Raw genomic sequence first — 115,343 nt, forward strand, 5'->3', positions numbered from 1 at the left:
CGTTTTCGTTTTTCAGATGACACTCCACGGCACGGGCTTTTGGCCGCGCTCGCGGGAAATTGTCCAGAGGCGGCGGGTGGCCCTGGACAGGACCGTTGGCGCCAAGGATGGCGCCATCGAGCACCATGGAGGGGCTTTTGCGTGTGCTGGCCAGGGCCACCCGCCGCCTCCCGCCCGTACCAGGCAGGCGCCAAGCCCTGCCCCCGCATGACCGCAATGCCGTCACACGTTAAACTCCCGCCGTGAATACTCCCACCTACACCGCCCAGCAACTCGCCGAGCAGTTCGGCCTGCAGGTCCACGGCGACCCCGCCACCGCCATCCATGGCGTGGCCACCCTCGCCCATGCCGGTCCTGGCCAGCTGACCTTCCTCGCCAACCCGCGCTACCGCGCCCAACTGGCCGACAGCCAGGCCTCGCTGGTGGTCCTGCGTGCCGACGACGCCGAGGCCGCCCCCGGCGCCGCGCTTGTGGCCAAGGACCCGTACACCACCTTCGCCAAGATCGCCGCGCTGTTCGACATCGCGCCGACGCGCCCGCCGGGCATCCACCCCAGCGCCGTCATCGATCCCAGCGCGCAGGTCGCCGCCAGCGCGCATATCGGCCCGTTCGTCTCCGTCGGCGCACGCAGCGTGGTCGGCGAAAACTGCATCATCGGCACCGGCAGCGTGATCGGCGAAGACTGCAGCCTGGACAACGGCTGCGAGCTGATCGCGCGGGTCACCCTGGTCACCCGGGTCAAGCTCGGCAAGCGGGTTCGTGTGCATCCCGGTGCCGTGCTCGGCGCCGATGGCTTCGGCCTGGCCATGGACGCCGGCAAGTGGATCAAGGTGCCGCAGCTGGGCGGTGTGCGCATCGGCGACGATTGCGAGATCGGTGCCAATACCTGCGTCGACCGTGGTGCGCTGGAAGACACCGTGCTGGACGAAGACGTGCGCCTGGACAACCTGGTGCAGATCGCGCACAACGTGCAGATCGGTGCGCACTCGGCCATCGCCGGCTGCACCGGCATCGCCGGCAGCGCCAAGATCGGCCGCTACTGCCTGCTCGGCGGCCACGTCGGCGTGGTCGGCCACCTCGAGATCTGCGACAAGGTCGTGATCACCGGCAAGTCCGTGGTCCGCAATTCCATCCATGAGCCGGGCGAGTACTCGTCCGGCACCCCGTTGACCGACAACCGCACGTGGCGCAAGAACGCCGCGCGCTTCAAGCAGCTGGACGCATTGGCTCGCCGCGTCCTGGCTGCTGGCAAGGAGAAAGAATGAACGACACGCTGCAGCTTCCGATCGACGTCTGCCAGATCCAGGAACTGCTCCCGCACCGCTACCCGTTCCTGCTGGTGGACCGGGTGCTTGAGCTCGACATCGACGCCAAGCGCATCCTTGCGCAGAAGAACGTCAGCATCAACGAGCCGTTCTTCCAGGGCCACTTCCCGGGCCGCCCGATCATGCCCGGCGTACTGATCATCGAAGCGCTGGCGCAGGCCGGTGGCGTGATGACCCAGCTCACGCTCGGCCGTGACTCGCAGTCCAAGCTGTTCTACATGGTCAAGGTGGAAAACGCCCGCTTCAACAAGCAGGTCGTTCCCGGCGACGTGCTGATGCTGGATGTGCAGATGAAGCGCCTGATCCGCAACATGGGCTGGTACTACGGCGAAGCCAAGGTCAACGGCGAAGTCGTTGCCTCGGCCGAAGTCATGTGCGCCGGCGCCAAGGGCTGATCCACTGGAGGCAGGAATGACTGACAACGCACCGCGGATCCACCCGACCGCCGTCATCGATCCGGCCGCGCGCCTGGCCGATGACGTCCAGGTGGGCGCGTTCACCCTGATCGGTGCCGATGTGGAAATCGGTGCCGGCACGATGATCGGCCCCCACTGCAGCATCCACGGCCCGACGAAGATCGGCCGCGACAACCGCTTCATCGGCCACGCAGCCGTCGGTGGCGAACCGCAGGACAAGAAGTATGCAGGGGAGCGCACCGAGCTGGTGATCGGCGACCGCAATGTGTTCCGCGAGTTCGTCACGCTGAACCGTGGCACCGGCGGCGGCGGCGGCATCACCACCATCGGAGACGACAACTGGATGCTGGCCTACACGCACGTGGCGCATGACTGCCATGTCGGCAACTTCTGCGTGTTCTCCAACAACACCACCCTGGCCGGCCACGTGACCGTGGGTGACTACGTGATCATCAGCGGCTTCGCCGGGGCCCACCAGTTCTGCCGCATCGGCGCGCATGCCTTCCTCGGCATGGGCGCGCTGACCAACGGCGACGTGCCTCCGTTCACCATGGTCGGCACCGACTCGCTGGGCCGCCCGCGTGGCATCAACAGCGAAGGCCTGAAGCGCCGCGGCTTCGACGCCGAGCGCATTTCCGCCATCAAGCGTGCCTACCGCACGCTGTACGTGGCGGGCCTGCCGCTGGCCGAAGCCAAGGTGCAGCTGACCGAACAGGCGCGTGACAGCGATGACGTGAAGGCCATGCTGGACTTCATCGAGCACGCCGAGAGGCCTTTGCTGCGATGAGCAGCACGACCGGCCAGGCGCCGGCCGGCGCCGCCGTGATTCCGCTGGCCTCGATGGCCGGCAGCGTCCCCGCGCAGCGGGTGCTCAGCGAGCGCCCATTGCGGATCGCACTGGTGGCCGGTGAGGCCTCCGGTGATCTGCTGGGTGCGGGCCTGGTGCGCGAGCTGAAGGCACGCTTTCCGAATGCCGAATTCGCCGGCATCGGTGGCGATGCCATGCGCAGCGCCGGCTGCCTGACCTGGCACGATGCCAGCGAGCTGGCGGTGATGGGCCTGACCGAAGTACTGCGCCACCTGCCACGCCTGCTCAAGCTGCGTTCCGCGTTCCGCCAGCGTGCGCTGGAATGGCAACCGGACGTGTTCATCGGCATCGACGCGCCCGACTTCAACCTGGGCATCGAACGCTGGCTGAAGCAGCGCGGCGTGCGCACCGTGCATTACGTGAGCCCCTCGGTCTGGGCCTGGCGCGAGAAGCGCGCCGAGAAGATCGGCAGCAGCGCTGACCTGGTGCTGTGCCTGTTCCCGATGGAACCCCCGATCTATGCCAAGCACGGCATCGACGCACGCTTCGTTGGCCATCCGATGGCCGATGACATCCCCCTGCAGGGCAACCGCGAGGAAGCGCGCGCCGCGCTTGGCCTGCCGACGTCGGCCAAGGTGCTGGCAGTGTTGCCAGGCAGCCGCCTGGGCGAAATCTCGCGCCTCGGTGAACCCTTCTTCGAAGCCGCCTGGCAGGTCTCCGAGCGCATCCCCGGCCTGCACGTGGTGGTGCCTGCCGCCAACCCCGCATGCAAGCGGCTGATCGAAGAGCAGCTGTCGCGCTCGGCGCTGCCGGTCGCGTACTCGCATGTGCTCGACGGCCAGGCGCGCAACGCCATGATCGCGGCTGACGTGGTGGTGCTGGCGTCCGGTACCGCGACCCTGGAGGCGATGCTGGTGAAGCGGCCGATGGTGGTCGGCTACCGTGTCAACGAGCTGACCTACCGTCTGGTCAAGGCATTCGGCCTGATCAAGGTCGACCGCTTCGCCCTGCCCAACATCCTGGCCGGCCAGGACCTGGCACCGGAGCTGATGCAGCATGACTGCACGCCGGACAAGCTGGCTGCGGCCATCCAGCAATGGTTCGACCACCCGCAGCGGGTGACCGACCTGCAGGACACCTATGCCCGCCTGCATGAGCGCCTGCGCCGCAATGCGTCGGCACGTGCCGCCGACGCCGTCGGCGAACTGCTGATGCGCGACCAGGCCCAGGCATGAGCCGCCGCCACGCCGCAGCGGCCAGCCTGACCCTGTTCGATGGCGCGGCGGTGGTCGAGCCGGAGCGCCTGGTCGCCGGCGTCGACGAAGCCGGTCGTGGCCCGCTGGCCGGGCCGGTCGCGGTGGCGGCCGTGGTGTTCGACCCGGCACGGCCGCGCATCAACGGCCTGGACGATTCCAAGCAGCTGACCGCGGCGCGCCGCGAGCAGCTGCATGACCGCATCATCGAGCGCGCCCTGGCCTGGCATGTGGTGCTGGTGGACGTGGACACCATCGACCGTCTGAACATCTACCAGGCCACCCTGCAGGGCATGCGCGACGTGGTCGCAGCGGTCGCCCACGTGGCCGGCTTCGCGCGCATCGATGGCAACGTGGTGCCCAAGGGTCTGGTACTGCCGGCGCAGGCGCTGGTCGGCGGCGATGGCATCGACCGCGCGATCATGGCCGCCTCGATCCTGGCCAAGGTCTCGCGCGACCGCTACATGCAGGAGGTGCATGCCCGCCATCCGCAGTACGGCTTCGAGCAGCACAAGGGCTACGGCACCCCGGCCCACCTGGCCGCCCTGCGCGAGCACGGCCCCTGCGTGGAGCACCGGCGCAGCTTCGCCCCGGTGCGCGAGTGCCTGGAAACAGCGCCAGCCCCCGCGATCACAGCCATCGCTTGAACAACGGCTGCCGGGTATCGTCCGGCGCTTTCACGGCAATGTGAACGCCTCCGCTGGCGCCGGGCCATGCCCGGCGACATTCGCGCAATCGGCGCACCGTCAAGTCCTTGTCGCTTCCCCCTGCCCTCGCTACCCTGACCGGGCACTCCAGCGCATCCCGACCCCGGCGACGATCTTCCGTCAGCACCCGGGGCCCGCGCGCTCCAACCTGGTCCGGCATGTCCAACTCCCGCTTCGTACATCTCCACGTCCACACCGAGTTCTCGCTGGCGGACTCGACCATCCGCGTGCCGGCCAAGCCCGACCAGGCGGACCCGAAGAAGGCCAAGCAGGCCAATCTGCTGTCGCGCTCGGTCGAGCTCGGCCTGCCCGCGCTGGCGGTGACCGACCTCAACAACCTGTTCGCCCTGGTCAAGTTCTACAAGGCCGCCGAAGGCGTGGGCATCAAGCCGATCGCCGGCGCCGACGTGCTGATCGCCGAGGAAGGCCAGGACCCGTGGCGGATGACCCTGCTGTGCCGCGACCGTGAGGGCTACCTGAGCCTGTCGCGCCTGCTGACCCGCGCCTGGATGGAAGGCCATCGCCCGGAAGGCGGCGTGGCAATCCACCCGGACTGGCTGAAGGCCGGCAACGCCAACCTGTTCGCACTCGCTGGCCGGCAGAGCCTGGCCGGGCGCCTGGCGTTGGACGGCAAGCATGAACTGGCCGAGCAGCAGCTGGCCGACTGGCAACGCGTGTTCGGCGACGGCCTGCACCTGGAGCTGACCCGCACCGGCCGCGAGGGCGAAGAAACCTTCAACCAGTTCGCGCTGATGGCCGCCGGCCAGCGTGGCCTGCCGGTGGTGGCCAGCAACGACGTGCGCTTCCTGTCGCCGACGGATTTCAGCGCGCACGAAGCGCGCGTGTGCATTTCCACCGGCCGCGTGCTGGACGACCCCAAGCGCCCGCGCGAATACAGCGACCAGCAGTACCTGAAGTCGGCCGAGGAGATGTGCGCGCTGTTCGCCGACATCCCCGATGCGATCGACAACACGCTGGCGCTGGCCGAGCGCTGCAACATCGAGATGCGGCTGGGCACCTACTTCCTGCCCAACTACCCGGTGCCGGACGACGAGACCCTGGACACCTGGATCCAGAAGATGTCGCGCGATGGCCTGGAAGAGCGCCTGGAGAAGAATCCACTGGCGCCGGGCAAGACCCGCGAAGAGTACTTCGAGCGCCTGGAATTCGAGCTCAACACCATCATCAAGATGGGCTTCCCGGGCTACTTCCTGATCGTGGCCGACTTCATCCAGTGGGGCAAGAACCAGGGCATTCCGATCGGCCCCGGCCGTGGTTCGGGTGCCGGTTCGCTGGTGGCGTGGGCGCTGAAGATCACCGATCTGGACCCGCTGCCGTACAACCTGCTGTTCGAGCGATTCCTCAATCCGGAACGCGTGTCGATGCCCGACTTCGACATCGACTTCTGCATGGACCGCCGCGACGAGGTGATCGACTACGTCGCGCGCAAGTACGGGCGCGAGCGCGTCAGCCAGATCATCACCTACGGCACCATGGCCGCCAAGGCGGTGGTGCGCGACTCCGGCCGCGTGCTCGGTTTCCCGTACGGCCTGGTCGACGGCGTCTCCAAGCTGATCCCGAACATCCTGGGCATCCACCTGAAGGATGCGCTGGGCAAGGGCAAGGAAGGCCCGAGCTCGGAAATGGCCTCGGCCGAACTGATCCAGCGCTACGAGACCGAGGACGATGTCCGCGACCTGATCGATCTGGCGCTGCAGCTGGAAGACCTGACCCGCAACGCCGGCAAGCATGCCGGTGGCGTGGTGATCGGTCCCGAGCCGCTGAGCGAGTTCTGCCCGCTGTACGCCGAACACGACGAGAACGGCCTCGGCAAGAACCCGGTCACCCAGTTCGACAAGAACGACGTGGAAGAAGTGGGCCTGGTGAAGTTCGACTTCCTGGGCCTGCGCACGCTGACCATCATCGACTGGGCGGTGAAGGCGATCAACAAGCGCCACGAGCGCGCCGGCATCCCGCCGGTGGACATCGCCGCAATCCCGCTGGACGACACGCCCACCTACAAGGACATCTTCGCCAACGGCAACACCGGCGCGGTGTTCCAGTTCGAATCCTCGGGCATGCGCCGCCTGCTGAAGGACGCGCGCCCCGATCGTTTCGAAGACCTGATCGCGCTGGTGTCGCTGTACCGCCCCGGCCCGATGGACCTGATTCCTTCGTTCAACGCGCGCAAGCACGGCCAGGAAGAAATCATCTATCCCGATCCGCGCACCGAAGCGATCCTGAAGGACACCTACGGCATCATGGTGTACCAGGAGCAGGTGATGCAGATGGCGCAGATCGTCGGCGGCTACTCGCTGGGCGGCGCTGACCTGCTGCGCCGCGCGATGGGCAAGAAGGTGCCGGCCGAAATGGCCAAGCACCGCGAGATCTTCCGCGAAGGTGCGGCCAAGGATGGTGTGGACGAAGCCAAGGCCGATGCGATCTTCGACCTGATGGAGAAGTTCGCCGGTTACGGCTTCAACAAGTCCCACGCCGCTGCCTATGCACTGGTCAGCTACCAGACCGCGTGGCTGAAGCGCCACTACCCCGCCGAGTTCATGGCGGCCACGCTGTCTTCCGACCTCGACAACACCGACAAGGTGGTCGGCTTCCTCGACGAGGTGCGCAATCTCGGCCTGACCGTGCTGCCGCCGAAGGTGAACCAATCGGCCTTCATGTTCGAGGCGGTGACGCCGGACACCATCCAGTACGGTCTGGGCGCAATCAAGGGCGTCGGCCAGGGTGCCTGCGAAGCGGTGGTCGACGAACGCCTGAAGGGCGGCGAGTACAAGGACCTGCTCGACTTCTGTACCCGCGTCGGTTCGGCCAAGCTCAACCGGCGCACGCTGGAAGCGATGATCAACTGCGGCGCACTGGACGAACTCGGCCATAACCGGGCCTCGCTGATGCTGCAGCTGCCGGAGGTGATCAAGGCCACCGACCAGATGGCGCGCGAACGTGCGTCGGGCCAGAACTCGCTGTTCGGCGGCCCCGACCCGAGCGCGACCACGATCCAGCTGGACCTGCCCGAAGCCGAGGAATGGCCGCTGCTGCAGCGCCTGAACGGCGAGCGCGACACGCTGGGCTTCTACCTCAGCGGCCACCCGTTCGATCCCTGGCGCGACGATGTGCGCGACCTGGTCGGCAACGACCTGGGCTCGGTGGAGAAGATCTGGAGCGCCAACAGCGGTGGCGGTGGCGGCGGCGAAAAGCGCTGGCGCCCGGAAGTGCAGACCGTGCTGGCCGGCCAGGTGGTCGGCGTGCGCCGCAAGGGTGAGAGCCAGATCTTCATCCAGCTCGAGGACGGCCGTGGCCGCGTCGAGTGCAGCGCGTTCTCCGACGCGATGGCCGAGTTCGGCCACCTGATGACCAAGGACCGCATCCTGGTGGTCAAGGGTGGCCTGCGCGAGGACGAATTCAACGGTGGCTTCGCGCTGCGCATCCGCCAGTGCTGGGACTTCGACGAAGTCTGCGCCAACTACGCCACGCGCCTGTCGCTGCGCCTGGACCTGCGCCAGCAGCGCCCGGTCTGGGAGCGCATCGACGCCCTGCTCGACCGCCATCGCCCCGGCCGCACGCCGCTGCGCCTGGACCTGCTGCTGAAGGGTCCGCAGGGCGGTGTCGCCGGCATGCTCGATGTGTCCGGGCAGAGCGCGGTACGCATCGATTCCAAGCTGATGGAGGCGCTGCGCGCCGACCCGGCCGTGCGCACGCTGAAGGTGCGCTACAGCCCGCCGTGGGCCAGCTGAAGCTGGCTCCCTGGTTTTGCTGAAACCCCTGCTTTCCCGTTCCATGTATCAAGGACGATTGCCGATGAAGACCCTGCTGTTCCCGTTCGCTGCCGCGCTGGCCCTGGCCGCCTGTTCGCCCTCGAAGGTCGAGTTCCAGATCGACAACCCGACCGACACGCCGCTGGCACTGAGCATCGATGGCCAGGACCTGCCGGTCGCCGCGCAGGGCTCGCGCCCGCTCTCGCTGGCCGTGGGCGAGCATCGCCTGCACACCGACAAGCTCGGCGACGTGCGCTTCATCGTCTACACCGACGGTCGTGGCGGCCTGATCAACCCGACCCTGAGCGAGTACGTGATCGCCCGCGAGATCTATGTCACCGACGAGAGCAAGCTGAAGAACTTCGGCACCGGCAAGGCCGGCATCGAGCTGGGCGGCGTCGACTTCGAAGGCCCGTTCGAGAAGAGCCACGAACTGTTCATCGACAAGACCTGGACCTACGGCGTGCGCGAACCGTTCCCGAAGGAAAAGGTGGTCGCCCATGTCGATGCCAGCGGCGGCCAGATCGTGGCCAAGGTGTTCACCGCGCCGGATTTCATCGCCTACGTGGAAGAAGGCATGGGCGAGCCCGGTGCCTTCAAGCGCGAGCAGCCGGCCGGCTACGTGGCCCCGGTGTTCAGCCTGGAACCGGCCCCGGCCAGCCTGCCGGCGCTGGTGCCGGCCTTCGAGGCGCATGCCGCGCCGCTGCGCGAGGTGTATGCGCGCTGGCTGAAGGCCACCACCGCCGATGAACAGAAGGCCCTGCGCAAGCAGGACTTCGCCGCGCAGATGGCCTTCACCTCGGCCACCGCCACGCTGGGCAGCGGGCTGGGCCGGGAGGCCAACGAGGCCTACAACGACTTCGTTTCCCAGCGCAGCCAGCTGATGGGCCGCAGCGCCCTGGTGGTGCCCTGAGCTGACTGGCGCCCCCTGCCCGGCTGCGCTACCGTCGCCTTCCAGACGAAGGCGTACGGGTGGTTTGCACGCATTCGGCTAGAATTCCCCTCTTCTTTACACGACGGCTTCCGATGAATCCGAACTACCTCGACTTCGAGCAACCCATCGCCGACCTGGAAGCCAAGATCCAGGAGCTGCGCAACGCCAGTGCCGGGCCGGCGGTCAATGTCGAGGCGGAAGTGCACGCGCTGCAGGACAAGCTGCGCATGCGCACCGCGCAGATCTTCCGCAACCTGACCTCGTGGCAGGTGCTGCAGCTGGCCCGTCATCCGTCGCGCCCGTACACCGCAGACTACCTCCGCGTCATGTTCGATGAGTTCCAGGAGCTGGCCGGCGACCGTGCCTTCGCCGACGACAAGGCGATCATGGGCGGCCTGGCACGCATCAACGGCCGTGCAGTGATGGTGATCGGCCACCAGAAGGGCCGTGACACCAAGGAAAAGATCAAGCGCAACTTCGGCATGCCCAAGCCGGAGGGCTACCGCAAGGCCCTGCGCCTGATGAAGATGGCCGAGCGCTTCGGCCTGCCGGTGCTGACCCTGATCGACACCGCCGGCGCCTGGCCGGGCATCGATGCCGAATCGCGTGGCCAGTCCGAAGCGATCGCACGCAACCTGATCGAGATGGCCGAACTGAAGGTGCCGATCATCTGCACCGTGATCGGTGAAGGTGGCTCCGGCGGCGCGCTGGCGCTGGGCGTGGGCGACCGCACCGTGATGCTGGAGTACTCGGTGTACTCGACCATCACCCCGGAAGGCTGCGCCTCGATCCTGTGGAAGGATGCCGGCAAGGCCAAGGATGCCGCCGAACAGCTGGGCCTGACCGCCCCGCGCCTGAAGAGCCTGGGCCTGGTCGACAAGGTCGTGCGCGAGCCGACCGGTGGCGCCCACCGCAACCCGACGCAGATGGCCAAGCGCCTGAAGGCGGTGCTGCTGAACGAGCTGGACGCGCTGGACAAGCTGTCCACCGAGCAGCTGCTGGAACAGCGCTACGCCCGCCTGCGCAGCTACGGCACGTACGAAGCGGCCTGATTCATCGGCTTGTTACTTTCTTGCTCGTGCAAGAAAGTAACCAAAGAACACGCCGCCGAACGCGAGCCGGTGCCTTGCACCGGTTCCCTGCGCTTCTCGGTGAATCAGGGGACGGCGCCGAACTCGCTGCGCTCAAACATCGGCGCCTCTTCGCCCCTGTTTCACCTGCGATGCTCGGCTCGCTCATGGCGGACCTGAACATCAAAAGCCACAGCTGCACCCAGTAGATCCACGCCACGCGTGGATGCCTCTGCTTTGGCGAAGAATCACGCGAACCCGTAGAGCCAAGCATGGCTCTACGGATAGCGGGATCTCAGAATGGCTTGGCCAGCACCAGCCACACGATCGGAATGAACGCCAGCAACGGGATCTCGTTGATCCAGCGCAGCGCGCGCGACGACGGCAGCGCCCTGCCCTTGGCCACGCCCTTGAGCAGGCGCCCGATCCAGCTGAAGTACACCAGCAGCAGCACCACCAGCCCCAGCTTGGCATGCAGCCAACCGGCGCCGCCCGAGGCAACCATCGTCGGGAAATCCGGAATGACCTTGTAGCCCAGCCACAGCACCAGACCCAGCAGGAATGCCAACCCGAACATCGAGTGGCCGAAGCGGTACAGGCGCAGGCCCATCAGCTGCAGGCGCTCGGTCACCGCCGGCTGGCCTGCGGTCTCGGCCAGATTCACCAGGATGCGCGGCAGGTAGAACACCGTGGCCATCCACGCCACCACGAACACGATGTGGAAGGTCTTGACCCAGTAATAGCTCTGCATGCGCTCGCTCCGGCGGCTGGCGTAGGTTGGCGGCCATTCTCGCATGCCGTGGCAAGGCCGCCGCAGGCACGCACGCCGCGACACATCGACGCATGGCACGCCGCAACGCCGTACGATAAGCGCCGTTTTCCCCGATCGTGCACCGCCCCATGGACAAGACCTACGACGCCGCCTACTTCCAACGCTGGTACCGACGTGCCGACATCGGTGGCAGCGCCCGCCTGGCACGCAAGGTGGCATTGGCTGTGGCCAGCGCCGAGTACTACCTGGAGCGACCGATCCGCAGCGTGCTGGATATCGGCTGCGGCGAAGGCGCCTGGCGCGCGCCGCTGCTGAAGCTGCGTCCGAAGGTCGAATACCTCGGCTTCGACAGCAGCGAGTACGCTGTGCGCCGCTACGGGAGGACCCGCAACCTGCACCTGGCCCGCTTCGGCGATTTCGCCTGGCTGCGGCCCTGCGCCCCGGTCGACCTGCTGGTCTGCTCGGACGTGATGCACTACGTGCCCGACCGTGAGCTGCGTGCCGGACTGGCCGGCGTGGCGGAGCTGACCGGCGGCGTGGCCTTCCTGGAGACCTTCGCCGCCGAGGACGCGTTCGAGGGCGACCACGAGGGTTTCCAGGCCCGCCCGGCGCGCTGGTACCGGCGGACGCTGGCCCGGCATGGCCTGCAGCCGGTAGGGTCGCATTGCTGGCTCGGTCCCGCCCTGGCAGGCGATGCGGCCGCGCTGGAACGGATGTGAATCCGGATTCATTATTTTCAGCCAACTTAACCTGCGGGACACCCGGATGGGATATGCTGCGCGGCAACATATGACCATACATATTCGGTCGTCATGCTCTATCAACTGCACGAACTGACCCGCAACCTGCTCGCCCCCTGGGTGCACCAGGCCCAGGCCAACGCCAGGTTCTTCGCCAACCAGGGCCACTGGTGGTCGCAGATGCCCGGCGCTGATCGCCTGGCGGCGGTCAATGAACTCTTCCATCGCATCGGCAAGGATTACGAGAAGCCCGAGTGGGGCATCAACGAAATCGACGTCGAGGGCGAGCGCGTGCCGATCGTCGTGCACGAGGAAGTGAGCAAGCCGTTCTGCAAGCTGCTGCGCTTCAAGCGCCACAGCAATGAGGCCGACCAGCTGCACACGATGCTCAATCAGCCGTTCGTGCTGGTGGTGGCGCCGCTGTCCGGCCACCATGCCACGCTGCTGCGCGATACCGTGCGCACGCTGCTGCGCGACCACCGCGTGTATGTGACCGACTGGGTCGACGCGCGCATGGTGCCGGCCAGCGAAGGCGAGTTCGGCCTGGACGACTACATCGCCTACATCCAGGAGTTCATCCGCCACCTCGGCGTGGAGCGCCTGCACGTGGTGAGTGTGTGCCAGCCGACCGTACCGGTGCTGGCCGCGGTTTCGCTGATGGCCAGCCGTGGCGAGCCGACGCCGCGCACGCTGGTGATGATGGGTGGCCCGATCGATGCACGCTGCAGCCCGACCGCAGTGAACAACCTGGCCACGCAGAACCCGCTGTCGTGGTTCGAGAACAACGTCATCCACACCGTGCCGGCCAGCTATCCCGGCGCCGGCCGTCGCGTGTACCCGGGCTTCCTGCAGCACGCCGGTTTCCTGTCGATGAACCCGAGCCGCCACTTCAGCTCGCACTGGGACTTCTACACCGACCTGGTCAAGGGCGACCTGGAAGACGCCGACGCGCACCGTCGTTTCTACGACGAGTACAACGCGGTGCTGGACATGCCGGCCAAGTACTACCTCGATACCATCCGCGTGGTGTTCCAGGACTTCCTGCTGCCGCGTGGCGAGTGGGTGGTCAACGGCGAGAAGGTCGATCCGTCGGCGATCCGCGACACCGCGCTGCTGAGCATCGAAGGCGAGCTGGACGACATCGCCGGCCTCGGCCAGACCGAAGCGGCGCAGGCGCTGTGCACCGGCATCGACGCTGACCGCCGTGAGCATTTCATTGTCGAAGGTGCCGGCCACTACGGCATCTTCAGCGGCCGTCGCTGGCGCGAAGTGGTGTACCCGAAGGTGCGCGATTTCTTCGCCGCGCATGCCGAAGCACCGGCGGCGAAGGTCACGAAGAAGAAGAGCAACGTCACCCCGTTGCGGCGAAAGGCGGGGTAACTCGCCCAGGGTGGGTGCCGACCTTGGTCGGTATGCCCTGGTAGATGCCAACCTTGGTTGGCGCTCTACCCTGAATCCCGGTATCTGATGGATTGTGCCAACCAAGGTTGGCACCTACCGAAGCGAATTCCGCCAAGCGCCCCTGCACTGATGGATCGTGCCAACCAAGGTTGGCACCTACCAGAGCGAAGCCTACCGAAGCGTGGATTCCCGCTTACAGCCGCACCAGCAGGTTCTTGGCGATCAGTCCGTGCAGCTTGCCGATGCCGCGTGCCAGGTGCATCGTCAGCAGCAGCAGCAACGCGCCCACGGCGGCAACCACGATCGCCACCAGCGGCGAGGCCGCCATCGGCAGCACGTTCACGCCGTCGACGTACACGCCCGGAATGTCACCACTGAAGATCGCTGCGACCGGCGCCCAGATCAGGCTCAGCGACAGCGACAGCAACGTCACCGCGATGGTGAAGTAGATGACGCCCAACGGCAGCATCAGCACGAAATACAGCAGGGTCAGCCAGGTGCGGCCATCGGTGAACATGTCGCCGATGCGCTGCAGCCACGTGCGGCTGCGGTCGGTGTAGCGCGGGCGGCGCGGCATGCGCTCGCCCAGCAGCGCTTCCACCAGCCGCCCTTCCAGCAGCGCCAGCCCGCGCACCGAGCCGAAGAACAGCACGGTCAGCGGAATGCCGATGATCAGGATCAACAGGCCCAGCGACAAAGACAGGCCGGTCACCACCCAGGTGAAGAAGAAGATGCCGGTGGCCAGCGACAGCAGCATGTAGAACAGCGCACCGTAGGTGTGCGGGTCGGTCACCACGCCGAAGAAGCGCGCCAGCAGCGAACGCGGCACCGGTACCGGCGGGGGTGCGGCCGGCTCGACGCCACTGGCTTCCGCCGCCGCACGCAGCACCGGTGCGGTATCCGCACGCGGTGTACGCAGCGCGCGATTCACCGTCACTTCGGTCTCGCGGTAGATCTCGGCCACTTCGTCCGGCGCGCCATAGCTGCCGGCAACGTCGGCGATCACCTCGGCCTCGCTGCGGCCGGGCTGCGCGGCCAGTTCCGAGCGCAGGTATTCCTCGGCGTCGTACAGCGCGTCCTGCACCATCGCCGGGTCGGCGCCTTCCAATGCCGCGCGCAGCTGCGCCAGGTACTGCGGGATGGTCGTGGGCAGGGCTCGGCCTGCCAGGCTCGGGTCGTTCATTGCGGTACCCCCTCCAACACGGAATCGACGGAATCGCGTGTGGCCTGCCAGGCTTGGCGCCATTGCGCCAGCACCTCGCGGCCACGTTCATTGATGCGGTAGTAGCGCCGCGGCGGCCCGCTGCTGGACGGCTCCACATGACTTTCCAGCAGGCCGGCGCCCTCAAGATTGCGCAGCACCGGGTACAGCGCGCTCTGCTTGCCGCTCAGCACGCCCTCGCCCACCCGCTCCAGCTCCTTGGCAATGAGGTAGCCGTACAGCGGCTCTCCGGCCCGGGCCAGCACCGCCAGCAGGGCCAGCGACACCGTTCCGGCGCTGAGCTCCTTCTGGAACTTCTTCAGCTGGACATCGTCCTCGGACATGACCGGCCCTCCACTACGTTGAAGTCCACAGTAGTGCGAAGTTCGGTATAGCGAATGTGTCGTTAGTCACTCTGCCGGTTGGCGTGGCCGGGCCGCTCACGCAGAATCGAAGCCTCGTTCATGTTCCGGGGTTCCCATGCCGCACCGCCGTCGCCTTGCCCTGACCGCCCTCGCCCTGTCCTGCCTGCTGCCCGCCATGGCCAGTGCGGCCACGCCCTACCGCAGCCCGCAGCAGATCCTCGACACGTCGGCGGCCAGCGACTGGCGCACCCCGGACTCGGCCAACCTGCTGTACATGGACCTGCCGGCCGGGCGGGTGATCATCGAGCTGGCGCCGCAGTTCGCCCCGCGCCATGTCGCCAACATCCAGACCTTCGCCCACGAGCACTTCTGGGACGGCACCAGCATCTACCGCTCGCAGGACAACTTCGTGGTGCAGTTCGGCGATGCCGACGCCGATGACGCAGCCAAGGCCAAGCCGTTCGGCAGTGCCGCGCGCAAGCTGCCGGCCGAGTTCGAGCGCGCCAGCGCCGGCCTGAAGGTCAGCGTGCTGCCGGACCGCGATGGCTGGGCCGCGCAGACCGGATTCGTCGACGGCTTCCCGGTCGGCCAGGACCCGCAGGCCGGCAAGGCCTGGCTGGCGCACTGCTACGGCATGCTCGGCGCCGGCCGCAGCAACGAGGAAGACAGCAGCATCGGGGCCGAACTGTACGTGGTGACCGGGCAGTCGCCGCGTCAGCTGGACCGCAACATCACCCTGGTCGGCCGCGTGCTGAAGGGCATGGAACTGCTCAGCGCAACCCCGCGCGGCCCGGCGCCGATGGGCTTCTATACCGACCCGAAGCTGCGCACGCCGATCGTGTCGATCCGCCGCGCCAGCGATGTGCCGGCAGCCGAGCGCACGCCGATCCGGGTGCTGCGCACCGATTCGAAGACCTTCGCAGATACGGTGGAGGCGCGTCGCAATCGCGTGGATGATTTCTACAAGCGCCCGGCGGGGCATATCGATCTTTGCAATATTCCGGTGCCGGTGCGGTGATGGTTTCCGCACGTTACGCGTGCTGAAGGCGCTTCACTGTTCATGGGCGTCACTTTTCTTTTCGCGCGAAAAGAAAAGTAACCAAAAGAAACGCGCCGCCAGTCGCGAGCCGCCGTGCTTCGCACGTCGGTCCCCTGCGCTTCTCGGTGAATCAGGGGACGGTGCCGAACTCGCTACGCTCAGACATCGGCACCTCTTCGCCCCTGATTCCCCTGCGATGCTCGGCTCGCTCAAGGCGGACTGGAAGGTCAAGATCAACCGCAAAAGCATCCACGCATGGCGTGGATCTACTGGGTGCAGCTGTGGCCTTTGATCTGGGTCCGCCTTGAGCGAGCCGAGCACCGCAGGTCCGGCGAGGGCGAAGAGGCGCGGGTGTCTGAGCGCAGCGAGTTCCCGCGCCGTCCCTCGACGGGCCGAGGAGCACAGGGCACCGATGCGTAGCATCGGCTCGCGGCTGGCGGAACGTTTCTTTTGGTTACTTTTCTTTGCGTACAAAGAAAAGTAACGCCCATGAAAGGTGAAGCACCTTCAGCACGCGCCACGCGCAAAACGCCAACACCTCAACCCTTCTGACTCACCGCCACGCTACCCAGAATCAACGCACCGGCAATCAGCATCTGCAGCGTCACCGGCTCACCCAGGAACAACCACGCGAACGCAGCGCCGAACAGCGGAATCAGATAGGTCACGGTCGACGCACGCGACGGGCCGATACGGCCGATCAAACGATAGAACATCAGGAACGCCAGGCCGGTACAGGCCACGCCCAGGGCAATCGCCGCGCCCCACGCCTTGGCCGGAATCGCCGCCTGCGGCCAGTGGCTGACCGCCATCGGCAGCATCCACAGCGAGGCACACGACAGCGTGGCCGCCGCAGCCGCCGCCGACGGCAGGCCGGACATGTGCCGCTTCACCAGGTTTACGCCGAGGCCATACAGCAGCGACGCCGCAGCGCCGGCGATCACCGCGGTGCCGATGCTCAGGCCGGAGACCTTGGCCGTGGCCAGTACCACCACGCCAGCGAAGCCGACCAGCAGCGCGCCAGCACGGCGCGTGCCAATCTTTTCACCGAAGAACAGGAACGCGATCAGCGCGGCGAACAGCACGGTCATCGCATTGCAGATCGCGCCGATGGCCGCAGGAGCCCGCTCCGCCGCATAGGCGAACAGCACGAACGGCAACGCGGAATTGATCAGGCCGATCGGCGCCAGCCACAGCCAGCGCCGCGGCGGGAACTGCGCGCGGGCGCGCCACAGGAACGGCAGCAGCACCAGGGCGCCCAGCACCAGCCGCACCTCGACCAGCGCGAACGGGCCGAACGACGGCACCGCCACCCGCATGAACAGGAACGAGCAGCCCCAGATGGCGCCCAGCAGGGTCAATTCCAGCGGTGTGCGCCAGTCGCGCTCGGCCGCCTGTGGGACCGCATTCATGCCCTGCCTCCGTCCATCGTCTGTTCCTCGCCAAGGCAGACAGGATCGGGCGCAGACGCCCGCCGCACAAGCGCGTAGTATCGCTGCCAGCCACAAATATGGTTTGAGGCTGGACATGCAGCTACGCCCTTCCCTGCTCCCCGCACTGGCCGTGTTCGCGGTTGCAGCGCGCCACCAGAACTTCGCCCAGGCCGCGCAGGAGCTGCACCTGACCGCCAGCGCGGTCAGCCACCACGTGCGCCGGCTGGAGGAGGTGCTGGAAACCCGGCTGTTCCTGCGCCACGCCCGCGGCGTGCGCCTGACTGCCGAGGGCCGGCAGCTGGCCGACGCCGCCAGCGCCGCCTTCTCCGATGTCGCGGCCGTCGCCCATCACCTGCAGCCGGATGCCGACAGCGTGCCGCTGCGGATCACCACGCTGCGCTCGCTGTCCTACTGCTGGCTGCTGCCACGGCTGCCACGCTTCACCCAGGCCTATCCGCACATCCGCATCGAACTGCACACGGGCAGCGGGCTGGATCGCTACGACGACAACGGCCCGGAAGTCGGCATCCGCTATGGCCTGGGCCAGTGGCCGGGCCTGCGTGCACAGCACCTGATGGATGACTACCTGTTCCCGGTCGCCTCACCGGCGCTGGCCGGGGTCGAAACGCTGGTCGATCCGGCGCGCATCGCCGACCTGCCGCTGCTGACCGATCTGTCGCCGCAGGGCTGGCGTGACTGGTTCCGCCATGCCGGCGTGCGCCCACCCTCGCCACTGCCGCCGATGCACACCTTCGCCGACAGTACCGATGCGATGCGTGCCGCGGTGTACGGCATGGGCGCGGTGCTGGCACGTACCCACATCGCGCAGCCCTACCTGCAGCGCTACGAAGTGGTACGCCTGCCCGGCCCGGCACTGAAAGCGCGCTATGCGTATCACGTGGTGCACGCCGAAGGGCAACCGCCGAGCCACGCCGCGCGCCTGTTCATTGACTGGTTGCTGGAGCAGGCGCAGGACGAACGCACGCCGATTCCCGCGTTGCCGGAAAGCCTGCTCGGGCGCCCGGCCACACGCGCCTGACTGCGCCCTCACCCGTTCTTTGCTTCACGCTGGCTAGGCTGCAGGCAACCCCACACCGTATCGACGCCATGGCCATGCTGCGACTGCGCATCACCGGAACCGAAGACGACGCCCGTGCCATCAGCGACCTGCTGCTCGGCCTGGACGGCATCGAACATGTCGAGGAAACCGACGACCTGATGCCGCACATGGACGACGACGATTCCAGTTCGGCCGGGCTGTCCGATGACATCGGCCCGGGCATCCACGAACTGGAAGTGGAAGTCGGCAATGAAAGCACCGCGCAGAAGGTGCGCGATGCCGTGCAGGAACTGGCACTGGAGCTGGACGTGTTCGTCGAGTACGAGACCGACGAGGGCTGATGCCGGCGGGTTGCCGGCATCAACCTTCACCTCAGAGGCTGGGCGGCAGCCTGCGGCGGCGGCGACGCCACCACGCCCGCACACCCCAGGCCGCGATCAGGGCCAGCACCGCCACCGGCAGCAGCGCGGCCGCGGCGCGGATCAGGAACGCAATGCTGGTGCTGAGGATGCTGCCCGATTCACTCAGCGCCTCGCCGATCTCGCTGCGGCTGCGCTGGCCCGAAGTGGTATCGAAGTGCATCGTGACCAGCTGGGTATCGATGCGCCGGCGTTGCTGCGCTGAATCCTTGTTGGCCTGTTCGACCCCGGCTTCGATTTCCGACAGGCGCGTGGTGATCGCCATCAGGTCCTCGATCTTCAGGTCCTTGCGGTCCTGGTAGGACAGCAACCGCGCGTGTTCCTTCTCCAGCCGCGCCTTGGTCAGTGCGGTGTCTGCCACCTCCTGCGCCAGGTCCTCGGCGCGCGTATTGCGCGCCTGCAGCGTGCCGCCTTCACCGGCCATCGCGATCAGCGGCTCGGTACCCTTCGGCGCGATGCGTACCTTGACCTCGCCGCTGGGCTGCTCGCCACTGCGCTGGTCGACCTGCAGCACCGCGCAGTCACCGAACTTCGCGCTCTGGCAGGCCTGCGCCACCTGCTGGATGCGCGGTGCAATCTGCGCCGCTTCCAGCTGGATCTGCACGTCGTGTTCGTAGGCGAGGAATGCGCCTTCCGGCGAAGCGACAGCAGCATCGGCAGCGGCCGCACCCGCCTCCTGCGCCCTCTCGCCGTTCTTGGCACAGGCCGCCAGCGCCAGCAGCAGCACCGGCATCGCCACCACACGCGTCCACGCGCGCAGCGGCGTCACAGTGCCGCTCCGTCGTAGGACATCACCGCCAGCGTGGCCAGGTCTACCTGCGGTACGCAGCGCACGTTCACCGCCACCATCGGCGTACCGGTGCGAGGGTCCACCGCTTCGCTGTAGGGGGCAACGCCGCACTCGCGGCAGTGGTGATGATCGATGTGGGCTTTGTTGAAGTGGTAGGTGGCCACGTCCGCGGGATTGGTGCTCAGCTGGAACGCCGCACGCGGGGCGAACCACAGCAGGCTGCCGCGGCGACGGCACATCGAGCAGTTGCAGTCGATGACGTCGCTGATCGGCGCCTCGGCCTGTACGGTGAATGCGATCCTGCCGCAATGGCAGCTTCCCTGGTATTCCATGTCCTGCGCTCCGCTGGAGGGCCTTGTCAGTGCCCATGGTAATCCTATGGCACGGGGACAAAGCAGCCCTGGGGCCCTATGCTCGGGGTTTGACCCTGTACAGGAACGCCGATGCGCCCGCATCTTCTTGCCCTCGCCCTGGTCGCCGCCCTGGCCGGTTGCCAGCCGGCCGACGCCCCGACCAACGGTTCCACCCCGGCCGCCAGCCAGCAGGCCGGTGACGCGGCGGTCGATGCCGCCTTCGCCGACCTGTCCAAGCGCGCCCTGGACACCTGGATGCAGCTCTCGCCGGTCAGCGCCACCCAGATCGGTGACCACCGCTACGACAGCGAGCTGGATGACCTGAGTGCCGCCGGCCAGCAGAAGACCGTGGCCGCCTACAAGGCATTGCTGGGCGAGCTGGACAAGATCGAGGTGGCCAAGCTGGGCCGCGAGAACCAGGTGGACGCAGCGATCCTGCGCAACCAGCTGCGGTCGGAAATCTGGAACGCCGAAGTGCTGCAGTCCGGCAAGTGGGACCCGCAGCTGTACAACGGCATTGCCGGCAGCGCGATCTACGGCCTGATGGCGCGCGAGTTCGCGCCGCTGCCGGAGCGCCTGAAGTCGGCCACCGCGCGCATGGAAAAGCTGCCGGCGATCTTCGCCCAGGCCCGCGAGAACCTGGATCCGGCGCGCGTGCCGAAGATCCATGCCGAGACGGTGGCCAAGCAGAACAAGGGCATCCTCAGCATCGTCGATACCTTCATCACCCCGCACATCGGTGAACTGCCGCAGGCCGACCAGCAGCGCCTGCAGGCCGCCATCGACGGCCTGAAGAAGGCGGTGGACGAGCAGCAGACCTGGCTGGACAAGACCCTGGTGCCGAATGCCAAGGGCGACTTCCGCATCGGTGCGGAAAAGTACGACCAGAAGCTGAAGTTCGCGCTGAGCTCCTCGCTGTCGCGCCAGGAGATCGGTGAGCGTGCACGCGCCGAACTCAAGCGCGTGCGCGAAGACATGTACGGCATCGCGCAGACCGTGCTGAAGGACAAGCCGGGTGCGCCGGAGATGCCGGCCCAGCCGACCGACGAGCAGCAGCAGAAGGCCATTGAAGCTGCGCTGGAGCTGGCCTACGCCGACAAGCCGGCACGCGACAAGGTCGTCGACGATGCCAAGGCCGCACTGGAGCAGTCCACCGCGTTCGTGCGCGAGCACGATCTGATGACGCTGCCCGACGCGCCGGTGGACATCATCCTGATGCCGGAATTCCAGCGTGGCGTGGCCGTGGCCTACTGTGATTCACCGGGTCCGCTGGACAAGAACCTGAAGACCTTCTACGCCGTGTCGCCGATTCCGGACGACTGGAACGACAAGCAGGTCGACTCGTTCCTGCGTGAGTACAACTCGCGCATGATCCACCTGCTGAGCATCCACGAAGGTACTCCGGGCCATTACCTGGAAGGCTGGCACTCGGCCAAGTTCCCCTCCACCCTGCGTGCGGTGCTGCGTTCGGGCCTGTTCGCCGAAGGCTGGGCGGTCTACACCGAGCGCATGATGCAGGAGCAGGGTTACCTCAACAACGACCCGCTGTTCCACCTGGTGCAGCTGAAGTTCTACCTGCGCACGATCTCCAACGCGATCCTCGACCAGGGCGTGCACGTGGACAACTGGGATCGCGCAAAGGCGATGCGCCTGATGACCCATGATGCCTTCCAGCAGGAGAGCGAAGCCTCGGGCAAGTGGGTGCGCGCGCAGCTGACCTCGGCACAGCTGCCGACCTACTTCGTCGGTGCGCAGGAACACTTCGACACCCGCAAGGCGATGCAGGACAAGCTGAGTGACAAGTTCAACCTCAAGGCCTATCACGACCAGATGCTGTCCTATGGCGCCCCGCCGGTGCGCTTCGCACGCCAGCTGATGCTGGACCAGCCGATCGAGTGATCGCGCAGGTGTGAGTTGGAAACGGAACGGCCCGGGGAAACCCGGGCCGTTTTCTGTTCTGGCAGTTGCGAGCTGCCATCCTGGTGGGTGCGAACATTGGTCCGCCCCGCTTCTGACGCCACTCAATCAGACGATGTGGATATACAGCTTCCTCGAGTTCAGTCTCAAATCGAGGAAGTACTCCACACCACACCCGCGGCAGGCAGCGGGACAATCCTCATCGCTCCCACGCTGGTTCTCCGAGGCATCGGCCACCACCGGATATCCACAATCAAAACACGTAAAGGCAATGTTGCTGCCATGGGGATCCGCCCATATTTCATCTCCATCACCGTCCATTACAAGAAAGTCCGTGATGTTCATGACTCACCGAGATCGCTTGATTGATCGCTGGAGACTACCCGATTCCGGGCATACGGGGCGCGAAGCGGCTTCCGCCTCATCACAATGCGACGCTGCCATCCATCCCGGATTCAAGGTGAATGCAGCAGGTTCTTGAACTGCACTTCACTGCAACCCGACGGCCCACAGCCCGGCAGCACCAGCTCCACCCGCCCCGGCGGCTGCGCGTCGGTCAACGGGATAGCACCACGCAGCTGCTCGCGCGTGGGATGGACATACACCAACCGATAACGCGCTTCGCCGGCCCCACGATCACGCCAGCGTTCAAACTGCAGCAGGCCGCCGATCGGCGTCTTCTCATACTGGCCCGGCAACGTGTAGTCCGTGATTCCCAGCGCCGCCAGCACGGAACCGATGTTGGAATCGTGGCCGACCAGCAGGCTCACATTCGGCGCTGCCGGGTCCTCGAACAACGCATTCACTCTTGCCAGCAGTGGCGCGGCCACGTCACGCGCCACCTCGGGTGTTCCGAACAGGATGTCCTGGTAGCCGTTGCGGATCTGCGCCAGCGCCTGCCATTGGGTCTCCGTGTTCAATCGGCCCCAGCCTTCGCGGGGAATGCCACTGCCCTGGTAGTGCTCCATCAACAAGGCATCGACCAGCCCGCTGGCCAGAGCCAGTGAACCGGAAATACGCGGTTCCCTGCCCGGCTCTGCGCTGAAAATGGAATCGGCCGGCGTCAGGTCGCATTCGCTGCGGCCTGCGCACGCAGCCGACTGTGGGTAGCGGGTGATCGCCTCCACCACCGCCAACGCCGGTGCCAGATCCGATGCGGCCTGCGCCTGTTGCATCGCCGACAGCGCGCGCTCGCGGAAGAGCGTGTCTCTGTTGTGGATCACCGGATTGAACAAGGGATCCATCGTGCCCAGCGGCATGCGCTGCTCGATCGCAACGTGGCAGCCCGGGAAGGCACCTGCAACGAAGAACTGTGCGGTCGCCTGGGTGCGCTGCAGGCTGTTGGCATGGGCGTGGAAATCCGCCGGCTGCGGGCAGCCTGATACCGGCAGCAGCTGTGCGTGGCGCAGCCACTGGCCGATGTAACGGCCCATGTAGACCTCCAGCACGCCGCCCTTGGTGGTCAGCTCGCCGGCGCCTACGTCCCAGCTCGGCCAGCGCTCCGGAGTCGCATTGGCCAACGCGCCCGATGCCACCACCGGTGCGCGCAGGTTGTGGCGGCTGAGAAGGATGACCTGCTCGAGGGCTTCGCCGTGCACGGGGGCTGGCGCGGCTGCCGCAGCTGAACTGACCAGGGCAAGCGCGAGCAGCAAAGGGCGTAGCGGGTGGATCATGCGGGTCTCCGGAAACACACTGGGGTCAGAGCTCTTTCCTGCGGAAAGGGATCCGACCCCAAGGGATGCATCCACGCATGGCGTGGATCTACTGGTCGGCAGCCACAAAACCACCGGTCTGCCGCGCCCACAACCGCGCGTACAGGCCACCGGCCGCAATCAATTCGGCGTGGCTGCCGGTCTCGACGATGCGGCCCTGGTCCATCACCACCAGCCGGTCCATGCGTGCGATGGTCGACAACCGGTGCGCGATCGCGATCACCGTCTTGCCGCCCATCAGCTGGTCCAGGCTGTCCTGGATCGCCGCTTCCACTTCCGAGTCCAGCGCCGAGGTCGCCTCATCCAGCACCAGGATCGGTGCGTCCTTCAGCAGCACGCGGGCGATGGCGATGCGCTGGCGCTGACCACCGGACAGCTTCACGCCGCGCTCGCCCACGTGCGCGTCGTAGCCACGCCGGCCCTGCCCGTCCACCAGCGTATCGATGAAGGCTGCGGCGCGCGCCTTGGCCACGGCGGCATGCAGCTGCTCGTCAGTGGCATCGGGGCGGCCATACAGCAGGTTGTCGCGAATCGAACGATGCAACAGCGAGGTGTCCTGGGTGACCACCCCGATCTGCTGGCGCAGGCTTTCCTGCGTAACGTACGCAATGTCCTGATCATCGATCAGGATACGGCCGCTTTCCAGGTCGTACAGGCGCAGCAGCACGTTGACCAGGGTCGACTTGCCGGCACCGGACGGGCCGACCAGGCCAATCTTCTCACCCGGCTTCACCACCAGATCGAGGCCGGCAATCACACCGCCCTTCTTGCCGTAGTGGAAGTGGATGTCCTGGAAGTGCACGCCACCACGGGTCACCTGCAACGGCACTGCATCCTCGCGGTCCTGCACGGTCAGCGGCTGGGCAATGGTGGTGATGCCATCCTGCACCGTACCGATGTCCTCGAAGATGCCGTTGATGGTCCACATGATCCAGCCGGACATGTTGTGGATGCGGATCACCAGGCCGGTCGCCAGCGTGATCGCACCGACGGTGATGTGACCGCCATTCCACAGCCACAGCGCGAGCCCACAGGTACCGGCAATCAGGAAACCGTTGACGATGGCGATGGTCAGGTCCATGCCGGTGGTGATGCGGGTCTGCGCACGGTGCTTGACCGCCAGTTCCTGGATCGACTCGGCCACATAGGCCTGCTCGCGTCCGCCATGGGCGAACAGCTTCAACGTGGGAATGTTGGTGTAGCCATCAACGATGCGGCCCATCGCCTTGGAACGCGCTTCGGAGGCGATCCATGCGCGTTCCTTCGCGCGCGGAACGAAGTAGGCCAGGATCACTGCATAGGCCAGCAGCCACAGGATCAACGGCACCATCAGCCGCCAGTCGGCCTGCGCGAACAGGTACAGCGCGGTGCCGGTGTAGACCACGATGTACCAGAGCGAGTCGACCATCTGCACTGCCGATTCGCGCAGCGAGGTACCGGTCTGCATCACCCGGTTGGCCACGCTGCCGGCGAAGTCGTTCTGGAAGAAGTTCAGGCTCTGCCGCACCACGTAGTTGTGCATCAGCCAGCGCGAGCGGTTGCTCAGGCCAGGCACGATGGCCTGGTTGACCAGCAGGTTGTGCAGGCCGACCAGGATCGGCCGCGCGATGACCGTGATGAACAGCATCCAGCCCAGCTCGTTGGCATGGCGCTTGAAGAAATCGGCCCCCGGCTGCTCGGCGACCATGTCGACGATGCGGCCCAGGTAATCGAACATCGCCACTTCCACCAGCGCCAGCAGCAGGCCGGCGATCAGGGTGGCCAGCAGCACCGGCCACACCGGGCGCAGGTAGTGCAGGTAGAACGGCAGCACCTTGCGCGGCGGCATGCGCCCGTCCACGGGCGGGAACACCGGAATCAGGGATTCAAACCAACGGAACATCGCATTCCCTCGCCATCAATAGCCGGCGGAGTATCCCACGCCGCGTGTGTACGCCAGCCGATGATCACCGCGGTTCCGGTAGTGCCGGCCGCTGGCCGGCCCCCTCGTGACGTTTCCGGGGATCATCAGGTTGCCGGCCAGCGGCCGGCACTACCGATGGGATTCGTCAAACGGCAGCGCCGGGCCACGCCCGGCGGCGTCATTTCACCGGGGTGAACAGCAGGTCCTGGAAATCGAAGCTGAAATCGGTCAGGTCGGAGATCGACTGCATGCGCACCTCGCGCACCTTGCCGTCCGGATCCAGGCTGAAGTTCACGAACGCGTCGGCGTTGAGCGAACGGTCGTCCCAGCGCACGATGAAGGTGTCATGCTGCCAATGCTCCAGGCGCCCGCTCAGCTGCGCGGTCTTCATGAAGCGCAGGCGCAGAGCCTTGCCCTCGGCACTGACCTGCATGTCGCCATACCAGCGGTCGCGGAACGTGCCGGTGTAGCCGGCCAGTGCCAGCGATGGCTTGCTGCCCTTGTCGCGCGCGCTCTGGTGCTTGGCCCAGGCCTCGTCGGCCTTGTCCTGGCCCTTGGCCACAGCCTTGGCATAGGCGTCCACCCAGTCGTGCTTCTCACCGCCCAGGTAAGCATCAAGCACGCTCAGGGTGATCGCGTTGAACGCCGCGCCCACTTCCTGGTTGGTCAGCACCACCACGCCCAGCTTCTCGCCCGGCACCAAGGTCAAACGCGAGACCATGCCCGGCCAGCCACCGGTATGCCAGACCAGTTTCTGGCCGCGGTAGTCGCTCAGGCTCCAGCCTTCGCCATAGCCGGCAAAGTTGGCCCGCGCCGGTGCCAGCTCCGGCACGCTCGGCGCCGGAATCGACTGCGGCGTGATCATCCGCCACATCTGCTGCTGGCTCTTGTCGCTGAACAGCGCGGTGCCATCGGCCAGCTTGCCCTCGGCCAACTGCACCTGCATCCAGCGCGCCATGTCGTGCGCACTGGAATAGATGCCACCGGCGCCGGCATTGTTCGACCAGGTCAGCGGTGCAACGGTACGCAGGTCCTTGAAATCGTACTTGGCGTGGCCAACCGCGGCCTTGTCGCCCGGCTTCAGGTGATCGGCGTTGTAGCGTGTGCCGGCCATGCCCACCTTGTCGAAGATGCGGGTCTGCAGGAACTGCTGGTAGCTCATGCCGGAGACATGCTCGATCACCTGCTGGGCAACCGCATACAGGATGTTGTCGTACGCATAGCTCTCGCGGAAACCGCCCTTCAGCGGCACCTTGCCCAGCCGCTCCACCACTTCGGCATTGCTGTAGGAGGTGGTCGGCCAGAACAGCAGGTCACCTGCGCCCAGGCTCAGCCCGCTGCGATGCGACAGCAGGTCGCGGATCGTCATCTGCCCGGTCACGAACGGATCGGACATGCGGAACGACGGCAGGTGGTCGATCACCTTGTCGTCCATCTTCAGTTTGCCGTCCTCGGCCAGCAGGTTCAGCGAGGTGGCGGTGAACGCCTTGGTGTTGGAAGCAATGGCGAACAGCGTATCGGCCTGCACCGGTTCCGGCTTGCCCTGCTCGCGCACGCCCCAGCCGCGTTCCAGCACCACCTCGCCATCCTTGACCACCGCCACGGCAATGCCGGGCACGTCGAACTGCGCGCGCACGCGCTCGACGGTCGCATCCAGGTCCTGCAGCTGCGCCGGGGTGGCAGCACTCGCCATGGTCGTGCACGCCAGCAGCACGGCTCCTCCAATCCAGGGTTTCATCCAGCACGATCTCCGAACAGGGGTGGCGGCCATGTGCAGGCCGTCACCGGGGTTTCGCGCGATGGTAACGGTCTACGGCGCACCCTGCCCTGTGCCATAGGAGGGGTGTCATGGGCGGGAACGGGCAACCGAGCAACGGCTCCACCATCATTCCGTGCCTGCGCTATCGCGACGCGCAGGCCGCCATCGACTGGCTGCAGCGCGCCTTCGGTTTTCACGTCCAGGCGGTGTATGCCGACGGCGATACGGTCTTCCATGCACAGCTGACCTTCGGCACCGGCATGATCATGCTCGGCTCGGCCGACAAGGAAAGCGAGTGGAACCAGCATGCGGCGATGCCTGATGAGGTCGGCGGCCGCCAGACCCAGAACGCCTGCGTGATCGTCACCGATGCCGATGCGCACTATGCACGGGCCAAGGCCGCCGGTGCCCGCATTGTCATCGACATCGCCGACCAGGACTATGGCGGACGCGGCTACGCCTGCGCCGACCCGGAAGGCTATCTGTGGTGGTTCGGCAGCTACGACCCGTGGCGCTCGGACCACGGCCAGTGACCGCGACCGCCCGTCCGGCGGAGATCCGCTGCGGCATCGGTGGCTGGGTGTTTCCCGAATGGCGCGGCGGCGTTTTCTACCCCGTGGGCCTGCCGCAGCGTGAAGAACTGGCCCACGCCAGCCGCGCCCTGCGCTGCATCGAAATCAACGGCACCTTCTACCGCACGCCAACAGCGGCGCAGTGCGCGCAGTGGGCCGCACAGAGACCCGACGGTTTCCGGTTTTCGATGAAGGCGCCACGGTACCTGGTACAGCGCCGCGACCTGTCCAGCACGGTGGAAGCGGCCGCGCCCTTCCTGCAGGCGGCGATTGCACTCGGTGACCGGCTCGGCCCGTTGCTGTGGCAGTTCGATCCGCGCCATCCGGCCGATGCCGATGCGTTGGGTGCCCTGATGGCGCAGCTGCCGAAGCAACTGGAAGGGGTGACGCTGCAGCATGCGCTGGAGGTGCGCAACGCCGAGGCACATGGCCCGGCACTGGTTGCTGCCGCCCGTCGACACGGCGTGGCGCTGGTGATCGAGGACAGCGACGAGGCGCCACTACACGGCGATGTCAGTGCCGGCTTCGTCTACGCCAGGATCAAGCGCAGCCAGGCCCGCTTGAACGAGGGTCTGCCGGCACCCGTGCAGCAGCGCTGGGCCGAACGCGCGCTCCACTGGTCACGCGGCGAACCGGTGGACGACCTGCCCTGCCAGGCCGCGCCAGCACCGTCAGAACCGCGCGAGGTCTACCTGCTGTGCATTGGTGCGGGCAAGGCACGCAACCCGGCGGCGGCGATGGCCCTGCAGCGGCGGGTAGATGGGGCCAGCAATTCCTCACGCGGATAGCGCTGCGGTCATCGCCTTGCCTCACAATAGGCGGATGAGCACACCCGACACCCGCAAAGCGCTGTGGCAGATCCACTTCTGTGTCCTGCTGTGGGGCGTCACCGCCATCCTCGGCAAGTTGATCACCCTGCCGGCGCTGCCGCTGGTGTGGTGGCGCATGCTGCTGGTGACGGCGATGCTGGCCCTGCTGCCGCGGGTCTGGCGTGGATTGCGCACGCTGCCCCTGCGGCTGGTGGCGGGCTACGCCGGCATCGGCGCGTTGGTCGCGCTGCACTGGCTGACGTTCTACGGTGCGGTGAAGCTGGCCAATGCCTCAGTAGCCGCCACCTGCATCGCGCTGGCGCCGGTGTTCACCTCGATCATCGAACCCTGGGTGGCCAAGCGGCCGTTCCAGCTGCGTGAACTCGCCTTCGGCCTGGCCGTGCTGCCGGGTGTCGCACTGGTGGTCGGTGGCGTGCCCGATGGCATGCGCCTGGGTGTGTTGATCGGTGCGATCTCGGCGCTGCTGGTGGCGGTATTCGGCTCGCTCAACAAGCGCATGGTCAGCCATGCGGATCCGCTCACGGTCACCGCACTGGAACTGGGTGCGGGCACCCTCACCCTGACCCTGCTGGCACCGCTGATGCCGTACCTGCTGCCAGCGCTGGCCAGCCCGCTGTGGGTGGTCCCGGACCTGCACGACGGCATCCTGCTGCTGGTGCTGGCCGGGTTCTGCACGCTGCTGCCGTTCGCCCTGGCCCTGGTCGCACTGCGCCATCTGAGCGCCTACACGGTGCAGCTGGTGACCAACCTGGAGCCGGTCTATGCGGTGGTGCTGGCGGTGGTGCTGCTGCGCGAGCAGCACGAAGTCACCCCATGGTTCTACCTGGGCGTGGCGATCATCGTCGGTGCCGTATTCCTGCATCCACTGCTGAACCGTCGCAAGCCGATCCAGCACCCGGAGATCCTCGGTACGGCCGAGGCGCGCAACATCGCCGATTGAGTGCATCCACGCATGGCGTGGATCTATCGGGCGTGGATCGCCGTATCAACGCTGCGGCCAATGCCATGCCGGGGCATCCAGCAGGCCCTGCCCGCTGAGCAATGTGCGGCCCCGTTCCTTGTGCAGGTGCAGCGAATGGCAACCCGGTGCCTGTTCCAGCGCCGCGATCAGTCGGCTGGCATGTGACACCACCCATACCTGGCTGCGTGCACTGGCCGCGATGATCAGCCGCGCCAGTGCCGGCAGCAGGTCTGGATGCAGGCTGGTCTCCGGCTCGTTGAGCACCAGCAGCGGCGGCGGACGCGGCGTGTGCAGCGCAGCGGCCAGCAGCAGGAAGCGCAGCGTGCCGTCGGAGAGTTCGGCCATCGACAATGGCCGCAGCAGCCCCGGCTGGTGGAAACGCAGCGCCAACCGGCCATCCAGCGGCTCGAAGCTGACCGTGGCACCCGGGAACGCATCGTCGACACTGCGCGCCAGTGCGCCCGGATCGCCGATCTCGAGGATGGTCACCCACGCTGCGGCCAGATCGCGACCGTCGTGATGCAGCACCGGCGTGCGTGTGGCCATTGCCGGCTGTCGCGCCGGAGCATCGGCATCACTTCGGAAATGATCGTAGAAGCGCCAGCGACGGATGTACTCTCGCAGCGCGATGGTTTCCGGCATGCGCTGCGGGTCGCCCACCTGGGTGAACAGGCTGTCGAACAGTGACAAGCGATCGTCGACCAGATCCCAGCCACGCGCATGGCGTTGCCGCACCATTGCCCCACGTCGGTCGACCAGCAGGTTGGCACTGCGCAGGAACGGCCCGGCCCAGATCGCCTCGGCCTTGATCTGCGGGTCCAGTGCGAAGGCCGAACGGCTGGGCGGTGGGTAGCCCAGGTCGATGGCATAGCCGAACTCGTCGGTGGTGAAGCCCAGCTTCAGCCCCACCGATTCCTGACGCGGGCCGCCCTGCAATGGGATTTCGCCGGCAGTGACCCGGCGATCTATTTTTTCCGGGCCCGCCCACAGCGCCGAAGCGAGGCCGCCTTCGCGGGCCAGCACCGCCGCGACGCCGCCCTGTGCGGTCTCCGCCAGCAGGCGCAGCGCGCGGTACAGGCTGGACTTGCCACTGCCGTTGTCACCGGTCACCACATTCAACTGCTGCAGCGGCAGTACCAGCCCGTGCAGCGAGCGATAGTGGGCGATGGCCAGGGTCTGCAGCATGGTTGTGTCCGTGGGAACAGGGACGGCATGGTGCAGCACGTGGATCGCAGGGAATGCGACGCGCACGGCCTTCGAATGGATTTTTCATCCACGCGTGGCGTGGATCTACCTGGGGCTTCAGCCCGCCCGTTCCACCCGGTTGCGACCGTTGCCCTTGGCCCGGTACAGCGCCTTGTCGGCGCGCGCCAGCATGTCATCCACGCTTTCACCTGGCTGGTGCTGGGCAACACCGATGCTGACCGTGACCGGGAATCCAAGCGGCAGGTCAGCCACGGCCAGGCGCAGGAACTCGCATTGCAGTTCGGCCGTGTGCAGGTCGGTGCCCGGCATTACCGCCACGAACTCTTCGCCGCCATAGCGCGCCGCCATGCCACGGCCAGCGAAATGCGAGCGCAGCAGCACGCCCAGCTCGGCCAGCACCCGGTCGCCGGTGGCGTGGCCCTGGAAATCGTTGATGTGCTTGAAATGGTCGATGTCCAGCAGGGCCACGCAGGCCACGCCCGGTTGCCCCTCGATCTCCGCCACCGCCTCTTCCAGCGCTGCCGCCATCGCGCGGCGGTTGGGCAGGCCGGTCAACGCATCGGTGCGGCTCTGCTCGGCCAGGTCGGCATTCTGCGCCAGCAGCAGGTCCTGGTACTCCGACAACAGGCGCTCGTAGTCATCACGCTCCAGCATGTGTTTCTGGATGTCGAGCGCGAAGCGGCGCAGTTCCATCACCAGCATCACCTGCCGCGACAGCGCGGCCAGTGCCTCGGCCTTGTCGCTGGGCAGCTGCTGCGGATGTGCGTCGAACACGCACAGCGTTCCCAGAGGCAGGCCATCGGAACTGATCAGTGGCGCGCCGGCGTAGAAGCGGATGTGCGGGTCGCCGGTCACCACCGGATTGTCGTGGAAGCGGATGTCCTGCAACGCGTCCTCCACCACCATGATTTCCTGCGGCTGCAGGATGGCATGGCCACACATCGATTCGCTGCGCAGGTTCTCCGCCGCGTCGATGCCCTGGATCGACTTGAACCACTGCCGTTCGACGTCGATCAGGGTCACCGCCGCCATCGAGGTACCGCAGACCGCCTTGGCAATCGCCACCAGGTCGTCGAATGACTTTTCGCGCTGCGAATCGAGGATGCGGTAGCGGTACAGCGCCTCGAGCCGAAGGGCTTCGTTGGCAGGCTTGTCGGGCTTGATCATGCAGCGTCACGTTCCGGCAGGTCACTGCGGAGTCTAGCTGATGCCGGTGCGCAATCCGCACAACGGGGAGTGCCGGCCGCTGGCCGGCATCCCGCGCGCATTCGATGCCTGGTGCAGCCGGCCAGCGGCCGGCACTACCGCGCGCTACCAGTCCAGCTGCTTCGGCCGCCGGCCCAGCAGTTCCTGCTCGGTCAGGTTGCGCCACTGGCCCGGCTTCAGCGCGCCGATCTTGATGTTGTCGATGCGCACGCGGCGCAGCTGGGTCACGCGATAGCCGAATTCGGCGGCCATCAGGCGGATCTGCCGGTTCAGGCCCTGCTGCAGGGTGATGCGGAAGCCGAACTTGGCGATGCGCGAGGTCTTGCACGGCAGCGTCATCTGGTCGTGGATGCGCACGCCGCGCGCCATGCCGCGCAGGAACTCATCGGTGACCGGCTTGTTCACCGCCACCAGGTACTCCTTCTGGTGGCCGTTCTCGGCACGCAGGATCTGGTTGACGATGTCGCCGTTGCTGGTCATCAGGATCAGTCCCTCGGACTCCTTGTCCAGGCGCCCGATCGGGAAGATGCGCTGTTCGTGGCCGACGAAGTCGACGATGTTGCCCTTGACCGAGGTTTCGGTGGTGCAGGTGACGCCCACCGGCTTGTTCAGCGCGATGTAGACGTGGCGGCGGGCGCCGGGCTTGCGTGCCACGCGCGCACGCAGCGGCTGGCCGTCGACCAGCACCTGGTCTTCCTCGCCCACCACCGCACCGGTGCCGGCCGCGTGGCCGTTGACGGTGACGCGGCGGGCGGCGATCAGGCGATCGGCCTCGCGGCGGGAGCAGAAGCCGGTGTCGGCGATATGTTTGTTGAGTCGGGTGGTCATCGGTCCATTATCCGGCATCGCCGCCCGCTGCGCTTCATGCCGGGGCCGGCGGATCGAGCTCTTCGCCGTCGAACACCCGGTTGCGACCCGCCCGCTTGGCCACGTACATGGCATGGTCGGCCCGCCGCAGCAGCCCGGCCAGGTCATCCTCACCCGGCCGCCACTGCGCCAGTCCGATGCTGGCGGTCACTTCCAGGCCCGGCACCTGCAGGGCCTGGCCGGCTTCGGTGATGCGCTGGCGCAGGCGGTCCAGGCGCGCCGACGCCGCCTCGCGCGGCATGCCCGGCATCAGCAGCAGGAACTCCTCGCCGCCCATCCGCACCACTTCGTCCTGGCTGCGGACTGCCGTGCGCAGGGCACGCGCTACCGCCACCAGCACCTGGTCGCCCACCGCGTGGCCATGGCGGTCGTTGATGTCCTTGAACAGGTCGATGTCGAGAAAACCGATCACCAGCGGGCCGCGCTCACGGTCGACCTGTGCCAGGTGACGGGCCAGCTGCTGCAGGCCGGCCCGGCGGTTGGGCAGCCCGGTCAGGCCATCGGTCTCGGCCAGCTGGCGCAGTTCATCGCGCTGCTGGCGCAGCCGGCCCAACCGCTGGTTCATGGCATAGGCGGCCATCATCAGCAGCCAGGTCACCGACAGCTGCAGTGCTTCCACCCGGTACTCCAGCAGCCACCCCGCACTGCTGGCATCGGCGGCGATCATCACCAGCAGCGGCACCAGCGCCGCCAGGCCCGCCAACGCCCAGCAGTCACCGCGCAACCAGGCACGCATGCCAGCGGCCAGTGACAACAGGCAACCGAGGATGAAGGTCAGCTGCAGGCTCTGCGCGACCAGCGCCAGGGATTCCCAGCGCAGCCACGGCACCAGCACGGCCAGTCCCATCAGGCCCCACAGCACAGCCTGCTGTGCCGGCCGCGAGCGCGGCAGCAAGCGGTCCCCGCCGTTGAGGCGCCACAGAGCGGGCAGCACCAGCGCCTGGGTCGCGGCGGTCAGCGCCAGCAGCCACCACGCGCCGCGCTCGCCCACCGGCAGCCACGGTTCGGGGTAGCCGCTCAAGCCGCCAAGAACCGCCTGCCACACCACCACCACGATCGTCGCGCCGATGTAGACCAGGAAGCTGCGGTCACGGGTGGTCAGGTAGGCCATCAATGCCGACAGCGCCAGCGCGATCGCCACCGCGATGCAGGCCGCGCGCACCAGCAGGCGGGCGGTATCGTTCTGCTGGACCGGACTGGGTGCCCCCAGCCGCAAGGTCGGCACCCAGCGCGCTTTCAGCGGCGCCTGCCACGACACCAGGAACGGCTCATGGCTGCCTGCCGCTGGCACCGCCACCAGGCCGATGCCGGCACGGAAGCGCGAATCACGGGTGCGCGCATCGTGCATGTTGCCGCAGATCTCGCGGTCACCATGCTGTACGCGGACTTCGCCAGCGAACACGTTGAACACATCCAGCGCCTGGGGTTGCCCCGACCAGCCCCCGGGCGGCGCCGGTACCTCTACCTGCTCGCGCGGCCCGGCCAGCATCGCGGGCGTACAGCCACGATGGGGTGTCGGTTCGTCCGTCGGTGCGCCAACCAGCAGGAAATCCCGGCCGGCCTCGGCCAGGCGCGCGTGCACCAGACCGGGAAGCAACACTCCCATCAGCAGGACGACCAGCAGCGCCCCTGTTTCGTACCGCCACTGCCTGACGCCCACGCCACATCCTGTTCCTGCTTACGTCCGCGCCCACTGCGCGTCGCCCCTGGCGCGCATTATCGCAGCCGGGCACGCCGCGCATGTGTAGACCAAAGTCGCCGTGCGCCGTTCAGCCAGCGGCCGGAGGCCCCTTCACCGCCACCAGGCGGACCGGCCTCAGGTCACTCAGGGTCATCCGTTCCAGCGGCTGCGGCCGCTCGATCGCGTAGCCCTGCAGGCCCTGCACGCCGAGCCGGGTCAGTGCGCCAGCCACCTCGGCGGTTTCCACCCATTCGGCCACCACCTCCATCTGCAGTTCCCGCCCGAGCTCGCTGATCGCCCGCACCGTGGCGTGGCTGACCGGGTCGGTGTCCATGTCACGCACGAAGGTGCCGTCGATCTTCAGGATGTCCGCCGGCAACTGGCGCAGGTAGCCGAAGGAAGACAGGCCGGAGCCGAAGTCATCCAGCGCCATCCGGCACCCCCGTGCCTTCACCGCATCGATGAAGGCGCGGGCCTGGCTGAGGTTGCTGATCGCCGCGGTCTCGGTGATCTCGAAGCACAACTTGGAGGCCAGCGCGCGGTTGCGCTCGAGCAGGTCGCAGACGAAGGCGAGGAATCCGGGCTCGGCGATCGACTGCGCCGAAACGTTGACGTTGCACAGGCCCAGCTGGCGCACGTGTGCCGGGCAGACCTGCAGGTGGCGGAACAACAGCCCGAGCACGTGCCGATCCAGCGCCACCGCCATGCCGTATCGCTCCACCGCCGGCATGAACTGACCGGGCAGGTGCAGGCTGCCATCGGTACCGCGCATGCGCACCAGCACTTCGTAGTGCAGGTAGGACGGATCGCCCACGCGGGCGATGCGCTGCGCGTACAGCAGCATGCGATTCTCCGCCATGGCCAGGCTGACACCCTGCAGACGCTCGGCCTCCTGCCGCCGCTCCTCCAGCGCCATGCGGTTCTCGTTGAAGCAGTGCACGCGGTTGCGACCGGCCTGCTTGGCGGCATAGCAGGCGCTGTCGGCAGCGCTCATCAGCCAGTTCACATCGGGGGCGTCGGCACTGACCTCGACCACGCCGATGCTGCAGCTCAACTGCGGGCTGCCCTCGCTGATCGGGAACGTGGCCTGGCCCAGGTTGCGGATCACCCGCTGCAGTACCCGCTTGGCTTCATCCTGGCCGGCGTGGGCGAGAAACACCGCGAACTCATCGGCCCCCAGGCGGCCGACCCAATCGCCATCACGCACCGCCGCCACCAGATAGTCGGCGAAACCGCGCAGCATCTGGTCGCCGGCGGCATGACCGAAGCTGTCGTTGACCAGCTTGAAGTGGTCCAGGTTGATGTAGCACAGCGCATGCGTACCACCGTCGGTCCGGACCTGCAGCAGCGCGCGTTCCAGCAGGCGTTCGATCTCGCGGCGGTTGATCAGGCCGGTCAGCGGATCGTGGCTGGCGTGATGCTCGATCTCGCGCGCCAGTGCATGGTTCTGGCTGACATCCTCGATGATCGCGAACACCGACAATCCACCGCCCGAGCTGCGAACCGCGGTACCGCTCCAGCGTCCCCAGACGAGGCTGCCATCGCGCCGGCGGAAACGCAGCTCGCTCGGCCGCAGCTGCCGGTCCCAGTCGATGCGGCCGACACCATCGAGGACCAGTTCCCCCTCCATCAGCAGGTCACCCAGCAGCATCTGCAGCAGCACATCGCGCCGATAGTCGAGGATATCCGCCATCGCCTGGTTGGCCTCGACCACGCGGCCATCGGTGTCGAGCTTCAGCATGCCGACATTGGCCTGGTAGAACGCCGCGCGGAAGCGGCTCTCGTGCTCGGTCAGGTCCTTGCCTACACGACGCGCCAGCGCCACTGCCATCAGGCTGATCACCAGCACCGACAGGCCACCAACCATCAGCGTGGCGATCCGGACCATGGTGGCCATCCTCAGCAGCGCCTGCGAGAACGCCTGGGCCTGCACCTGCAGGCGGCGGTCGAGATCCCGCAGCTGCTGCAGGTAGCGATTGCGGTCGGCCACGGGCAGTTCACCTGCCGCATGCCTCCGTTGCAGCTCGGCGACCAGGGCCTGCACAGCCTCCAGATCACCATCGGTCTGCCGCCACAGTGCAGTGGCTTCGCGGAATGCTCCCAGGTCACGGGCGTAGCGGAACGAGAACACCAGGCGTGGAATATCGGCGCGCGCGTTGCCGCCCTGCAGGAAACCCTGCCGGGCCTTCTCCTCGTCCGGTACCGCCTGTTCCAGCGCCAGCCGGGCCTGCAGATCCCCCAACGGAATCCGCAGGGCCTGGCGCGCGTCATCCAGGTCCTGCGCATCGCCACGCGCCAGGTAGCGGCTCAGCGCAGCGGTCGCATCCTGCTGCCCCCGCGACCAGTAGCCCTGGCCGGCAATCCAGGCCGTCGAGGCCGCCTGCAGTTCCTGGATCAACGCGGACAGCGCGACCAACCCGATCGCCATGCCCGTCAACAACGCAAAGCGCAATCCCAGGCCACGGGTCATCGGCACCCGCCGGCTCTGCTGGTCCGTGCCACTTCTACCCATCCCGGATCCCCCCGAATGTGCTGCGGTGACAACCTCCCTTGGAACCGGCCCAGCCTATGACCGGCAATGTGTTTGCCATGCGAAAAGGGGACGGAGGGGATTAAGTCGTTTTCGGCATAAGCGCACTGCCGGGCATAAACGACTTAATCCCCTCCGTCCCCTTTTCCAGGCCCATAACGGACAACGCCAGCCCGGAGGCTGGCGTTGTTCAGGACCGCAGGTGCGGCTTAGAAGCTGCGCGGGCCGCGCGGCTTGAAGCCGTCACGACGCGGCGGGCGGCTGTCGCGGTCACCGCCGCGGTCGCCACCGTGGCCACCCGGACCGCCCGGGCCACCGCGACGCGGGCCACCCGGGCCGCCCGGACCACGCTTGTCGAAGCGCGGCTTGAACGGACGCGGGGCCGGGTTGGTGTCTTCACCCGGGGCCAGCGCACGCATCTGCAGCTGCTGGCCGGACACCCACACCTTCTGCAGGTGCGACAGCACGTCCGGCGGCATCTGTGCCGGCAGGTCCAGCAGCGAGAAGTCGTCGTGGATGTCGATGCGGCCGATGAAGCGGCTTTCCAGGCCAGCTTCGTTGGCAATGGCGCCAACGATGTTGGCCGGCTTCACGCCGTGCTGGTGGCCGACCGAAATGCGGTAGGTCTCCATGCCCTGCTCCGGCGCACCACGCGGCGGAACCTCACGGCGCGGACGCTGCTCGAAGCCACCTTCGGCGTCGTCGCGGCGCGGACCACGCTCGAAGCGCGGACCACGCTCGTTGCGGTCGAAGCGATCGCCACGTTCCGGGCGGTCACCACGGTCGAAGCGTTCGCGCGGTGCGCGCTCTTCACGCGGGGCACGCACCGGCGGCTGCAGCAGGAACGGGGTGTCACCCTGCAGCATCTTGGCCAGCGCGGCAGCCACTTCGATGGCCGGCACGTTCTGCTCGTTCTCGAAACGCTCCAGCAGCTGGCGGTAGAAGTCCAGGCCACCGGCGCCGAGGGTTTCGCTGATGCGCGAGGTGAACTTGTTGATGCGGGTGTCGTTGACCGCTTCAACGCTCGGCAGCTGCATCTCTTCGATCGGCTGGCGGGTAGCGCGCTCGATCTGGCGCAGCATGCCCTTCTCGCGCGGGGTGGCGAACAGGATCGCCTCGCCGCTGCGGCCGGCACGACCGGTACGGCCGATGCGGTGCACGTAGCTTTCGGTGTCGTACGGGATGTCGTAGTTCAGCACGTGGCTGATGCGCTCCACGTCCAGGCCGCGGGCAGCCACGTCGGTGGCGACCAGGATGTCCAGCTTGCCTTCCTTCAGCATGGCGATGGTGCGCTCACGCTGGGCCTGCTGCATGTCACCGTTGATGGCGGCAGCGGCCAGGCCACGGGCCTGCAGCTTGCTGGCCAGTTCCTCGGTGCCGGCCTTGGTGCGCGCGAAGATGATCATCGCGTCGAACGGCTCGACTTCCAGGATGCGGGTCAGCGCGTCCAGCTTGTGCATGCCGCTCACCCACCAGTAACGCTGGCGGATGTTGGCCGAGGTGGTGGTCTTGGCCGCGATGGTCACTTCCACCGGGTCCTGCAGGTAGGTCTGCGCGATGCGGCGGATCTGCGGCGGCATGGTGGCCGAGAACAGGGCCACCTGGCGCTGCTCCGGCAGCTTCTTCAGCACGGCTTCGACGTCGTCGATGAAGCCCATGCGCAGCATTTCATCGGCTTCGTCCAGCACCAGCGTCTTCAGCTCGGACAGGTCCAGGGTGCTGCGGTCCAGGTGGTCGATCACGCGGCCGGGGGTACCGACCACGATGTGCACGCCGCGGCGCAGGGCCGACAGCTGCTGGCCGTACGGCTGGCCGCCGTACACCGGCAGCACGCGGAAGCCCGGGATCTTCGACGAATAGGACTGGAACGCCTCGGCAACCTGGATGGCCAGTTCGCGGGTCGGCGCCAGGATCAGGGCCTGCGGCTTGATCTGCTGCAGGTCGATGTTGGACAGTACCGGCAGCGCGAACGCTGCGGTCTTGCCGGTGCCGGTCTGGGCCTGGCCCAGCACGTCGCGGCCTTCCAGCATCGCCGGGATGGTGGCGGCCTGGATCGGCGACGGGGTTTCGTAGCCGATGGCGGTGACCGCCTGCATCACGGGCTCGGACAGGCCGAGCTGCGCGAACTGCAGCGGCGCTTGGGAATCTTGGGACATGGGGAACTCCGAAGACACTGCCGTCTTCCTGGCAGTGCGATAAAAAAGGTGATGGTCCGCGCTTTGGGCGCCCTTCTTATCGCGTGCCCTGGCGCTGCTCGGTTGGAGGAGATTTCACTCGCTCAGAGCGGAATCATACCGCATTGATCCTGAACAAGGCGTACAGCTTGCCGTGCGCGTACCGTCATGCCCCAAGCTGGCGCACAATACGCGCCCTCTTCACCGGCCCGGCCGCTGGCTGCGCCCTTCCCCAGGAACCCCGCTCCATGCAGATTCTCGAATTCGACCTCGACGGTGACTACGTCGAACTCAAGCAGCTGCTCAAGCTGGCCGACCTGGTCACCAGTGGCGGCGAGGCCAAGATGGTCATCGGTGACGGCCAGGTGCGGGTCGACGGCGAAGTCGAACTGCGCAAGGCCTGCAAGATCCGCGCAGGCCAGGTGGTCGAGTTCGCCGACAGCCAGATCCGGGTGCTGGCCGCCGGCTGATCTGAACGGGCTGATCTGAACCGGTTCAGGCCACGCGCTGGGTCAGGTGCGAGGCGATCAGCTGCCTGAACGGTGCCACGCCCTGTGCCAGACGCAGGCCGGCCGCGCGCAGCAGCCGCGCCGGGCGGCGATCGTCGGTATACAGGCTGGCGATGGCATTGGTGGCCTCGTACAGCGGCCGCGACGCCAGCCGGTGACCCCGCTGGTACCTGGCCAGCATGCCGGCGGCAGCGATGTCGGCACCGCGACGCTGCTGTTCGACGATGCCCTGCGCCAGCCGCTGCGCGCTGGCCAGGCCCAGATTGAAGCCATGTGCGGTGACCGGATGCATGCCCACCGCGGCATCGCCGATCAGCGCCGAACGCTCGCCGACGAAACGGTGCGCGTACACACCCACCAGCGGATACGCCTGCGGCGTGGCCGCTGGCTGCATGCGGCCAAGACGGTGTTCGAAGCAGGCACCGATGGCCTCACCGAAGGCCACCTCGTCCATCGCCAGCAGTTCTTCAATCTGCCGCGGTGGCAGCGTGATCACTGCTGATGCCTGGCCTTCGTTGAGCGGCAGCAACGCCATCGTGCGGCCGTAGCCGAACCATTCCCAGGCAGTGTGGTGATGATCACGCTCAACCTGCATGCGGCACACCAGCATCGACTTGCCGAAGTCGCGCATCTGCGCGCCGATGCCGAGCATGCGGCGGGTTGCGGAGAAGCGGCTGTCAGCGGCGACCAGCAGGCGCGCATGAAGTTGGCTGCCGTCATCGAGTTTGACCACGTGGCCCTGCGCATCGGCCTGCACGCCCAGCACCTTGCGCCCGTCGAACAGCTCCAGGCCGTCCTGCCCCTGCACGGCATCCCATGCAGCGCGGCGGATCAGATGGTTGGGCACCAGCCAACCCAGCGGCTGACCGTCCACCTGGCTGCTGGCGAAGGTCAGCGCGAACGGCGAGCCGCCGTTCATCACCTTGGCATCGCGCAGTTCAGCGACTTCGGCCTGCGGCAGGCGCTGCCACAGCCCCAGCTGCTCCATGCTCTGCCGCGAGGCATGGGTCAGCGCAATCTCACGGCCATCGAAGGCGGCCTCGGCAAGGGCCTGGCGCGGTTGAACTTCGACCAGCCCGACCTGCAGGCCGCTACCGGCCAGCGCACGCGCGAAACACAGCCCCGCCGGTCCGGCGCCGACCACCACCACGTCCATCCTGCGCATGCGCGCCTCCTGCCGTTGATTCAGTCCGCGCCAGCATAGCGCCGCGCACCTGACCGGCCTTGATCTGGATCAGGCCGGGATCACAACAACGCGAACACCAGCGCCAGGATCGACAGCAGCGACACTGCCCAGACCAGGCTGCGCACGTAGGGCACGCCCGCGGCATACAGCGGCAGGTAGACCACGCGCGCCCAGAAGTAGGCCTGCGCCGCCAGCGCCGTGGTGTCGTTGCCGCGCCCGGCCACGACCACTGCGATGGCGGCGGCAGCGAAGAACGGGAACGTCTCCAGGAAGTTGGCCTGCGCACGCTGCAGGCGCCCGGCCAGCGGGCTGAGTGGCCTGGCTTCGCCATCACGCGCCGAGGCATTCCACTTCATCCCGCGCTCGCGGGTGACCACGGTGGAGGTAGCGAAGATGTAGACAAAGCCCAGCAGCACCGACCAGGCCAGCATCGTCAGTTCAGTTGCCATCGATCATCTCCTCAGGGTGCCGACGCACGCAGGCTGTAACCGGCCAGGCGCCACACCTGGTCCTCGTCGAAACGGAACGAGACGAGCTCGCGTACCGGCTGCGCGCTGTTGGCGAAACGGGTCGGGAAGCTGACGTTGATGTACAGCCCCTCCGGCACCGCGGCACCGGCGCTGTACTTGACCCGGGTGATGGTCGGCTGGCCACGCCCGGCCAGCGCGCCCAGGCGCGTGCGCTCGGCAGTCAACTGGCTGACGAAGGCGGCCTTCGGTACTGCACGGCGCGCGACGGCGGAGGCGCCATCCCACAATTCGCCAGCGCGATTGGCATCGACCAGCTGCGCCGCCTTCACTGCGGCCGCGCCCATTTCCGCATCCTGCTTCTGCACCTGCGCCTGCTGCGCGGCAGTCAACGCCGGAGCGCCGGCCGTGGCCGGTTTCGCAGCCGCCGGCGATGCCGGTGCGGGGCGCGCGGGTGCCGGTGCAGGCGTGGCCGGCGCGGGTGCCTGCGCCAATGCGGTCAGGGGCAGCAGGGACAGCAGCAGGAGCACGCGCTTCATGGACACCGCCGGTTCTCGGGAAAGAACCGCAGTCTACGCCAGCGCGGTGAGCTGTTCGTCAGCGCGCGTGGGCGCTGCCTTCCACCGCTGCGGCATCGGCCTGCGCGGCAGGCGTGCCGGTGTCTGCTGGCGCATGTTCGGCCACCGGCGGCGGCTCCGACGGTGCCGGCGGCAACGTTGCCACATCGATTTCCGACAGCGGGCTTTCTTCCGGGCACACCGCATCCGGGAAACCGAAGCGCTGCTTCAGTGCCTGGCCGCAGCTGTTGATCGATTCCATGTCGGCGCCGTCGCGCTTGCACTGCTGGTCGAAGGCGATCAGGAACGCATCCTTGCGCTGCACGAAGTCATCGCCGCAGGCGCGCATCTGCTTGATCCGTTCCAGATCGTCCTGCACCGCGTTGGTGCCATCCAGACCGTACTGGCGTAGTTCGTCCGGCGTCAGCAGGCGCAGGCTGCGGTTGGGCACCGTCATCATCAGATCGGCCACGCCCACCGCCACGCCGTTGCGCTGCAGGTAGTCCTTTACGTTGTCGTAGACCTCGTGCAGCTCGCGGTTGAGCTCGGCGCGCGAGGTGGCCTTGGAACTGATGCGCATCATGCGGTGGATGCCGACCTTGCCCGACAGCAGGCGGTTGTCACCGGCGGCCAGCACGAACACGCACGCGCTGTGGCAGATCGAGCCCTCGCGCACCCAGATGGTCCAGCCCGATTCACCGATGCTGTCACCGGCGACGATCGCCGATTCCACCTGGCCGCCGCTGGAGTCCAGATCGAGGATGCGTTTGTGGATCTTCTGCTCGTCAGCGACCACGGCCAACCGCCACATCATCTCGGCGAAGCCCGGATTGATCTTGCCGGCGTAGCGCACGCGCATCAGGCCTCGCTCGGCACACGGTGCCAGGGCCTGGGTGATCTGCTCGCGCTGCAGGCCTTCCAGTTCGACACCGTCGCCGGCATCACCGGCATACTCGGTGCTGCAGCTGACCCAGGCACGACCATTTTCCAACTGCGCCTGCGGCCACGGCCGATCCGCCTGGCTGCGCGGCGGTGCCGGCGGCGGTGGCGCGTCGGCGGCATTGATCGACACCATGTTCTCGCCATCACTGGCCGGCGCCCGCGCCGCCTTGTCGGCAGCGGTCACATTGCCCGGATTCTCCAACTGACTGCAGCCCGCCAGGGCCAGGCACAACAGGGGCAACCAGCGGAATTTGGCGGACATCGGGCAACCGGGATTCATGGGAGCAAGAGCCACAGTCTACCCGTCCAGGCCGCGCATTCAGCGCGTGGCACTGAACCCCTTCTGACCCTTGGAAAAAAGCGTGTCGACCAAGGTCGACACCTACCAACAGCAAAAGCGTGCCGACCAACGGTCGGCACCCACCAACTGCAGCGACCAACTGTCAGAGGTGGGGCGGTGTGGGCTGACAGGACCGTTGGCGCCATGGATGGCGCCATCGAGCCCCCATGGACGGGTTTACGGCGTGTCCTGACAGCCCAGACCGCCCCGCCCAACCCCGGCCTGCCAGCTTTTGATTGAGACGTTGACGTTGACGTTGCGGGTGCAGGGCTGCAAGCCCTGCCAGAACCCCCTCCAGCATCCATGTCCGAATCCGGCGAGTATCCTCGCCCGCACACGCCTAGACTGGCGCCATGGACACCGCCCTTGCCCTCGACACCGCCGCCTGCGACCGCGCCCGCCTGGCCCGCGACGCACGCTTCGACGGCGTGTTCTACACCGCCGTGCGCAGCACCGGCATCTATTGCCGCCCCGTGTGCCCGGCACCGCCACCGAAGCCACGCAACATAACCTACTACCCGACTGCGGCCGCTGCTGCGGCAGCCGGTTACCGCCCGTGCCTGCGCTGCCGCCCCGAGCTGGCACCGCAGGCGCAGCAGGCACTGGCCGGGCAGACCGTGCAGCGCGCACTGGCCCTGATCCATGGTGGCTTCCTGCAGGAACAGCCGGTAGCCGACCTCGCAGAGAAGATCGGACTCAGCACGCGCCAGCTGCAGCGCCTGTTCGTCGAACATCTGGGCGCAACGCCAGGGCAGATCCACGCCACCCATCGCCTGCTGCTGGCCAAGCAGCTGCTGACCGAGACCACGCTGCCGGTGACCGACGTCGCGCTGGCCGCCGGCTACAACAGCCTGCGCCGTTTCAATACGGCCTTCCTGCAGGGCTGCGGCATGGCACCGACAGCACTGCGTCGCCAGCACCAGCCGCTGGCCGCCGATGACGGCTGCCTGGTACTGCGCCTGGCGTACCGCCCGCCGTTGGATTTCCCACGCATGCTGGCCTTCCTGCGCAAGCGCAGCCTGCCCGGCATCGAGCTGATCGGCGAAGACAGCTACCAGCGCGTGCTCGGCACGCCGGAGCGCCCCACCCTGCTGCGCGTCACCGCCGACCCGAAGCGCCCGGAACTGCGCCTGCAGCTGGGCGCGGTCGATCCGCGCCTGATCCCGGACATCGTGCGCCGCGTACGTCGCGTGTTCGATCTGGACGCCGACCTGCAGCAGGTCCACGCCGCACTGGATGAGGAACCCTTGCTGGCGCGTGGCATCGCCGAACGCCCCGGGCTGCGCGTCCCCGGCGGCTGGGATGGCTTCGAGGTGGGCGTACGCGCCGTGCTCGGACAGCAGGTCAGCGTGGCCGCAGCCACCACCTTCGCGCGGCGGCTGGTGGATGCCTATGGCGCACACCTGCCAGGCATGCCATCGGAATTCGATCGCCAGTTCCCCGCGCCCGAGGTGCTGGCTGAGGCACCACTGGAATCGATCGGCCTGCCACGCAGCCGCGCCGCCACCGTGCGTGCGCTTGCCGCCGCCTGTGCCAGTGGCGCGCTCGACTTCGGCCCAGGCCAGGCGCTGGAAGAGTTCGTTTCCCGCTGCGTGGTACTGCCGGGCATCGGTCCGTGGACCGCGCAGTACATCGCGTTGCGCGGGCTCGGCCAGCCCGATGCCTTCCCGGCCGGTGACCTGGTACTGCAGCAGGTGCTCGGCCATGCGCAGGGCCAGCGCCTGAGCGAACGCGCGACCGAAGCGCGCTCGCAACCGTGGCGCCCCTGGCGTGCCTATGCCGTGCTGCACCTGTGGCACCTGTCCGGCACTTTCGTTGGAGAACCGACATGACCTTGTTGTTCGACCGTTTCGACAGCCCGATCGGCGTGCTGACCATCGCCGGTGACGAGCGTGGCCTGTCCCACGTGCTGTTCCCGGAAAACCGCCACCCGGCACGCGGCCGCGACGACTGGCACTACGCGCCGGATGCGCTGCCGGAAGCGCGCGAGCAGCTGCTGCAGTTCCTGCACGGCGAACGCAGCAGCTTTGACCTGGAGCTTGCGCCACGCGGCACGCCGTTCCAGCTGCGTGTGTGGCAGGCGCTGGCTCTGATCCCGTTCGGCCAGACCTGGAGCTACCTGCAGCTGGCGCAGCACCTGGGCCAGCCCAGTGCGACCCGCGCCGTCGGCGCTGCCAATGGGCGCAATCCGCTGCCGATCATCCTGCCCTGCCATCGAGTGATCGGCAGCAACGGGGCACTGACCGGCTTCGGTGGCGGCCTGGAAACCAAGGCCGCACTGCTGCGACTGGAACAACGCCAGGCCCCGCTGTTCGCCTGAGAGGGCTGGCCGGGCTGCGCCCGGCACCCGCAGAGGCTAGAGCAACAGCAACAGCGGGCTTCCTGCGCGGAGGCGGGGTGGGTGCGGTTGCAGGGGACGCTGCAAGTCGGTCGCGCCATCCATGGCGCTCACGCCCCTGCAACCGGACCCACCCCGCCTTCGACAGGTTCCTGCGATCTGTCGGGACGGCGCACTACGCGGCTGCTGGTAGGTGTCGACCTTGGTCGACACGGTAGATCCACGCCATGCATGGATGGAAGCATCAGGAACATGTCTGGAGAAAAGCCCCCTTCTTGTTGAAGGGGGCGCGCCGACAGGCGCGGGGATAAGGAAAAATGCGCGGACACGCTGCGCCCTTCGGCGCAGCGTGTCTTGGGCGCGTCATTGCACCGGCTTATCATGCGCGGATGACTTCCGTACGCCTGACCTGCGCGCTGGCGCTGCTGCTGCCATTGGCCGCCTGCACCACCGCGCCCGCCCCTTCCGCCTCCGCTCCCACCGCTGTCGCTGCGGCTGCGCCGCCGAAGCTGCTGCTGATCTCGATCGACGGACTGCGCGCCGATGCGCTGGACCGCGGCCTGACCCCGAACCTGCAGCGCCTGATCGACGGCGGCGTGCGTGCACGCTGGATGACCCCGTCCTATCCGTCGCTGACCTTCCCCAACCACTACACCATCGTCACCGGCCTGCGCCCGGACCACCACGGCATCGTCAACAACAGCATGGACGATGAAGCCCTAGGCCGGTTCGAGCTGAGCAACCGTGAGGCGGTCACCACCAGCGGCTGGTGGGGCGGCGAACCGATCTGGGTCGGCGCCGAGAACGCCGGGGTGCGTTCGGCCACCACCTCGTGGCCGGGCAGTGAATCGGAAATCCGTGGTGTGCGCCCAAGCCAATGGCGCGTGTACGACGGCAAGGAACCGCTGGAACAACGCGCGGACACCGTGCTGGACTGGCTTGCACAGACCGATGCCGACGCACCGCAACTGACCACGCTGTACATGGAGCACGTGGACAAGGCCGGCCACAACTACGGCCCCGAATCGAAGCAGTACGCCGACGCCATCGTGCGCGCCGACCAGATCATCGGCCAGGTACTCGATGGACTGCAGCAGCGCGGCCTGGCCGCGACCACCAACGTGATCGTGGTCTCCGACCATGGCATGGCCAGCGTCCCGGTCGGCCAGGTGATCTCCACCGAATCAATGGTCGACCCGGCCATCGCGCGCAACGTCAGCCAGGGCCAGTCGGTGGGTTTTGCGCCGTTGGCCGGTCACGAAGCCGCCGCCGAGCGCGCCCTGCTCGGTCGTCACGACCGGTATGAGTGCTGGAAGAAAGAGAACCTGCCGCCGCGCCTGCACTACGGCACCCACCCGCGCATTCCCGCCATTGTCTGCATGATGGATGAAGGCTGGGATGCCCTGCACCAGGAGAAGATCGCCAAGCGAGACCATCAGGATCGCGGCTCGCATGGCTACGACAATGCCCTGCCCTCCATGCGCGCGGTATTCGTGGCCAGCGGCCCGTCGTTCCGCCAGGGCCTGGTGATCGATGGCTTCGACAATGTCGACGTCTACCCGCTGCTGGCGCACCTGCTGCAGGTGCCGGCCGCGCCGAGCGATGGCAATCCGGAAACGTTGAAGAAAACCCTGCGCTGATCCGGTTGTAGAGCCGAGCCCACGCTCAGCTCGCCGGACAGGCATAAAAAAACGCGGCGCCAGGCGCCGCGTTTTTCATTGAACCGGTCCAGGCCGGATCAGGCCTTGGCGACGGCCTTCTTCGCCACAGCCTTCTTCGCCGGAGCCTTGGCCACGGTCTTCTTGGCAACCGGAGCGGCGGCGCCTACGGCGACCTTGCTCGCGGTGTGCGAACGGGCGTTGCCATAGCTGGCGTTGTAGCGCTTGCCCTTGGCGGTCTTGCGGTCACCCTTACCCATGTCTTCAACTCCTCAAATGTGAAATCTGGTTACCCCGTACTGACACGGGTTCGACGGGGCCGCCTTGCTGGGCGCCCCCGCGCACGATCGAAAATCCTATCACGGAGCGCCTAGTGCGCGCAGCTGGCGTCATGCACGTGACCGTGGTTGAGGCGCAGGTTGACCAGATGGGCGACCCCCACCAGCAGGCCGCCGATGGTCATCACCACCGCGTGTGGCACCGCATTGTGGTGCAGCGGGTCGTACAGCACGCCGGCCCACAACGCGACCAGGCCGGGAATCAGGAAGCCCAGCGCACGCAGCGCACCGTGCCGGCGGTAGCCCCAGACCAGGCTGAACAATCCGAGCAGGGTCACGAACACCACCAGCGCCTGTTCCACCCCATCGCTCAGCCAGAACGACAGGCCCAGCGACGGCGCCGCGGCCAGTAGCACGGGGATCACCGCGCAGTGCACCGCGCACAGCATCGAACCAGTGGCGCCGAAACGGTCGAGCAGGTGGCGCAAGCGTGAGGACAGGGACATGACTTCCAGCAGGGTCGGCGAATCGTTATGGAATAATATAACATCCCTCCCCGACCCGCACGGTTTCCCTCCCCCTGTCCCGCTGACGGGATTCGTGCGCCCAGCGATTGATACAGTGTAACAAAGGACCCACCAATGCCCGCCCGTACCCCGCGGTTGAAGCCGCATTCCCTCGCCCTGGCCCTGACCGCCCTGCTTCCGACCGCTGCCTTCGCCGCCAGCGAAGACGATTCCCATCGTGACCGCCACCTGACTGAACTGTCGTCGGTGCAGGTCACCGCGTCGCCGCTGCAGGGCGATGCCGAATCGCTGGCGCGCCCGGTGGACGTGCTGGCCGGTGAGCGCCTGGACGAGCAGAAGGCCGGCACCCTCGGCGATACCGTGGCCAAACTGCCCGGCGTGCAGAGCACCTTCTTCGGCCCTGGCGTCGGCCGCCCGATCATCCGCGGCCAGGAAGGCCCTCGCGTGGCCGTGCTGTCCAATGGCATGGGCAACATGGATGCCTCCACCGTCAGTGCCGACCATGCCACTAGCATCGAGCCGTTCCTGGCCGACCAGATTGAAGTACTGAAGGGCCCGGCCACGCTGCTGTTCGGCAGCGGCGCCATCGGTGGCGCGGTCAATGTGGTCGATGGCCGCATCGCGCGCGAGCTGCCGGAGCGCCCGCTCAGCGGCCGTGCCGAACTGCGCGGCAACTCGGTGAACAACGAACGCAGCGGCATGTTCCGCCTCGATGGTGTCAGCGGCAATGTCGTGCTGCACGTGGATGGTCTGGTGCGCAATGGCGACGACTACCGCATTCCCGGCTACGCGGTGATCGACAGTCTTGAAGACCACCATGACCACGATCACGACCATGATCACGATGCAGCCGAGGGCGAGGAACCGCGCCGCGGCCGCCTGGACAACAGTTCGATCCGTACCCGCGCCGGCGGCGTCGGCGCAACGTGGCTGGGCGACGGCGGCTACTTCGGTCTGTCAGCCAGCACCTACCGCACCAACTACGGCATTCCCAATGGCGCGCACGTGCATGCCGATGGCGATGATCATGGCCATGACCACGGCCACGACCATGGCGATGAAGAGGAAGGCGGCGACGAGCATGACGTGCGCATCGACATGGTGCAGAACCGCTTCGAGACCAAGGCCGGCATCTACAACCCGGTCTCGTTCCTGAAGAACATCAATGCACGCGTGGCCTACACCGACTACGAGCACGTGGAGCTGGAAGCCGGCACGCCGTCCACCCGCTTTACCAACCGTGGCATCGAGGCGCGCCTGGAAGCCGTGCAGCAGCAGATCGGCGGCTGGGACGGCGCGTTCGGCCTGCAGTTCGGCAACAGTGATTTCGGTGCCAAGGGCGAAGAGGCGTTCGTACCGGATACCGGCACGAAGAACATCGGCCTGTTCGTGCTGCAGGAAAAGCAGTTCGGCCCGTTCAAGCTGGAACTGGGCGGCCGCCACGACCAGGTCAAGCTGGACCCGACCGGTGACTATCGCCGCCGCACCTTCGGCGCCACCAACCTGTCTGCGGCCGGCATCTGGAAGCTCAACGACACCGTCGACCTGCGCATCGGCGTGGACAGCTCCGAGCGTGCACCGACCAACGAAGAGCTGTATGCCGCCGGCGCGCATATCGCCACCCGCTCGCTGGAAATCGGCGACGCCAACCTGAAGACCGAGCGCGGCCAGCGCGTGGAACTGGGTATCCACACCCACAGCGAACGCCTGGACTTCTCCGCGTCGGTCTACCAGACCAGGTTCAAGGACTTCATCTACCTGGCCGACACCGGCGTCACCGAGGGCCTGCCGGTTCGCGCTTGGACGCAGCAGGATGCGGTGTTCCGCGGTGCCGAAGCCGAAGCGCTGGTGCACCTGTTCGAAGGCGGCGCCGGTGATTGGGACCTGCGCGTGTTCGGCGACTACGTGAAGGCCAAGCTGGATGGCAACGGCAGCCGCAACCTCGACATCGCCGTGCCGCATGGCGACCACAACCACAACTACAGCGTGGAGCTGGCCAACACCGGCTACCTGCCGCGCATCGCCCCGGCCCGCGTCGGCGCCGACCTGCGCTGGTCGAAGGACGGCTGGCGCGCCTCGGTCGGTGCGGTCCGCTACAGCCGCCAGAAGGATGTCGCCCAGAACGAAGCGCCGAGCGACGGCTACACCCTGGTCGACGCGCATCTGGCCTACCGCTGGGATCGCAACGCGAGCAACAGCTACGAAGTGTTCCTGGATGGCAGCAACCTGACCAACCGTGAAGTGCGCCCGCACACCTCGCTGCTGCGCGACTACTCGCCGCTGCCGGGCCGTGGTGTCGCATTCGGCATCCGCGCGTTCTTCTGATCGCGTAGTGGAGTCGGATCCCATTCCAGAGGAATGGGTTCTGACCCCAGCCTCAGCCCACGCATGGCGTGGATCCAATGCAAGCAGATCCGATGGGGGCCTTCTGGCCCCCATCTCTTTGTGCAGCATCCATCACGCATTCGTCACAAAGATGTGCGTACCACAACAAGCGGACAATCCCGTCACTCAAAGTCTCGCCAATCGGACACTTTTGTCCGAAAATAATTCCATGACTGCCCAACGTGCCGATGCTGCTGCCCGCCGTGCCCTCATCCTCGACGCCGCCGATCATGTGTTCGGCCAACACGGTGTCACCGCCCCGCTGGACCTGGTGGTCGAACGCGCCCAGGTGGGCCGCGCCACCCTGTACCGCAACTTCCCCGACCGCACCGCGCTGATCCAGGCACTGCTGCAACGCACGGTTGATCGCATCCGCCGCCAGGTCGAGCAGCTCGGCGACCGCGACGATGCCCTGTTCGAAGTGTTCGAGGGTATGGCCCAGCGCATCATCGATTCGCCGGCACTGGCCGATTACTGGCGTGCAGTCGACTCGGACGTGCCGGCCATGCGCACCGCGCGCGAGACCGTGCGCGATCTGCTGGAAGCACCGATCGCCCGTGCCAAGGCCGCCGGCCTGTGCCGTGCCGACCTGGAGAAGACGGACATTTCACTGATCTCGGGCATGCTGGGCGCGGCCCTGCGCGGCAAGACCCGCGACGAGCGCGCCCACCTGGCCGGGCGTGCCCTGCAGCTGCTGCGCGGGGGTCTCCAGGGAGCAACCAGCGAGGCCCGCTGATGGTCCAGCCGTATCTGAAGCCGGTTCCGGATTGGGAGGAGCACGAGAAGCCGACCATGCCCGGTTCGGCGTCGATGCCCTGGCACCCCCCCTATCGACGCGTGGCCTATGCACTGGTGTCGCTGCTGGTGGCGATCACCGGTGGCCTCGGCAATGCGCTGGTCACCGCCAACCTGCCCTTCCTGCAGGGCCAGCTGGCACTGACGCCGACCCAGGGCAGCTGGCTGGTGGCGGCCTATGCAATGGTCAACGTCACGGCCAACCTGCTGGCCTTCAAGTTCCGCCAGCAGTACGGCATCCGCCTGTTCGCCGAGATCGGCCTGGGCCTGTACGCAGCACTGGCGGTGCTGCACCTGTTCGTTGGCAGCTTCGAGACCACGATGCTGACCCGTGCCGCCAGCGGCTTCGCCGGCGCGGCCTGTTCGACACTGGGCACGCTGTACATGCTGCAGGCGCTGCCGCGCCGCTTCACCGGCAACCTGCTGGTGGTTGGTGTCGGCCTCTCGCAGCTGGCGGTGCCGATTGCCTGGATCGTCTCGCCGGGCCTGGTCGATACCGGCCAGTGGCACCAGCTCTACTCGTTTGAAGCCGGGCTGGCCCTGTGCGCTTTCGCGGCAGTGGTGGTGCTGAAGCTGCCGCCCGGCATCCAGGTGAAAGCCTTCGAGCCGCTGGACTTCCTCACCTTCGCCCTGCTCGCACCGGCCGTCGCGCTGCTGGTGATCGTGTTGGCGCAGGGCTACACCCGCTGGTGGCTCAACACACCGTGGCTGGGCTGGGCACTGGTCGCATCGATCGTGCTCTCCACCACTGCCTTCATCATCGAACACTACCGGCGCAATCCGCTGCTGCAGATCCGCTGGCTGTCGAAGCTGCCGGTGCTGCACTTCATCCTCGGCGCGTTCCTGATCCGCTTCCTGACCACCGAGCAGTCCTATGGCGTGGTCAACCTGATGCGCACGCTGGGCATGGGCCCGGACCAGATGCGCCCGCTGTTCGTGGTGATCCTCGCGGGCGTGGTCACCGGCATCGCCGGTGCCTCGCTGACGTTCGGCCCGAAGCGGCTGATCGCGCAGCTGCTGATGGCGATCCTGCTGCTCGGCGCTGCCGCCTTCTTCGATCAGCACCGCACCAGCATGGATCGGCCGCACGACTTCTACGTCAGCCAGTTCCTGGCCTCGGTCGGTGCCGGCATGTTCATGGGCCCGTTGATCATGCTCGGCATTTCCGCCGCGCTGAAACAGGGCGTGGACCACATGATCACCTTCCTGGTAACGCTGTCGATCACACAGACGCTGGGTGGCCTGGCCGGTTCGGCGGTGCTGGGCACCTTCCAGCTGCACCGCGAGCAGCTGTACTCCAGTGCATTGACCAGCCAGCTCGACCCGGCCGACCCGGTGGTGGCACAGCGCCTGCGCCTCCAGCAGCAGCTGTACAGCGCGCAGATCACCGACCCGGTGCTGCGCAGCGCGCAGGGCAGCGCGCAGCTGGCGCAGACCGCGCGCCGCGAAGCCAACGTACGCGGCTTCAATGATGTGTTCACGCTGAGCGGCTGGTTGGCCATCGGCTTCCTGGGCTGGTTGCTGCTGCTGTCGCTGCGCACCGCCGTGCTCAAGCAATGGCGCAAGCGCCACCCCACTTCCCCCGCTGCGGTCACGCCGGCCGCGCCCCGCTGAGTCCTCCTCCATGCCTCCCGTCCCGCCCCGCCCCGACGACATCGACGCCGACAACGTCTCTCCACCGCCGCCGACCGATGCGGCGCCTGCGCCCACGCCCGCGACACCGGCTGCCGCGCCGAAGTACCTCAAGCCCAGCGCGCGCAGCGTGGTGTTGATGGTGGTGGTGGCCTTGCTGGGCATTGCGCTGATCCTGCGCGCCTGGCACCTGTGGCCGTTCACCAGCAGCGTGATGGTGACCGACAACGCCTATGTGCGCGGGCAGATCACGGTGATGGCGCCACAGGTGAACGGCTACGTGACCGAAGTGCTGGTGAAGGACTTCCAGCACGTAAGGGAGGGCGAGCCGCTGCTGCGCATCGATGACCGCATCTACACGCAGCGTGTCGCCCAGGCGCAGGCAACGCTGGACAGCGCACGTGCGGCACTGGCCAACTCGGACCAGTCGCAGGCACAGAATCGTGCGCAGATCGCTTCGGCGCACGCCACGCTGTCGGCCGGCCAGGCTGAGCTGCAGCGTTCGCGCAATGAATTGAAACGCTACGAGGAACTGGCTGCGCAGCAACTGGTGTCGGTCAACGACCGCGACAAGTTCCGCACCACCCAGGCCTCGGCACAGGCCAGCGTGCAGCAGTCGCAGGCGCAGATCCGCATCGCCGAGGAAACGCTGGTGTCGACCCAGGTGGCGCGCAAGAGCCTGGAGGCCCAGGTGGAAAGTGCACAGGCACAACTGGAACTGGCTCGCATCGACCTGGCCAACACGGTGATCCACGCACCGCGCGACGGCCAGATCAGCGAAGCCAGCGTGCGCGTGGGCCAGTACGTCGCCGCCGGTTCGCAGCTGCTGTTCCTGGTGCCTGACACTCTATGGGTGGTGGCCAACTACAAGGAAGGCCAGACCTGGGGCATGGCGATCGGTCAGCCGGCCACGTTCTCGGTGGACGCGTTCCAGGGCCAGGTGCTGCGCGGCCGCGTGCAGGAGATCGCACCCGCCACAGGTTCGGAGTTCAGCGTGCTGCGCCCGGACAACGCCAGCGGCAACTTCACCAAGGTGGTGCAGCGGCTGCCGGTGCGGATATCGATCAATGAAGGTCAGACGCTGGCCGCGCAGCTGCGGCCCGGCATGTCGGTGATCGTGCGGGTGGATACCCGGTCCAAGCCGATGGACTAGGGTGCAGGCTGCTGGCTGCCTTCACCCCATTGATCCGCTACCGTTGCGGATCTGGATCAGGATCGCTGGAAGACGATGAAATTCACGACACTGGCCAGGCGGGCGGCCAAGGACACGCTGGAAGCGGAAGATCTGATCGCCTTCGTGCAGGAGCACGGCGCCGAAGGTGGCGAGGAGATTGAGCGGCTGCGGATACTGCACGGTTGGCCGGATGATGGCCTGCTGGGCGATGGTAGCCGGGTCGTACCGTTCGGCGGCTGGGCCAAGGCCTGCACCGTCTGGGGACGCCAGGGCATTGAGGGCCTGCGCGATATGCTGGGTGACCCCCAGCTGGCAGTGTTCGCGCTCGGCACACTGGCCGATGTGAGTGGCCCCGCCGCCATTGCCGTCCTGCTGGACTTTGCCGAACGCGCTGACTGGTCGCGTGCGGGCACACCGCGTGATCTGCCCTGCCAGGCGCTTTACTGCCTCAATACCGCGCTTTCGGGGAAGACCGGCGTTGAGGTTACACCCGGCATGCAGGCGTCGATGCTGCGTATCGCCAAGCTCATCTGGGACGCCAGGGTGCCCAATGTGCATTTCCTGGCGCAGGCACTGTATTTCGTGCGCCGTGCCGACCCGGTACCAGCGCTCGCCTGGGTCGAGCAGTTGCGGGTGGACGACCCTGTGCTGGTCGACGCACAGCGCAGCGTCCTGAAGCGTCTGAAAGAGCACGCCGCCCGGGACTGAGCGAGCGGCCCAGTCCGGGTACGCGCCGCGACTCAGCCCGCGCAGCGCGCGCAGAGGCCGTGCACTTCCAGGGTCTGCGCCTGCGGCTGGAAGCCCAGCTCCTTGGCGCGCTTCTCCAGCTGGGTGACGATCTCGCGGTCTTCCAGTTCCACCGCGCTGTGGCAGCTGTTGCAGATCAGGAACGGCACCGAGTGCGCGGCACTGCTGGGATGGTGGCAGGCCACGAAGGCATTGACCGACTCCAGCTTGTGCACGAAGCCATTGGCCATCAGGAAGTCCAGCGCGCGGTACACGGTGGGCGGGGCATCAGCGCCCACGCCCTTGCCGTTGCGCACCCATTCCAGCAGCTCGTAGGCCTTGACCGGCTTGCCGGCCTCGGCGATCAGCTTCAGTACATTGGCGCGGATCGGGGTCAGGCGCAGCCCGCGTTCGCGCGAGACACGCTCGACCACCGCCACGAAATCCGACGCGTCGTGGACGTGGTGGTGCGGGGCGGTACAGGCAGTGGCGGTCTTGGCGGGCATGCGTGTTCTCCGGTTCGGGCCTGGCAAGGATGCCTCAGGCCGTTGCTACCTTGGTGATGGCCACATCAATGCGTTTCAAGGCCTGCTCGCGGCCGGCCAGGTACACGGTATGGGAAATGTCAGGACTGACCTGGGTACCGGTGATGGCCACGCGCAGCGGCTGGGCCACCTTGCCCATGCCGATCTCCAGCGCGGCGGCCGCGTCGTGCAGGGCGACGCCCACCGATTCGGCGGTCCACTCCGGCAACGCTGCCAGCAGCTCGCGGGCCTTGCCCAGCGCCACCTCGGCACCGGCCTTGAAGTGCTTGGCCACCGCCGCTTCGTCGTACTCGGTCAGCGGCTGGTACCAGACCACCGCCTTCTCGGCCATTTCCTTCAGGGTCTGCACGCGTTCACGCAGGGCGACCACCACGTCCTCCGGGGCGGGGCCGGCGGCCACGTCCAGGCCCAGCTTCTGCAGCTGGTAGACCAGGTGCGGCACGATCGCGGCCACATCCTCGGTCTTCAGGAAGTGCTGGTTGACCCAGCCCAGCTTGGCCATGTCCAGGCGCGAGGCCTTGGAATTGCAGTCCTTCACGTCGAACAGGTCGATCAGCTCCTGGCGGCTGAACAGCTCCTGGTCACCGTGCGACCAGCCCAGGCGCGCCAGGTAGCTCAGCAGCGCGTCCGGCAGGTAGCCGGCGTCCTTGTACTGCATCACGTCGGCCGCGCCGGTGCGCTTGGACAGCTTGGCGCCCTGCTCGTCCAGGATCATCGGCATGTGGCCGAACCTCGGCACCGGCGCACCGATGCCTTCGTACAGGTTGATCTGGCGCGGGGTGTTGTTGATGTGGTCGTCGCCGCGGATGACCTCGGTGATGCCCATGTCCCAGTCATCCACCACCACCGCGAAGTTGTAGGTGGGGTAGCCGTCCGGGCGGAAGATGACCATGTCATCCAGCTCGCTGTTGGCGATCTCGATGCGGCCCTTGATCAGGTCGTCGAACACCACCGTGCCTTCCAGCGGGTTCTTGAAGCGGATGACGCGGTTCGGGTCGTCCTTGTACGGCAGACCCAGTTCGCGTGCAGCGCCGTTGTAACGCGGCTTTTCCTGCCTGGCCATGGCGGCCTCGCGCATCGCGTCCAGCTCTTCGCGGGTTTCGTAGGCGTAGTAGGCCTTGCCGTCGGCGATCAGCTGCTCGGCCACCTCCTGGTAACGGGCGACGCGGTCGGTCTGGTAGATCGGGCCTTCGTCGTAATCCAGGCCCAGCCACTCCATCGCCTCCAGGATCGCGTCGATCGCGCCCTGGGTGCTGCGTTCACGGTCGGTGTCCTCGATGCGCAGCACGAACTCGCCGCCACGGTGGCGGGCCTCCAGCCAGCAGTACAGCGCAGTGCGGGCACCACCGATGTGCAGGTAGCCGGTGGGACTGGGGGCGAAGCGGGTGCGGCAGGTCATGGACGGCTCGAGGAACGGGAATCCCCCGATTTTACCAGCCCACCGCCCCCTACGGAAAAAGGGGACGGAGGGGATTAAGTCGCGATTGCCCAGCTCCTGGGGCTGCGACCGGGAAACGGAGGGGAGAAACGACTTAATCCCCTCCGTCCCCTTTTACGGTTCTGGCTTGCGCGGGAAGGACTGCTCGCGCATCGCGGCGTTGTAGGCGAACGAGGCGACGATGGCCGCGGCCTGCTTCAGGTCTTCCGGTTCGGCGTGGTCCCAGGTGTCCAGGTGGCTGTGGTGGACGTTGGTGAAGTAGTCCAGCCGGTCCTGGATGAACTGGAAGCCCGGCAGGCCGATGCGGTCGAAGCTGATGTGGTCGGTGCTGCCGGTGTTGCGGGTGGCCACGGTGGTGGCGCCGACGTCATGGAACGGGGCCAGCCAGGCTTCGAAGATCGGCATCGCCGCCAGGCTTTCCTGTGCATAGATGCCGCGGAAGCGGCCCGAGCCGTTGTCCATGTTGAAGTAGACCTGGAACTTGCCGTAGTCGCGGGTCTTCTGCAGCGCGCCGGTCGGCTCGCGCAGCGAGGCCGGCAGCGCCTTCTGCGCCGGATCGGTGGGTTCCGGGAAACGGCCGAAGTGCTTGGCCACATAGGCCTGCGAGCCGATCAGGCCCTGCTCCTCGCCGCTCCACAGCGCCACGCGGATGGTGCGCCTGGGCTTGGCGCCGGTGGCCTTGAGGATGCGCATCGCTTCCATCATCACCGCCACACCGGCCGCGTTGTCGGCCGCACCGGTACCGCTGTGCCAGGAATCCAGGTGCGCGCCGATCATCACCACTTCATCGGGCCTGCTGCTGCCACGGATCTCGGCCAGCGTGTTGTAACCCGGCTGGTCGGCCTCGTCGGTGAAGCGCGCAGCCACATCCACGCGCAGGCGCACGGTCTGCTTGGCCTCCAGCGCGCGCACCAGCGGATTGAAGTGCTCGCTGATCATCGCCAGCTCGGGAATGCCCACCGACTCACCGGCCTTGCGCGAGCCGCCGCCGGCAACGCGGATGATGCCGTTGTCCCAGCTGCTGATGCTGATCGAGGCCAGCGCGCCTTCTTCCACGAAGAACGCATTGACCTTGGTCGCCAGCTGCTGGCGTTCCTGGTATTCCTTGACCCGCTTCGCACGCTCGGCGGTGGCGTCCTTGTCCTTGGGCAGGGTGAACTCCTGCAGGCCCTCCAGCGAGGTGGCGTCGTGGCGGTGCGAATCCGCCTCGGTGCCGCGCTTGTACTCGCGCGCCTCGCCCAGCAGCAGGATCTTGCCGCGCAGCTTGCCGCGGTACTTCTCGATGTCCTCGGGCTTCTTGATCTCGACCTGCACCAGTTCGCCTTCAACCGGACCCTGGGTGCCCGGCGTCCACGCCTTCGGCAGTGCATGCAGCGGCTGTACACGGTCCCCCAGCATCTCCACGCTGGCCGAGGTGAACTCCCAGCCGCGCCCGAAGTCGTCGAAGGCTTCGTCGTGGACGTTGTCCAGCTTCCATTCGTTGAACTTGCCGCGGGTCCACGCATTGGCGCGGCCCATCGCCGGCGAATTGGTCAGTCGCGGGCCGATGCGTTCGGTGAGGTAGCTGAAGGTGTCCATCACCTGCGAACGGTGGAAGGCCTCCTGGCGGATGCGGCTGACCATGTCCAGGTCCACCGGCTCGCGCTGCTGCGCGCCTGCATTGCCCCCCATCGCCAGCGCTGCGGCCAGCATGCCCCACTTCAACACATCGCACCCCTGCCCTTCGGCTCGATCATCAACCCATCGAGTCTAGCCAGCAGGGGCGCGCCGATACCGTCCCATCGGTCATGGACAGCGACAGTAGATCCACGCCAGGCGTGGATGAACAACCGAATCATCCACTCCATCCCAGCCACAACTGCGCCCGTTCCGGCAGCAGCAGCAACCAGTGCCGCCGGTCGATGCTGCTGCAGCCGTACACCGCCGCATGCGCAGGCCAGTCCTCGGGCAGGCCGCCGATGCCGATCTCGGCCAGCGCCTCCGCCCCGGCCTTCCATGGCCGGTAGCGCGGCACCCGGCCAGCCAGCGCGCCGCGTCCCTGCCGCGCGTCCTGCAGCCAGCCCAGCCCCTTGCCCTGCAGTCCCTCGCAGGTCGCCGCCGCCAGCTGGAAGCGGACCAGGCCGGGGGCGATCCGTGCCCCCGGCAGGGCCGCCAGCACGCCATGTGCCTGCAGCAGTGCATCCACTTCCAGCAGGGCCGGAATGCCCTGCCGTGCCCGTTGCCGCAATCCCTGGCGCCAGCCCATGGCGTACTCCTTACTTCAGTTCCGCGCCAAGCGAGTACCAGTCCACCCGGCGGGTCACCCACATCGCCAGCGCCAGGATCACGAACAGCAGCAGCGAACCCATCAGCAGCGCGTTGTTCTCCGACACCAGCAGGCCATACAGCGCGCCATACAACACGGTCAGCAGCGCAGCGAAGCCGAGGCCGCGCTTCCAGTGGCCCAGCACGTTGGCCAGGTACACCGCCTGCAGGCCGATACAGGCCACCGCCGAAACCAGGTAGGCCTTCCAGAACGCGATGTGCTCGGACAGGCTGATCAGCAGCAGGAAGAAGATCGCCAGCGCCAGGCCCACCATGAGGTACTGCAGCGGGTGGATGCGCAGTGACCTGATCAGCTCGAACAGGATGAAGCCGACGAAGGTGAGCAGCACGAACAGCACGCCGTATTTCGAGGCACGGTCGGCCTGGGTGTAGGCATCGACCGGATCAACCAGCGACACCGTCACCGCCTGCGACTCGACCGCACCATCATTGCGCAGCTGTCGCTGTGCATCGGAGGCCAGCGAAGACACCGCCCAGCGCGCATCGAAGCCCTGTGCGTCGACGCGACGTTCGTTGGGCAGGAAGGCGCCGCTGAACGACGGATGCGGCCAGCTCGAACGCAGTGCGATCTTGGTGTCATCGCCCACCGGCACCACCGACAGCATGCGGCTGCCATCCAGGCGCAGCTCGAGTTCGACGGTGCTGGCAGCCAGCGTGCCGCCCTGTTCCGCGGCGAAACCGGCCACCGGCGCATGCAGGCCTCGCCCCACCTCGCTGGCCGCACCAACCCCCGGCAGCAGGCGCAGCTGCTTGCCATCCACGCGCAGGTTCGGCGTACCGACCAGACCACGCACATCGGAAATGCCCACCGCCACATACGGCTGGCCGTAGCTGCGGCCGGCCTTCACCGGATAGTCGTCTGCAGCGAACGTCGCCTTCATCTGGCCGTTCCAGCTGTATACCGGCACCTTGAACAGGCCGACCTCACGCTGGCTCGGCAGCATCTCGCCGCCCACCTCCAGCGACGCCGGCATCTGCAGCCAGTGCCCCTCGGTGACCTGCACCTCGGTCTTCTTGACGCCCAGCGGGTCAACCAGTTCAACCTGCTTGCGTTCCACCCACGGCACCACCCGCACCGGGCCCACCAGCTGCTGTGCACCGGCGCGGCTGTCGGCCACCCGTGAGAAGGCCTCGTCGCGGTACGCGCTGCGTTCGTTGATGACCCCGCGGATCATGGTCAGCGGCACCAGCAGCAGCAGGATCAGCCCGCCGACAATGGCGAACCGCAGCAGCATCTTCAGGGATTTCATGGTCCATCCTCGTTGGAGAGGGCTGCAGGATGGACCGCCGCGGTGAGCAGGGTTTGTGGCGAATTTGAAGCGAGTGTGAAGTCAGCGGCGCGGGCGCTGGCCTGGCACACCCAAAGGCAGCCACAGGCTGGCCACGGTGCCGCCGCCCTCGCGGATATCCACGCTGGCGCGCCCATCATGCAGGCGCGCGACCTCCTGCACGAACGGCAGGCCCAGGCCGGAGCTGCGCCGCCCGCTTCCGGGGCGGGCCAGCGAATAGAAGCGCTCGAACACCCGCTCACGCGCGTAGTCGGGAATGCCGGCGCCACGGTCGGCCACCTGCAGGCGCACGCCCTGCCCATCCACCTCGGCCTGCAGCGCGATCTCCGCGCCGGCCGGCGAGAAGGCAATCGCGTTGTCGATCAGGTTGTGCAGTGCCTGCCGCAGCAGGTAGGCGTCGCCCTGCACCCGCAGGTCGGGCACGCTGCCGATGCGGACCTGCACGCCGGCCGCCTGCGCGCGCACCTGCGCGGCCGCCGCCGCATCGGCCAGCAATGCCGGCAGCGCGATCGGGTCACGCGTCTGCAGCCAGCCGTGCTGTTCCACTTCGGCCAGCGCCAGCAGCTTGTCGATGGTCTCGGTCAGCCGCTCCTGCTGGTCGACGATGCTGCGGGCGAAATGCACGCGATCGGCCTCCGGCAATGGCTCCTGCAGCAGTTCAGCGGCACCGCGGATCGCCGCCAGCGGGCTCTTCATCTCGTGCGTCAGCGACTGCACGTACTGCTCGACGTAGGCCTTGCCTTCGAGCTTCTGGCGCATCGTTTCCAGCGCCTGGCCGAGATCGCCGATCTCGTCGCGGCGGCGCCGTGGTGGTGGCACCGGTTCGCCCGCGCTGACCGCGCGTGCATAGCGGCTGAGCTGGCCGAGGCCGGTGGTCAGCCACATCGTCACCAGCACGCCGACCAGCGCCGACAGCCCGATCAGCCACGCACCGCGCTCGATGATGGCGCGCTGGCTGGCGGCGATGAACGGATCAATGCTGCGGTTCGGCTGGGCCAGGCTGAGCACACCGATCAGGGTGCGGCCGTCGGCCGGGTCGTACACCGGCGCCGCCACATGCATCACCGTATCGCCTTCCTCGCCCGGAATCTCGGGGCTGGAACGCGCACCGTACTCGCCACGCAGGGTGCGGTAGACATCGTTCCAGCGCGAATTGTCGCGCCCCAGGTCACGGCCCAGCGAGTCGTAGATGACGATGCCCTTGGCATCGGTGATGGTCACCCGGTAATCCAGCGAGCGCTTGGGAAAACGCCAGACCATCGCCTTCAGGTCGCGCTGCCGTGCCTTGGCCAGGTTGCGGGTGAAGCTGCCGCTGCGGATGGTGCCGTCCTTGACGTCGGCGGCGGCCATCTCGGCCAGCACGTTGGCCGCGTCAACCAGGGTCGATTCCATCGCCTGGCGCACACCCGGCTTCACTTCGTTGACGAACACGCGCATCACGAAGAAGGCCGCGATGCCGGTGATCAGGAAGAAGCCGAGGAACAGCTTCAGCACCAGGCGCATCGGCTAGACCTCCAGCGCGTAGCCGAGGCCACGGTGGGTGCGGATAGGATCGTCGCTGGCCCCCGCCGCTCGCAGCTTGGCGCGCAGCGTCTTTACATGGGTGTCGACGGTGCGGTCGGCACTGTCGGCACTGCTGTCCCAGCCCCGGTCCATCAACTGCGCGCGGCTGAGGATGGCACCCGGGCGCTGCAGCAATGCTTCCAACAGTGCGTACTCGTAGCGGGTCAGGTCCAGCGCCTGTCCGCGGAAGCGGATGCGCCGGCCTTCGCGGTCGATGGCGAACGCGCCGTGTTCCTGCCAGCCCGCATCGGCGCTGGGCGCTGCGACGACCGGCGCCGCACGGCGCAGGCGTGCACGCACCCGTGCGACCAGCTCGCGCGGCGAGAACGGCTTGGTCATGTAGTCGTCGGCGCCCAGCTCCAGGCCGAGCACGCGGTCCACTTCGTCGTTGCGCGCGGTCAGGAAGATCACCGGCAGCTGCGCCGCCGGCCCCGGCTGCGCACGCAGCCGCCGGCAGACCTCGAAGCCGCCGAGATCGGGCAGGCCCACGTCCAGCACCAGCACATCGATATCGCCGGCCTGCAGCCGCTGCAGGGCCTCACCGCCCAACAGGCAGTGACTGGCGGCATAGCCCTCGCTGCGCAGCGCATAGAGCACGGTTTCGGCGATGGCGGCTTCGTCCTCGACCACCAGGACATGGGCAACAGGAGCTGTCATGGCGCGCAGCATAGCCGCTGCGGCCGCCGCCCCGTACACTGCCGCCCATGAACTATCGCCACGCCTTCCATGCCGGCAACCACGCCGATGTGCTCAAGCACATCGTGCAGCTGGCCCTGATCGACAGCTTCAAGCGCAAGGACAGCCCGTTCTTCGTGCTCGACACCCACGGCGGCGCCGGCCGCTACCTGCTGGCCAGCGAAGAGAGCCGCAAGACCCTCGAGGCTGAATCCGGGATCATGCGGCTGATGGCCCAGCCCAAGCTGCCGGAGGTGGTCGAGCGCTATCTGAAGGCGGTGCAGGCCGACAATCCGGTGGGCGCCCTGACCAACTACCCGGGCTCGCCGCTGCTGAGCGCGCAGGCGATGCGCGCGCAGGACCGCATGGCGGTCTGTGAGCTGCAGGAAGCCGAAACGGCCACGCTGAAGGACCTGTTCGCCCATGACAGCCGCGTCGACGTGCGGGCGGGCGATGGCTATGCGCTGCTGCGCTCGCTGCTGCCGCCGAAGTTCAACGGCAGCAAGATCGGCCGTGGCCTGGTGCTGATCGACCCGCCCTACGAGGCCCAGGACGCCGAATACCAGGCGGTCCTGGCCGCGCTGGGCGAGACCCTGGCGCGCTGGCCGCAGGCCACGTGTGCCGTCTGGTTCCCGATCAAGCAGCGCCGCACCATCCTGCACTTCCTGCGCAAGGCCACCGCCCTGCCGGTGAAATCGGCGATGACGATCGAGTTCCTGGTGCGCCCGGACGACTCACCGCTGCGCCTCAACGGCAGCGGCATGCTGCTGCTCAACCCGCCCTGGCAGTTCGACCGGGTGGTCGGCCCGGCCCTGCCGGCGCTGCGCCAGCACCTGGGTGAACCCGGCGCCAGCACCCGCCTGGATTGGCTCAAAGCACCCGAATAACGGCCTTCACGAGGCTGTACCGTCGTGAGCCTTTCGTTCACGGAATGCAGCCCCGGTGATGCCACAATCGATGGACCACCAAGGAATCACCCGGTATGGCCACTCGCAACCGCATGCCGCCCTGGCATGAGATCTTCAAGGCTCCCAGCGGCCACGAGCTGCTGATCCGCCCCATCCGCCCGGAAGATGGCGCACCGCTGCAAGCGGCGTTCAGCCTGTTCGGGCCGGAAGAAATCCGTGATCGTTTCCTGCAGGCGGTGACCGAGCTGTCGCCGGAAACCACCCAGCGCCTGACCCACCCGAATCCCAAGACCGAGATCACCCTGGTCGCTGCCGAATCCCTGCCCGCTGGCGAAGCGGTGGTCGGCGCGGTCGCCCGGGCCTCGATCATCCCCGGTACCCGTGAAGCCGAGTACGCGATCCTGATCAGCCGCTTCCTCATTGGCCAGGGCCTCGGCCGGCAGCTGATGCGCAAGCTGGTGAAGTGGGGCCGCGGCAAGTACCTGGACCGTCTGTACGGCGACGTTGCCGCTGAGAACGAGCCGATGAAGCAGCTGGCCGCCTCGCTGGGCTTCAAGCCGGTCCCGCACCCGACCGGTGCCGAAGGCCTGGTGCGGATGGTGCTGGAGCTGGACAACTGACGGATGCGCCGGGCTTCGATCGGGCTTCTGCTAAAATCCGGGGTCCATGTCGCGTACCTCATACCCCGCCCCGCCGCTGCCGCGCGCCGGCCAGCTCCGCGCCTGGTGGCGCGCCCCCGCATCGCCGACCGCCCTGGCCTGGTACCTGGCCCAGGCCGCGCGTGCGCACGACGCCCCGCTGCTGGTGATCGCCCGTGACAACCACGGTGCCAACCAGCTCGAAGCCGACCTGCAGACCCTGCTCGGCGGTGACCCGGCCCTGCCGGTGGTGGCCTTCCCGGACTGGGAAACCCTGCCCTACGACCGCTTCAGCCCGCATCCGGACATCATTTCGCAGCGCCTGTCCGCCCTGCACCGCCTGCCCACGCTGAAGCGCGGCCTGGTGATCGTGCCGGTGCAGACCCTGCTGCAGCAGCTGGCCCCGCGCAGCTACGTGATCGGTGGCAGCTTCGACCTGAAGGTCGGCCAGCGCCTGGATCTGGAAGCCGAGAAGCGTCGCCTGGAAAGCGCCGGCTACCGCAACGTGCCGCAGGTGATGGACCCGGGTGACTTCGCCGTGCGCGGCGGCCTGCTCGACGTGTACCCGATGGGCGCCGACGAGCCGCTGCGGGTGGAGCTGCTGGACGAGGACATCGACTCGATCCGCGCCTTCGATCCGGAAAGCCAGCGTTCGCTGGACAAGGTCGAGGCGGTGCACATGCTGCCTGGCCGCGAAGTGCCGATGGACGAGGCCAGCATCGCCCGCGTGCTGGCCACGCTGCGCGAACGCTTCGATGTCGATACCCGGCGCAGCGCGCTGTACCAGGATCTGAAGTCCGGGCTGGCCCCGGCCGGCGTCGAGTACTACCTGCCGCTGTTCTTCGAACGCACCGCGACCCTGTTCGACTACCTGCCCGACGGCAGCCTGCCGGTGGTCTGCGCCGGTGCCGGCGAAGCCGCCGAGGCGTTCTGGGCGCAGACCGGCGAGCGTTACGAGCAGCGCCGCCACGATGTGGAACGGCCGCTGCTGCCGCCGTCGGCGCTGTATCTGTCGCCGGAACTACTGCGCGAGCGTCTGAACGATGCCCCGCGCATCGAAGTGTGGTCGGCTGACCACGCGCGCATCGCCGATGCCCATGCGTTGGGCGACCAGCCGCTGCCGCCGCTGCCGGTGGCCGCGCGCGAGGCCCCCGCTGGCGACGCGCTGAAATCCTTCCTCGGCCATTATCCGGGCCGGGTGCTGATTGCCGCCGATTCGCCCGGGCGTCGCGAGGCGCTGCTGGAAGTGTTGCAGGCCGCCGAGCTGAAGCCGCCGGTGGTGGCCGACCTGCCCAGCTTCCTCGCCGACGATGCGCGCTTCGCGATCGCGGTGGCGCCGCTGGAGGATGGCTTCGCACTGGACGATCCGCGCATCGCGGTGCTGACCGAGCGCCAGCTGTTCCCCGAGCGCGCCGGCAGCACCCGCCGCACGCGCCGTGCCGGCCGCGAGCCGGAAGCGATCATCCGTGACCTCGGCGAGCTGACCGAAGGCGCGCCGATCGTGCACGAGGATCATGGCGTCGGCCGCTACCGTGGCCTGATCGCGATGGACGTCGGCGGCATGCCCGGCGAGTTCCTCGAAATCGAATATGCCAAGGGTGACCGGCTGTATGTGCCGGTCGCCCAGCTGCACCTGATCAGCCGCTACTCCGGTGCTTCGGCGGAAACCGCGCCGCTGCATTCGCTGGGCGGCGAACAGTGGAGCAAGGCCAAGCGCAAGGCCGCCGAGAAGGTGCGCGACGTCGCCGCCGAGCTGCTGGAGATCCAGGCCCGCCGCCAGGCGCGTGCCGGCCTGGCGCTGCAGGTGGACCGCGCGATGTACGAGCCGTTCGCCGCCGGTTTCCCGTTCGAGGAAACCCCGGACCAGCTGGCCGCGATCGACGCCACCCTGCGCGACCTGGCCAGCAGCCAGCCGATGGACCGCGTGGTCTGCGGCGACGTCGGCTTCGGCAAGACCGAGGTGGCGGTGCGTGCGGCATTCGCCGCCGCCAGTGCCGGCAAGCAGGTGGCCGTGCTGGTGCCGACCACGCTGCTGGCCGAACAGCATTACCGCAACTTCCGCGACCGCTTCGCCGATTACCCGCTGAAGGTCGAGGTGCTGTCGCGCTTCAAGACCACCAAGGAAATCAAGGCCGAGCTGGAAAAGGTCGCCGCCGGCACCATCGACGTCATCGTCGGTACCCATCGCCTGCTGCAGCCGGACGTGAAGTTCAAGGACCTGGGCATGGTCATCGTCGACGAGGAGCAGCGTTTCGGCGTACGCCAGAAGGAAGCGCTGAAGGCGCTGCGCGCCAACGTGCACCTGCTGACCCTGACCGCCACGCCGATCCCGCGCACGCTGAACATGGCCATGGCCGGCCTGCGCGACCTGTCGATCATCGCCACGCCGCCGCCGAACCGGCTGGCGGTGCAGACCTTCATCACCCAGTGGGACAACGCGCTGCTGCGCGAAGCCTTCCAGCGCGAGCTGGCGCGTGGTGGCCAGCTGTACTTCCTGCACAACGACGTGGAAAGCATCGGCCGCATGCAGCGCGAGCTGTCCGAGCTGGTGCCGGAGGCGCGCATCGGCATCGCCCACGGGCAGATGCCCGAGCGCGAGCTGGAAAAGGTGATGCTGGATTTCCAGAAGCAGCGCTTCAACGTGCTGCTGTCGACCACGATCATCGAGTCGGGCATCGACATCCCCAACGCCAATACCATCATCATCAACCGCGCCGATCGCTTCGGCCTGGCCCAGCTGCACCAGCTTCGTGGCCGCGTCGGTCGTTCGCACCACCGCGCCTACGCCTACCTGGTGGCACCTGATCGTCGTTCGATCACCCCGGATGCGGAGAAGCGCCTGGAAGCGATCGCCTCGATGGACGAACTCGGCGCCGGCTTCACCCTGGCCACCCACGACCTGGAGATCCGCGGTGCTGGTGAACTGCTCGGCGAGGACCAGAGCGGGCAGATGGCCGAGGTTGGCTTCAGCCTGTACACCGAACTGCTGGAACGCGCGGTGCGCAGCATCAAGCAGGGCAAGCTGCCCGACCTGGATGCCGGCGAAGAAGTGCGCGGTGCCGAGGTCGAGCTGCATGTGCCGGCGCTGATTCCGGAAGACTACCTGCCGGACGTGCACACCCGCCTGACCCTGTACAAGCGCATTTCCAGCGCGCGCGACAGTGATGCGCTGCGCGAACTGCAGGTGGAGATGATCGACCGCTTCGGCCTGCTGCCGGATGCGGCCAAGCACCTGTTCGCCATCGCCGAGCTGAAGCTGAAGGCCAACACCCTCGGCATCCGCAAGCTGGACCTGGGCGAGAACGGTGGCCGCATCGTGTTCGAGTCCAAGCCGAACATCGACCCGATGGCGGTGATCCAGCTGATCCAGAAACAACCCAATCTCTACGCCATGGAAGGGCCTGACAAGCTGCGCATCAAGCACCCGCTGCCGTTGCCGGAAGACCGCTTCAATGCGGCCCGCGCCCTTCTGACCACCCTCGCCCCGGGTTGATCGCCCCCGAATACCCCGCACCGGTCCCCACCCGGTGCGGGCGGATGACCATGTTTCCTGACGCCGTACCCGCCCCCGACCTGCTGCACGCGCAGGCCTGCCTGATCGATGCCCTCTCGATGTCGCTGCAGATGCGCGACGCCTACACCCGCCACCACTGCGACCGCGTCGGACTGCTCGCGCAGCGCCTGGCCACGCACTGCGATCTCGATGACGATGCCTGCTCGCAGATCGGCCTGGCCGCGCGCTTCCATGACATCGGCAAGATCGGCATCCCCGACGATGTACTGCTGACACCGCGTCGGCATACCGACGAGGAACGCGCGATCATGCGCGAGCATCCGGTGCGCGGCGAACACATCTTCCTGGCCACCGGCCGCAGCGATGCAGCACCGGTCGCGCGACTGATCCGCGCCCATCACGAAGCCTTCGATGGCAGCGGCTATCCCGACGGCCTGCGTGGCGAAAGCATTCCGCTGGGCTCACGCATCGTCACCGTTGCGGATGCCTACGATGCCATGACCAGCGTGCGCCCCTACCGCGCAGCGATGGAACGCGAGACTGCGTTGCGCATCATCGACGAGCAGTCCGGCGGCCTGATCGATCCCTATGTGCTGCAGCGCTTCCATCGCATGCTAGCGCAGGAACCAGCGCTGGCCTGAGATCCGCCGGGCACATCCCGGCGCCTCCGAGCGGACAAACAAAAGGCCCGGCTTTCGCCGGGCCTTCTGCATCACGCATCACGTGCGATCGATTACCAGATCACCACGCGCTTGTCGTCGGCACGCACCATCGCGTCGCCGGCCTTGCACTGGAACGCAGCGGCATACGACGGCATGTTCGACGGCGCGCCGTTGGCACGGAAGTTGGCCGGCGCGTGCGGGTCGGTGTTCAGGCGGACGCGCAGCTCACCGTCGGTGAAGTTGCGGCGCCACACGGTGGCCCAGTTCATGAAGAAGCGCTGGTCCTGGCTGTGACCATCGACTTCGACATTCGCCTTCGGATCTTCCTTCAGCGCCATCTGCAGCGCGTCGTAGGCCACGGTCAAGCCGCCCAGGTCGCCGATATTCTCGCCCAGGGTCAGCTTGCCCTTCACGAACACGCCCGGCACCGATTCATAGCCATCGAACTGCGCGACCAGCTGGTCGGTACGTTCGGTGAAGGCCTTGCGGTCGGCGTCGGTCCACCAGTTGTCGAAGTTGCCGTTGGCAGCGAACTGGCTGCCCGAGTCGTCGTAGCCGTGCATCATCTCGTGGCCGATGACCGCACCGATGCCGCCGTAGTTCAGCGCCGGATCGGCCTTGGCGTCGAAGAACGGCGCCTGCAGGATGGCGGCCGGGAACACGATCTCGTTCTTGGTGGCGTTGTAGTAGGCGTTGACGGTCTGCGGGGTCATGCCCCACTCGGTCTTGTCCACCGGCTTGCCGATCTTGTCCAGCATGTAGCGGTAATTGAACGCACGTGCCGCCTGCATGTTGCCCAGGTAGCTGTCACCGTTGGTCTGCAGGCCGGTCCACTCGCGCCACTTGTCCGGGTAACCGATCTTCGGGGTGAAGCTGGCCCACTTTTCCAGCGCCTTCTTCTTGGTTTCTTCGCCCATCCACGGCAGCTGCTCCAGGCGCGCCTTCAGCGCCACCGAGAGGTTCTCCACCAGGTGCTGCATGGCCACCTTGGATTCGGCCGGGAACACGGCGTCGACGTACAGCTGGCCCAGGGCTTCACCCATGCCACCGTTGACCGACTCCAGCACGCGCTTCCAGCGCGGCTGCATTTCCTTCTGGCCACGCAGGGTGGTGCCATAGAAATCGAAGTTGGCCTTCTCGAACTGGCTGCTCAGGTACGGCGAGGCGTCGTCGATGGTGTGGAAGCGCAGATAGGCCTGCCAGGTGCTGGCCGGCACATCGGCGAGCATCTTGTCCATTTCACCGAAGAAGCCCGGCTGCGCCAGCGAGAACTTCTGCGCGGCCGGCACCTTCAGGGTGTCGAACAGCGCGGTCCAGCTGAAGTTCGGGGTCAGCTTGTCGGCATCGGCAGCGCTGAGCGGGTTGTAGCGCTTGGCCGGGTCACGCATTTCGATGCGCGACATCGAGGCCTTGGCCAGACGGGTTTCGAAGGCCATCACGGCCTTGGCCTGCTCGGCGGCCTGCGCCGCGTCCACGCCGGACAGGGTCAGCACCTGTGCGATGTAGGCCACGTAGGCGTCGCGGATCTTGGCCTGGGCGTCATCGAAGTAGTAGCCCTTCTCCGGCAGGCCCAGGCCGCCCTGGCCGACGTAGGCGATGACGTTGGCCGAATCCTTGTAGTCGGCATTGGCGAACAGCGAGAACAGCACGCCCTTGCCCTCGGCCTGGCTGTCGCGCAGGTACTGGGTGATGGCGGCGGTATCGTTCAGCGCGGTGATCTTGTCCAGCTGCGGCTGCAGCGGCGCCAGGCCGGCGGCTTCGATCTTGGCTTCATCGTTGCCGGTCTTCCAGATGTCACCGATCTTGGCTTCCACCGAGCCGGCCTTGGCCTGGCTGGCCGCGGCCTGCTGCACCAGTGCGTGCTGCACTTCCAGCGAGCGCTCGCGCAGGATCTCGAAGCTGCCCCAGGTGGTCTGGTCGCCCGGCACCGGGTTGGCCTTCAGCCACTTGCTGTTGACGAAGCCATTGAGGTCGGTACAGGCCGAGATGGACGGATCCAGGTCGGCGCTGTTGAGCGAGATCAGCGGCGTCTTGATCTGCGACAGGTCGAAGGCCGGCTTGGCGTCGGCGCTGGCCGCCGGCGCGGTTTCATTCTTGCCACAGGCCGCCAGCGAGGCAGCGATGGCGATGGTCAGGCCCAGCGGGACCAGGTTGCGGACGTTCATGAGGCTCTCCTGCGGGTAATTTCACAGGGTAGCCGGGGAGGCCTGCGGTGGGACCGGCCAAAGGTCACAGGACGCGCTTATGTAGAGTCGAGCCATGCTCGACTGCGCTCCGTTCCGGGCTTATTGTCCTTGCGGCAAGAGGCCAACAGCAGTCGAGCATGGCTCGACTCTACAAAAAGCGAAGGCCGGCTTGCGCCGGCCTTCTGTTTTATTTCGCCTTGCCCTGGTTGGCCACGGCTTCAGCGGCCTTGCGCGCTGCTTCCGGGTCGCCCAGGTAGCGGAACGACTTTACCGTCAGGTCGTCGTTCAGTTCGAACAGCAGCGGGATGCCGGTCGGGATGTTCAGCTCGAGGATTTCCTCGCGCGAGACGTTGTTGAGGTACTTGTACAGCGCGCGCAGCGAATTGCCGTGGGCGGTGACCAGCACGGTCTTGCCGTCCTTCAGCTGCGGCGCGATGGCGTCGTGCCAGTACGGCAGCACGCGGTCCAGCGTGGTGGCCAGCGATTCGGTGCCCGGCAGCGCGTTGCGATCCAGGCCAGCGTAGCGGCGGTCATGGATCGGGTGGCCCGGATCCTCCAGGTCCATGGCCGGCGGCGGGATATCGTACGAACGACGCCACACCTTGACCTGGTCCTCGCCGTGCTTGGCGGCGGTCTCGGCCTTGTCCAGGCCCTGCAGACCGCCGTAATGGCGTTCGTTGAGGCGCCAGGACTTGTTCACCGGCAGCCAATCCTGTTCCAGCTCGGCCAGTGCACCCTGCAGGGTGTGGATGGCACGCTTGAGTACGGAAGTGTGGGCAACGTCGAACTGCAGGCCTTCCTCGCGCATCAGGCGACCCGCGGCGGCCGCTTCCCGGCGCCCCTGCTCGGTCAGGTCGACATCGACCCAGCCGGTGAAGCGGTTGTCCAGGTTCCACTGGCTCTGGCCATGGCGCAACAGTACGAGTTTACGGGTCACTGCAGGGTCTCCAACGCGAGGAAAGGCAGGCCGCCATTGTAGCCCCGGGCGCCGCTCACCGGGCCGTGGCACCGCGCATGCGATGCTGTGACCAATGAATACGGTGATCGACCCCGGGCGCTGGGAAGGCAGCGTCGCCGCTGCACGCGCGCAGCAGCTCCAGCTGGCCGGCCGCGTGGAGCGCCAGGACCGCCTGCCACGCAACGTGCGCTGGCTGGCCGGGCTGGATGTCGGCTTTGAAGACGGCGGCGCCATCACCCGCGCCGCTGCGGTACTGCTGGATGCGAAGACGCTGCAGCCGATAGCGCAGGAAGTCGCGCGGATTCCCACGGTGATGCCCTACATCCCCGGACTGCTCAGCTTCCGCGAGCTGCCGGCACTGCTGGCCGCGCTGGCGCTGCTGCCGCATACGCCGGACCTGGTGTTCGTCGATGGCCATGGCATCAGCCACCCGCGACGATTGGGCGTGGCCGCGCATCTGGGCGTGGTCACCGACCTGCCGAGCATCGGCGTGGCCAAGTCGAAGCTGGTGGGCAGGTTCGTCGAACCGGGCGCCGAGGCCGGTGCGCATACGCCGCTGCTGGATGGCGATGAACAGTTGGGCTGGGTGCTGCGCAGCAAGATTCGCTGCAAGCCGCTGTTCGTGGCCGGTGGCCATCGGGTCAGTGCGGATACCGCGCTGGACTGGGTGCAGCGCACGCTGCGCGGTTACCGGCTGCCGGAACCGACCCGGCTGGCGGATCGGCTGGCCTCGCGACGGGGTAGAGTCGACTGCTAGTCGACTGCTCTTCGGCAAGGTCGCGAAAAAGCCCGCGCTGCGCGCGATAGTCGACTAACAGTCGACTCTACCAAGCCGGCTTCATCCAGGCGGCTTGACCCGATCGACGCCCCTGCATCCTCGATCAACGATGCACGTGACCGCGATGGCCCTGCGCGTCCTCGCCGTGGTCATGGCCTTCATGGCCCTCGTGCTCGCCGGCCTTGGCCGGCGCCGGCTCACCACAGGCTTCGCCGCAGTGGTCCGCTTCGATCTGCAGTGTCACGTGCTCGATGCCGAAGTCATCGTGCAGGCGCCCGCCCAGATCACGACGCAGCGCATCGGCATCGGTGCCGTCGCGCATCACGATGTGCGCGGTCAGCGCCGGTGTACTGGAGGCCAGCGCCCACACATGCAGGTCATGCACGTCCAGTACCGCAGCGTGGCCGGACAGGCTGTCGCGCACCTTGGCCACGTCCATGCCCTTGGGCACGCCTTCCAGCAGCACGTTGATCGCTTCGCGCATCAGCACATAGGTGCGCGGCAGTACCCACAGGCCGATCAGCACCGCCAGGATCGGGTCGATCGGCTTCCAGCCGGTCCACTTGATCAACAGCGCGCCAGCAATCACGGCCACCGAGCCGAGCATGTCTGCCCACACTTCCAGGTAGGCACCCTTCACGTTGAGGCTCTCGCCGCTGCCGGCCTGCAGCAGGCGCATCGAGATCAGGTTGATGACCAGGCCCGCCGCGGCAATCACCAGCATGCCCGACGAGGCAATCTCCTGCGGCTCGCGGAAACGTCCAATGGCCTCCCACAGGATATAGCCGGCGACCACGAACAGCATCGCGCCATTGATCATCGCGCCCAGCGCTTCCAGGCGTGCATAGCCGTAGGTGCGGCGCGCGTCCGGCGGGCGCCGGCTCAGCCGCACCGCGACCAGCGCGATCATCAGCGCTAAAGCGTCGGTAGCCATGTGCGCCGCGTCGGACAGCAGCGCCAGGCTGTTGGTCCAGAACGCGCCCACCACCTCGACGACGAGGAAGGTGGAGGTCAGGCCGAGCGCCCACCACAAGGGTTTCTCGTGGCGGATCTCGGATGGCAGGTGATCGTGGTCGTGGCCCATGGCAACAGCTCCTTTGCGATGGGAGGCAGGCTACGCCGGAGGGCGTTGGGAAACTATCACGGTGTTTATAACATTGCAGGCCACGCGGTCCCTCACCGGGCATGGCCCGGCGCTACCGGAGCGCGGCCGGCAACGTCAGGCCACGCCTGGCGGACGCAGCGGACCGACGTCCGCCTGCGGTCAGAACCCGAAGCGCAGGCTGGCCCAGTACGCGCGGCCCGGCTCGTTGTAGGTCGCCGCGCCGGCATCGCTGCTGTTGGCCTCGCGGAACAGGCGCTTGTCGGCCAGGTTGTTGACGCCGAAACCGAAGCTGACCGTCTCGGTCACCCTGTAGCGCGCGCTCACGCCCCAGATGTTGTACGCACCACGGTCCTGCAGCGCGATCGACGGATCGCAGGTGCCGGTGCAGCGCGGATCATTGTTGATGTTGGTGGTGGCCGGCTTCTGCTTGCCGTAGAAGGTGCCGGTCAGCAGCAGCGACAACTTGTCGGTGGCCTGCCAGTCCAGCATCGTGTTGACGGTGTACTTCGGAATCACCGACAGCGGCTGGCCGGTGCTCTTGTTCTCGTTCTCCACCATGTAGGTGAAGTTGTTGCTCCACTTCAGGCGGTTGCCCTGCTCGCCCAGCAGCGGGACCACCAGGTTGCCTTCCAGACCCTGCACGACCGCCTTGGGTGCGTTCTCCCAGCGGAAGATGCGGCCCTTGGTGTCGGCGGTCAGCCCGATCTGGTTGTACCCGGCCTGGATCTTGTCCTTGTAGTCGTTGTGGAAGTAGGTCAACGACGCTTGCCAGCCGCTCTGCGGTGCCCACTCGATACCCAGTTCCTTGTTCAGGCTGGTTTCCGCCTTCAGGTCCGAGTTGCCGCGCATGTAGCAGCCGGCGCCCAGGCTCGGCAGTGCATTCGGGCAGCCATTGCCCCGGGTGTAGTACAGGTAGTCCGGATTCGACTGGTACAGGTTCGGCGCCTTGAATGCACGGGCGATACCGCCCTTCACCACCCAGTCGCTGTTGATGCGGAACTGCGCGTTGAGGCTGGGGCTGGTGTTGTTGCCGAACTGGCTGTGGTGGTCGAAGCGCAGGCCCGGGGTGACGATCCAGCGCTCGCCCAGGTAGATGTTGTCTTCCACGAACACGGCGGTGGTCTGCGCGTCGGACTTGCCGCGTGCGCGATCGGCCGACAGCCCCGGGATGCCGCCGCCGCTGCTGCTGGACTGGCTCATCGAGTACGGGTCGGTCAGGCGGCTGTCCAGGTATTCAAAGCCCAGCGTCCAGATGTTCTCGGCACCACCCAGCGTGGTCGGGAAACTGACTTCGCCGTCCAGCTGGTAGTTGCGCAGGCGCGAGGTCGACCAGTCGGTGCCGTTGAAGCTGCCCTCCGGGCCACCGGCCAGGCCTTCGTTGATGCGCGAGTTGTTCACCGCCTCCACTGCAGCCGTTACCCGCGAGGTCACATCACCCCAGCGGCCGCGATGTGTGATCGCGCCGGTGTTGCGGTACATGCGGTTGGTCTCGGCCTGCTGCTCGGCCAACGCCCCCAGATCGATCGGTGTCGAGGTACCGGTGGTGCTGACCGCGCGGTCGCCAGCATAGATGTTGCCCTGGCGACTGGTGCCTGCTTCGAATTCGACCACCTGGTTGGCGGTCACGTCCCAGCGCAGCAGCGCGTTGACATCGCGGTTCTTGACGCCCTCGCGACCGGCCGGCGGCACCGCGTTCGGATTCGCCGCGAAGTCACGGTTGAGTTCCAGCGAATCGGCGTCGGTCTTGTTGAGATTGCCGTACAGGCGGAACGACAGGGTGTCGGTCATCGGCCCGCTCAGCTGCAGGCCGACGCGCTCGCTGCCGCCTTCGGCGCTGTGCTCGGGCACCAGGCCATACAGGTCGACCGCGCCGGTCAGGTCGCCGGTCGGGCGCTTGGTGATGATGTTGACCACGCCACCGGAAGCACCCGAGCCATAACGTGCCGCTGCAGGGCCGCGCAGCACTTCGATGCGCTCGATCATTTCCGCCGGCACCCAGTTGGTATCGCCGCGGGTATTGCGCTCACCGCTGCGGCCCATGCGCACGGCATCACGCGCACCGATGCGCTTGCCGTCGACCAGGATCAGGGTGTTTTCCGGGCCCATGCCACGCAGATCGATCTGGCGGTTGTTGCCGTACTGGCCCGAGGCACTGTTGCCGGTCAGGTTGACGCCGGGCATGGTCCGCAGCAGCTCGGCGATGTCGTTGGCCGGCGGGCGCCTGGCGATGTCCTCTGCGGTGATGGTCGAGGTACCCAGGGCCTGGCGCGCGATCTGCGAGGCGGTGACGTGCACCGTGTCGATATCGGTGGCGTCGGTTTCGGCGTGGGCGGTCAGAGCGCTGCCGGCCAGCAGGGCGGCAACGGCAAGCGCCAGCGGGCGCGGCGAAAGGACAACGGCAGGGGACATGATCAAGACCTTCTGGCAGGGCTACGGGGCCTCTGGCAAAGGGCTTGAGGCAACGACGAGGGGGAGGCGGAGCAGTCCTGCAGCAGGCACCTGCAGCCCGTTCCGTGCGCGCATTCTCCCATCAATGCGATTGATTCTCAAATGCGTTCACTCATTGCCGCAGCGGCGCCGATGTGGTTTGCGCACCGTGCAACCCTGCACCGCGCGTAAACTGGCCGGCTAACCCGCCATCAACCGTATGCCGCCGCGGCCGATACCCGTGGTTTGCCGTACGCAGTCAGAGATCGACGTGGAACCACCCCAATTGGACGATGCCAGCCAGCCGCTGGCCGAGGCCTGGCAGCAGTGTCTGCTGCAGGCCGGCCCTGCCGCCACCGCGCTGCTCAGGGCCGCTGCTACCGATGCCCCACCCGCGCTGGCCCAGCGCTTTTACGAAGTGCTGCTGCAGGACACCCGTGCGCGCCGTTTCCTGTCCCACGACCAGGTCAAGCAGCGCCTGCAGCCGGCCATGCAGCGCTGGCTGGCGCAGCTGCTGACCACTGATGCCAGCGGCATCGCCAACACCGTGGCCTCGCAGCGGATCATCGGCGACGTGCACGCCCGCGTCGGCATTCCGGTCGACCTGGTTACCCGCGGTGCGCGCGTGCTCAAGCACGAACTGTTCGTGCGCCTGCGCGACGATGCGCCTGACAGCGACACCGCATTCGCCGCCATCGACTGCCTCAGCGCGATCATGGATATCGCCATGGAAGGCATGACCCTGGCCTACACCCACGCGCGCGAGCGCTCCACCCGTGCCGACGCCGCCTACCGACTGTTCTCGCTGGTACAGAACGTCGGTACCGAACGCGAGCGCCAGCGCGCACTGCTGCTGGACTGGGAAAACGCCCTGCTCTACGCGTTGGCCGGCCACGTGCAGGCCAGCGACAACGCCAGCCTGGCTACCTCGGAGTTCGGCCTGTGGTTCACTCACAAGGGCATCCCCAGCTTCGGCGAAAGCAGCGAAACGCAGCAGGTGGGCCAATTGATGGCCCGCATTGATGGCCACCTGCAGCGCGCGAGCGGCGATGCTCCGGCGCAGCGACTGGCGGTGCTGCCGGCCATCCGCGAGGACCTGGCCGCCATCCGCACCCTGATGACACTGCTGTTCGAGCGCATCGGCGAACTGGATGCCGGCAGCGACGCGCTGACCAACCTGCTCAACCGTCGCTTCCTGCCCACCGTGCTGCGCCGGGAAATCGAGCTGGCCACACGCAACCGCACACCATTCTCGCTGCTGCTGCTCGACCTGGATCACTTCAAGGCAATCAACGACGGCCACGGCCACGATGCCGGCGACCGCGCGTTGCAGCACGTCGCCGGCCTGCTCGGCCAGCTCACGCGCGGCAGCGACTACCTGTTCCGCTATGGCGGCGAAGAATTCGTGGTGGTACTGGTGGCTGCCAGCGAATCGCAGGCGACCGTGATCGCCGAGAGCCTGCGGCGGCAGATCGCACAGTCGCCGGTGCCACTGGCCAACGGCCAGGTGCTGGCGCTGACCGCCAGCATCGGCGTGGCCGGCCACGACGGCCATCCGGACTACGAGCGGCTGATGGCCCGTGCCGACGCGGCAATGTACAAGGCCAAGCGCAGCGGCCGCAACCGCGTGGTGGTGGCCAGTGCGGACCTGCAGGAAGCCCCGGGACGGCGCGCACTGCAGCGATGACGGCAGGACAGGTAGAGTCGACCGCGGGTCGACTATCGCGCGCACCACGGGGTTTTTCGCACGCAGGGCGAAGAGCAGTCGACTGACAGTCGACTCTACTGGCAGCCGGCACTACCGATACGGGCGCCGGCCGCTGCTTTCACCGCCACCACCCGCCACGCGGCCCACCAGAGCAGCGCCAGCAACGCAATGCCCGCCCCCAACAGGCATACTGCCGGCCAGCCATGGCGCGCCTGCATCCACGGCCCGGCCGCTGCTCCGGCACCACTGCCCACCGCATAGAACAGCATGTACAAAGCCACCAGGCGTCCATGCTGTTCAGCCGGCGCGCGCAGCAGCAATGCCTGGTTTGATACGTGCAGTGCCTGCCCACCCAGGTCGAGCACAATCACGCCCAACAGCAGCAACGACAGCGACTGCGGCAGGCCCAGCAAGGGCCACCACGCAACCAGCATCAACAACAGCGCACCGACGCTGACCGGATGCGCGAAACCACGGTCCATCCAGTGCCCTACCCGCGCCGCCAGCAGCGCACCGATCACCCCGGCCAGGCCCAGTGCACCGATGGCGGCGGTCGACCAATGCAGCGATGGCGCCGAGAGCGGCAAGGGTGCCGCCGCCCAGAACACATTGAGGCCGGCAAACAGCAGCAGTGCCAGCGGCCCGCGTTCGCGCAGCGTTCGATCGCGGCGCAGCATGCCCAGCATCGAGCCCAGCAGCTCGCGCCAGCGTGGGGGAACCGACGGCACCGGTACTGGGGGCAGGCGCCGCCACAGCAGCGCCGCCAACCCCGCCATCACCATTGCTGACAACAGGTAGACCATCTGCCAGCCAAAGGCCGCCGCCACCGTACCGGACACCACGCGCGCCAGCAGCAGGCCGATGAACACGCCGCCCTGTACCACACCGACCACGCGACCGCGCTGCTCGGGCGGTGCCAGCATGGCGGTATAGGCGATCAGCCCCTGGGTCAGCGCGGTGCCCAGCAGGCCGGCCAGCAGCATGCCCGACAACAGCCAGCCCGCCGTGCGTGACGCTGCCAGCCACAGCAGCGCCAGCACCAATGCGATCAACTGCAGCCGCAGCAGGCGTCGCCGGTCACCACGGTCCGCCAGCGGCAGCAGGCCAAGCAACGCCAGCACGCTACCGGCCTGGGTAGCAGCCAGCACCGCGCCGGCCACGGCCCGGTCCAGCGCAAAGGCGCGTGCAAGCTGATCCAGCAGCGGCTGCGCGTAGTAGACGTTGGCGACGCTGGCGCCGGCGGCAACCGCAAGCAGGACCAGCAGTGGGCGGGGAAGCGATGTGGCACTCATGACGTGGTTGCAATTTGAAACTTGATGCAGGCTACTGCCATTGGTTTTAAACTGCAACCACATCAGAGAGGTCCACCATGCACGCCGACAGCCCCTGCCCCGTCGCCCGCAGCGCCGATCTGCTCGGTGACCGTTGGGCGCTGCTGGTCATCCGTGATGCCTTCGATGGCGTCACCCGTTTCGGTGATTTCCAGCGCAGCCTCGGCGCGGCCCGCAACATCCTCAGCGACCGCCTGCGCCGGCTGGTAGAGGCCGGCATCCTGCAGCTGCAGCCGGCCTCCGATGGATCGGCGTACCAGGAATACGTGCTCACCGCCGCTGGCCAGGAACTGTTCCCGCTGCTGGTCGCGCTGCGCCAATGGGGTGAACGCCATCGCTTCGAGGCCGGTGAAGCCCATTCACAGCTGATCGAATCGGCGACGGGGCGGCCGCTGCCCTACATGCAGCCGCGCGGGCGCGACGGCCAGCCACTTCAGCCCAACGCCACCCGCGTGCGCAAGCTCAGGGACGGCGGGCGCGACACCTGATCCGCCCATTCGCGCACACCGACGAACACCCGCGCCGGTTAGCATCGGGTCTTTCCGCCACTGGATGCCGCCGATGTCGCGCGATCGCCCTTCCCTGCTGACCGCCCTGCTGTTGCCGCTGCTGGCCTGCGCCACAGCAACTACGCAGGCCCGCGAGGTTGCCGCGCCCGCCGACCACGTGCAGGCCGATGGCCCCTATGTGTTCCGCCAGGGCGACCAGCTGCAGGCCAAGTGGATCTGCGACGACAAGGTTGAGTCGCACACGCTTGCCACGCAGGCCGCAGGTACCGACATCGCCCCGCGCTGCGGCTACGAGCACACGGTGCACGTGGCTGCCCCGAATGCGCCTTCGGTTTCCGTGCTGCCGGCCGTGCCACGCATCGTTGCGCTGTCCGACATCCATGGCCAGTACGGGTTGCTGGTGCGCCTGCTGCGCGCCCACCAGGTCATCGATGCCCAGGATCGCTGGGCGCTGGGCAAGGACACGCTGGTCATCGCCGGCGATGTGTTCGACCGCGGCCCGCAGGTGACCGAGGCCTTCTGGCTGCTGTATGGCCTGCAGCAGCAGGCGGCCGCCGCCGGCGGCGCGGTGCACTTCGTGCTCGGCAACCACGAAACCATGGTGCTGTACGACGACCTGCGCTACGTCAACCCGAAGTACCTGCGCAGCGCGCAGCTGCTCGGCCGCAGCTACCCGCAGCTGTACGGTGCCGATTCGGTGATCGGGCAGTGGCTGCGCACCCGCCCGGTGCTGCTGAAGATCGGCGACACCCTGTTCCTGCACGGCGGTATTTCGCCCGAGGCAGTGCAGCTGGCGCTGGACCCGGCGCGCACCAATGCGGCCTACCAGGCGTCACTGGGCCTGCCCAAGGCCGAAGTAAAGGCCGACCCGGCCACCGCACCGCTGTATGACGGCAAGACCAGCCCGATCTGGTACCGCGGCTACTTTGATGGCCGCCTCGACACCGCAGGGGTGCAGACCGTACTCGACCGCCTGCAGCTCAAACGCATCGTGGTCGGCCACACCTCGATGCCACACGTCAGCAGCTTCCATGGCGACCGCGTGATCGCCATCGACAGCAGCATCAAGAACGGCGAGAACGGCGAACTGCTGTTCATCGAGGATGGCAGGCTCAGCCGTGGCCTGCTGGATGGCTCGCGGGTGCCGTTGGCGCCGGGTGAGCCGGGCCTGCAGGACTGAATGAAGGGACAGCGCGACGGCACCGGGCGGCGGCGGCGCGCTCCACCTTCACCCGGTTTGCGGCTACCCTCGGCAGCCGAGAGAGGCCCACCCCGTCCATCCGGTGGGCCTGACCGTTACAGGAGCCCCCGCGCATGCGCGTTCTGATTGCTGAAGACGACCCGGATATCGCCTCCGGCCTGTGCGCCTCGCTGCGCCGGCAGGGGCACGTGGTTGACCACGTCGACAACGGCGCGCACGCCGACGCGGCACTGGGCTCGACCCAGTACGCATTGCTGGTGCTGGACCTGGGCCTGCCTCAGCTGGATGGCCGCGATGTGCTGCAGCGCCTGCGTCAGCGCGGCGATGGCCTGGCGGTGCTGGTGGTGACCGCCCGCGACGGCCTGGCCGAGCGCGTGCGCGTGCTCGACCTGGGCGCCGATGACTACCTGGTCAAGCCGTTCGCGCTGGACGAGTTCGAAGCACGCGTGCGTGCGCAGCTGCGGCGGGTCACCAGCAATGGCAACCCAGACCTGCGCATCGGCCGCCTGCGCCTGGACCTGGCCGGGCACCGCGTGTGGATCGACGACCAGTCGCTGGAACTGACCGCGCGCGAGTTCGGCCTGCTGTCGGCACTGGCGGTACGCGCCGAGCGCATCGTGTCGCGCGCGCAACTGGTGGAGGCGCTGTGCGACTGGGGCCAGGACCTCACCGACAACGGCCTGGACATCGCCCTGCACCGCCTGCGCCGCAAGCTGCAGCCCGGCGGCATGGGCATCCGCACCGTGCGCGGGCTGGGCTACATGCTGGAAGACGCGCAGGACGAAAGCACGCCGTGATCAGTGGCCCGCCCAGCCTGCGCCGGCGCCTGCTCGCCTTTCTGGCGTTGCCGATGCTGGGCCTGCTCACCTTCAACACGATCCTGGCCTACTACGTTGCGCTGGACTATTCCAACCGCATCCACGACCGCAACCTGATCGACGACACGCATTCGTTCGCGCAGATGCTGAGCACCATGCCGGTGACCAGCGACCTGTCTCCGCAGGCGCGCTTCCTGATCGAGTACGACCCCGACGGCCATCGCTACTTCAACGTCGACAGCAGCCGCATGGGTACGCTCAGCGGCAATGCAGACTTCAGCCCGTACGCCCCTTCGCAGGACTGCACCGGTGTGCATCCGGCGCTGTACGACGGCAACCTCAATGGCCAGCAGGTGCGCATGGCCACCGTCTGCACGCAGGCGATGAACGATCCGCAGGACCAGCTGGCGGTGACCGTGGCCGAGAGCATGGCTGACCGCCGGCAGCGTGCGCGCGAGATCCTGATGATCATCATCCCGCTGATGACCATGCTGGCGCTGGGTACCGCAGCGCTGGTCTGGTTCGGCGTGACCTATGGCCTGCGCATCCTGACCCCGCTGAGGACCCGCCTGGCCCAGCGCCGCGGCGAACTGGCGCCGATCTCCGATGCCGACGTGCCCGAGGAGATCCAGCCACTGATCAGCACCATCGATGATCTGTTTGCCCGCCAGGCGGAAATGATCACCCTGCAGAACCGTTTCATCGCCGATGCCGCGCACCAGCTGCGTTCGCCGCTGGCGGGCATGGCCCTGCACGTGGACCAGGCGCTGGCACATGGCGACCCCGATACAGTGCGCGAGGCGCTGCAGCACATCCGCCGGCTCAACCAGCGCACCGCGCGGGTCAGCACCCAGCTGCTGGCACTGAGCCGGGCGCAGACCGTGCCCGATACCGTGGAGGCACTGGACCTGTGCGAGCTGGTACCGCAGTGGGTCGGCATGCGCGTACCGGAGGCGATCCGCGATGGCATCGATCTGGGCTACCGCGGCAGTCCCCATCCGCTGCGTGTACTCGGCAACGGCGCCATGCTGCAGGAAGCGCTGGACAACCTGATCGACAACGCCCTGCGTTATGCCGGCCGCAATGCAACCGTCACGGTGGGCGTGCACGCGCTGGACGACAATGATGTCGAACTGTATGTGGAAGACAACGGCCCTGGCGTGCCCGACGACGTGATGCCACGGCTGGGCGAGCGCTTCTTCCGGGCGCCGGGCACCGCTGCCAGCGGCACCGGCCTCGGCCTGGCCATCGCGCACGAGGCGGTGGAGCACTTCGGCGGCCGCCTGAGCTTCCTGAACCGCCCAGGTGGCGGACTGAAGGTCGCCATCACGCTGCCGCTGCTGAAGGCGCCCTGACCCGGCCCGGGGCGCTGAAAGGCTGGCGAAAATCGCGCTTGCGATCCTGCCATCCCCACTGCCGTCCCGGAGCCGCCAGGTGACCGAATCGCACGACTTCTTCCTCCCCGGTGGCCCACAGGGCGTGCTGCTGGTCCATGGCCTGACCGGCACCCCGGCGGAAATGCGCATGCTGGGCAAAGGGCTGAACAACGCCGGTTTCACCGTGCACGGCGTGCAGCTGCCCGGCCATTGCGGCAGCGTGGATGACCTGCTGGCGACCACCTGGGAACAGTGGTACCAGGGCGTGGAAGATGCGGCGGCAACCCTGCGCGGCAAGGTCGACCAGCTGTTCGTCGGCGGCCTGTCGATGGGCGCGGTGCTGTCGCTGGCACTGGCTGCACGTCGCCCCGAGTGGGTGTCCGGGGTCGGCGTGTACGGCGCCACCTTCCGCTATGACGGCTGGAACATCCCCGCCGTGGCCCGCTTCTCGTTCCTGCTGCCGTGGTTCAAGCGCTTCAACATCGGCCGCGACCGCATGTTCATGGAAGAACCGCCGTACGGCCTGCGTGACGAGCGCCTGCGTGCACAAGTCAGTGCCGCCATGCTGTCCGGCGACAGCGCCGCCGCCGGCCTGCCGGGCAACCCCTGGCACGCCCTGGCCGAAATGCGCGCCCTGAGCAACTGGACCCGCCGCCACCTGCACCAGGTCACCGCACCGTGCCTGGTGATGCACGCCCGCGAGGACGACGTGGCCAGCATGGGCAACGCCGAGCTGGTGATGTCGCGGGTCAGCGGCCCGAAGGAACTGGTGGTGCTGGAAGACAGTTACCACATGATCACCATCGACCGCGAACGCCGCGATGTGATCCGCCGCAGCGCGCGCTTCTTCACCGAAATCGGTGAACGCACTGGCGTGCTCAAGGCGGTGGCCTGACATGGGGGCGCTTGCCACGCTGCTGTGGCTGGCCAATGTCGTGCTCGATACCGGTGGCCAGCTCGCCTTCAAGGCCGCCGCCAGCGACCCGCAGGAGGGCGAAGGACTGCAGCGCTGGAAACACATGCTCAGCCGTCCCTGGCTGTGGATCGGCATCGCCTGCTACGTGCTCGAGTTCGTGGCCTGGATTGCGTTCCTGTCGCTGGTGCCGCTGTCCAAGGGCGTGCTGCTGGGCTCGATCAACATCGTTGCGTTGATGATCGCCGGTCGTTTCCTGTTCCGCGAGAAGCTCACGCCGCTGCGGGTGACCGGCATGCTGCTGGTCACGGCGGGCGTGGCGGTGGTGGGGGCCGGCTCATGAGGCGCCTGTATGTGATCGGTTTCCCGCTGCTGATGGCCTTCGACACGCTGGCCCAGCTGTGCTTCAAGTACGCCGGTGACGCCGCGCTGCCGGTCGAGGCCAACACCGCCTGGCTGCTGCGCGTGCTGTCGCAGCCGTGGGTGTACGGCGCCATCCTCGGCTACGTGGGCGCGTTCTTCACCTGGATGAGCCTGCTGCGCCATGCGCCGATCGGCCCCGCGTTTGCCGCCTCGCACCTGGAAGTGATCAGCGTGCTGCTGCTGTCGGCGTGGCTGTTGAACGAGCCGCTGACCCTGCACCATCTGTTAGGTGCGGTACTGATCGTGGCCGGCATCGTCTGCCTCGGCCGCGCCGAGGCGGACGACCCGCACAGCCCTGCCGAAACCACGACGTGAGCACGCTGCAATGAGCCTGTTCGCGCGCGAACTGCCACCAACCGCCGGCCTGCCGATGCAGGCCAGCGATTTCCTTCCCGGTGGCGGCGACCTGCGTGACATCCTGGCCAGCCAGCTCGGCACACCGCCGCTGCAGCTGACCTGTTCCGGCACGCACGCGCTGCTGATCGCGCTGCGTACGCTGCGCAAGCGTGCGCCAAAGCGCGACACCGTGATCATGCCGGCCTATACCTGCCCGCTGGTGCCGATCGCGGTGCACAGCCTGGGCCTGCGCGTGCAGTTGTGCGATACCCGGCGCGGTCATTTCGACTTCGATCCCGGCCAGCTCAAGCGGCTGGCCGATGCGCGCACGCTGGCGATCCTGCCCACCCACCTGGGCGGGCGCATTGCCGATGTCGAGCTGGCCTGCGAAGTCGCCCGCAACGCCGGCACCTGGGTGATCGAAGATGCCGCGCAGGCACTCGGCGCACGGGTTGGCAACAGCAGTGTCGGCCTGCGCGGCGATATCGGATTCTTCAGCCTGGCTGCCGGCAAGGGCCTGAGCCTGCATGAAGGCGGCCTGCTGGTCAGCCGCGATGACGAACTGCGTGCTGCGCTGGCCGAACATGCCGTCCAGCACGTTCGCTCCAGCCTGCGCTGGGAGCTGCTGCGCAGCGTGCAGTTGCTGGGCCTTGCTGCCTGCTATCGCCCTTCGCTGCTGTCACTGGTGTATGGCAATCCACTGCGCAATGCGCTTCAGCGTGGCGATCTGGAAGATGCGGTCGGTGACATTTTCCCGCTGGATATCCCGCAGCACCGGGTCAGCCAGTGGCGGCAGAACATCGGCGCGCATGCCGCGCGGCGCTTGCCGGCATTCCTTCAGGCCGGTCGGCTGCGTGCGTTGCAGCTGCGGGTGCAGCTGGCACAGCTGCCCGCCGTTGAGGTGGTCGATGGGCTGGCCGGTAGCGGTGGCACCTGGCCACTGTTGATGCTGCTGCTGCCCAGCCAACGCGCCCGCGATGCGGTACTGAAGGACTTGTGGCCACGCGGGCTTGGCACCAGCCGCATGTTCATCCATGCCCTGCCCGGCTATGCCTACCTGCGCGGCATCGTGCCGCAGGACGACATGCCCAACGCACGCGACTTCGCCGCACGCATGCTGACCCTCGGCAACAGCGCCTGGCAGACCCGTGAAGAGACCGCCGAAATACTGCGGGCACTGGCCCGCGCGTGACGCCAGGACGCACGGATGGAATGCGCCTCACGCATTCATCCATGCACCTTCCTGAACGCTTTCCGCGCCCTGCAATGCAGGCTTTCAACAGGAAAGGAACGAGAAAGGCTGCCTGCCTACATTGAGCCTGCCCCGGCATCGCGCCGGACGTTCCTTTCATCGACGGACCTGCCCATGCACTGGAGCATCCTGTGTGACTTCGACGGCACCATCAGCCTCGAAGATGTCATCGACTCGCTGCTGGAGAAATACGGCCAGCCGGGCTGGCAGGAACTGGAAGACCAGTGGAAAGCGGGAAAGATCGGCTCGCGCGAATGCATGCAGGGCCAGGTCAGGCTGCTGAAGCTGGACCCGGCCACGCTCGACGCCCACCTGGACCAGGTGCAGATCGATCCGGCCTTTGCCGCCTTTGTCAGCCGTGCCGAACAGCTGGGCGTGCCGCTGCGCATCGTCAGCGACGGCCTGGACCATGCGATCCACCGCATCCTCGCCAACCACGGCCTGTCGCGACTGCCGGTGGTGGCCAACCACCTGCGCTGGTGCGATGACCACTGGGAGCTGGAATCGCCCTACCAGGCCGAAGGCTGCCGCAGCGGCACCTGCAAGTGCACCTGCGCTGCGCAGGCGCGCGCCAACGAAGCACCGCGTGTGCTGATGATCGGCGATGGCAGTTCGGATTTCTGCGTCTCCGAAGATGCCGACTTCGTGTTCGCCAAGCGTCGCCTGATCACCCATTGCACCCATGCCGGCATCGAGCATGCCGCCATCGATACCTTCCACGATGCAATCGCACTGCTGCCGCGCCTGCTCGATGGCAGCCTGCTGCAGCCACGTCGTATCGACGCCAGCCCGCAGCCCGCCTTACTGCCCCTGCTGCTGGCCACCGCCTGAGCACTCCCTTCCAAGCACGCCCCCGCTACCTCTTTCGAACGTCCTTCACGGAACCGAACTGCATGAACATTTTTGACAAGAACGCCAACGCCGCCGCCTCCGACGCGCAGCTGCTGGCCGACGAAGCCCGTTACAGCTCCTTCGGCGATACCGTCCACTACGTCGACCCGCCGAAGATCTTCCAGCGCGGCGAAGGCAGCTACATGTTCGACGGTGCGGGCGTGCCCTACCTCGACCTGCAGATGTGGTACTCGGCCTGCAACTTCGGCTACAGCAACAAGCGTCTGAACGATGCGCTGAAGGACCAGATCGACACCCTGCCGCAAGTCGCCAGCCAGTACCTGCACCCGACCCGCGTGCAGCTGGCCAAGACCATTGCCGTGGACATGCATGAGAAGTTCGGCCTCGACGGCCGCGTGCATTTCAACGTCGGCGGCGCGCAGGCCATTGAAGACTCGCTGAAGATCGTGCGCAACGCGCGTGGCGGCAAGAGCCTGATGTTCGCCTTCGAGGGTGGTTACCACGGCCGTACCCTGGGTGCGTCGTCGATCACCTCCAGCTACCGCTACCGCCGCCGCTACGGCCACTTCGGCGAGCGCGCGATGTTCATTCCGTTCCCGTACCCGTTCCGTCGCCCGAAGGGCATGACCCCGGAAGAGTATTCCGACCATTGCGTGTGGCAGTTCGAGCGCCTGTTCGAAAGCGAATACAACGGCGTGTGGGATCCCAAGGTCGGCCAGGCGGAGTACGCCGCGTTCTATGTCGAGCCGATCCAGGGCACCGGCGGCTACGTCATCCCGCCGCGCAACTTCTTCACCGGCCTCAAGCGCGTGCTGGACAAGTACGGCATCCTGATGGTCGTCGATGAAATCCAGATGGGCTTCTGGCGCACCGGCAAGCTGTGGGCCATCGAGCACTTCGGCGTGACCCCGGACGTGCTGGTGTTCGGCAAGGCGCTGACCAACGGCCTGAACCCGCTGTCGGGCCTGTGGGCGCGCGAAGAGCTGATCAACCCGACCGTGTTCCCGCCGGGCTCTACCCACTCCACCTTCAACTCCAACCCGCTGGGCACCCGCCTGGGCCTGGAAGTGCTGAAGCTGGGCAAGGAAATGGATTACGAGCGCACCGTGCCGGAGAAGGGCGCGTACTTCCTCGACGGCCTGCGTGGCCTGCAGAAGCGCCACCCGGAAATCGGCGACGTCGACGGCCTGGGCCTGGCCCTGCGCGCGGAAATCTGCCAGACCGACGGCTACACGCCGAACAAGGAACTGCTGGATCGCATGGTCGACATCGGCTTGGCCGGTGACCTGCTGCACGACGGCAAGCGCATGGGCCTCGTGCTCGACGTGGGTGGCTGGTACAAGAACGTGATCACCTTCGCGCCGTCGCTGGACATCAGCTACGAAGAGATCGACCTGGCGATCACCCTGCTTGACCAGGCGCTGACCAAGGCCAAGGGCTGAGGTCCGATGCGCTGCCGGTTCCCGTGCCGATGGAAATGACGTCACGCGCGTCCAGCACCGCGCTGGAACCGGCCGCGCTGCTGGAGGGCTTCCTGGCCCACCCGCCGCTCGGATTCGAGGCAGGCCGCCTTCCCAGCGGCCTGCCGACCTTCCGTGCGCCACTGGACCTGACCACGACGATGGATGACGGGCTGCGCGGCAAGCTGCTTGGCCTGCCGCTGTCGCGCCTGTGGCGGCCGTGGATCACCTGGAAGACCCGCTTCGTCGGTGCCACCAGCACCGAGTACACCCCGCTGCCCGCGCACGTCGCACCAGAAGCATTGGCTGAGGACGTGACGCGTCACGCGATCGGCGATACGCGCCTTCTGGTGGTCAAGGACCTGGCGATCGATTCGCCGCTGCTGGACGACGCGGCCAACGCACACAGCGGTGCCTTCCTGCAGGCATTGCTGGCACGCGGCTTCGTCGAACTGGAAGGCATGCCGCTGGCCTGGGTGGCGATCGATTTCGATTCGATCGATGGCTATCTCGGCCGCCTGTCGTCTTCGCGCCGCAAGAACATCCGGCGCAAGCTGCGCTCGCGCGACGACCTGCAGATCGACTGCATCGCCACCGGCGATCCGGCCCTGGCCGACCCGCAGCTGCAGGCCGAACTGTATGCCTTGTACCTGGGCGTGTACGCGCAGAGCGCGGTGCATTTCGACCAGCTCGACCTGCCCTACTTCCAGCATCTTCTGGCCGACAGCCAGGGCCAGGGACGGATGTTCCTGTACCGCCACCAGGGCCAGCTGATCGGCTGGAACCTGTGTTACGTGCATGCGGGCAAGCTGGTGGACAAGTACATCGGCCTGGCCTATCCGCAGTCCCGCGAGCACAACCTGTACGCGGTGAGCTGGATGCACAACCTCGAATACGCGCTGCAGCACAGCCTGAGCCACTACGTGGCCGGCTGGACCGATTCGCGGATCAAGGCCGAACTGGGTGCCCGCTTCACCTCCACCCGGCATGCGATCCACGCCCGTTCCCCGCTGCTGCGCGCCGCCCTGCGCAGGCTGGCCCCGTACCTGCAGGGCGAACCTGATGGAGGCGGTTGAACGATGCCGTTGCGTTCCCCGTTGATCCTGGACCTGGACGGTGGCGTGCTGCCGCTGCCAGAGGCGCATACCCTGGCCCTGCCGCAATGGCACGATCCACTGCGCTTCGCCTGCCGCAATGCCACCCTGAACCGTTTCGCCACTGAAGTGCTGGCACCGTTGCCGGCCCCGCTCGGCACGGTCATGCTCGGCAGTGGCGACTTCCATCACCTCAGCCTGCCGCTGCTGCAGCGCATGCGCACGCAGGCGCCGTTCCAGCTGGTGGTGCTGGACAACCATCCGGACAACATGCGCTTCCCGTTCGGCATGCACTGCGGGTCGTGGGTGAACGCCGCCAGCAAGCTGCCGCAGATCTCGCACATCCACGTGCTCGGCATCACCTCCAGCGACATCGGCCTCGGCCATGCCTGGGAGAACCACTGGCGCCCGCTGATCGGCGGTCGCCTGACCTACTGGTGCATGGACGTGGACGTGGGCTGGGGGCATCGCCTCGGCATGGGCCACGCCTTCCGCCGTTTCGAGCATCCCGAAGCGCTGGTGGCCGCGTTCGCTGCCGAGCAGGCCAAGTCGCCGCAGCCGACCTACCTGTCGATCGACAAGGATGTGTTTGCCGAGGACGTGGCCCGCAGCAACTGGGATCAGGGCCGCTTCCAGCTGGAACACGCGCTGGTGGTGATCGAAGCGCTGCGCGCCGGCGGCCTGGTCGGCAGTGACATCACCGGTGAGGTGTCGCTGGCCAACTACCAGAGCCGCTTCAAACGCTGGCTGTCGTCGCTGGATGGCCAGCCTGACGTCAGCGCCGGGGATCTACCGCTGTGGCAGGCGCGGCACCAGCAGGTGAACCGCGAGCTGCTGGCGGCGATGGCCGCCGTGCCGACCGCCTGCTGACCGCGTCGGTAATGCCGGCCGTTGGCCAGCGTGGCTTCGGTAGTGCCGGCCGCTGGCCGGCAATGCCAACCAAGGTTGGCAACTACCAGACCCAGGCAGCGTCGGTCGTGCCGGACGCTGGTCGGCAACCTCATTGTTCCCGGGCTCACGGGGATGCCGGCCAGCGGCCGGCACTACACTGGACGCCTGCCCCAGGAGCCCTCGCCATGCCCCAGACCGTCATCCCCCAGCTGCGCATGCGCCACGCCGACACCACCCTGCCGTTCTACGTGCAGGGACTGGGCTTCGTGGTTGACTGGGAACACCGCTTCGAACCCGGCTTCCCGCTGTTCGCCCAGCTCACCCGCGACGGCCAGACGATCTTCCTCACCGAACACAGCGGCGACTGCGAGGTCGGCGGCGCGGTGTACTTCATCGTCGAGGACGTCGACGCCCTGCACCGCGCCTTCAGCGCCGCAGGCGTCCCCATCGAACAGCCGCCGCATGACACCGAATGGGGCAGCCGCGAGATGCTGCTGGTCGACCCCGACGGCAACCGTCTGCGCTTCGCCACCGACGCCAGCTGAACCGCCCGGCCTTGAGTTGTATATACGAAATATATACGCTTCGTATATCCACTCCACCAGGACCGCCCATGGGCATCGTCAACATCGATGACACCCTGCACGACCAGCTGCGCCGTGCCTGTACCGTCTCCAGCCGCTCGATCAACGCCCAGGCCAACTTCTGGATCCGGGTCGGCATGCTGTGCGAGCTGAACCCCACGCTGAGCTTCCAGGACATCGTCGCCAGCGAGCTGCGCGCGGCCGGCGTGCAGCCCCCGTTGCTGCCGCCGGGCCAGGTCTGAGCCAATGGGCATCATCAAGCGCCCCGACGAGATCGCGCTGATGGCCGAATCGGGTCGCCTGCTGGCGCAGGTGTTCGCCGCGCTCGACCAGCTGCCGTTGCAGGGCCGCAGCACGATGGAGATCAACGATTTCGTCGAACGCATGATCGTCGATGAACTGCAGGCGAGGCCGGCCAGCAAGGGCCAGTACGGCTTCCCGTACGTGCTCAACACCTCGATCGACAACGTGATCTGCCACGGCGTACCCAGCACCACCGACGTGCTGCGCAACGGCCAGATCGTCAACCTCGACATCACCCTGGAGAAGAACGGCTACATCGCCGACTCCAGCACCACCTACCTGGTCGGTGAGGTCGACTACGCCGCGCGCAGGCTGGTGCAGACCGCCTACCAGGCGATGTGGAAAGGCATCGCTGCGGTCCGCCCCGGCGCACGCCTGGGCGACATCGGCCACGCCATCGCCCGCCACGCGCGCAGCCACGGCTACAGCGTAGTGAAGGAATACTGCGGCCACGGCATCGGCCAGGAGATGCACGAGGAACCGCAGATCCTGCACTACGGCCATCCCAACACCGGCATGGTGCTGGAAGAAGGCATGGTGTTCACCATCGAACCGATGCTCAACCAGGGCAAGCCGGCCATCCGCCAGCAGCCGGACGAATGGCCGGTGTACACCCGCGACGGCAAGCTGTCGGCGCAGTTCGAGCATACGGTGGCGGTCACCCGCACCGGCGTGCGGGTACTGACCCTGCGCCCCGGCGAGACGCCGTTGTGCGCGGTGGATGCCGCCTAGAGTGGCCGTTGCTGCATCCCGGCACCCTCGTGCACGGCGCGCTTCCGTGCCGTCAGCGGTTCGCGTACCCGCTGTGCCGCATAGCCGACGCTGGCTGCGAGAATGAAGGTGTAACCAAGGAGTTCGGTGGTCTCCTCGATGGTGTTCTTGAACACGCGGATGTACTGGTCACCCAGCAGTCCGGTCCACAACGACGTCATGCCGATCAGACGCGAATAGAACAGCAGCAGGACCAGGCCGATCGTCATCACGGTACCCGGCCGGGATACAAGAAAACGCACCAGCGCCGGCATGGCCCGGCGCCAGTCGCGGCTGGCCCAGGCCAGTGAACCGATGATCAGCACGGCCACCGGGTACTTCCAGAAGCCGTGTGCGATCAGGTCCAGCGCCTCATCCATTTCACGCAGGAGCATGCAGGCGAACAGCGCGGCCGCCAGAACGGCAAAGGCCCGATCATCGGCACGTCGCAATGCAAGCCGGACGAAGGCAGCCACGCTGGCGACCAGGAAGCCTTCCTGGGTCAGTTCGACCAGCGACCACTCGCCGACTGCATTGCCCAGCCAATGGATGTCGAGCCAGGCCAACGCAGGCGGAAGCGCCATCATCAGGCCGAACAGGAAGGTGCGCCCCAGGTGGGACAGGAGCAGCTGTAGATTGTCTTTCATGCAACACCGATGCCGCGCCGTGGCGGTCGTACAACGAGAACACAGGCGACCGGGGGGCTGCCGAACGACGGCATGCGCGGCGGGGTCGCGACCAGGCGCGCATTATCCGCGCTGTATCCGGCCACGTGAACCGTACCGGTGGAACACATACGCAACACCGGCGCACGTCACGCACTCATGGCGATAAAGGACGCAGCAGCAACAACGTCGCCAGGCAGAACATGAAGATCGCCACGCCTGCATCCAGCACACGCCAGGCGCCCGGCCTGCGGAACACCGGCTGCAACAGGCGCGCGCCATAGCCCAGCGTGCAGAACCAGGCCACACTGGCAATGCAGGCACCGGCGGCGAAGGCCCAGCGCAGATCGCCCGGGTAACGCGTGGACAGACTGCCCAGCAGCACCACGGTATCCAGATAGACGTGCGGGTTGAGCAGGGTGAAGGCCAGGCAGGTCAGCAGTACCTGCCATCCGCTGCCGCCCTGCGCCTCGGCGGCGGCCAGCGCACTGCCACCGCGCCGTGCGCGCAGCCCCGCCTGCAGGCCATACCAGAGCAGGAAGCCCGCACCACCGAAGCGCAGCACCTGCAGCAGCAGCGGCCACTGCAGCACCAGCGCGCCCATGCCGCCGACGCCGGCCAGGATCAGCACGATGTCCGCGCCGGCACAGGCCAGCACCACCCTGCCCACATGGCGCTGCTGCAGGCCCTGGCGCAGCACGAAGGCGTTCTGCGCACCGATGGCGATGATCAGGCCGGCACCTGCGAACAGGCCGGCGGCGGTAGCGGCGATCCACATCAGGACAGGCCAGGCAGCGAGAGGACGCGCAGGGTGCGGCCGCTGACCCTGTTTAGACAATCTGATTTTTCTTTATCCTGTGCAGGAAAACTGAAGAGGCACCGGCATGGATCTGGTACATCCGCAACTGGCCGCGTTTGCTGCGGTGCTGGAAGAAGGCAGCTTCGACGCCGCGGCACGCCGCCTGTCGATCAGCCCGTCGGCCCTGTCGCAACGGATCAAGGCGCTGGAGGACAGGCTCGGCCAGGTACTGGTGGTACGTCAGGCACCGTGCCGGCCCACCGCCGCAGGCGAAGCGCTGCTGCGCCGGGTCCGGCCGATGCAGGCGCTGGAGGCCGAGGCATTGGCCGAACTGCTGCCCGAACGCGGCAGCGATGCCGCGCGCACGCCGATCCCGTTGGCGGTCAACGATGACTCGCTCGATACCTGGTTCGTGCCGGCCATCGCCGAACTGCACCAGCGCCATGGCTACCTGTTCGACCTGCGCATGGATGACCAGGACCATACCCTGCAGCTGCTGCGCGATGGCAGCGTGCTCGGCGCGGTCACTGCCGAAAGCCAACCGGTGAAGGGCTGCAACGTGCATCCGCTCGGCGCCATGCGTTACCACGCCATCGCCTCGCCCGGCTTCGCCCGCCAGTACTTCCGCGACGGCATGCAGGCCACGGCCCTGGCGCGCGCACCGATGCTGGTGTTCAACCGCAAGGATGAACTGCAGTGGCGCTTCGTGCGGCGCCTGACCCGCGCCCGCCTGCAGCCACCGCTACACTACCTGCCCTCCTCCACCGGTTTCGTCGAAGCCGCTGCGTGCGGACTCGGCTGGGGCATGGCCCCGGAAACCCTGGTCGCGCCCGCCGTGCGCGCCGGCCGCGTGGTGGTACTGGAACCCCGCCGCTGGCTCGATGTGCCGTTGTACTGGCAGCATGCCGCCGTACGCTCAAGCACGCTGCAGCACATCACCCAGGCGCTGCGCACTGCGGCCAGCAGCACCCTACGATGAGGACAATCCAATGACCGCAGACCCGGGCTTCACGCCGCACGCACTACCGTTTGCGCACTTCTTCACCACTGGGACGGCATGGGCGTGATCGGCCGACGTACAAGGATGCACGGCGCGAGGGCGGCGCTGGCGCTGGCAGCCTGCCTGCCACTGGCTGCAGCGGCGCAGACTCTCACCGATGCACCCGCATTGGACTGGGAACAGGCGCGGCAGCGCCTGGAGCAGGTCTCCGATGCACTGGCCGCCGCCGACGCAGCGGTGCGCAACAAGCAGGACCTGCAGGACGCCACCCGCCTGCTGCGCCTGCCGGAGATCACCGGCGAAGTGCGCCGGCTGCAGTTCCAGAAGACCCTCACCCTGCCACTGGGTTCGCTGGCGCCTGTCGCCGAGGCCTATGGCATCGACTCGCCGCTGTCATTCACCGAACGCGACTGGCGTACCCGGCCCGTGGTGACCGCGGTGCTGCCGTTGTACACCGGCGGCGTGATTCCGGCCGCGCAACGTGCCGCCAGCGCTGCCCACGAGCAGGCCAGCGCCGAGCGCGAGGCTCAGCGTCAATCGCTGACCGTGCAGCTGGCCCAGGCCTATTTCGGCCAGCGCCTGGCCGAGCAGGCAGTGGATGTGCGGCGCGACGTACGCGATGGCCTGAACCGCCACCTGTCCGACGCGGAGAAGCTGGAACGCGAGGGCTTCGCCACCCGCGCCCAGCGCCTGCAGGCCACCGTGGCCCGCGACAAGGCCGAGCGCGAATACCAGAAAACGGTGAACGACCTGGCCACGCTGAAGGCGGCGCTGGCCACGCTGCTGCGCAGTGGTGGCGAGGTACAGCCGGTGTCGCCGTTGTTCGTGCAGCGCGTGCCGCTGGAACCGGTGGCCAGCTTCGAGCGTACTGCGCAGGCACGCCAGCCGCAGATCGCACGCCTGCGGGCGATGGTGGCGCAGGCCGAACAGGGCGTGCGCGTGCAGCAGGCCAAGCTGAAGCCACAGATCTTCGCCTTCGGCCAGTACGACTTTCGCCGCCGTGACGAGATGTTGACCGATCCGGACTGGGCATTCGGCATCGGCCTGAAGTACACCTTCCTGTCGCCGAACTCGCGGCCGGCGCAGATCAGCGCCGCGCGTGCGCAGCAGGACCAGGCCGAAGCGGGCCTGCGCGAGGCCGAGAACCAGGTCGCACTGGGCGTGCGCAAGGCCTGGAACGAACTGGAAACCGCGCGCCAGCAGTACGTGCTGCTCGACAGCAGCATCGCCCAGGCACAGGAAAACCTGCGCCTGCAGGAGCTGGCGTTCCGCGAAGGCCAGGCCACCTCGCTGGATGTGATCGACGCGCGGCTCGGCCTCGGCGGCGCCCGTGTCGAGCGCGCACAGGCCGCCTACCAATACGATATTGCGCTGGCACAGTTGCTGGAGGTCAGTGGACAGATGGACCGTTTCGAAGAGTTCCGGCGGCGTGCGGACGAGGTGATCGACCATGAGTGATGTGCTGCACGACGATGCAACGACGCCCCCGGCCAAGCGCCGCCTGGGCCCGATCCTGATAGTGGTGCTGCTGGTCGTGGTGGTGCTCGGCCTGTGGCTGGCCTGGCGCAGCCCGGCCGACCAGATCCAGGGCATGGCCGATGCCGACACCATCAACGTGGCCGCCAAGATCACCGCGCGCGTGGCCGAACTGAAGGTGCGCGAGGGCGACCGCGTGCAGCCCGGGCAGGTGCTGTTCCTGCTCGACAGCCCCGAAGTGGCCGCCAAGGAACAGCAGGCGCACGGCGCATTGGCCGCCGCACAGGCGGTGGCCGACAAGGCCGACGAAGGTGCGCGCAGCGAGGACATCCGCGCCGCCGAAGCGAACTGGAAGCGGGCTGAAGCCGGTGCGACGCTGGCTGAAGCGACCTACCAGCGCGTGCAGAACCTGTTCAACGAAGGGGTGATGACCCGGCAGAAGCGCGATGAAGCGCATGCCCAGGCCACCAGTTCGCGCGAACTGGCGCGTGCCGCCCGCGCGCAGTACGACATGGCCTTGGCCGGCGCACGCGAGCAGGACAAGCGTGCCGCGCAGGGCCAGGTGCAGCAGGCACAGGGCGCGGTGGCCGAAGTCAACGCCGCGCGTGTCGAAGTGGAAGGGCGCGCGCCGGTGGCCGGCGAGATCAACAAGCGCATGGCCGACCCGGGTGAACTGGTGCCGGCCGGCTACCCGGTGTTCACCCTGGTCGACATCGACCGCATGTGGGTGGCGATGAACCTGCGCGAATCGCAGATGCAGGGCCTGAAGGTCGGCAGCAAGCTGCAGGGCAGCGTGCCGGCGCTTGGCCAGGACGGCGAGTTCGAGGTTTATTTCATCAATCCGGCCGGTGACTATGCGACCTGGCGGACCACCCGCCAGTCGTCCGGCTACGACGTCCGCAGCTTCGAGGTGCGGGTGCGCCCGGTACGCCGCATCGAGGGCTTCCGCCCCGGCATGAGCGTGCTGTTCGCATGGCCCCAGCACTGAGCCCCGACAGCAGCAGCTTCGCCGCCAGCTGGCGGCGTGAGCTGCGGTCGCTGCGCGGCAACCGCGCCGACCTGCTGCTGGTCACCCTGCTGCCGCTGCTGATGCTGGCCGTGATGGCGTGGATGTTCACGCCCTCGGTGATGCGCGACATCCCGATCGCCGTGGTCGACCTCGACCACAGCAGCGACAGCCGCCTGCTGCTGCGCATGCTCGATGCCAGCCCCGGCGTGCGCATCGCCAGCCAGCCTGCGGACATGCAGGACGCACGTTCGCAGCTGCGTCGGCTGGATGTGTTCGCCATCGTGCTGGTGCCGCGCGATGTCACCCGGCAGGCGTTGCGTGGGCGCCAGGGCACGGTGTTCGCCTATTACAACGCCACCTACATGACCACCGGCCAGTCCGCGGCGCGCGATATCGGCGACGCGGTCTCGGCCTGGAACGCACGCCTGCTGCGCGAGCGCATCGGCCTGCAGGTCGGCCCGGGCAAGCTGCGTGCGGCACCGATCGCGGTGCAGTCGGACATCCTGTACAACCCGGCGCGCAGCTACGAGCTGTTCCTGCTGCCGCTGATCTTCCCGGCGGTGTTGTCGCTGGTGCTGGCACTTGCGGTGGCCGGCAGCCTCGGCCGAGAAATCCGCGACGGCACCCTGCCCGCCTGGCTGGGCCGCACGCCGTGGCTGGCGATTGCCGGCAAGGTCGCGCCGTACATCCTGCTGTTCTCGCTGTATGGCGCGCTCGGCATCGGCTACCTGGCCTGGCTGCGCGGTGATGGTGTGGCCGGCAGCGTGCTCCTGCTGCTGCTCGCTCAACCCCTGTTCTATCTGGCCACCGCCGCCTACGCGCTGTTCTTCGTCGGCGTCACCCGCGACATGGGTACCGCACTGTCCGCGGTCGGCCTCAGCATCGGTACTGCACTGGCATTTTCCAGCGCCACCTTCCCGGTGCTGGACGGGCCGCTATTCACCCGCGTCTGGCATCAGCTGCTGCCGCTCAGCGCCTATATCAAGCTGCAGACCCAGCAACAGTTCATCGGTTCGCCGCTGCAGGTTTCGGTATGGCCGCTGGCCACGTTGCTGCTGATGTCAGTGGTGGCTGGCGGCATCGGTGGGCTGCGCCTGATCGCCTTCGCGCGTACGCCCGAAGCCGCGCAAGCGGCGGGGGCCGACGCATGAGCGCACTCTGGCGCAGCCTGCGGCAGACCCTGATGGCGGTGCTGTGCGACCGCTATGCGATCGTAGTGATGGTCGGCGCGGTAATCCTGTACTCGTTCTTCTACCCGGCCGCGTATCGCCACCAGGTGGCCGGCAACCTGCCGGTACTGGTGGTGGATGAAGACCACAGTGCCACCAGCCGCGAGCTGCTGCGAAAGCTCGACGCGTTGCGGGTCGCACGCGTGGTCGGGCAGCCTGCGGACATCGACAGCGCGCGCCAGCAGCTGGAAGCCGGTCATGCCGAAGGCATCGTGCTGATCCCGGCCAACCTGGAGCGCGACATCCTGCGCGGCCACCCGGCCAAGCTGGTGCTGCTCGGCAACGGCGCCTACCTGGGCCGTGCCAGTTGGGTGCTGGGCAGCGTAGCCGATGCACTGGGCGCGTTCGGACGTGATGCCGTGGTCGGCCAGGCGGCCTTCATGGGCGCACCGCAAGCACCACCGGTCACGCTGGTGCAGCGCCCGCTGTACAACACCCAGGAAGGCTACGGCAGCGCCATCGTGCCGGGCGTGGCCGAGCTGATCGTGCACCAGACGCTGCTGATGGGCATCGGCGTCCTGCTCGGTGGCCGTCGTCTCGCACTCGGCCGGCGCCTGCGCTTCGACCTGCCGACGCTGGGCGGCATGGCACTGGGCTTCGGCCTGATCGGCCTGTTCGGCCTGTTCTACTACGCCGGCTTCACCGCCTGGGTGCAGGACTATCCGCGTGGCGGCAACCCATTGGGCCAGCTGCTCGGCGGCACCTTGTTCATCGCCGCCACCGTGGCCTTCGGCCTGTTCGTCGGCAGTTTCTTCCGCACCCGCGAACGCGCCTTCCAGTACATCATCGCCACCTCGATCCCGCTGTTCTTCCTGGCCAACCTGTCGTGGCCGGCAGTGATGACGCCACCACCGCTGGTCTGGCTGGCGCAGCTTCTGCCCACCACCTCGGGCATCAACCTGATGGTGCGCCTGAACCAGATGGACGCCCGCCTGGCCGAAGTCAGCCACGAACTGGTCACCCTCACCGTCCTGCTGCTGCTCTACGGCAGCCTCGCCAGCTGGCGCCTCCTCGCAAAAAAGGGGACGGAGGGGATTAAGTCGTAAACGGCCGGTTTGGGCGATTGCGACTTAATCCCCTCCGTCCCCTTTTCCCATAACGACGAACGCCGGCGCTGGGCCGGCGTTCGAGTACTGCGGTGTGGAAGGGGAAGCGGGGTCTGGCTGTGATCGATCAGCGGTAGACGCGTTCGCAGCGACGTTCCACCACGCGGTCGCCGTTCTTCTGCTGGCTGTTGCCCTGGATCTGGCGACCGGCCGCACCACCTGCAACGGCGCCTGCCACGGTGGCCAGCTTCTTGCCGTTGCCGCCGCCTACCTGGTTGCCGAGCAGGCCACCGATCACGGCGCCGGTAGCGGTACCCGTGATGCGGTTCGGATCGCGCGAGTTGCGCTGCACTTCCACGTTCTTGCAGACCACGCGGCTGCCGTCGTTGAACTTGCGTCCCTCATCGCGCGGGCCATAGGTCTGCGCGCCGGCCACCGACGAAGCCGCCAGCAGGGTGCCCAGCACAAACAATCGGGTCGAGGTCTTCATGGCCATCTCCTGAGTTCCGGTATGGCGCCAGTGTCCTCCCGCGGTTGGCAACCGGAAGTGAAATGCGCGTGTCCGCCACTTCATCGGCCATCGCACGTTCAGGAAGAAAATCCGCGCCCATCGCGACCAGCCGTCGCGATGGGCGCCGTCTCCCTGCCGGCCTTGCCCTCTTCTAGAACTCTTCCCAACCACCCGCATTGGCGGCCAGCGTCGGCTCGATCCGCGGCGACAGCACCGCGGGCCGGCGCACCGGCGCAACCGATGCCGCCACGGCTGCCAGCGCCGGGCGCACCGCGGCGGCAGCGGTCACCGCCCCCGTGCGGAACACCGAAACCGCCTCGGCCAGCAGGTTGGCCTGCTCCTCCATCGAGCGTGCCGCCGCACTGGCCTCTTCTACAAGCGCCGCATTCTGCTGCGTGGTCTCATCCATCTGCACCACCGCCTGGTTGACCTGTTCGATGCCCGAGCTCTGCTCCTGGGAGGCAGCAGAGATATCGGCCATGATGTCGGTCACGCGCTGCACCGAGGCCACGATCTCGCCCATCGTGGTGCCCGCCTGGCGGACCAGCGCCGAGCCGTCGGCGACCTTGCCGACCGAATCCTCGATCAGCCCCTTGATCTCCTTGGCCGCACCCGCCGAGCGCTGCGCCAGCGTACGCACTTCGCTGGCCACCACTGCAAAGCCCCTGCCCTGCTCGCCGGCGCGCGCAGCTTCGACTGCCGCGTTCAGCGCGAGGATATTGGTCTGGAAGGCGATGCCATCGATGACGCTGATGATCTCGGCGATCTTCTTCGACGATGCCTCGATGGCCGACATCGTGGTGACCACCTGGCCCACCACTTCACCGCCCTGGGAGGCAACACCATGCGCGCCGATGGCCAATTGGTTGGCCTGTCGTGCATGCTCGGCATTCTGCTTCACGGTGGAGGTCAGCTCCTCCATCGATGCTGCCGTTTCTTCCAGGTTTGCCGCCTGCTGTTCGGTACGCCGCGACAGGTCGGTGTTGCCCGAAGCAATTTCACCTGCGGCCAGATTGATGCTGGAGGCGCTGGACTGGATGCGGCCGACGATCTGCTTGAGCTGGTCGACGGTGGCATTGCAATCATCACGCATGCGCGCGAACACGCCATGGAAATCACCCTGCATGCGCACGGTCAGGTCGCCGCGCGAGATGGCCTGCAGCAGGGTCGACACCTGCACCAGGTTCTCGTCGGTGGTCTGCATCAGGCGGTTGAGCCCGGCCACCATGTCGCGGAAATCATAGGCGAAGCGATCTTCGTCGCCGCGCAGGCTGAAGTCGCCTGCCGCGGCCGCTGTCGCCAACCGGCGGATCTCGCTGTTGATCGCCGACAGGCTGGACTTGGTTTCGTCCATCGCCTGGGTGATCGCCGCCTTCTCGCCGGGCAGCGGGTCCATGTCCACCGACAGATCGCCGCGTGCGTAGTGTTTCATCACCTCGATCAGCCGGTTCTGTACCTGCACGTGCGATCCAACCAGCGCATTGGTCTCATGCACCATGCGCCCGTAGTCACCGGGGAATGCGCTTTCGTCCATGCGGTAGCTGAGGCTGCCGGCATCGTGCTGGCGGGCCAGCTCCCCCTGTGCCGCCATCACCGACTGCAGCTGTGCCTGCATGCGCTGCATCGACTTCAGCAGCTGGGTCACCTCGTCGTTGCCGGTGGCGTCGATGCTGCTGTCCAGGCGGCCACTGGCGATGCCGTCGGCCAGCTTCACCGCTCCTTCCAGCGGGCGGGTCAGGCTGCGGGTGATCGCCCAGGCCGCCAACGTCCCCAGCAACAGGCTCAGTGCCCCGAACGCGATCGACAGGGTGCCGGTCCACGATTCGGTTGCGCGGTACTCTTCGCGGCTGCGTTCGGTCAGTGTTTCCTGGTGGCGCAGCAGGGCCGAAATGGATTCATTCCAGGCCGTTGCCAATCCGTGCTCGGCCAGCAGCTCCTTCGCTGCACCATCGAAATCCCCCGCCTTCATGCGCTCATGCAATTGCTGGGTTGATGCATCGGTGGCCTTGCGGGCCGCCTCGATGCGCGCGACCAGGGTATCGCCGGTAGCGTCACGCGGAATCTTGATGTACTTGGCCCAGATACCGTCATAGGTCCGCGACAACTCCTGGGCACGCTGGTAATCCTTGTCGAACTCGTCACCCCGCTTGATCACCATCAGGCGACGATGCATCAGCACCGCGTTGTTGGTATCAAGCATGTCATTCAACAGGCGCATCTTCACCATGTTGACGTCCACCACTTTCTCGAACTGGGCGGATTTCAGCTGATTCCCATACAGCACCAGGCCGACGATGGCCATGATGAACAGCAGCAGCAGACCGAAGCCGGCGCCAAGCCGGGATCCCACACGGAGATTACGTAAGGCAAGCATCTCAATTCCCTTGATCGTGGCCGTACGTTCGATGGCGGCGCAGCGGAGGGAAACTTTACGGGACTTTATATATGGACCGATCCAAATATATGGAACTGTGCAGGCAGTCAGAAAATGCGGCGACCGATAATGGCGCCATATCCTTATCGAATACCGCTGCCACGCCAGCGCCCGATGAAAATCACGCAGGATTAACACCATAATAACGCCACCCCATCCAGGGCGGTCCGGATTATCTGCGCCGGACACAACCGTCGCCCAGGAGCGCTACAGTCTGCAGATGACACGGATCCTGCACATCGAAGGCGCGTCCATCAACGACATCGCCAGCCTCTACGTGGAAATCAATCGTGTATTCATGGCCGACGAAGACTGGCGGCTGGGCGCAAGCCTGGACGCGCTTGATGACCTGCTGCACGGGGGCTACGGCGCGCTCGCCGGTCATGCCACCGCCACGGTGGTGTGGCGCGACATCGCCCACAGCCGCGAGGCACTGGGCCGCGAGACCACACGCGCCTGGCTGCAGTCGAAACTCGATCAGGGCGGCAGGTTCAGCGGTCCGGCCATCCACGCTCAGTTGACGGCACTGTCACTTGGCCAGGGACAGACCTACTTCGAGATCGTCATGGAGATCTTCGGCAGCCATCCGCAGATCACCCTGGTGCCAGGCTGAGCACTCTGCAGCAACCAGCCGCCGCATCAACTCAAAGCTTGGCCAGGGCCTCGCCCAGCCGGCGTGGGAACGCCACTTCGCTGGCCAGGTGCCATGCGCGTGCATTGGCGCCCAGCCGGCTCCACTCGGCCTCATCCATCGCCAGCGCACGCTCGACGGCCTGTTCCAGCGCCTTCTCATCCACATGCCAGGTCCTGGACAGATGGCAGGGCTCGCCCTCGTGCGCGGCAACCAGGATGCCGCGGCTGTCGTCGATCATCTGATTCATCGGCGCGCCGTCGCAGGTGATCACCACCGCCCCGCAGCTCATCGCTTCCACCAGGTAATGGCCCCAGCCTTCGGTCTGCGACAGGCACAGGTGGAACGCATGTTCGTTCTGCAGGCGCTGCACCTCCTGGTCGGGCAGGCGCTCGCGGACGATCCGCAGGTTCGCGGCCCCGCCCTCATCTTCGTCCGAAGGGCCGCCGCGCAGGATGGTCAGCAAGGGCCACTCTGGGTGCCGCTTCCAGACATTGACGAGTGCAGCCGTCCCCTTCATGCGACTGGTACCAGCTGCATGCAGGAAGCTGCGCGGTCTGCGCGGCACCGCCGGGTCGTAGCGGTCACGGCTGCAGAAACCGACTTCCAGCGCGCGCATGCCCAGCGCATTGAAGATGCGCGTGGCGTCTTCGGTCTTGGTCAACAACGCATCGAACCGCGGCAGGATCCGCAGGCTGCGTGCGGACACCCATTCCGGATTCGGAATCAACAGATTGACCTCGGCCAGTCCGAAGCTTGCCGGCCGGACATGCTCCAGCGAGATGTTGATGTCGAACCGGGCCGGCGTGCGCCCCAGGCTCAGCCACGAGGCCAGCAGCCTGCGCAGGCGCATCCCGCGGAGCTTCCAGGCCCCCCCATTGCGCACCGCGTCCAGACGGCTGACCGTCACCGTGTGCCCGAGCTGCTGCAACGAGCGCTCGATCACCTGGATGTCATGGGACAGGCCACGCTGGTTGTCGGCGGCCAGCAGGTGGATATGCGCCATCAGGAGGGACTCCCTGGCCGGCGCAGGTCGCGCGCAGGCAAGGCGGTCGCCAGCATGAAGCCCAGCACCAGGTAGAAATAGAACGAATGCGGCATCGCCCGGTAGAACACGTTGTCCGTGAACGCCGACAGCGCATAGACGATGACCACGGCAAGTCCGGCGGTGGCGATCATCGCGGTGATGTCGTCGGCGTGGCCGAGACGTCGCACGAAATGAATGCCGGGCAGGATGAAGACCAGCAGCATGATCAGCAGCAACGGCACGCCACCGGTCACCGCCGCTTCCAGGTACTCGTTGTGCGGGTGGTTGTAGCGGAAGATCGACTCGGACACCTCGCCGCGGGCGATGCCCTCACGTGCATAGGTACCGAACTGGTTCAGGCCCACCCCTGCCACGGGATGCTCGGCGAAGGCGTCGACCGCCACGCCCCACATGGCGATGCGCTCGCGGACCGAGCCGACCTCGTTTTCCTGGTTGAAACCGGAGATCTCGCCACTGACCTCACCGAAGCGCTGGATCACCTCATGGTTCAGCACCGAGGTGGCACCGACCACGCCAATGACCAGGGCACCGACGAAGGCCAGTGCCCCCCGCCAGCGCCGGGTGCGCCGGACGTGCACCGCAATCACCATCAGCATGGCGGGAATGAACGCCAGGATCGGCCCGCGGCTCTGCGCCAGGATCGAACCGTAGACGCCAACGGCGATGGCCACGCCGTGCAGCCAGCGTTCGGCCGGATGCACATTGGGCTGGATCAACCGGATGACCGAGAACAACGCCATGCACAGCGTCACCATGGTGAACTCGATCGCCGTCCATTCGCCGCCACTGAAACCGTGCGCGCGTTCAAGGCCCATCACGTGGTGCTGCACGATGCACGACCCGCCGAAGACCAGGGTGGACACGGCGAAGATCTTCCAGATCAGGCGCCAGTCCAGCGCAGTGGCGAACACGGCAGCGGTACCCAGGTAGAGCAGTGTCTGCGCCGGCAGATCCAGCTCGTTCCAGCGCAGCCCGTGCCAGAGGATGCTGTAGAAGGCATAGGCCAGGCGCAGGAAGCAGACGATCACGATGAACCGGGCGATGCGGTAGCGCAGGCGGACATCGGGCTGGCGGCGGATCAGAACCACGCCGGTGACCAGCAGGGCCAGCAGCAGCACCGCCTTCAGCAAGGTGTAGGGTGCGGAGCCGGCAAGCGGAACGATGGCGACCAGGATGCTCAGCAGGACGGTACGCCAGGTGTAACGAGGTTCGGCGGCCATGCAGGCTGCAGTCATGCTTGTTCTTTCCATCAACGCCCGCCCGGGGGATAAGTCGCCCCGGTTTCCATGGAGGCCGCTTGGCGGAAATCGCCGGGGCTGACACTACCGTGGGCCCCTGGGGAAATCAACCAAAGTGCCGGCGCAGGGGCGCAGGCGTTGGCACAGGGACAGCCCCCGGGCCCAGCACGGGTGCCGCGGATCATCGACCTCCCCAGGTCGCTACACTAATGGCCTCTCCGGCCATGCCTGCGCGTGGCCACGCCCCGACGCCCTGCCAAGACGCGAAACGCCCCAAGTGACTGATACAAAAGACAACACCAGCAACGCCAAGGCGTCCAAGGAACACACCCCGCTGATGAAGCACGATGGACTCATCGGAATCATATGCAAGCAAACCCTTCTGCAGCAATGACTTTGGCCCATTGGTGGCCGAACAGCGTTTAGAACGCAACACCGCCGCAACACGTTCCCCTGCAGCAAGCGCGACCCATTTGTTGATTGGAATCGATTCCAATCTCCGAGTCTGAGGAGATGAGACACGAGCGGTAGTAGGATTGGGTTGCCCCATTCAACTGGCCACTCAACAGCTGCCTGATGACGAAATCCATCCAGGTTATTTCTGCATCTAAGTTCGCTACAACCTTTGCCCTTCGACCCGAGCTTCATGCGTGGCTTCTGGGTGCCGGCGCTTCTGCGGCCTCTGGCATCCCGACCGGCTACGACATGATCCTGGACTTCAAAGCTAGGCTCTATTGCCAAGAGACCCGGTTCCCTCGCCGAAACGTTGATCCAAGTGATCCGCTGTGGGTTCAGCGCATTGACGAGTTCTTCTCTCGCACCCCACTCCTTCCGCCTCCTAACGATCCGACCGAATATGCGGCCGCGTTCCAGGCGATTTATCCGCAAGAGACCCATCGTCGCCAATACATCGCTGACGCCATCAGCAAGGGCACCCCCTGTTTTGGGCACCGCATGCTGGCCGGTCTGATAAGCGCCTCAAAGGCCCACTGCGTCTTCACGACCAACTTTGATCCTCTGATTGAAGAATCCAGCCTGCTGGCGGCATCGCTGATGCCCCCAGGAGCCGCAGGCAAGCCTACGGTGGCGACTCTAGACTCTGCACACCTGGCTACGCGCTGCCTGGATGAGTCTGACTGGCCCCTCATCGCCAAGCTTCATGGTGACTACCGTTCAACATCCCTGAAGAACACTTCGAGCGAGCTGGCCTCCCAAGACCATGACCTGCGCCGGGCTATGGTTGAAGCATGCAAGCGGTTCGGCCTGGTCGTCGTCGGCTACAGCGGACGCGATTCCTCCGTGATGGAGGCGCTTGAGTCCGTCCTGACCTACGAGAACCCCTTCCCCAGCGGCCTCTACTGGTGCGCGTCTTCCCGCTCCAAGCTCCTGCCGGCTGTGAATGATTTTTTGGAGAAGGCTGTGTCTGCGGGGGTCAGCGTCTTCATCATCGAGTCCGCGACGTTCGACGAGTTGGCCGGCGATCTGCTCAATCAAATCAGCCTTCCAAGCCCGCTGCTGGATCATGTCCTGTCGTTCCAGCCGACCCAGCTCGCAGCTCCCATCCCGGTGCGCACGGCGGAAGCACGGAAGTTCCCCGTGCTGCGCCTCTCCGCATTGCTGGTTGAAAGTCTCCCCAAAACGGCAAGAAGAGTAGCCTTGGGCCACCCATCCTCCATCGTTGAGGTGCGGGAAATGCTCAAGGCCACCAAGTGCCGGTCGGCGGTGGCAATGGTTGGGAATGAGCTCGCAGCCTTCGGCAAAGATGCAGAAATCCTCGCCTCATTGCACAGTCTGAAACCAGTGCTAAACGGGCATTGGACGCTGGACCCCGTCCAAGACAGCTGGGCGCTAGGCCTCATCTACGATGCCCTCCTTCGCGCATTGGCTCGGCGACGACCGTTGATTCCGAGACTTAAGCGTTCCGGGCACTCGCTTATGGTTGCCAGCGCAAGGGTCAACGAAACAGACGAGCAGCGACATCGCCGCGAAAGCCAACTATCCAAGCTCAAGGCAGCCTATGGAAGCGAGCTCACGGGGAATAAGTTCGGTCGCAACTACAGCGAAGCCATCTCGGTTCGGCTGGAAGAGATTGAGGGACGCTGGTGGTGCGGGTTTGACCCCTACACTGCCGTAGAAGCGCCGCAAGATGAGCGGCTTGCTCCTTCTGACACGGCCCAAGGCGACCCGCTGGGCTGGTCGACGCAGCGCAAGCCAGATCCGACCGCTGACTGGAGACGAGAGCGCTGGGCGACCAAGTACAACGGCGCTTGGGCCAACCTCATCGACGCGTGGGCGACCTTGCTCACGTCTCCACGCGGCGTCACCTTTCACGCGTTCGGAATCGAAGATCAAGAGGGAGTCGATGCAGCTTTTCGCATTTCACCGCTCACCGGCTTCAGTCGTCCTGGACATCACGACAAATACTTTGACCGGAGGCAGTGATGGTAGATATTTCTCGCTCGCAGCTACCGCCGCTGTCTTTGCTTTCGGAACCGGAGCTGGCCTTTTCTCCTGAGCACTCCGGGGGTCGAGACGTCCACCCCTTACGCGGGCTGGTGCACTACGGCCCCTTCTCGTCCCAGACATTCAGCCAGTTCACGCCCACCGTTCGCATCGCCACAGTGGGCCCAGCAAGTGCGTTCTGGACTCGGGGCGCACTTATGGCATCGCTGAAAGAGCGACATGGGGCTAGCGATAGAAGCGGTTACGCCCCAGATTTTCCCGGTTTCGCCAGCGTATTCGGCGTGGACTTGGCTTCCTCGGACAAGGCCAACCACATCCGCTGGCCCGACTCCATGAACGATCTTCCAGGATCTGGCCCGCTTCAGCATCGCCTGGTGGCCGCCTTCGACGCAGCCCTCTCGCAACTAAGCACAAGACACGAACAGTTTGACGTGGTTCTAGTCCATCTCCCAGAGGCGTGGCTTCCTCACACGTCCGGGGACGGGTTCGACGCGCACGATGTCCTCAAGGCATTGGGAGCAAAGCACGGCATCCCAACCCAGGTGGTCAACGACCGGACCTTCAGCTTCTCCAACAAGGCTCAGCTGGCTTGGAGGCTATCGATCGCGCTCTATGTGAAAGCCGGCGGCATTCCTTGGAAGCTCGCCCCTCTGGCCGGAGTGCCCGCGGACACTGCCTACATTGGTTTGGCATACGCGCTGAAGAAGATCAACGACGAAACCCACTTTGTCACCTGCTGCTCGCAGGTATTCGACATGGACGGGGGCGGCATGCAGTTCGTGGCGTTCGAGGCAAAGGATCCGGTCAAGGACGTGCGCGAAGCACGAAGGAATCCGTTCTTGTCACGAGAAGACATGCGAGCCGTTATTGCCCGTAGCCTATCGATCTACCAACAGCGCAACGGTGGCACTCTTCCCCGGCGAATGGTCATTCACAAGAGCAATGCGTTCAAAGAAGAGGAGGTTCTTGGTGCTCGCGACGCCTTGACGGCCGTCCCCGAGGTGGAATGCATCGAGATCAGCTCCAGACCGACTTGGCGGGGAGTATGGCTGGTCAAATCCTCTGGTGGGACGGCGCGCACCCAGCCAGCGAGATACCCAGTCCCCCGCGGCACCTTCGTCCCCCGGTCGGGCACGTCCGCTCTTCTTTGGGCTGCAGGCAATGTTTCAGACGTTTCAAGCAAATCAGACTACTACCAAGGCGGGAAGAGCATCCCACGTCCACTTCTACTGACCCGTCACGCGGGCAGCGGACCACTGGAAACGATCGCCCACGAAACGTTGGCGCTGACCAAAATGGACTGGAACAACGACGCACTCTACGACCCAGTGCCCGTCAGCATCCGCTACTCCCAGAAGCTCGCCAGGACCATCTCCAACGTCCAAGATCTTCCTGGTAATAGTTATCCCTACCGACTTTTCATGTGATCCGAAATCGCAACGATAGAAAAAGGAGCTCAACGTCATGATCGGCAAGAAGCAGGAAGCCTTCATCGAAAAACAGTCTGGGGAGGTGAAAGGCCCATACCAAGCCACCTTTGCGGGAACCACCGTCATCTTGAATGACCCGACCGCAGACGTGGACTCTGGCGACTACGTGACCCGATCACTGCCAGGCGGGAAAACTGAGCGCTCATACATCCAGAGCGCCCCTTTCTATGATGTCGGCATCGGCGGCATTGGCGCTCACTTCCAACTGAAGATTGGAAATCCACCTATAAAACAGCAGCAAGCGAATACCATCAACATTCAAGGGTCGCACTCTATCCAGATTGGCGACCACAACACCCAGAACGTTGTCGGTGCGGTCCATGCGCTGCATCGGGCTATAGATGCCTCTAATGCGACAGAAGATCAGAAAGTAGACGCCAAGTCGCGCTTGGCCAAGCTACTCGAACATCCGATTTTCGTTGCGATCGCCGGTGGTATTGCGGGCGGCCTCGCTGGCTGAACACCAGCCAGGAGACGAGGCTCTAACGCGTCGGTGGTCCAGCGAGTCGCCAGACCATCTTCAACAGCTTCAGCGCATTGCGGACATCAAGCTTCTCAAGGCCGGGTAGCCTGCTGAGCTTCCGAGTCTGGTCTTCAGGTCACCGCCTGGCCTGTGCGAGCCAGTCATCGATGAGCCCTGCCAATGTGCGATCGGAATGCCTATGCGCGTTTTCAGCACGGCCAAAGCTGATGGTTTTCCAGCACGACCAACTTCGGCTTCTGTGAAAGAAGGCCCAAAATCCCGGGTTGCCAAGTGAGGCGATGGTGTTTTGATGAGCGCACCACCTCGGCTCAAAGGAGCTCAACCATGTTCTCTCACCCGCAATTCCAAGTCGCCAGCCAACTGCTCATCGGGCTCATGTTCCAAGGACCCTCTCGTCAACTCGGCGACCGCGTCGAAGACGTGAGGCATGCCTTGGAGGTGTCTGCTGAACTGATCCGACAGTGGGAGGAGGACCAGCCACGGCGTGGCAAGTTCACACCCCCAACGCCGGTGCCACAGACGCGCACACGTGAAGCCGTGGTGGACCGCACCTTCATCCCTACAGATGAGTGGCGGCGTAGCCGCGCCAAGAAGAGCACGTCACCCTCAACATCGCGAGACTCGGGCCCTGCTATTCACTGAAAGATGCCACCTGAAACGAGAAGAGCCCCGCTAGGCGGGGCTCGTTGCGTTTAGTGCAATCTGGGGTGCCGTGGAATGGCGGATGGCCGGGACGCGTCCGACGCGACGGGCCACTCTTGGAGATCCGACTGCTCCTCCCGGGTTGGCTCGGCTCGAACAGAGCAACGTTCCAAGACAGCCACGCTCGCAGCCTCCAAGCACTCTTTCCGCAAGCGTAGGTCCTCGGCCAAGATCGCCTCTTGCTCCGGGCTTGTGGCAGCTTGGGCTGCAGCCAACTCAGCAGACCGCTGCTCCAGAGCTGCCAACCGGCGGCCGCGACGCCTGGCCCACTCACGAGCCGTCCAAGACACCCCGGGTTCCGGGTGGTTGGCCACAAAGTCGTCCCACGCCTGTTCAGCCATGTGCCGCAATCGGATCGCACGGCGCACAGCTTTAAGACGCTTGGGGAAACGGACCAATGCTGCTGCAAACCGCTTCAAGCCCAGCAGCAGTGCGTTGAGCGCCGAACGATGCTCCTTGCACTCTTCGGGAACGACTTCTCCGCTCGCCAGTGCACTGACCGCTTTCAGCGTGGAATGGAGCGCATGGGCAGCCAATTCATCCCTGAGCGCGTCGCCTTGACGGACCACCTCAATCCGGATGGTCTCCACCGAGGGGGCCTCCCTGGGAGCGCCCTCGGTGCTGCCGTCGGAGCGCCTCTCGCCGATGGCTTTGCCCAACCCGTGCGATACAACGATCTGCCCATCGGAGAAGGCAAGCGTCTGATCGATGGTCGAGCGCTTTGCCTCGCGGTGGGCCTGCGCTTCACTGTGCCCCTCAGGCGCCGCGGCCCGGCTTTCCTGTTCAAACCGGGCTAGCACTTCATCGAAGCCGTGTTGGTTCGCCTCCTGAATGGACCTGTTCCTCTCCCCTAGCTCTGAGTACTCCCCTCGGCGCTCGATGGCTGACGCGTTTTTTCCCAGGTGACGCGTGGGGGCGCGTGACAGGACTGCGGCAGCCACGAGATCCCCGCGCGCGAGCGCCTCGTCGGCCTGGGCCTTCAGACTGCGGTGATCCACGCGAACGTCCAGATTCGCAGCTTCCAGATGCGCATTCGTCGTGGCGGCCACCAACTCCCGGATCCACTCGACCTCGGCCCGACCCGCAGGGCCCCCGTCGAGCTCTCGGGTTTTGTCCTGGAAGCCGTCAGGGCCAAGCCGGCGGGTGGTTGCCAGGATGTGGACATGCCAATTCATGCCTCCTTTGCTGCCCGGACTGTGGATGCTGGCTTGTGCAGCAAAGCCGTAGCGGTCCACCAATGCCCGCGCCACTGCGAGGGCAAGAGACGATCGCTGGTCATCGTCCAACTCGTGGGGCAGCGCAAACTCGAACTCCCGTGCGATGGTGGAATCCTTTCGGCGCTCTGCAGCTTCGGCCTCGGTCCAAAGTGCGGCAGGCACCAAGGCCCAACCTGGTGCGTCATCGGGAATGATGCAGCGTGATTCAACCACGCCGTCTCGCCGACGGTAGTCGTGGCGCTGCCCGGTGCGCGTGTCTTCGAGAAGAAGTCCGGCACGGTAGGCGGCTGCCGCGACGGACGAGTGCCCCTTGGCTCGGCTGAAGGTTTTGACGTTGGCGTGGTAGATGGCCATGCAGCTCCAAAGCAGTGGATGTGGCTTTGTTTATGCCGTGGCTTTGGATTTTCGCAAGCGCTGAAAGCGATTGGGGTTCAAGGGGCGAAGCCCTTTGCGCACGCGTTCCGCAGGAACGCCTAGGTGCGCTCTTGCTTTTTTCTTTAATGTCGTGAGCTTCAACATTTCGACACTCCCACGCCCAGTGAATGTTCGCGACCACTCAGAGCTTGACGATGCCCGTTTGCATGTTTGACTCAAGGACCATTCTTGGAGAAGCATATGGCCGCAACAAGTCACTACCGAGACCAAATCCACCGAGCCACAGAACGATTGGCTCAGCTGCAAGCGAGAGAGCTCCTAGCCAACCAGCGCCTTCAATCAAAAGCTAGGGAAACGGCGAGGAAAGAGGAAGCAAAGCGACGCAAACGGGTAGCCGATTTGATCTTCCTGGCTGGCGCCAACGAACTCGACGATGCCGAGCTGCTTGGGGCATTGTTAGATCACATTACGAATAGGGAAAACCAAGCGCTACGCGCTGCCGTCCGATCTCGGGGCATTGAGCGTCTCGGCGGGTCGCAAAAGTAGCGCCAGGCATTCCACCGTCCTGTCTTGTGGATCACTTTGGTCGACTGGCATGCTTATGCTAGGCATTCTCCATCAAGCACCGACAATCGACCTGGAAACCTTCATGAATCGCGCGGATGAAACGGACTCGTCAACTGCTCATGGGCTCCTACTGGCTCGCCAGGCGATATTGGAGGGACGAATGCATCTTCCTCCACACCTCCAACGCATTGCGGATGAGCTTACGTCGGCGCCGTTGACGGCCCTGGGTTTAGTGGACCCGACAGGCTTGTCTAGAGAGACAGTCATGATGGCGAAGTCGTTCGCTGCTGCCACCGAAATGGCCCGGCAGCCTGCACCGGACGATAGCCCCGCCGCTAGCCCAAAGCCTGCTTCAGAGTCACAGGCTGAGCTTTTCCAGCTATTCAGCAATCTCTTCAGCGGCATCACGGGTCGCGCGCACGGCCTCATCGATGACGAGAGAGAGATAAAGTCACTCGTCCTGTCGCGCGTCCAAGATCAACCAAGTCTATTTAGCTCTTCTGTCAATCGCGCCATTGAAGAGCTTGAAGATTTTTATCAGAGGCATGCGGTAGACACTTTCCGATATGCTAAGACCCTGGGTGGAATGAGGCTAGTGACCGGGGGCCAGAGGACGTTCGGACCATCCGCTCTGAACGCCGTCCGGATCACGGGTCTTTACGCCGACACTCAGCTCATCCCCGATCCCATCTATCCCTTCGTAGGATCAAACCTGAGCCTTAACGCCGTCCATCTACAGCTCGCCATCCAGCTTTTCTATGTCCTTCGTCTGCGCCCCTTGGTCGACGCTGAGTTGCCCGTGCCCCCCGTCTTCGTTTTCCCGAGCTTCGAAGAACAGCTTGAGGAACGGGATGCGCACACCAAACTTGGTATCGAACAGCTGGCCGTAAGGCTACTCGGCCCCTTGTGCAACGGAGAAGTCTCTTCCATCGAGGGTGTGTTCGACTATGCCCTGCACTATGAAGACTCGTTCCTCGCAGCATTGATGCCCTCCGGTCTCTTTGTTGCGCCCGGGGCTTGGCCCAACATTATTCTGCCGCCTACCGAAGCCGCCAGTCGATACCTTCAGGAGCTTGAAGGCGTCAGAGCAACTGACTACCTGGAAGAACTGAAGCGGCTGCCCACGGGCGTATTGCTCACCTACGGAGTTTTGGAGCGACTGCGCCCCCAATATCACCTCCTGGAAAATGCCAGTGAGATGGGAGCTCAGCCCTTGCTGTCCCAACCGGTTCATTGGCACTACTTCGAAAAGATTTCCTTAGCCAGTGCAATGGAACTCCGGTCAAAGGACATTCTTTCTGAACAGGCTTTTCAGACACTCAGGTCAATTCAGGACGATAGCCTCTCATGGCTGGCCAACATCCCGGTTGCAACGCTTGCCAACCTACTGGTCAACAATGAGCACCGCTGGTTCCGAGAGGAGCTTAATAAATACACCAGTCAGCTGGCGACGGCCGGTCCCATTGAGACCGACGCAATGGTTAGAGAAGTCAGCCACGGTTTGAGCTCCCTGGTTCAAAGACAGAAGAAGGTTCTAACGGAGATCGAGCGCAAATATGCGCCGAAGAAGGCAGCAGCCGTGGCTGGGGGTCTCATAGGAGCGAGCGCTGCAGCAACGGCTACCCTACTTCCCAGCCTGGCCCCTCTTATCGCTGCCGCCGTCCCAGCAGCGGCCATTGCCGGCGCCGTTTGGGGTTATGGGAGGGAGAAGGTTGGAGAAGAGGTGGAAAAACGACAGGCAGCGAACTCGATGTTGGGAGTTCTCGCTACCGTGAGGCCCGCTAGCTAGACGCCGCCGGCAGCCCCATAACCTCGCCCTTACGCGCATGAGCAAGAGGACAGTATGAATACCGATCAGGTGATTAGTTTATTGGTAGCGGGGACCGGAGCGCTGGCCACTGTTCTCACTGCTGTCGCCACCTACTTTCTCTTCAGGGTTACCCGTGTCCTAGCCGTTGAAACCAAGCGCATGGCAGAGGCGTCCGCTCAGCCCCATGTGGTAGCGACCCTTGTGCCCAACCGTTGGTCTCTCAATTACTTTGATCTCAACGTGGACAACACTGGCAACGCCACTGCCTACGACATCGCGGTCCACTTCGACCCTCCACTTACAAACGGAAAGGCGCGCTCGGGTAACGCAATTCCTTTCCAGCGCCTCAGTGTCCTGAAGCCCGGGCAGGGCTTGTCGAGCTATCTCTGCGAGTTCGCGCACCTCAAGGGGAATGTCTATCAGGTTAAGATCACGTGGCGCAAAGCAGCGAATGCGAGTGAAATTCAATCCAACATCTACACGTTGAGCATGAACGACCACTCAGGCGTTAGCCGCCTCGGCAACGATCCGCTGATCCAGCTCGCAAGTTCGCTCAAGCACATCGACGAGCGACTTAGCCCAGTTTTGCGCGGATCGGTCAGATTGAAGGTGGACAGCTTCTCAAGCGACGATCGGCAAGGCGAGAGAGACAGAGATAGGAGGGCGATCGAGGAAGTGAAGAAGAAGAACCTACAGGATGGCAATGCAAGTTCCGACCAAAGCGAATAACTGTTGGTCTAACAATACCACCACTCATTTAACTTGCGTTCATATATAATCAGCAATCCAAGCCCCTTACTTGTTAGTCAATATTGTGCAAACAGTACGCAATTGACTGCTATTGATTACTTGAAAATCACTGGAAATCCCTTGTTTTAATGGACTTCACGGAGATAACTGATTTAGCGGGTTCGTGCGAGCACCCTCGCAGCCGGAGCGACGTCTACGGGTGTTGAGCGGGGCGAAAAATTTTGTATCAACCCGGTTGACGAATTTGCGGCCTGTTTTATCCGTACTTCCATCCCCCAGATGGAAGTGAACCAATGACCGCTCTACCCTCCGCAGCACTCACCGATTACATCGCCGCGCCCTTTGGCACCCTTCATCTGGAGGGCATCCACATTGGTCGTTTCCGGATTGAACGAGCTACGATTCAAGGTCGCGAAGCTGCAATCAATCTTCAGGAATGCATCCTGACAGCGCTGGACGAAATCGGCCGCAAGAGCGCGCTGAAGAACGGAACCCGGTATCCCCAGCAACTGCCCATGGGGACACCGGCGCGTCCCTTGGCCAAAGAGATCGATGATCATCTCGCGGACATGCGCCGTCGGCAGCTGGATCCCAAGACCGTGCTCGCCACCGAGCGGACCCTGAAACTCCTCCTCCTGACCTGCGGCAACATTTCGGCCTGCCGCGTGGATTACAAGCACATCCAAGCATTGTGGCAGCTGCTGCGCTGGGCTCCGAAAAACCTGTTGTCGGATCCCTTGCTAAAACGCCTCAGCTTCGATGACGCGATCACTTTGGGGAAGGAGCAGGACGTGCCGCCCTTGGCTCCGGCCACCGAAGAGCGCCATCGGCGCTTCCTTGTCGCTTTCTTCAACCACCTGGTCAATGGGCAAGCCATCGCGTCCTCGCCCATGAAGGCC

General features: G+C 66.3%; 99 protein-coding genes and 1 pseudogene (1 of these 100 running past the window's edge). 60 read left to right on the forward strand and 40 right to left on the reverse strand.

The features are described 5' to 3' along the window. The first annotated feature begins 242 nt into the window (after nt 1–242). The 8 genes and pseudogenes from lpxD (at nt 243) to V3B25_RS09500 (ending at nt 10,265) form a co-directional block, all read left to right on the forward strand. Complete coding sequence (gene lpxD, locus V3B25_RS09465; RefSeq protein ID WP_010486339.1) at nt 243–1,265, forward strand: UDP-3-O-(3-hydroxymyristoyl)glucosamine N-acyltransferase; 1,023 nt, start codon at nt 243–245, stop codon at nt 1,263–1,265. Then, on the forward strand, nt 1,262–1,720 hold the full coding sequence (gene fabZ / locus V3B25_RS09470; protein ID WP_032128326.1) for a 3-hydroxyacyl-ACP dehydratase FabZ: 459 nt from the start codon (nt 1,262–1,264) through the stop codon (nt 1,718–1,720). The genes lpxD and fabZ overlap by 4 nt, the downstream gene beginning before the upstream one ends. Nucleotides 1,721–1,736: 16 nt before the next feature. Then, on the forward strand, nt 1,737–2,528 hold the full coding sequence (lpxA, locus tag V3B25_RS09475) for an acyl-ACP--UDP-N-acetylglucosamine O-acyltransferase (protein WP_049421650.1): 792 nt from the start codon (nt 1,737–1,739) through the stop codon (nt 2,526–2,528). 92 nt (nt 2,529–2,620) lie between these two features. Next, nucleotides 2,621–3,784, forward strand: a pseudogene (gene lpxB / locus V3B25_RS09480) (lipid-A-disaccharide synthase); the annotation flags it as partial. Continuing rightward, nucleotides 3,781–4,449, forward strand: a complete 669-nt coding sequence (locus V3B25_RS09485; protein ID WP_049461544.1) for a ribonuclease HII — start codon at nt 3,781–3,783, stop codon at nt 4,447–4,449. The pseudogene lpxB and the gene V3B25_RS09485, both read left to right, overlap by 4 nt. A 218-nt stretch (nt 4,450–4,667) precedes the next feature. Continuing rightward, nucleotides 4,668–8,258, forward strand: coding sequence for a DNA polymerase III subunit alpha (gene dnaE, locus V3B25_RS09490; protein ID WP_329810565.1), 3,591 nt, complete (start codon nt 4,668–4,670; stop codon nt 8,256–8,258). 64 nt (nt 8,259–8,322) lie between these two features. Next, the gene (locus V3B25_RS09495) at nt 8,323–9,192 is read left to right on the forward strand and encodes a hypothetical protein (RefSeq protein ID WP_049421658.1); all 870 of its coding nucleotides are present in this window, start codon (nt 8,323–8,325) and stop codon (nt 9,190–9,192) included. 113 nt (nt 9,193–9,305) lie between these two features. Continuing rightward, nucleotides 9,306–10,265, forward strand: a complete 960-nt coding sequence (locus V3B25_RS09500; RefSeq protein ID WP_032128332.1) for an acetyl-CoA carboxylase carboxyltransferase subunit alpha — start codon at nt 9,306–9,308, stop codon at nt 10,263–10,265. Nucleotides 10,266–10,578: 313 nt separating this feature from the next. Here the strand turns inward: V3B25_RS09500 and V3B25_RS09505 are convergent, their stop codons facing one another. Further along, a complete protein-coding gene (locus V3B25_RS09505) occupies nt 10,579–11,034 on the reverse strand; it encodes a CopD family protein (RefSeq protein ID WP_032128333.1) in 456 nt (151 codons plus the stop codon). 149 nt (nt 11,035–11,183) lie between these two features. Here V3B25_RS09505 and V3B25_RS09510 point away from each other — a divergent pair, with 149 nt between their 5' ends. Then, nucleotides 11,184–11,774, forward strand: coding sequence for a class I SAM-dependent methyltransferase (locus V3B25_RS09510; RefSeq protein ID WP_049421661.1), 591 nt, complete (start codon nt 11,184–11,186; stop codon nt 11,772–11,774). A gap of 93 nt (nt 11,775–11,867) precedes the next feature. Further along, nucleotides 11,868–13,175, forward strand: a complete 1,308-nt coding sequence (phaZ, locus tag V3B25_RS09515; RefSeq protein WP_329810566.1) for a polyhydroxyalkanoate depolymerase — start codon at nt 11,868–11,870, stop codon at nt 13,173–13,175. Nucleotides 13,176–13,389: 214 nt separating this feature from the next. Here the strand turns inward: phaZ and V3B25_RS09520 are convergent, their stop codons facing one another. Both V3B25_RS09520 and V3B25_RS09525 read right to left on the reverse strand, forming a co-directional pair. Continuing rightward, complete coding sequence (locus tag V3B25_RS09520; protein ID WP_329810567.1) at nt 13,390–14,379, reverse strand: sensor domain-containing protein; 990 nt, start codon at nt 14,377–14,379, stop codon at nt 13,390–13,392. Further along, nucleotides 14,376–14,741: a PadR family transcriptional regulator gene (locus V3B25_RS09525; RefSeq protein WP_032128337.1), complete on the reverse strand. Its 366-nt coding sequence runs from the start codon at nt 14,739–14,741 to the stop codon at nt 14,376–14,378. Before V3B25_RS09525 ends, V3B25_RS09520 begins: the two co-directional genes overlap by 4 nt. A 136-nt stretch (nt 14,742–14,877) precedes the next feature. On the opposite strand from V3B25_RS09525, the gene V3B25_RS09530 reads away from it, so the two are divergent. Beyond that, nucleotides 14,878–15,780, forward strand: a complete 903-nt coding sequence (locus V3B25_RS09530; protein WP_329810568.1) for a peptidylprolyl isomerase — start codon at nt 14,878–14,880, stop codon at nt 15,778–15,780. A 560-nt stretch (nt 15,781–16,340) separates the two neighbouring features. Here the strand turns inward: V3B25_RS09530 and V3B25_RS09535 are convergent. Next, nucleotides 16,341–17,213 carry a DMT family transporter gene (locus V3B25_RS09535; protein ID WP_329810569.1) on the reverse strand — a complete coding sequence of 291 codons (873 nt, stop codon included), beginning with the start codon at nt 17,211–17,213 and terminating at the stop codon, nt 16,341–16,343. A 115-nt stretch (nt 17,214–17,328) separates the two neighbouring features. Here V3B25_RS09535 and V3B25_RS09540 point away from each other — a divergent pair, with 115 nt between their 5' ends. Both V3B25_RS09540 and V3B25_RS09545 read left to right on the forward strand, forming a co-directional pair. Then, complete coding sequence (locus V3B25_RS09540; RefSeq protein WP_285302385.1) at nt 17,329–18,273, forward strand: LysR substrate-binding domain-containing protein; 945 nt, start codon at nt 17,329–17,331, stop codon at nt 18,271–18,273. Between the two features lie 68 nt (nt 18,274–18,341). Then, entirely contained in the window at nt 18,342–18,635 is a 294-nt protein-coding gene (locus V3B25_RS09545) for a hypothetical protein (RefSeq protein WP_005415831.1), read from the forward strand. A gap of 31 nt (nt 18,636–18,666) precedes the next feature. On the opposite strand, the gene V3B25_RS09550 is transcribed toward V3B25_RS09545, so the two are convergent. Both V3B25_RS09550 and V3B25_RS09555 read right to left on the reverse strand, forming a co-directional pair. Next, nucleotides 18,667–19,446, reverse strand: coding sequence for a DUF4349 domain-containing protein (locus V3B25_RS09550; RefSeq protein ID WP_329810617.1), 780 nt, complete (start codon nt 19,444–19,446; stop codon nt 18,667–18,669). Between the two features lie 32 nt (nt 19,447–19,478). After that, nucleotides 19,479–19,835 carry a GFA family protein gene (locus V3B25_RS09555; RefSeq protein WP_182267495.1) on the reverse strand — a complete coding sequence of 119 codons (357 nt, stop codon included), beginning with the start codon at nt 19,833–19,835 and terminating at the stop codon, nt 19,479–19,481. 111 nt (nt 19,836–19,946) lie between these two features. On the opposite strand from V3B25_RS09555, the gene V3B25_RS09560 reads away from it, so the two are divergent. Then, on the forward strand, nt 19,947–21,755 hold the full coding sequence (locus V3B25_RS09560; protein ID WP_329810570.1) for a DUF885 domain-containing protein: 1,809 nt from the start codon (nt 19,947–19,949) through the stop codon (nt 21,753–21,755). Nucleotides 21,756–22,228: 473 nt separating this feature from the next. On the opposite strand, the gene agp is transcribed toward V3B25_RS09560, so the two are convergent. From agp to V3B25_RS09575, 3 genes are all read right to left on the reverse strand, one after another. Next, nucleotides 22,229–23,446 (reverse strand): bifunctional glucose-1-phosphatase/inositol phosphatase, encoded by a 1,218-nt coding sequence (agp, locus tag V3B25_RS09565; protein ID WP_201118522.1) that lies wholly within the window; start codon nt 23,444–23,446, stop codon nt 22,229–22,231. An 88-nt stretch (nt 23,447–23,534) separates the two neighbouring features. Beyond that, a complete protein-coding gene (gene smrA / locus V3B25_RS09570; RefSeq protein WP_049424593.1) occupies nt 23,535–25,367 on the reverse strand; it encodes a multidrug efflux ABC transporter SmrA in 1,833 nt (610 codons plus the stop codon). A gap of 199 nt (nt 25,368–25,566) precedes the next feature. Beyond that, nucleotides 25,567–27,126, reverse strand: coding sequence for a serine hydrolase (locus V3B25_RS09575; protein WP_329810571.1), 1,560 nt, complete (start codon nt 27,124–27,126; stop codon nt 25,567–25,569). A gap of 110 nt (nt 27,127–27,236) precedes the next feature. Between V3B25_RS09575 and V3B25_RS09580 the strand changes: the two genes are divergently transcribed. The 3 genes from V3B25_RS09580 to V3B25_RS09590 are packed head-to-tail and all read left to right on the forward strand — an operon-like array spanning nt 27,237 to nt 29,489. Further along, a complete protein-coding gene (locus tag V3B25_RS09580) occupies nt 27,237–27,680 on the forward strand; it encodes a VOC family protein (protein WP_329810572.1) in 444 nt (147 codons plus the stop codon). Beyond that, on the forward strand, nt 27,677–28,507 hold the full coding sequence (locus tag V3B25_RS09585) for a DUF72 domain-containing protein (RefSeq protein WP_201118519.1): 831 nt from the start codon (nt 27,677–27,679) through the stop codon (nt 28,505–28,507). The genes V3B25_RS09580 and V3B25_RS09585 overlap by 4 nt, the downstream gene beginning before the upstream one ends. A 34-nt stretch (nt 28,508–28,541) precedes the next feature. Beyond that, nucleotides 28,542–29,489, forward strand: a complete 948-nt coding sequence (locus tag V3B25_RS09590; RefSeq protein WP_049424585.1) for a DMT family transporter — start codon at nt 28,542–28,544, stop codon at nt 29,487–29,489. Nucleotides 29,490–29,534: 45 nt separating this feature from the next. On the opposite strand, the gene V3B25_RS09595 is transcribed toward V3B25_RS09590, so the two are convergent. The 6 genes from V3B25_RS09595 to V3B25_RS09620 all read right to left on the reverse strand — a co-directional run bounded on the left by V3B25_RS09595 (nt 29,535) and on the right by V3B25_RS09620 (nt 39,156). Further along, a complete protein-coding gene (locus tag V3B25_RS09595) occupies nt 29,535–30,695 on the reverse strand; it encodes an AAA family ATPase (RefSeq protein ID WP_329810573.1) in 1,161 nt (386 codons plus the stop codon). Nucleotides 30,696–30,812: 117 nt separating this feature from the next. Next, nucleotides 30,813–31,883 (reverse strand): sensor domain-containing diguanylate cyclase, encoded by a 1,071-nt coding sequence (locus V3B25_RS09600; protein WP_201118516.1) that lies wholly within the window; start codon nt 31,881–31,883, stop codon nt 30,813–30,815. Between the two features lie 144 nt (nt 31,884–32,027). Next, nucleotides 32,028–32,750 (reverse strand): pseudouridine synthase, encoded by a 723-nt coding sequence (locus V3B25_RS09605; RefSeq protein ID WP_329810574.1) that lies wholly within the window; start codon nt 32,748–32,750, stop codon nt 32,028–32,030. Between the two features lie 34 nt (nt 32,751–32,784). Continuing rightward, entirely contained in the window at nt 32,785–34,449 is a 1,665-nt protein-coding gene (locus tag V3B25_RS09610; RefSeq protein ID WP_201118514.1) for a sensor domain-containing diguanylate cyclase, read from the reverse strand. 109 nt (nt 34,450–34,558) lie between these two features. After that, nucleotides 34,559–36,982 carry an EAL domain-containing protein gene (locus tag V3B25_RS09615; protein ID WP_134951488.1) on the reverse strand — a complete coding sequence of 808 codons (2,424 nt, stop codon included), beginning with the start codon at nt 36,980–36,982 and terminating at the stop codon, nt 34,559–34,561. Nucleotides 36,983–37,209: 227 nt separating this feature from the next. Beyond that, nucleotides 37,210–39,156, reverse strand: a complete 1,947-nt coding sequence (locus tag V3B25_RS09620; RefSeq protein ID WP_032128355.1) for a DEAD/DEAH box helicase — start codon at nt 39,154–39,156, stop codon at nt 37,210–37,212. Between the two features lie 266 nt (nt 39,157–39,422). Here V3B25_RS09620 and V3B25_RS09625 point away from each other — a divergent pair, with 266 nt between their 5' ends. Then, the gene (locus tag V3B25_RS09625) at nt 39,423–39,644 is read left to right on the forward strand and encodes an RNA-binding S4 domain-containing protein (protein ID WP_010486399.1); all 222 of its coding nucleotides are present in this window, start codon (nt 39,423–39,425) and stop codon (nt 39,642–39,644) included. A gap of 25 nt (nt 39,645–39,669) precedes the next feature. Here V3B25_RS09625 and ubiM read toward each other — a convergent pair whose 3' ends face one another. From ubiM to V3B25_RS09645, 4 genes are all read right to left on the reverse strand, one after another. Beyond that, nucleotides 39,670–40,848, reverse strand: coding sequence for a 5-demethoxyubiquinol-8 5-hydroxylase UbiM (ubiM, locus tag V3B25_RS09630; protein ID WP_132809666.1), 1,179 nt, complete (start codon nt 40,846–40,848; stop codon nt 39,670–39,672). 80 nt (nt 40,849–40,928) lie between these two features. Then, nucleotides 40,929–41,318 (reverse strand): MAPEG family protein, encoded by a 390-nt coding sequence (locus V3B25_RS09635; protein WP_032128357.1) that lies wholly within the window; start codon nt 41,316–41,318, stop codon nt 40,929–40,931. Between the two features lie 11 nt (nt 41,319–41,329). Then, complete coding sequence (locus V3B25_RS09640; RefSeq protein ID WP_032128358.1) at nt 41,330–41,875, reverse strand: DUF4019 domain-containing protein; 546 nt, start codon at nt 41,873–41,875, stop codon at nt 41,330–41,332. A 58-nt stretch (nt 41,876–41,933) separates the two neighbouring features. Further along, nucleotides 41,934–43,097, reverse strand: a complete 1,164-nt coding sequence (locus V3B25_RS09645; protein ID WP_329810575.1) for a hypothetical protein — start codon at nt 43,095–43,097, stop codon at nt 41,934–41,936. Between the two features lie 431 nt (nt 43,098–43,528). On the opposite strand from V3B25_RS09645, the gene V3B25_RS09650 reads away from it, so the two are divergent. The 3 genes from V3B25_RS09650 (at nt 43,529) to V3B25_RS09660 (ending at nt 47,153) form a co-directional block, all read left to right on the forward strand. After that, nucleotides 43,529–45,007, forward strand: coding sequence for an AlkA N-terminal domain-containing protein (locus tag V3B25_RS09650; protein WP_201118503.1), 1,479 nt, complete (start codon nt 43,529–43,531; stop codon nt 45,005–45,007). Continuing rightward, nucleotides 45,004–45,495 (forward strand): methylated-DNA--[protein]-cysteine S-methyltransferase, encoded by a 492-nt coding sequence (locus V3B25_RS09655; RefSeq protein WP_012510484.1) that lies wholly within the window; start codon nt 45,004–45,006, stop codon nt 45,493–45,495. The genes V3B25_RS09650 and V3B25_RS09655 overlap by 4 nt, the downstream gene beginning before the upstream one ends. Before the next feature lie 407 nt (nt 45,496–45,902). Further along, nucleotides 45,903–47,153 carry an ectonucleotide pyrophosphatase/phosphodiesterase gene (locus V3B25_RS09660; RefSeq protein ID WP_329810576.1) on the forward strand — a complete coding sequence of 417 codons (1,251 nt, stop codon included), beginning with the start codon at nt 45,903–45,905 and terminating at the stop codon, nt 47,151–47,153. A 98-nt stretch (nt 47,154–47,251) separates the two neighbouring features. On the opposite strand, the gene V3B25_RS09665 is transcribed toward V3B25_RS09660, so the two are convergent. Continuing rightward, nucleotides 47,252–47,431: a 30S ribosomal protein THX gene (locus V3B25_RS09665; RefSeq protein WP_004150462.1), complete on the reverse strand. Its 180-nt coding sequence runs from the start codon at nt 47,429–47,431 to the stop codon at nt 47,252–47,254. Nucleotides 47,432–47,541: 110 nt separating this feature from the next. Beyond that, nucleotides 47,542–47,955, reverse strand: coding sequence for a MerC domain-containing protein (locus tag V3B25_RS09670; protein WP_008264835.1), 414 nt, complete (start codon nt 47,953–47,955; stop codon nt 47,542–47,544). A gap of 135 nt (nt 47,956–48,090) precedes the next feature. Here V3B25_RS09670 and V3B25_RS09675 point away from each other — a divergent pair, with 135 nt between their 5' ends. From V3B25_RS09675 to V3B25_RS09695, 5 genes are all read left to right on the forward strand, one after another. After that, nucleotides 48,091–50,301, forward strand: a complete 2,211-nt coding sequence (locus V3B25_RS09675; RefSeq protein WP_329810577.1) for a TonB-dependent receptor — start codon at nt 48,091–48,093, stop codon at nt 50,299–50,301. A gap of 229 nt (nt 50,302–50,530) precedes the next feature. Continuing rightward, nucleotides 50,531–51,097 (forward strand): TetR/AcrR family transcriptional regulator, encoded by a 567-nt coding sequence (locus tag V3B25_RS09680; protein WP_010483118.1) that lies wholly within the window; start codon nt 50,531–50,533, stop codon nt 51,095–51,097. Beyond that, nucleotides 51,097–52,770 (forward strand): MFS transporter, encoded by a 1,674-nt coding sequence (locus V3B25_RS09685; RefSeq protein ID WP_329810578.1) that lies wholly within the window; start codon nt 51,097–51,099, stop codon nt 52,768–52,770. Before V3B25_RS09680 ends, V3B25_RS09685 begins: the two co-directional genes overlap by 1 nt. A gap of 10 nt (nt 52,771–52,780) precedes the next feature. Beyond that, the gene (locus tag V3B25_RS09690; RefSeq protein ID WP_329810579.1) at nt 52,781–53,941 is read left to right on the forward strand and encodes an HlyD family secretion protein; all 1,161 of its coding nucleotides are present in this window, start codon (nt 52,781–52,783) and stop codon (nt 53,939–53,941) included. Nucleotides 53,942–54,016: 75 nt separating this feature from the next. Then, complete coding sequence (locus V3B25_RS09695; RefSeq protein WP_329810580.1) at nt 54,017–54,670, forward strand: hypothetical protein; 654 nt, start codon at nt 54,017–54,019, stop codon at nt 54,668–54,670. 32 nt (nt 54,671–54,702) lie between these two features. Here V3B25_RS09695 and V3B25_RS09700 read toward each other — a convergent pair whose 3' ends face one another. From V3B25_RS09700 to creB, 7 genes are all read right to left on the reverse strand, one after another. After that, on the reverse strand, nt 54,703–55,194 hold the full coding sequence (locus tag V3B25_RS09700) for a Fur family transcriptional regulator (protein ID WP_004150412.1): 492 nt from the start codon (nt 55,192–55,194) through the stop codon (nt 54,703–54,705). Between the two features lie 34 nt (nt 55,195–55,228). Continuing rightward, nucleotides 55,229–56,632, reverse strand: a complete 1,404-nt coding sequence (gene gltX / locus V3B25_RS09705) for a glutamate--tRNA ligase (protein ID WP_329810581.1) — start codon at nt 56,630–56,632, stop codon at nt 55,229–55,231. 153 nt (nt 56,633–56,785) lie between these two features. Then, the gene (locus V3B25_RS09710) at nt 56,786–58,363 is read right to left on the reverse strand and encodes a M20/M25/M40 family metallo-hydrolase (RefSeq protein WP_329810582.1); all 1,578 of its coding nucleotides are present in this window, start codon (nt 58,361–58,363) and stop codon (nt 56,786–56,788) included. 142 nt (nt 58,364–58,505) lie between these two features. After that, entirely contained in the window at nt 58,506–58,916 is a 411-nt protein-coding gene (locus V3B25_RS09715) for a hypothetical protein (protein WP_329810583.1), read from the reverse strand. A 10-nt stretch (nt 58,917–58,926) separates the two neighbouring features. Then, a complete protein-coding gene (creD, locus tag V3B25_RS09720; RefSeq protein ID WP_329810584.1) occupies nt 58,927–60,246 on the reverse strand; it encodes a cell envelope integrity protein CreD in 1,320 nt (439 codons plus the stop codon). Nucleotides 60,247–60,327: 81 nt separating this feature from the next. After that, nucleotides 60,328–61,788, reverse strand: a complete 1,461-nt coding sequence (creC, locus tag V3B25_RS09725; RefSeq protein WP_032130266.1) for a two-component system sensor histidine kinase CreC — start codon at nt 61,786–61,788, stop codon at nt 60,328–60,330. Between the two features lie 3 nt (nt 61,789–61,791). Beyond that, complete coding sequence (creB, locus tag V3B25_RS09730; protein ID WP_110711666.1) at nt 61,792–62,517, reverse strand: two-component system response regulator CreB; 726 nt, start codon at nt 62,515–62,517, stop codon at nt 61,792–61,794. 35 nt (nt 62,518–62,552) lie between these two features. Here creB and rlmJ point away from each other — a divergent pair, with 35 nt between their 5' ends. From rlmJ to V3B25_RS09750, 4 genes are all read left to right on the forward strand, one after another. Beyond that, nucleotides 62,553–63,410: a 23S rRNA (adenine(2030)-N(6))-methyltransferase RlmJ gene (rlmJ, locus tag V3B25_RS09735; RefSeq protein ID WP_329810585.1), complete on the forward strand. Its 858-nt coding sequence runs from the start codon at nt 62,553–62,555 to the stop codon at nt 63,408–63,410. Nucleotides 63,411–63,505: 95 nt separating this feature from the next. After that, nucleotides 63,506–64,051: a GNAT family N-acetyltransferase gene (locus V3B25_RS09740; RefSeq protein WP_004150340.1), complete on the forward strand. Its 546-nt coding sequence runs from the start codon at nt 63,506–63,508 to the stop codon at nt 64,049–64,051. Between the two features lie 46 nt (nt 64,052–64,097). Next, nucleotides 64,098–67,562 carry a transcription-repair coupling factor gene (gene mfd, locus V3B25_RS09745; protein WP_263469074.1) on the forward strand — a complete coding sequence of 1,155 codons (3,465 nt, stop codon included), beginning with the start codon at nt 64,098–64,100 and terminating at the stop codon, nt 67,560–67,562. A 44-nt stretch (nt 67,563–67,606) separates the two neighbouring features. Beyond that, nucleotides 67,607–68,224, forward strand: coding sequence for an HD domain-containing phosphohydrolase (locus tag V3B25_RS09750; RefSeq protein WP_032127517.1), 618 nt, complete (start codon nt 67,607–67,609; stop codon nt 68,222–68,224). Between the two features lie 92 nt (nt 68,225–68,316). Here V3B25_RS09750 and V3B25_RS09755 read toward each other — a convergent pair whose 3' ends face one another. Both V3B25_RS09755 and gpmA read right to left on the reverse strand, forming a co-directional pair. After that, nucleotides 68,317–70,410 (reverse strand): M13 family metallopeptidase, encoded by a 2,094-nt coding sequence (locus V3B25_RS09755; protein WP_197614945.1) that lies wholly within the window; start codon nt 70,408–70,410, stop codon nt 68,317–68,319. Nucleotides 70,411–70,618: 208 nt separating this feature from the next. Next, the gene (gpmA, locus tag V3B25_RS09760; protein WP_004150217.1) at nt 70,619–71,368 is read right to left on the reverse strand and encodes a 2,3-diphosphoglycerate-dependent phosphoglycerate mutase; all 750 of its coding nucleotides are present in this window, start codon (nt 71,366–71,368) and stop codon (nt 70,619–70,621) included. A 94-nt stretch (nt 71,369–71,462) separates the two neighbouring features. On the opposite strand from gpmA, the gene nfi reads away from it, so the two are divergent. Beyond that, entirely contained in the window at nt 71,463–72,146 is a 684-nt protein-coding gene (gene nfi, locus V3B25_RS09765) for a deoxyribonuclease V (protein ID WP_329810586.1), read from the forward strand. A 124-nt stretch (nt 72,147–72,270) separates the two neighbouring features. Here nfi and V3B25_RS09770 read toward each other — a convergent pair whose 3' ends face one another. Next, nucleotides 72,271–73,251: a cation diffusion facilitator family transporter gene (locus tag V3B25_RS09770; protein WP_107432646.1), complete on the reverse strand. Its 981-nt coding sequence runs from the start codon at nt 73,249–73,251 to the stop codon at nt 72,271–72,273. 180 nt (nt 73,252–73,431) lie between these two features. Continuing rightward, nucleotides 73,432–75,681 (reverse strand): TonB-dependent siderophore receptor, encoded by a 2,250-nt coding sequence (locus V3B25_RS09775; RefSeq protein ID WP_329810587.1) that lies wholly within the window; start codon nt 75,679–75,681, stop codon nt 73,432–73,434. A 289-nt stretch (nt 75,682–75,970) separates the two neighbouring features. Here V3B25_RS09775 and V3B25_RS09780 point away from each other — a divergent pair, with 289 nt between their 5' ends. Then, the gene (locus V3B25_RS09780; RefSeq protein ID WP_329810588.1) at nt 75,971–77,386 is read left to right on the forward strand and encodes a GGDEF domain-containing protein; all 1,416 of its coding nucleotides are present in this window, start codon (nt 75,971–75,973) and stop codon (nt 77,384–77,386) included. Nucleotides 77,387–77,481: 95 nt separating this feature from the next. Here V3B25_RS09780 and V3B25_RS09785 read toward each other — a convergent pair whose 3' ends face one another. Then, entirely contained in the window at nt 77,482–78,699 is a 1,218-nt protein-coding gene (locus tag V3B25_RS09785; protein ID WP_329810589.1) for an MFS transporter, read from the reverse strand. A gap of 77 nt (nt 78,700–78,776) precedes the next feature. On the opposite strand from V3B25_RS09785, the gene V3B25_RS09790 reads away from it, so the two are divergent. The 15 genes from V3B25_RS09790 to map all read left to right on the forward strand — a co-directional run bounded on the left by V3B25_RS09790 (nt 78,777) and on the right by map (nt 91,482). Beyond that, the gene (locus V3B25_RS09790) at nt 78,777–79,226 is read left to right on the forward strand and encodes a helix-turn-helix domain-containing protein (protein WP_329810590.1); all 450 of its coding nucleotides are present in this window, start codon (nt 78,777–78,779) and stop codon (nt 79,224–79,226) included. Between the two features lie 73 nt (nt 79,227–79,299). After that, nucleotides 79,300–80,427, forward strand: coding sequence for a metallophosphoesterase (locus V3B25_RS09795; protein WP_329810591.1), 1,128 nt, complete (start codon nt 79,300–79,302; stop codon nt 80,425–80,427). Nucleotides 80,428–80,561: 134 nt separating this feature from the next. Further along, nucleotides 80,562–81,245 carry a response regulator gene (locus tag V3B25_RS09800; protein ID WP_049424529.1) on the forward strand — a complete coding sequence of 228 codons (684 nt, stop codon included), beginning with the start codon at nt 80,562–80,564 and terminating at the stop codon, nt 81,243–81,245. Beyond that, a complete protein-coding gene (locus tag V3B25_RS09805; protein ID WP_005412674.1) occupies nt 81,242–82,621 on the forward strand; it encodes a sensor histidine kinase in 1,380 nt (459 codons plus the stop codon). The genes V3B25_RS09800 and V3B25_RS09805 overlap by 4 nt, the downstream gene beginning before the upstream one ends. 79 nt (nt 82,622–82,700) lie before the next feature. Next, a complete protein-coding gene (locus V3B25_RS09810; protein WP_010483180.1) occupies nt 82,701–83,537 on the forward strand; it encodes an alpha/beta fold hydrolase in 837 nt (278 codons plus the stop codon). A gap of 1 nt (nt 83,538) precedes the next feature. Beyond that, nucleotides 83,539–83,898: an EamA family transporter gene (locus V3B25_RS09815; protein WP_012479558.1), complete on the forward strand. Its 360-nt coding sequence runs from the start codon at nt 83,539–83,541 to the stop codon at nt 83,896–83,898. Continuing rightward, nucleotides 83,895–84,293: a DMT family transporter gene (locus tag V3B25_RS09820; protein ID WP_049424527.1), complete on the forward strand. Its 399-nt coding sequence runs from the start codon at nt 83,895–83,897 to the stop codon at nt 84,291–84,293. Before V3B25_RS09815 ends, V3B25_RS09820 begins: the two co-directional genes overlap by 4 nt. Before the next feature lie 10 nt (nt 84,294–84,303). Further along, complete coding sequence (locus tag V3B25_RS09825) at nt 84,304–85,506, forward strand: DegT/DnrJ/EryC1/StrS family aminotransferase (protein WP_329810592.1); 1,203 nt, start codon at nt 84,304–84,306, stop codon at nt 85,504–85,506. A 174-nt stretch (nt 85,507–85,680) separates the two neighbouring features. Further along, nucleotides 85,681–86,397 (forward strand): MtnX-like HAD-IB family phosphatase, encoded by a 717-nt coding sequence (locus V3B25_RS09830; RefSeq protein WP_329810593.1) that lies wholly within the window; start codon nt 85,681–85,683, stop codon nt 86,395–86,397. Nucleotides 86,398–86,459: 62 nt separating this feature from the next. After that, complete coding sequence (locus V3B25_RS09835) at nt 86,460–87,860, forward strand: aminotransferase class III-fold pyridoxal phosphate-dependent enzyme (RefSeq protein ID WP_201118482.1); 1,401 nt, start codon at nt 86,460–86,462, stop codon at nt 87,858–87,860. Between the two features lie 29 nt (nt 87,861–87,889). Further along, complete coding sequence (locus tag V3B25_RS09840) at nt 87,890–88,954, forward strand: GNAT family N-acetyltransferase (RefSeq protein ID WP_201118480.1); 1,065 nt, start codon at nt 87,890–87,892, stop codon at nt 88,952–88,954. 3 nt (nt 88,955–88,957) lie between these two features. After that, nucleotides 88,958–89,842, forward strand: a complete 885-nt coding sequence (locus V3B25_RS09845) for an arginase family protein (RefSeq protein WP_049424514.1) — start codon at nt 88,958–88,960, stop codon at nt 89,840–89,842. 206 nt (nt 89,843–90,048) lie between these two features. Further along, the gene (locus tag V3B25_RS09850) at nt 90,049–90,408 is read left to right on the forward strand and encodes a VOC family protein (protein ID WP_049424512.1); all 360 of its coding nucleotides are present in this window, start codon (nt 90,049–90,051) and stop codon (nt 90,406–90,408) included. A gap of 68 nt (nt 90,409–90,476) precedes the next feature. Continuing rightward, nucleotides 90,477–90,689, forward strand: a complete 213-nt coding sequence (locus V3B25_RS09855; protein ID WP_005412680.1) for a ParD-like family protein — start codon at nt 90,477–90,479, stop codon at nt 90,687–90,689. 10 nt (nt 90,690–90,699) lie between these two features. Beyond that, entirely contained in the window at nt 90,700–91,482 is a 783-nt protein-coding gene (gene map / locus V3B25_RS09860; protein WP_329810618.1) for a type I methionyl aminopeptidase, read from the forward strand. Here map and V3B25_RS09865 read toward each other — a convergent pair. Then, nucleotides 91,479–92,147 carry a hypothetical protein gene (locus V3B25_RS09865; protein ID WP_329810594.1) on the reverse strand — a complete coding sequence of 223 codons (669 nt, stop codon included), beginning with the start codon at nt 92,145–92,147 and terminating at the stop codon, nt 91,479–91,481. The two genes, map and V3B25_RS09865, sit on opposite strands and share 4 nt — an antisense overlap. 175 nt (nt 92,148–92,322) lie before the next feature. Beyond that, a complete protein-coding gene (locus V3B25_RS09870) occupies nt 92,323–92,943 on the reverse strand; it encodes a LysE/ArgO family amino acid transporter (protein WP_329810595.1) in 621 nt (206 codons plus the stop codon). A 106-nt stretch (nt 92,944–93,049) separates the two neighbouring features. Here V3B25_RS09870 and V3B25_RS09875 point away from each other — a divergent pair, with 106 nt between their 5' ends. The 5 genes from V3B25_RS09875 to V3B25_RS09895 all read left to right on the forward strand — a co-directional run bounded on the left by V3B25_RS09875 (nt 93,050) and on the right by V3B25_RS09895 (nt 98,724). After that, a complete protein-coding gene (locus V3B25_RS09875; protein ID WP_049424506.1) occupies nt 93,050–93,943 on the forward strand; it encodes a LysR family transcriptional regulator ArgP in 894 nt (297 codons plus the stop codon). Between the two features lie 78 nt (nt 93,944–94,021). Beyond that, nucleotides 94,022–95,422 carry a TolC family protein gene (locus tag V3B25_RS09880; RefSeq protein ID WP_329810596.1) on the forward strand — a complete coding sequence of 467 codons (1,401 nt, stop codon included), beginning with the start codon at nt 94,022–94,024 and terminating at the stop codon, nt 95,420–95,422. Further along, nucleotides 95,415–96,428: an efflux RND transporter periplasmic adaptor subunit gene (locus tag V3B25_RS09885; RefSeq protein WP_032127538.1), complete on the forward strand. Its 1,014-nt coding sequence runs from the start codon at nt 95,415–95,417 to the stop codon at nt 96,426–96,428. The genes V3B25_RS09880 and V3B25_RS09885 overlap by 8 nt, the downstream gene beginning before the upstream one ends. Beyond that, complete coding sequence (locus V3B25_RS09890) at nt 96,413–97,600, forward strand: ABC transporter permease (protein WP_049424500.1); 1,188 nt, start codon at nt 96,413–96,415, stop codon at nt 97,598–97,600. The genes V3B25_RS09885 and V3B25_RS09890 overlap by 16 nt, the downstream gene beginning before the upstream one ends. Further along, nucleotides 97,597–98,724 carry an ABC transporter permease gene (locus V3B25_RS09895; RefSeq protein ID WP_049424498.1) on the forward strand — a complete coding sequence of 376 codons (1,128 nt, stop codon included), beginning with the start codon at nt 97,597–97,599 and terminating at the stop codon, nt 98,722–98,724. The genes V3B25_RS09890 and V3B25_RS09895 overlap by 4 nt, the downstream gene beginning before the upstream one ends. Before the next feature lie 127 nt (nt 98,725–98,851). On the opposite strand, the gene V3B25_RS09900 is transcribed toward V3B25_RS09895, so the two are convergent. Both V3B25_RS09900 and V3B25_RS09905 read right to left on the reverse strand, forming a co-directional pair. Further along, nucleotides 98,852–99,220, reverse strand: coding sequence for a glycine zipper 2TM domain-containing protein (locus tag V3B25_RS09900; protein WP_049424497.1), 369 nt, complete (start codon nt 99,218–99,220; stop codon nt 98,852–98,854). Nucleotides 99,221–99,386: 166 nt separating this feature from the next. Further along, nucleotides 99,387–101,609, reverse strand: a complete 2,223-nt coding sequence (locus tag V3B25_RS09905) for a methyl-accepting chemotaxis protein (protein ID WP_121503890.1) — start codon at nt 101,607–101,609, stop codon at nt 99,387–99,389. Nucleotides 101,610–101,889: 280 nt separating this feature from the next. On the opposite strand from V3B25_RS09905, the gene V3B25_RS09910 reads away from it, so the two are divergent. Beyond that, the gene (locus tag V3B25_RS09910; RefSeq protein ID WP_201118468.1) at nt 101,890–102,282 is read left to right on the forward strand and encodes a barstar family protein; all 393 of its coding nucleotides are present in this window, start codon (nt 101,890–101,892) and stop codon (nt 102,280–102,282) included. A 31-nt stretch (nt 102,283–102,313) separates the two neighbouring features. Here the strand turns inward: V3B25_RS09910 and V3B25_RS09915 are convergent, their stop codons facing one another. Both V3B25_RS09915 and V3B25_RS09920 read right to left on the reverse strand, forming a co-directional pair. After that, complete coding sequence (locus V3B25_RS09915) at nt 102,314–103,306, reverse strand: glycosyltransferase (RefSeq protein ID WP_329810597.1); 993 nt, start codon at nt 103,304–103,306, stop codon at nt 102,314–102,316. Then, nucleotides 103,306–104,583, reverse strand: coding sequence for an O-antigen ligase family protein (locus V3B25_RS09920; protein ID WP_032127545.1), 1,278 nt, complete (start codon nt 104,581–104,583; stop codon nt 103,306–103,308). Before V3B25_RS09920 ends, V3B25_RS09915 begins: the two co-directional genes overlap by 1 nt. A gap of 579 nt (nt 104,584–105,162) precedes the next feature. Between V3B25_RS09920 and V3B25_RS09925 the strand changes: the two genes are divergently transcribed. Genes V3B25_RS09925 through V3B25_RS09935 form a run of 3 tightly spaced genes read left to right on the forward strand, consistent with a single transcriptional unit; the run spans nt 105,163 to nt 108,999 of the window. Continuing rightward, complete coding sequence (locus tag V3B25_RS09925) at nt 105,163–107,028, forward strand: SIR2 family protein (RefSeq protein ID WP_329810598.1); 1,866 nt, start codon at nt 105,163–105,165, stop codon at nt 107,026–107,028. Next, nucleotides 107,028–108,476 (forward strand): nuclease PIN, encoded by a 1,449-nt coding sequence (locus V3B25_RS09930; RefSeq protein ID WP_329810599.1) that lies wholly within the window; start codon nt 107,028–107,030, stop codon nt 108,474–108,476. The genes V3B25_RS09925 and V3B25_RS09930 overlap by 1 nt, the downstream gene beginning before the upstream one ends. Before the next feature lie 37 nt (nt 108,477–108,513). Further along, nucleotides 108,514–108,999: a hypothetical protein gene (locus tag V3B25_RS09935; RefSeq protein WP_329810600.1), complete on the forward strand. Its 486-nt coding sequence runs from the start codon at nt 108,514–108,516 to the stop codon at nt 108,997–108,999. A gap of 716 nt (nt 109,000–109,715) precedes the next feature. On the opposite strand, the gene mobQ is transcribed toward V3B25_RS09935, so the two are convergent. Next, nucleotides 109,716–111,296, reverse strand: coding sequence for a MobQ family relaxase (gene mobQ / locus V3B25_RS09940; protein WP_329810601.1), 1,581 nt, complete (start codon nt 111,294–111,296; stop codon nt 109,716–109,718). Nucleotides 111,297–111,557: 261 nt separating this feature from the next. On the opposite strand from mobQ, the gene traD reads away from it, so the two are divergent. The 4 genes from traD to V3B25_RS09960 form a co-directional block, all read left to right on the forward strand. Then, complete coding sequence (gene traD, locus V3B25_RS09945; RefSeq protein ID WP_109337097.1) at nt 111,558–111,863, forward strand: conjugal transfer protein TraD; 306 nt, start codon at nt 111,558–111,560, stop codon at nt 111,861–111,863. A 286-nt stretch (nt 111,864–112,149) separates the two neighbouring features. Beyond that, nucleotides 112,150–113,673: a hypothetical protein gene (locus V3B25_RS09950; protein ID WP_329810602.1), complete on the forward strand. Its 1,524-nt coding sequence runs from the start codon at nt 112,150–112,152 to the stop codon at nt 113,671–113,673. A 54-nt stretch (nt 113,674–113,727) separates the two neighbouring features. Beyond that, the gene (locus V3B25_RS09955) at nt 113,728–114,423 is read left to right on the forward strand and encodes a hypothetical protein (protein WP_329810603.1); all 696 of its coding nucleotides are present in this window, start codon (nt 113,728–113,730) and stop codon (nt 114,421–114,423) included. A 314-nt stretch (nt 114,424–114,737) separates the two neighbouring features. Next, nucleotides 114,738–115,343, forward strand: partial view of a site-specific integrase gene (locus V3B25_RS09960; protein WP_329810604.1) — the 5' portion only. Its footprint extends 795 nt past the window's final position; only the first 606 of its 1,401 coding nucleotides appear in the window; its start codon is at nt 114,738–114,740; its stop codon lies off the right edge, out of view.

The organism is Stenotrophomonas sp. SMYL8 (assembly GCF_036320065.1).
GTDB lineage: Bacteria > Pseudomonadota > Gammaproteobacteria > Xanthomonadales > Xanthomonadaceae > Stenotrophomonas > Stenotrophomonas maltophilia_A.

Coding starts and splice junctions, on each gene's coding strand:
- nfi (WP_329810586.1), top strand. CDS start 71,463: ATGAATACGGTGATCGACCCCGGGCGCTGGGAAGGCAGCGTCGCCGCT.
- V3B25_RS09520 (WP_329810567.1), bottom strand. CDS start 14,379: ATGAACGACCCGAGCCTGGCAGGCCGAGCCCTGCCCACGACCATCCCG.
- V3B25_RS09820 (WP_049424527.1), top strand. CDS start 83,895: ATGAGGCGCCTGTATGTGATCGGTTTCCCGCTGCTGATGGCCTTCGAC.
- V3B25_RS09675 (WP_329810577.1), top strand. CDS start 48,091: ATGCCCGCCCGTACCCCGCGGTTGAAGCCGCATTCCCTCGCCCTGGCC.
- V3B25_RS09715 (WP_329810583.1), bottom strand. CDS start 58,916: ATGGGCTGGCGCCAGGGATTGCGGCAACGGGCACGGCAGGGCATTCCG.
- smrA (WP_049424593.1), bottom strand. CDS start 25,367: ATGTTCCGTTGGTTTGAATCCCTGATTCCGGTGTTCCCGCCCGTGGAC.
- V3B25_RS09850 (WP_049424512.1), top strand. CDS start 90,049: ATGCCCCAGACCGTCATCCCCCAGCTGCGCATGCGCCACGCCGACACC.
- V3B25_RS09890 (WP_049424500.1), top strand. CDS start 96,413: ATGGCCCCAGCACTGAGCCCCGACAGCAGCAGCTTCGCCGCCAGCTGG.
- mfd (WP_263469074.1), top strand. CDS start 64,098: ATGTCGCGTACCTCATACCCCGCCCCGCCGCTGCCGCGCGCCGGCCAG.
- fabZ (WP_032128326.1), top strand. CDS start 1,262: ATGAACGACACGCTGCAGCTTCCGATCGACGTCTGCCAGATCCAGGAA.
- V3B25_RS09825 (WP_329810592.1), top strand. CDS start 84,304: ATGAGCCTGTTCGCGCGCGAACTGCCACCAACCGCCGGCCTGCCGATG.
- rlmJ (WP_329810585.1), top strand. CDS start 62,553: ATGAACTATCGCCACGCCTTCCATGCCGGCAACCACGCCGATGTGCTC.
- gltX (WP_329810581.1), bottom strand. CDS start 56,632: ATGACCTGCCGCACCCGCTTCGCCCCCAGTCCCACCGGCTACCTGCAC.
- V3B25_RS09775 (WP_329810587.1), bottom strand. CDS start 75,681: ATGTCCCCTGCCGTTGTCCTTTCGCCGCGCCCGCTGGCGCTTGCCGTT.
- V3B25_RS09560 (WP_329810570.1), top strand. CDS start 19,947: ATGCGCCCGCATCTTCTTGCCCTCGCCCTGGTCGCCGCCCTGGCCGGT.
- V3B25_RS09575 (WP_329810571.1), bottom strand. CDS start 27,126: ATGAAACCCTGGATTGGAGGAGCCGTGCTGCTGGCGTGCACGACCATG.
- V3B25_RS09935 (WP_329810600.1), top strand. CDS start 108,514: ATGATCGGCAAGAAGCAGGAAGCCTTCATCGAAAAACAGTCTGGGGAG.
- V3B25_RS09525 (WP_032128337.1), bottom strand. CDS start 14,741: ATGTCCGAGGACGATGTCCAGCTGAAGAAGTTCCAGAAGGAGCTCAGC.
- V3B25_RS09845 (WP_049424514.1), top strand. CDS start 88,958: ATGCCGTTGCGTTCCCCGTTGATCCTGGACCTGGACGGTGGCGTGCTG.
- V3B25_RS09685 (WP_329810578.1), top strand. CDS start 51,097: ATGGTCCAGCCGTATCTGAAGCCGGTTCCGGATTGGGAGGAGCACGAG.
- creB (WP_110711666.1), bottom strand. CDS start 62,517: ATGCTGCGCGCCATGACAGCTCCTGTTGCCCATGTCCTGGTGGTCGAG.
- V3B25_RS09485 (WP_049461544.1), top strand. CDS start 3,781: ATGAGCCGCCGCCACGCCGCAGCGGCCAGCCTGACCCTGTTCGATGGC.
- V3B25_RS09620 (WP_032128355.1), bottom strand. CDS start 39,156: ATGTCCCAAGATTCCCAAGCGCCGCTGCAGTTCGCGCAGCTCGGCCTG.
- lpxA (WP_049421650.1), top strand. CDS start 1,737: ATGACTGACAACGCACCGCGGATCCACCCGACCGCCGTCATCGATCCG.
- V3B25_RS09695 (WP_329810580.1), top strand. CDS start 54,017: ATGAAATTCACGACACTGGCCAGGCGGGCGGCCAAGGACACGCTGGAA.
- V3B25_RS09925 (WP_329810598.1), top strand. CDS start 105,163: ATGACGAAATCCATCCAGGTTATTTCTGCATCTAAGTTCGCTACAACC.
- ubiM (WP_132809666.1), bottom strand. CDS start 40,848: ATGCGCAGGATGGACGTGGTGGTGGTCGGCGCCGGACCGGCGGGGCTG.
- V3B25_RS09655 (WP_012510484.1), top strand. CDS start 45,004: ATGACCTTGTTGTTCGACCGTTTCGACAGCCCGATCGGCGTGCTGACC.
- V3B25_RS09905 (WP_121503890.1), bottom strand. CDS start 101,609: ATGCTTGCCTTACGTAATCTCCGTGTGGGATCCCGGCTTGGCGCCGGC.
- V3B25_RS09535 (WP_329810569.1), bottom strand. CDS start 17,213: ATGAATGCGGTCCCACAGGCGGCCGAGCGCGACTGGCGCACACCGCTG.
- V3B25_RS09555 (WP_182267495.1), bottom strand. CDS start 19,835: ATGGAATACCAGGGAAGCTGCCATTGCGGCAGGATCGCATTCACCGTA.
- V3B25_RS09605 (WP_329810574.1), bottom strand. CDS start 32,750: ATGACCACCCGACTCAACAAACATATCGCCGACACCGGCTTCTGCTCC.
- V3B25_RS09600 (WP_201118516.1), bottom strand. CDS start 31,883: ATGATCAAGCCCGACAAGCCTGCCAACGAAGCCCTTCGGCTCGAGGCG.
- V3B25_RS09615 (WP_134951488.1), bottom strand. CDS start 36,982: ATGGGTAGAAGTGGCACGGACCAGCAGAGCCGGCGGGTGCCGATGACC.
- V3B25_RS09800 (WP_049424529.1), top strand. CDS start 80,562: ATGCGCGTTCTGATTGCTGAAGACGACCCGGATATCGCCTCCGGCCTG.
- V3B25_RS09690 (WP_329810579.1), top strand. CDS start 52,781: ATGCCTCCCGTCCCGCCCCGCCCCGACGACATCGACGCCGACAACGTC.
- V3B25_RS09495 (WP_049421658.1), top strand. CDS start 8,323: ATGAAGACCCTGCTGTTCCCGTTCGCTGCCGCGCTGGCCCTGGCCGCC.
- V3B25_RS09915 (WP_329810597.1), bottom strand. CDS start 103,306: ATGGCGCATATCCACCTGCTGGCCGCCGACAACCAGCGTGGCCTGTCC.
- V3B25_RS09880 (WP_329810596.1), top strand. CDS start 94,022: ATGGGCGTGATCGGCCGACGTACAAGGATGCACGGCGCGAGGGCGGCG.
- V3B25_RS09790 (WP_329810590.1), top strand. CDS start 78,777: ATGCACGCCGACAGCCCCTGCCCCGTCGCCCGCAGCGCCGATCTGCTC.
- phaZ (WP_329810566.1), top strand. CDS start 11,868: ATGCTCTATCAACTGCACGAACTGACCCGCAACCTGCTCGCCCCCTGG.
- V3B25_RS09645 (WP_329810575.1), bottom strand. CDS start 43,097: ATGTCCGCCAAATTCCGCTGGTTGCCCCTGTTGTGCCTGGCCCTGGCG.
- V3B25_RS09930 (WP_329810599.1), top strand. CDS start 107,028: ATGGTAGATATTTCTCGCTCGCAGCTACCGCCGCTGTCTTTGCTTTCG.
- V3B25_RS09665 (WP_004150462.1), bottom strand. CDS start 47,431: ATGGGTAAGGGTGACCGCAAGACCGCCAAGGGCAAGCGCTACAACGCC.
- creC (WP_032130266.1), bottom strand. CDS start 61,788: ATGCGCCTGGTGCTGAAGCTGTTCCTCGGCTTCTTCCTGATCACCGGC.
- V3B25_RS09785 (WP_329810589.1), bottom strand. CDS start 78,699: ATGAGTGCCACATCGCTTCCCCGCCCACTGCTGGTCCTGCTTGCGGTT.
- V3B25_RS09580 (WP_329810572.1), top strand. CDS start 27,237: ATGGGCGGGAACGGGCAACCGAGCAACGGCTCCACCATCATTCCGTGC.
- V3B25_RS09795 (WP_329810591.1), top strand. CDS start 79,300: ATGTCGCGCGATCGCCCTTCCCTGCTGACCGCCCTGCTGTTGCCGCTG.
- agp (WP_201118522.1), bottom strand. CDS start 23,446: ATGATCCACCCGCTACGCCCTTTGCTGCTCGCGCTTGCCCTGGTCAGT.
- V3B25_RS09830 (WP_329810593.1), top strand. CDS start 85,681: ATGCACTGGAGCATCCTGTGTGACTTCGACGGCACCATCAGCCTCGAA.
- V3B25_RS09595 (WP_329810573.1), bottom strand. CDS start 30,695: ATGCTGCAGACCCTGGCCATCGCCCACTATCGCTCGCTGCACGGGCTG.
- V3B25_RS09900 (WP_049424497.1), bottom strand. CDS start 99,220: ATGGCCATGAAGACCTCGACCCGATTGTTTGTGCTGGGCACCCTGCTG.
- V3B25_RS09875 (WP_049424506.1), top strand. CDS start 93,050: ATGGATCTGGTACATCCGCAACTGGCCGCGTTTGCTGCGGTGCTGGAA.
- V3B25_RS09840 (WP_201118480.1), top strand. CDS start 87,890: ATGGAAATGACGTCACGCGCGTCCAGCACCGCGCTGGAACCGGCCGCG.
- V3B25_RS09855 (WP_005412680.1), top strand. CDS start 90,477: ATGGGCATCGTCAACATCGATGACACCCTGCACGACCAGCTGCGCCGT.
- V3B25_RS09870 (WP_329810595.1), bottom strand. CDS start 92,943: ATGTGGATCGCCGCTACCGCCGCCGGCCTGTTCGCAGGTGCCGGCCTG.
- V3B25_RS09950 (WP_329810602.1), top strand. CDS start 112,150: ATGATGGCGAAGTCGTTCGCTGCTGCCACCGAAATGGCCCGGCAGCCT.
- V3B25_RS09670 (WP_008264835.1), bottom strand. CDS start 47,955: ATGTCCCTGTCCTCACGCTTGCGCCACCTGCTCGACCGTTTCGGCGCC.
- mobQ (WP_329810601.1), bottom strand. CDS start 111,296: ATGGCCATCTACCACGCCAACGTCAAAACCTTCAGCCGAGCCAAGGGG.
- V3B25_RS09545 (WP_005415831.1), top strand. CDS start 18,342: ATGGCCATGCTGCGACTGCGCATCACCGGAACCGAAGACGACGCCCGT.
- V3B25_RS09755 (WP_197614945.1), bottom strand. CDS start 70,410: ATGAACGTCCGCAACCTGGTCCCGCTGGGCCTGACCATCGCCATCGCT.
- V3B25_RS09660 (WP_329810576.1), top strand. CDS start 45,903: ATGACTTCCGTACGCCTGACCTGCGCGCTGGCGCTGCTGCTGCCATTG.
- V3B25_RS09815 (WP_012479558.1), top strand. CDS start 83,539: ATGGGGGCGCTTGCCACGCTGCTGTGGCTGGCCAATGTCGTGCTCGAT.
- dnaE (WP_329810565.1), top strand. CDS start 4,668: ATGTCCAACTCCCGCTTCGTACATCTCCACGTCCACACCGAGTTCTCG.
- V3B25_RS09700 (WP_004150412.1), bottom strand. CDS start 55,194: ATGCCCGCCAAGACCGCCACTGCCTGTACCGCCCCGCACCACCACGTC.
- V3B25_RS09510 (WP_049421661.1), top strand. CDS start 11,184: ATGGACAAGACCTACGACGCCGCCTACTTCCAACGCTGGTACCGACGT.
- V3B25_RS09500 (WP_032128332.1), top strand. CDS start 9,306: ATGAATCCGAACTACCTCGACTTCGAGCAACCCATCGCCGACCTGGAA.
- V3B25_RS09885 (WP_032127538.1), top strand. CDS start 95,415: ATGAGTGATGTGCTGCACGACGATGCAACGACGCCCCCGGCCAAGCGC.
- V3B25_RS09635 (WP_032128357.1), bottom strand. CDS start 41,318: ATGGCAACTGAACTGACGATGCTGGCCTGGTCGGTGCTGCTGGGCTTT.
- V3B25_RS09540 (WP_285302385.1), top strand. CDS start 17,329: ATGCAGCTACGCCCTTCCCTGCTCCCCGCACTGGCCGTGTTCGCGGTT.
- V3B25_RS09625 (WP_010486399.1), top strand. CDS start 39,423: ATGCAGATTCTCGAATTCGACCTCGACGGTGACTACGTCGAACTCAAG.
- V3B25_RS09650 (WP_201118503.1), top strand. CDS start 43,529: ATGGACACCGCCCTTGCCCTCGACACCGCCGCCTGCGACCGCGCCCGC.
- V3B25_RS09530 (WP_329810568.1), top strand. CDS start 14,878: ATGCCGCACCGCCGTCGCCTTGCCCTGACCGCCCTCGCCCTGTCCTGC.
- V3B25_RS09505 (WP_032128333.1), bottom strand. CDS start 11,034: ATGCAGAGCTATTACTGGGTCAAGACCTTCCACATCGTGTTCGTGGTG.
- V3B25_RS09910 (WP_201118468.1), top strand. CDS start 101,890: ATGACACGGATCCTGCACATCGAAGGCGCGTCCATCAACGACATCGCC.
- V3B25_RS09680 (WP_010483118.1), top strand. CDS start 50,531: ATGACTGCCCAACGTGCCGATGCTGCTGCCCGCCGTGCCCTCATCCTC.
- V3B25_RS09550 (WP_329810617.1), bottom strand. CDS start 19,446: ATGCCGGTGCTGCTGCTGGCGCTGGCGGCCTGTGCCAAGAACGGCGAG.
- V3B25_RS09770 (WP_107432646.1), bottom strand. CDS start 73,251: ATGGGCCACGACCACGATCACCTGCCATCCGAGATCCGCCACGAGAAA.
- V3B25_RS09710 (WP_329810582.1), bottom strand. CDS start 58,363: ATGCTGGCCGCAGCGCTGGCGATGGGGGGCAATGCAGGCGCGCAGCAG.
- V3B25_RS09835 (WP_201118482.1), top strand. CDS start 86,460: ATGAACATTTTTGACAAGAACGCCAACGCCGCCGCCTCCGACGCGCAG.
- traD (WP_109337097.1), top strand. CDS start 111,558: ATGGCCGCAACAAGTCACTACCGAGACCAAATCCACCGAGCCACAGAA.
- V3B25_RS09865 (WP_329810594.1), bottom strand. CDS start 92,147: ATGAAAGACAATCTACAGCTGCTCCTGTCCCACCTGGGGCGCACCTTC.
- V3B25_RS09640 (WP_032128358.1), bottom strand. CDS start 41,875: ATGAAGCGCGTGCTCCTGCTGCTGTCCCTGCTGCCCCTGACCGCATTG.
- V3B25_RS09920 (WP_032127545.1), bottom strand. CDS start 104,583: ATGACTGCAGCCTGCATGGCCGCCGAACCTCGTTACACCTGGCGTACC.
- creD (WP_329810584.1), bottom strand. CDS start 60,246: ATGAAATCCCTGAAGATGCTGCTGCGGTTCGCCATTGTCGGCGGGCTG.
- V3B25_RS09895 (WP_049424498.1), top strand. CDS start 97,597: ATGAGCGCACTCTGGCGCAGCCTGCGGCAGACCCTGATGGCGGTGCTG.
- V3B25_RS09955 (WP_329810603.1), top strand. CDS start 113,728: ATGAATACCGATCAGGTGATTAGTTTATTGGTAGCGGGGACCGGAGCG.
- V3B25_RS09740 (WP_004150340.1), top strand. CDS start 63,506: ATGGCCACTCGCAACCGCATGCCGCCCTGGCATGAGATCTTCAAGGCT.
- V3B25_RS09750 (WP_032127517.1), top strand. CDS start 67,607: ATGACCATGTTTCCTGACGCCGTACCCGCCCCCGACCTGCTGCACGCG.
- V3B25_RS09590 (WP_049424585.1), top strand. CDS start 28,542: ATGAGCACACCCGACACCCGCAAAGCGCTGTGGCAGATCCACTTCTGT.